This window comes from Arthrobacter arnarulunnguaqae, assembly GCF_051262515.1.
Lineage (GTDB): Bacteria > Actinomycetota > Actinomycetes > Actinomycetales > Micrococcaceae > Arthrobacter_N.
Window position 1 is genome coordinate 56,541 of sequence record NZ_JBIMER010000004.1, and the last position, 111,063, is coordinate 167,603.

The 111,063-nt window shown below is 69.6% G+C and carries 107 protein-coding genes, 2 tRNA genes and 3 riboswitches (1 of these 112 cut by a window edge); of the genes, 45 read left to right on the forward strand and 64 right to left on the reverse strand.

Features of this window, described 5'->3' with window-relative positions:
- From ACHAAJ_RS05620 to ACHAAJ_RS05660, 9 genes are all read left to right on the forward strand, one after another.
- Positions 1-453: the 3' end of an aldo/keto reductase gene (locus ACHAAJ_RS05620; protein WP_435727016.1), read on the forward strand. It extends 543 nt beyond the left edge of the window; 453 of the gene's 996 nt are visible here — the last part of the coding sequence; its start codon lies beyond the left edge, outside the window; its stop codon occupies positions 451-453.
- Positions 454-546: 93 nt separating this feature from the next.
- On the forward strand, positions 547-2,004 hold the full coding sequence (locus ACHAAJ_RS05625; protein ID WP_435727017.1) for a DUF3375 domain-containing protein: 1,458 nt from the start codon (positions 547-549) through the stop codon (positions 2,002-2,004).
- Complete coding sequence (locus tag ACHAAJ_RS05630) at positions 2,001-2,687, forward strand: DUF4194 domain-containing protein (protein WP_435727018.1); 687 nt, start codon at positions 2,001-2,003, stop codon at positions 2,685-2,687. The genes ACHAAJ_RS05625 and ACHAAJ_RS05630 overlap by 4 nt, the downstream gene beginning before the upstream one ends.
- Positions 2,684-6,004 carry an ATP-binding protein gene (locus ACHAAJ_RS05635; RefSeq protein ID WP_435727019.1) on the forward strand — a complete coding sequence of 1,107 codons (3,321 nt, stop codon included), beginning with the start codon at positions 2,684-2,686 and terminating at the stop codon, positions 6,002-6,004. The genes ACHAAJ_RS05630 and ACHAAJ_RS05635 overlap by 4 nt, the downstream gene beginning before the upstream one ends.
- A 103-nt stretch (positions 6,005-6,107) precedes the next feature.
- A complete protein-coding gene (locus ACHAAJ_RS05640) occupies positions 6,108-6,611 on the forward strand; it encodes an RNA polymerase sigma factor (protein ID WP_435727164.1) in 504 nt (167 codons plus the stop codon).
- A complete protein-coding gene (locus ACHAAJ_RS05645) occupies positions 6,608-7,291 on the forward strand; it encodes a methylated-DNA--[protein]-cysteine S-methyltransferase (RefSeq protein ID WP_435727020.1) in 684 nt (227 codons plus the stop codon). The genes ACHAAJ_RS05640 and ACHAAJ_RS05645 overlap by 4 nt, the downstream gene beginning before the upstream one ends.
- Complete coding sequence (locus tag ACHAAJ_RS05650; protein WP_435727021.1) at positions 7,288-7,998, forward strand: alpha-ketoglutarate-dependent dioxygenase AlkB family protein; 711 nt, start codon at positions 7,288-7,290, stop codon at positions 7,996-7,998. The genes ACHAAJ_RS05645 and ACHAAJ_RS05650 overlap by 4 nt, the downstream gene beginning before the upstream one ends.
- Entirely contained in the window at positions 7,995-8,588 is a 594-nt protein-coding gene (locus ACHAAJ_RS05655) for a DNA-3-methyladenine glycosylase I (protein WP_435727022.1), read from the forward strand. The genes ACHAAJ_RS05650 and ACHAAJ_RS05655 overlap by 4 nt, the downstream gene beginning before the upstream one ends.
- Complete coding sequence (locus tag ACHAAJ_RS05660) at positions 8,585-9,484, forward strand: DNA-3-methyladenine glycosylase family protein (RefSeq protein WP_435727023.1); 900 nt, start codon at positions 8,585-8,587, stop codon at positions 9,482-9,484. Before ACHAAJ_RS05655 ends, ACHAAJ_RS05660 begins: the two co-directional genes overlap by 4 nt.
- Before the next feature lie 26 nt (positions 9,485-9,510).
- On the opposite strand, the gene ACHAAJ_RS05665 is transcribed toward ACHAAJ_RS05660, so the two are convergent.
- Entirely contained in the window at positions 9,511-10,347 is an 837-nt protein-coding gene (locus ACHAAJ_RS05665; protein ID WP_435727024.1) for a siderophore-interacting protein, read from the reverse strand.
- Between the two features lie 113 nt (positions 10,348-10,460).
- A riboswitch (SAM riboswitch) is annotated at positions 10,461-10,578 on the forward strand.
- Positions 10,579-10,587: 9 nt separating this feature from the next.
- Here ACHAAJ_RS05665 and ACHAAJ_RS05670 point away from each other — a divergent pair.
- Complete coding sequence (locus ACHAAJ_RS05670; RefSeq protein WP_435727025.1) at positions 10,588-11,085, forward strand: hypothetical protein; 498 nt, start codon at positions 10,588-10,590, stop codon at positions 11,083-11,085.
- Here the strand turns inward: ACHAAJ_RS05670 and ACHAAJ_RS05675 are convergent.
- A complete protein-coding gene (locus tag ACHAAJ_RS05675; protein WP_435727026.1) occupies positions 11,082-11,546 on the reverse strand; it encodes an acyl-CoA thioesterase in 465 nt (154 codons plus the stop codon). The genes ACHAAJ_RS05670 and ACHAAJ_RS05675 overlap by 4 nt on opposite strands.
- Positions 11,543-12,673: an App1 family protein phosphatidate phosphatase gene (locus tag ACHAAJ_RS05680; RefSeq protein WP_435727027.1), complete on the reverse strand. Its 1,131-nt coding sequence runs from the start codon at positions 12,671-12,673 to the stop codon at positions 11,543-11,545. Before ACHAAJ_RS05680 ends, ACHAAJ_RS05675 begins: the two co-directional genes overlap by 4 nt.
- Positions 12,674-12,718: 45 nt before the next feature.
- Between ACHAAJ_RS05680 and ACHAAJ_RS05685 the strand changes: the two genes are divergently transcribed.
- Positions 12,719-13,201, forward strand: coding sequence for a very short patch repair endonuclease (locus tag ACHAAJ_RS05685; RefSeq protein WP_435727028.1), 483 nt, complete (start codon positions 12,719-12,721; stop codon positions 13,199-13,201).
- Between the two features lie 32 nt (positions 13,202-13,233).
- Positions 13,234-13,674, forward strand: a complete 441-nt coding sequence (locus tag ACHAAJ_RS05690) for a pyridoxamine 5'-phosphate oxidase family protein (RefSeq protein WP_435727029.1) — start codon at positions 13,234-13,236, stop codon at positions 13,672-13,674.
- A gap of 23 nt (positions 13,675-13,697) precedes the next feature.
- Here the strand turns inward: ACHAAJ_RS05690 and ACHAAJ_RS05695 are convergent, their stop codons facing one another.
- From ACHAAJ_RS05695 to ACHAAJ_RS05705, 3 genes are all read right to left on the reverse strand, one after another.
- Entirely contained in the window at positions 13,698-15,509 is a 1,812-nt protein-coding gene (locus ACHAAJ_RS05695) for a thiamine pyrophosphate-requiring protein (protein ID WP_435727030.1), read from the reverse strand.
- Between the two features lie 167 nt (positions 15,510-15,676).
- Entirely contained in the window at positions 15,677-17,182 is a 1,506-nt protein-coding gene (locus tag ACHAAJ_RS05700; protein ID WP_435727165.1) for an MFS transporter, read from the reverse strand.
- A 74-nt stretch (positions 17,183-17,256) separates the two neighbouring features.
- Positions 17,257-17,775, reverse strand: a complete 519-nt coding sequence (locus ACHAAJ_RS05705) for a MarR family winged helix-turn-helix transcriptional regulator (RefSeq protein ID WP_435727031.1) — start codon at positions 17,773-17,775, stop codon at positions 17,257-17,259.
- A 165-nt stretch (positions 17,776-17,940) separates the two neighbouring features.
- Between ACHAAJ_RS05705 and ACHAAJ_RS05710 the strand changes: the two genes are divergently transcribed.
- The 6 genes from ACHAAJ_RS05710 (at position 17,941) to ACHAAJ_RS05735 (ending at position 24,052) form a co-directional block, all read left to right on the forward strand.
- Positions 17,941-18,813 carry an inositol monophosphatase family protein gene (locus ACHAAJ_RS05710; protein WP_435727032.1) on the forward strand — a complete coding sequence of 291 codons (873 nt, stop codon included), beginning with the start codon at positions 17,941-17,943 and terminating at the stop codon, positions 18,811-18,813.
- Positions 18,814-18,956: 143 nt separating this feature from the next.
- On the forward strand, positions 18,957-20,261 hold the full coding sequence (locus ACHAAJ_RS05715; RefSeq protein ID WP_435727033.1) for a type III polyketide synthase: 1,305 nt from the start codon (positions 18,957-18,959) through the stop codon (positions 20,259-20,261).
- A 64-nt stretch (positions 20,262-20,325) separates the two neighbouring features.
- Positions 20,326-21,051: a methyltransferase domain-containing protein gene (locus tag ACHAAJ_RS05720; RefSeq protein ID WP_435727034.1), complete on the forward strand. Its 726-nt coding sequence runs from the start codon at positions 20,326-20,328 to the stop codon at positions 21,049-21,051.
- Between the two features lie 17 nt (positions 21,052-21,068).
- Positions 21,069-22,283 (forward strand): FAD-dependent oxidoreductase, encoded by a 1,215-nt coding sequence (locus tag ACHAAJ_RS05725; protein WP_435727035.1) that lies wholly within the window; start codon positions 21,069-21,071, stop codon positions 22,281-22,283.
- Positions 22,284-22,411: 128 nt separating this feature from the next.
- Positions 22,412-23,062, forward strand: a complete 651-nt coding sequence (locus ACHAAJ_RS05730; protein ID WP_435727036.1) for a DUF6318 family protein — start codon at positions 22,412-22,414, stop codon at positions 23,060-23,062.
- A gap of 9 nt (positions 23,063-23,071) precedes the next feature.
- Entirely contained in the window at positions 23,072-24,052 is a 981-nt protein-coding gene (locus tag ACHAAJ_RS05735) for a hypothetical protein (protein WP_435727037.1), read from the forward strand.
- A 138-nt stretch (positions 24,053-24,190) separates the two neighbouring features.
- Here ACHAAJ_RS05735 and ACHAAJ_RS05740 read toward each other — a convergent pair whose 3' ends face one another.
- The 7 genes from ACHAAJ_RS05740 to speB form a co-directional block, all read right to left on the reverse strand.
- Complete coding sequence (locus ACHAAJ_RS05740) at positions 24,191-25,804, reverse strand: 4-hydroxyphenylacetate 3-hydroxylase family protein (protein WP_435727038.1); 1,614 nt, start codon at positions 25,802-25,804, stop codon at positions 24,191-24,193.
- A 119-nt stretch (positions 25,805-25,923) separates the two neighbouring features.
- Entirely contained in the window at positions 25,924-26,496 is a 573-nt protein-coding gene (locus tag ACHAAJ_RS05745) for a flavin reductase family protein (protein ID WP_435727039.1), read from the reverse strand.
- A 125-nt stretch (positions 26,497-26,621) separates the two neighbouring features.
- Positions 26,622-27,662 carry a helix-turn-helix transcriptional regulator gene (locus ACHAAJ_RS05750; RefSeq protein ID WP_435727040.1) on the reverse strand — a complete coding sequence of 347 codons (1,041 nt, stop codon included), beginning with the start codon at positions 27,660-27,662 and terminating at the stop codon, positions 26,622-26,624.
- Positions 27,663-27,734: 72 nt separating this feature from the next.
- On the reverse strand, positions 27,735-28,262 hold the full coding sequence (locus ACHAAJ_RS05755) for a hypothetical protein (protein WP_435727041.1): 528 nt from the start codon (positions 28,260-28,262) through the stop codon (positions 27,735-27,737).
- A 231-nt stretch (positions 28,263-28,493) separates the two neighbouring features.
- On the reverse strand, positions 28,494-29,489 hold the full coding sequence (locus ACHAAJ_RS05760; RefSeq protein ID WP_435727042.1) for a hypothetical protein: 996 nt from the start codon (positions 29,487-29,489) through the stop codon (positions 28,494-28,496).
- A gap of 342 nt (positions 29,490-29,831) precedes the next feature.
- A complete protein-coding gene (locus tag ACHAAJ_RS05765; protein WP_435727043.1) occupies positions 29,832-31,586 on the reverse strand; it encodes a thiamine pyrophosphate-binding protein in 1,755 nt (584 codons plus the stop codon).
- Positions 31,586-32,572, reverse strand: a complete 987-nt coding sequence (speB, locus tag ACHAAJ_RS05770; RefSeq protein WP_435727044.1) for an agmatinase — start codon at positions 32,570-32,572, stop codon at positions 31,586-31,588. Before speB ends, ACHAAJ_RS05765 begins: the two co-directional genes overlap by 1 nt.
- A 179-nt stretch (positions 32,573-32,751) precedes the next feature.
- Between speB and ACHAAJ_RS05775 the strand changes: the two genes are divergently transcribed.
- Positions 32,752-33,285: a hypothetical protein gene (locus tag ACHAAJ_RS05775; protein WP_435727045.1), complete on the forward strand. Its 534-nt coding sequence runs from the start codon at positions 32,752-32,754 to the stop codon at positions 33,283-33,285.
- A 36-nt stretch (positions 33,286-33,321) separates the two neighbouring features.
- Here the strand turns inward: ACHAAJ_RS05775 and ACHAAJ_RS05780 are convergent, their stop codons facing one another.
- A complete protein-coding gene (locus ACHAAJ_RS05780) occupies positions 33,322-33,897 on the reverse strand; it encodes a cupin domain-containing protein (protein WP_435727046.1) in 576 nt (191 codons plus the stop codon).
- Positions 33,898-34,522: 625 nt separating this feature from the next.
- On the opposite strand from ACHAAJ_RS05780, the gene ACHAAJ_RS05785 reads away from it, so the two are divergent.
- Positions 34,523-35,653, forward strand: a complete 1,131-nt coding sequence (locus tag ACHAAJ_RS05785; protein WP_435727047.1) for a VIT1/CCC1 transporter family protein — start codon at positions 34,523-34,525, stop codon at positions 35,651-35,653.
- A 6-nt stretch (positions 35,654-35,659) separates the two neighbouring features.
- Here the strand turns inward: ACHAAJ_RS05785 and ACHAAJ_RS05790 are convergent, their stop codons facing one another.
- From ACHAAJ_RS05790 to ACHAAJ_RS05815, 6 genes are all read right to left on the reverse strand, one after another.
- Positions 35,660-36,145, reverse strand: a complete 486-nt coding sequence (locus tag ACHAAJ_RS05790) for an SRPBCC family protein (RefSeq protein ID WP_435727048.1) — start codon at positions 36,143-36,145, stop codon at positions 35,660-35,662.
- A gap of 43 nt (positions 36,146-36,188) precedes the next feature.
- Positions 36,189-37,364, reverse strand: a complete 1,176-nt coding sequence (locus tag ACHAAJ_RS05795; RefSeq protein WP_435727049.1) for an LOG family protein — start codon at positions 37,362-37,364, stop codon at positions 36,189-36,191.
- A gap of 49 nt (positions 37,365-37,413) precedes the next feature.
- A complete protein-coding gene (locus tag ACHAAJ_RS05800) occupies positions 37,414-38,457 on the reverse strand; it encodes a Gfo/Idh/MocA family oxidoreductase (protein ID WP_435727050.1) in 1,044 nt (347 codons plus the stop codon).
- Position 38,458: 1 nt separating this feature from the next.
- Positions 38,459-39,430, reverse strand: a complete 972-nt coding sequence (locus ACHAAJ_RS05805; RefSeq protein WP_435727051.1) for an ATP-binding cassette domain-containing protein — start codon at positions 39,428-39,430, stop codon at positions 38,459-38,461.
- The gene (locus ACHAAJ_RS05810; RefSeq protein WP_435727052.1) at positions 39,427-40,473 is read right to left on the reverse strand and encodes an ABC transporter permease; all 1,047 of its coding nucleotides are present in this window, start codon (positions 40,471-40,473) and stop codon (positions 39,427-39,429) included. Before ACHAAJ_RS05810 ends, ACHAAJ_RS05805 begins: the two co-directional genes overlap by 4 nt.
- A gap of 65 nt (positions 40,474-40,538) precedes the next feature.
- On the reverse strand, positions 40,539-41,537 hold the full coding sequence (locus ACHAAJ_RS05815; protein WP_435727053.1) for a substrate-binding domain-containing protein: 999 nt from the start codon (positions 41,535-41,537) through the stop codon (positions 40,539-40,541).
- 254 nt (positions 41,538-41,791) lie between these two features.
- Here ACHAAJ_RS05815 and ACHAAJ_RS05820 point away from each other — a divergent pair, with 254 nt between their 5' ends.
- Together ACHAAJ_RS05820 and iolB are read left to right on the forward strand one after the other, a co-directional pair.
- Positions 41,792-42,532 carry a GntR family transcriptional regulator gene (locus ACHAAJ_RS05820; RefSeq protein WP_435727054.1) on the forward strand — a complete coding sequence of 247 codons (741 nt, stop codon included), beginning with the start codon at positions 41,792-41,794 and terminating at the stop codon, positions 42,530-42,532.
- Between the two features lie 32 nt (positions 42,533-42,564).
- The gene (iolB, locus tag ACHAAJ_RS05825) at positions 42,565-43,461 is read left to right on the forward strand and encodes a 5-deoxy-glucuronate isomerase (RefSeq protein ID WP_435727055.1); all 897 of its coding nucleotides are present in this window, start codon (positions 42,565-42,567) and stop codon (positions 43,459-43,461) included.
- On the opposite strand, the gene ACHAAJ_RS05830 is transcribed toward iolB, so the two are convergent.
- Both ACHAAJ_RS05830 and ACHAAJ_RS05835 read right to left on the reverse strand, forming a co-directional pair.
- Positions 43,448-43,762 (reverse strand): substrate-binding domain-containing protein, encoded by a 315-nt coding sequence (locus ACHAAJ_RS05830; protein WP_435727056.1) that lies wholly within the window; start codon positions 43,760-43,762, stop codon positions 43,448-43,450. The genes iolB and ACHAAJ_RS05830 overlap by 14 nt on opposite strands.
- Complete coding sequence (locus ACHAAJ_RS05835) at positions 43,657-44,157, reverse strand: LacI family DNA-binding transcriptional regulator (RefSeq protein ID WP_435727057.1); 501 nt, start codon at positions 44,155-44,157, stop codon at positions 43,657-43,659. The genes ACHAAJ_RS05830 and ACHAAJ_RS05835 overlap by 106 nt, the downstream gene beginning before the upstream one ends.
- Between ACHAAJ_RS05835 and ACHAAJ_RS05840 the strand changes: the two genes are divergently transcribed.
- Positions 44,118-44,273 (forward strand): hypothetical protein, encoded by a 156-nt coding sequence (locus ACHAAJ_RS05840; protein WP_435727058.1) that lies wholly within the window; start codon positions 44,118-44,120, stop codon positions 44,271-44,273. The genes ACHAAJ_RS05835 and ACHAAJ_RS05840 overlap by 40 nt on opposite strands.
- A gap of 177 nt (positions 44,274-44,450) precedes the next feature.
- Here the strand turns inward: ACHAAJ_RS05840 and ACHAAJ_RS05845 are convergent, their stop codons facing one another.
- The 9 genes from ACHAAJ_RS05845 to ACHAAJ_RS05885 all read right to left on the reverse strand — a co-directional run bounded on the left by ACHAAJ_RS05845 (position 44,451) and on the right by ACHAAJ_RS05885 (position 54,952).
- Positions 44,451-45,938 carry a sugar porter family MFS transporter gene (locus ACHAAJ_RS05845; protein WP_435727059.1) on the reverse strand — a complete coding sequence of 496 codons (1,488 nt, stop codon included), beginning with the start codon at positions 45,936-45,938 and terminating at the stop codon, positions 44,451-44,453.
- Positions 45,939-45,989: 51 nt separating this feature from the next.
- Complete coding sequence (locus ACHAAJ_RS05850; RefSeq protein ID WP_435727060.1) at positions 45,990-46,862, reverse strand: sugar phosphate isomerase/epimerase family protein; 873 nt, start codon at positions 46,860-46,862, stop codon at positions 45,990-45,992.
- 16 nt (positions 46,863-46,878) lie between these two features.
- Positions 46,879-47,892 (reverse strand): Gfo/Idh/MocA family protein, encoded by a 1,014-nt coding sequence (locus tag ACHAAJ_RS05855; protein ID WP_435727061.1) that lies wholly within the window; start codon positions 47,890-47,892, stop codon positions 46,879-46,881.
- Positions 47,893-47,955: 63 nt separating this feature from the next.
- Entirely contained in the window at positions 47,956-48,885 is a 930-nt protein-coding gene (locus ACHAAJ_RS05860; protein WP_435727062.1) for a sugar phosphate isomerase/epimerase family protein, read from the reverse strand.
- A 28-nt stretch (positions 48,886-48,913) separates the two neighbouring features.
- Entirely contained in the window at positions 48,914-50,446 is a 1,533-nt protein-coding gene (locus tag ACHAAJ_RS05865) for a CoA-acylating methylmalonate-semialdehyde dehydrogenase (RefSeq protein WP_435727063.1), read from the reverse strand.
- Between the two features lie 55 nt (positions 50,447-50,501).
- Complete coding sequence (gene iolD / locus ACHAAJ_RS05870) at positions 50,502-52,433, reverse strand: 3D-(3,5/4)-trihydroxycyclohexane-1,2-dione acylhydrolase (decyclizing) (RefSeq protein WP_435727166.1); 1,932 nt, start codon at positions 52,431-52,433, stop codon at positions 50,502-50,504.
- Between the two features lie 20 nt (positions 52,434-52,453).
- Positions 52,454-53,398, reverse strand: coding sequence for a Cgl0159 family (beta/alpha)8-fold protein (locus ACHAAJ_RS05875; RefSeq protein ID WP_435727064.1), 945 nt, complete (start codon positions 53,396-53,398; stop codon positions 52,454-52,456).
- Positions 53,395-54,393 (reverse strand): 5-dehydro-2-deoxygluconokinase, encoded by a 999-nt coding sequence (iolC, locus tag ACHAAJ_RS05880; RefSeq protein ID WP_435727065.1) that lies wholly within the window; start codon positions 54,391-54,393, stop codon positions 53,395-53,397. The genes ACHAAJ_RS05875 and iolC overlap by 4 nt, the downstream gene beginning before the upstream one ends.
- A 142-nt stretch (positions 54,394-54,535) precedes the next feature.
- A complete protein-coding gene (locus ACHAAJ_RS05885) occupies positions 54,536-54,952 on the reverse strand; it encodes a tautomerase family protein (RefSeq protein WP_435727066.1) in 417 nt (138 codons plus the stop codon).
- Positions 54,953-55,119: 167 nt separating this feature from the next.
- Between ACHAAJ_RS05885 and ACHAAJ_RS05890 the strand changes: the two genes are divergently transcribed.
- Together ACHAAJ_RS05890 and ACHAAJ_RS05895 are read left to right on the forward strand one after the other, a co-directional pair.
- Entirely contained in the window at positions 55,120-58,524 is a 3,405-nt protein-coding gene (locus ACHAAJ_RS05890; RefSeq protein ID WP_435727067.1) for a DEAD/DEAH box helicase, read from the forward strand.
- A 269-nt stretch (positions 58,525-58,793) separates the two neighbouring features.
- A complete protein-coding gene (locus ACHAAJ_RS05895; RefSeq protein WP_435727068.1) occupies positions 58,794-59,189 on the forward strand; it encodes a hypothetical protein in 396 nt (131 codons plus the stop codon).
- Between the two features lie 91 nt (positions 59,190-59,280).
- Here the strand turns inward: ACHAAJ_RS05895 and sucD are convergent, their stop codons facing one another.
- The 3 genes from sucD to pcrA all read right to left on the reverse strand — a co-directional run bounded on the left by sucD (position 59,281) and on the right by pcrA (position 63,989).
- Positions 59,281-60,201 (reverse strand): succinate--CoA ligase subunit alpha, encoded by a 921-nt coding sequence (gene sucD, locus ACHAAJ_RS05900; protein ID WP_435727069.1) that lies wholly within the window; start codon positions 60,199-60,201, stop codon positions 59,281-59,283.
- Between the two features lie 18 nt (positions 60,202-60,219).
- Complete coding sequence (sucC, locus tag ACHAAJ_RS05905) at positions 60,220-61,386, reverse strand: ADP-forming succinate--CoA ligase subunit beta (RefSeq protein ID WP_435727070.1); 1,167 nt, start codon at positions 61,384-61,386, stop codon at positions 60,220-60,222.
- Positions 61,387-61,571: 185 nt separating this feature from the next.
- Entirely contained in the window at positions 61,572-63,989 is a 2,418-nt protein-coding gene (gene pcrA / locus ACHAAJ_RS05910) for a DNA helicase PcrA (RefSeq protein WP_435727071.1), read from the reverse strand.
- Positions 63,990-64,104: 115 nt separating this feature from the next.
- Between pcrA and ACHAAJ_RS05915 the strand changes: the two genes are divergently transcribed.
- Positions 64,105-64,800: a hypothetical protein gene (locus ACHAAJ_RS05915; protein ID WP_435727072.1), complete on the forward strand. Its 696-nt coding sequence runs from the start codon at positions 64,105-64,107 to the stop codon at positions 64,798-64,800.
- Between the two features lie 89 nt (positions 64,801-64,889).
- A tRNA-Arg gene (locus ACHAAJ_RS05920) sits at positions 64,890-64,966 on the forward strand.
- A 300-nt stretch (positions 64,967-65,266) separates the two neighbouring features.
- Here the strand turns inward: ACHAAJ_RS05920 and ACHAAJ_RS05925 are convergent.
- Positions 65,267-66,496 (reverse strand): ROK family transcriptional regulator, encoded by a 1,230-nt coding sequence (locus tag ACHAAJ_RS05925; RefSeq protein ID WP_435727073.1) that lies wholly within the window; start codon positions 66,494-66,496, stop codon positions 65,267-65,269.
- A 171-nt stretch (positions 66,497-66,667) separates the two neighbouring features.
- Here ACHAAJ_RS05925 and ACHAAJ_RS05930 point away from each other — a divergent pair, with 171 nt between their 5' ends.
- Positions 66,668-67,078 (forward strand): NUDIX hydrolase, encoded by a 411-nt coding sequence (locus ACHAAJ_RS05930; protein WP_435727074.1) that lies wholly within the window; start codon positions 66,668-66,670, stop codon positions 67,076-67,078.
- Positions 67,079-67,099: 21 nt separating this feature from the next.
- Here ACHAAJ_RS05930 and ACHAAJ_RS05935 read toward each other — a convergent pair whose 3' ends face one another.
- From ACHAAJ_RS05935 to ACHAAJ_RS05985, 11 genes are all read right to left on the reverse strand, one after another.
- Positions 67,100-68,959: an ABC transporter ATP-binding protein gene (locus tag ACHAAJ_RS05935; protein WP_435727075.1), complete on the reverse strand. Its 1,860-nt coding sequence runs from the start codon at positions 68,957-68,959 to the stop codon at positions 67,100-67,102.
- 49 nt (positions 68,960-69,008) lie between these two features.
- The gene (locus ACHAAJ_RS05940) at positions 69,009-69,782 is read right to left on the reverse strand and encodes an alpha/beta fold hydrolase (RefSeq protein ID WP_435727076.1); all 774 of its coding nucleotides are present in this window, start codon (positions 69,780-69,782) and stop codon (positions 69,009-69,011) included.
- Positions 69,783-69,788: 6 nt separating this feature from the next.
- A complete protein-coding gene (locus ACHAAJ_RS05945) occupies positions 69,789-72,116 on the reverse strand; it encodes an FdhF/YdeP family oxidoreductase (RefSeq protein WP_435727077.1) in 2,328 nt (775 codons plus the stop codon).
- Complete coding sequence (fdhD, locus tag ACHAAJ_RS05950) at positions 72,113-72,970, reverse strand: formate dehydrogenase accessory sulfurtransferase FdhD (RefSeq protein ID WP_435727078.1); 858 nt, start codon at positions 72,968-72,970, stop codon at positions 72,113-72,115. Before fdhD ends, ACHAAJ_RS05945 begins: the two co-directional genes overlap by 4 nt.
- Positions 72,971-73,037: 67 nt before the next feature.
- Complete coding sequence (locus ACHAAJ_RS05955) at positions 73,038-74,246, reverse strand: molybdopterin molybdotransferase MoeA (RefSeq protein WP_435727079.1); 1,209 nt, start codon at positions 74,244-74,246, stop codon at positions 73,038-73,040.
- A complete protein-coding gene (locus ACHAAJ_RS05960; RefSeq protein WP_435727080.1) occupies positions 74,246-74,521 on the reverse strand; it encodes a DUF6457 domain-containing protein in 276 nt (91 codons plus the stop codon). The genes ACHAAJ_RS05955 and ACHAAJ_RS05960 overlap by 1 nt, the downstream gene beginning before the upstream one ends.
- Positions 74,499-75,209: a molybdenum cofactor guanylyltransferase gene (gene mobA / locus ACHAAJ_RS05965; protein ID WP_435727081.1), complete on the reverse strand. Its 711-nt coding sequence runs from the start codon at positions 75,207-75,209 to the stop codon at positions 74,499-74,501. The genes ACHAAJ_RS05960 and mobA overlap by 23 nt, the downstream gene beginning before the upstream one ends.
- Positions 75,206-75,703, reverse strand: coding sequence for an HNH endonuclease (locus ACHAAJ_RS05970; protein WP_435727082.1), 498 nt, complete (start codon positions 75,701-75,703; stop codon positions 75,206-75,208). Before ACHAAJ_RS05970 ends, mobA begins: the two co-directional genes overlap by 4 nt.
- A 224-nt stretch (positions 75,704-75,927) precedes the next feature.
- Positions 75,928-76,713, reverse strand: a complete 786-nt coding sequence (locus ACHAAJ_RS05975) for a C40 family peptidase (RefSeq protein ID WP_435727083.1) — start codon at positions 76,711-76,713, stop codon at positions 75,928-75,930.
- A 105-nt stretch (positions 76,714-76,818) separates the two neighbouring features.
- Positions 76,819-76,977: riboswitch (cyclic di-AMP (ydaO/yuaA leader) on the reverse strand.
- Positions 76,978-77,125: 148 nt separating this feature from the next.
- Entirely contained in the window at positions 77,126-78,130 is a 1,005-nt protein-coding gene (locus tag ACHAAJ_RS05980; protein WP_435727084.1) for a M23 family metallopeptidase, read from the reverse strand.
- A gap of 3 nt (positions 78,131-78,133) precedes the next feature.
- Positions 78,134-78,330: riboswitch (cyclic di-AMP (ydaO/yuaA leader) on the reverse strand.
- Positions 78,331-78,408: 78 nt separating this feature from the next.
- Positions 78,409-79,104 carry an iron-dependent transcriptional repressor DtxR gene (locus tag ACHAAJ_RS05985; RefSeq protein ID WP_435727085.1) on the reverse strand — a complete coding sequence of 232 codons (696 nt, stop codon included), beginning with the start codon at positions 79,102-79,104 and terminating at the stop codon, positions 78,409-78,411.
- A gap of 174 nt (positions 79,105-79,278) precedes the next feature.
- Between ACHAAJ_RS05985 and serC the strand changes: the two genes are divergently transcribed.
- Entirely contained in the window at positions 79,279-80,397 is a 1,119-nt protein-coding gene (gene serC, locus ACHAAJ_RS05990) for a phosphoserine transaminase (protein ID WP_435727086.1), read from the forward strand.
- 61 nt (positions 80,398-80,458) lie between these two features.
- On the opposite strand, the gene ACHAAJ_RS05995 is transcribed toward serC, so the two are convergent.
- Both ACHAAJ_RS05995 and ACHAAJ_RS06000 read right to left on the reverse strand, forming a co-directional pair.
- Positions 80,459-80,884, reverse strand: a complete 426-nt coding sequence (locus ACHAAJ_RS05995) for a DUF3027 domain-containing protein (protein ID WP_435727087.1) — start codon at positions 80,882-80,884, stop codon at positions 80,459-80,461.
- A 4-nt stretch (positions 80,885-80,888) separates the two neighbouring features.
- Entirely contained in the window at positions 80,889-81,272 is a 384-nt protein-coding gene (locus tag ACHAAJ_RS06000; RefSeq protein ID WP_435727088.1) for a cold-shock protein, read from the reverse strand.
- A gap of 188 nt (positions 81,273-81,460) precedes the next feature.
- Between ACHAAJ_RS06000 and ACHAAJ_RS06005 the strand changes: the two genes are divergently transcribed.
- The 5 genes from ACHAAJ_RS06005 (at position 81,461) to ACHAAJ_RS06025 (ending at position 85,458) form a co-directional block, all read left to right on the forward strand.
- A complete protein-coding gene (locus ACHAAJ_RS06005; RefSeq protein ID WP_435727089.1) occupies positions 81,461-81,688 on the forward strand; it encodes a hypothetical protein in 228 nt (75 codons plus the stop codon).
- 111 nt (positions 81,689-81,799) lie between these two features.
- Positions 81,800-82,510 (forward strand): response regulator transcription factor, encoded by a 711-nt coding sequence (locus tag ACHAAJ_RS06010; RefSeq protein ID WP_435727090.1) that lies wholly within the window; start codon positions 81,800-81,802, stop codon positions 82,508-82,510.
- 12 nt (positions 82,511-82,522) lie between these two features.
- Positions 82,523-84,031, forward strand: coding sequence for a sensor histidine kinase (locus ACHAAJ_RS06015; RefSeq protein WP_435727091.1), 1,509 nt, complete (start codon positions 82,523-82,525; stop codon positions 84,029-84,031).
- 127 nt (positions 84,032-84,158) lie between these two features.
- Positions 84,159-84,449: a WXG100 family type VII secretion target gene (locus ACHAAJ_RS06020; RefSeq protein WP_435727092.1), complete on the forward strand. Its 291-nt coding sequence runs from the start codon at positions 84,159-84,161 to the stop codon at positions 84,447-84,449.
- A 109-nt stretch (positions 84,450-84,558) separates the two neighbouring features.
- Positions 84,559-85,458, forward strand: a complete 900-nt coding sequence (locus ACHAAJ_RS06025; protein WP_435727093.1) for a DUF4031 domain-containing protein — start codon at positions 84,559-84,561, stop codon at positions 85,456-85,458.
- 170 nt (positions 85,459-85,628) lie between these two features.
- Here the strand turns inward: ACHAAJ_RS06025 and groL are convergent, their stop codons facing one another.
- From groL to ACHAAJ_RS06040, 3 genes are all read right to left on the reverse strand, one after another.
- The gene (gene groL, locus ACHAAJ_RS06030) at positions 85,629-87,266 is read right to left on the reverse strand and encodes a chaperonin GroEL (RefSeq protein ID WP_435727094.1); all 1,638 of its coding nucleotides are present in this window, start codon (positions 87,264-87,266) and stop codon (positions 85,629-85,631) included.
- A gap of 280 nt (positions 87,267-87,546) precedes the next feature.
- On the reverse strand, positions 87,547-88,239 hold the full coding sequence (locus ACHAAJ_RS06035) for a LytR C-terminal domain-containing protein (RefSeq protein ID WP_435727095.1): 693 nt from the start codon (positions 88,237-88,239) through the stop codon (positions 87,547-87,549).
- A gap of 36 nt (positions 88,240-88,275) precedes the next feature.
- The gene (locus ACHAAJ_RS06040) at positions 88,276-88,572 is read right to left on the reverse strand and encodes a DUF3263 domain-containing protein (protein WP_435727096.1); all 297 of its coding nucleotides are present in this window, start codon (positions 88,570-88,572) and stop codon (positions 88,276-88,278) included.
- A 216-nt stretch (positions 88,573-88,788) separates the two neighbouring features.
- On the opposite strand from ACHAAJ_RS06040, the gene ACHAAJ_RS06045 reads away from it, so the two are divergent.
- Positions 88,789-89,445, forward strand: a complete 657-nt coding sequence (locus ACHAAJ_RS06045) for a uracil-DNA glycosylase (RefSeq protein WP_435727167.1) — start codon at positions 88,789-88,791, stop codon at positions 89,443-89,445.
- 39 nt (positions 89,446-89,484) lie between these two features.
- Here ACHAAJ_RS06045 and ACHAAJ_RS06050 read toward each other — a convergent pair whose 3' ends face one another.
- On the reverse strand, positions 89,485-91,278 hold the full coding sequence (locus ACHAAJ_RS06050) for a threonine/serine exporter family protein (RefSeq protein WP_435727097.1): 1,794 nt from the start codon (positions 91,276-91,278) through the stop codon (positions 89,485-89,487).
- Between the two features lie 211 nt (positions 91,279-91,489).
- Here ACHAAJ_RS06050 and ACHAAJ_RS06055 point away from each other — a divergent pair, with 211 nt between their 5' ends.
- Positions 91,490-92,533: an LLM class flavin-dependent oxidoreductase gene (locus ACHAAJ_RS06055; protein WP_435727098.1), complete on the forward strand. Its 1,044-nt coding sequence runs from the start codon at positions 91,490-91,492 to the stop codon at positions 92,531-92,533.
- Positions 92,534-92,631: 98 nt separating this feature from the next.
- On the opposite strand, the gene ACHAAJ_RS06060 is transcribed toward ACHAAJ_RS06055, so the two are convergent.
- A tRNA-Val gene (locus tag ACHAAJ_RS06060) sits at positions 92,632-92,705 on the reverse strand.
- Between the two features lie 82 nt (positions 92,706-92,787).
- On the opposite strand from ACHAAJ_RS06060, the gene ACHAAJ_RS06065 reads away from it, so the two are divergent.
- On the forward strand, positions 92,788-93,408 hold the full coding sequence (locus tag ACHAAJ_RS06065; protein WP_435727099.1) for an L-threonylcarbamoyladenylate synthase: 621 nt from the start codon (positions 92,788-92,790) through the stop codon (positions 93,406-93,408).
- Positions 93,409-93,505: 97 nt separating this feature from the next.
- Here the strand turns inward: ACHAAJ_RS06065 and ACHAAJ_RS06070 are convergent, their stop codons facing one another.
- The 7 genes from ACHAAJ_RS06070 to ACHAAJ_RS06100 all read right to left on the reverse strand — a co-directional run bounded on the left by ACHAAJ_RS06070 (position 93,506) and on the right by ACHAAJ_RS06100 (position 101,546).
- Positions 93,506-94,975: a protein adenylyltransferase SelO gene (locus tag ACHAAJ_RS06070; protein WP_435727100.1), complete on the reverse strand. Its 1,470-nt coding sequence runs from the start codon at positions 94,973-94,975 to the stop codon at positions 93,506-93,508.
- A 37-nt stretch (positions 94,976-95,012) separates the two neighbouring features.
- Positions 95,013-95,867, reverse strand: a complete 855-nt coding sequence (locus ACHAAJ_RS06075; protein ID WP_435727101.1) for an HpcH/HpaI aldolase/citrate lyase family protein — start codon at positions 95,865-95,867, stop codon at positions 95,013-95,015.
- The gene (locus ACHAAJ_RS06080; RefSeq protein WP_435727102.1) at positions 95,860-96,384 is read right to left on the reverse strand and encodes a MaoC family dehydratase; all 525 of its coding nucleotides are present in this window, start codon (positions 96,382-96,384) and stop codon (positions 95,860-95,862) included. Before ACHAAJ_RS06080 ends, ACHAAJ_RS06075 begins: the two co-directional genes overlap by 8 nt.
- Complete coding sequence (locus tag ACHAAJ_RS06085) at positions 96,381-98,543, reverse strand: acetyl/propionyl/methylcrotonyl-CoA carboxylase subunit alpha (RefSeq protein ID WP_435727103.1); 2,163 nt, start codon at positions 98,541-98,543, stop codon at positions 96,381-96,383. Before ACHAAJ_RS06085 ends, ACHAAJ_RS06080 begins: the two co-directional genes overlap by 4 nt.
- Before the next feature lie 10 nt (positions 98,544-98,553).
- A complete protein-coding gene (locus tag ACHAAJ_RS06090) occupies positions 98,554-100,164 on the reverse strand; it encodes a carboxyl transferase domain-containing protein (RefSeq protein ID WP_435727104.1) in 1,611 nt (536 codons plus the stop codon).
- Positions 100,152-100,814, reverse strand: a complete 663-nt coding sequence (locus ACHAAJ_RS06095; protein WP_435727105.1) for a TetR/AcrR family transcriptional regulator — start codon at positions 100,812-100,814, stop codon at positions 100,152-100,154. The genes ACHAAJ_RS06090 and ACHAAJ_RS06095 overlap by 13 nt, the downstream gene beginning before the upstream one ends.
- Before the next feature lie 141 nt (positions 100,815-100,955).
- Entirely contained in the window at positions 100,956-101,546 is a 591-nt protein-coding gene (locus ACHAAJ_RS06100) for a TetR/AcrR family transcriptional regulator (RefSeq protein WP_435727106.1), read from the reverse strand.
- A gap of 182 nt (positions 101,547-101,728) precedes the next feature.
- Between ACHAAJ_RS06100 and ACHAAJ_RS06105 the strand changes: the two genes are divergently transcribed.
- The 4 genes from ACHAAJ_RS06105 to ACHAAJ_RS06120 are packed head-to-tail and all read left to right on the forward strand — an operon-like array spanning position 101,729 to position 107,018.
- Positions 101,729-103,648 carry a primary-amine oxidase gene (locus ACHAAJ_RS06105; protein ID WP_435727107.1) on the forward strand — a complete coding sequence of 640 codons (1,920 nt, stop codon included), beginning with the start codon at positions 101,729-101,731 and terminating at the stop codon, positions 103,646-103,648.
- Complete coding sequence (locus tag ACHAAJ_RS06110; RefSeq protein ID WP_435727108.1) at positions 103,636-104,040, forward strand: hypothetical protein; 405 nt, start codon at positions 103,636-103,638, stop codon at positions 104,038-104,040. The genes ACHAAJ_RS06105 and ACHAAJ_RS06110 overlap by 13 nt, the downstream gene beginning before the upstream one ends.
- 40 nt (positions 104,041-104,080) lie before the next feature.
- Positions 104,081-105,511, forward strand: a complete 1,431-nt coding sequence (locus ACHAAJ_RS06115) for an aldehyde dehydrogenase family protein (RefSeq protein ID WP_435727109.1) — start codon at positions 104,081-104,083, stop codon at positions 105,509-105,511.
- Between the two features lie 28 nt (positions 105,512-105,539).
- Positions 105,540-107,018: an APC family permease gene (locus tag ACHAAJ_RS06120; protein ID WP_435727110.1), complete on the forward strand. Its 1,479-nt coding sequence runs from the start codon at positions 105,540-105,542 to the stop codon at positions 107,016-107,018.
- 284 nt (positions 107,019-107,302) lie between these two features.
- Here the strand turns inward: ACHAAJ_RS06120 and ACHAAJ_RS06125 are convergent, their stop codons facing one another.
- Positions 107,303-107,605: a DUF4193 domain-containing protein gene (locus tag ACHAAJ_RS06125; protein WP_435727111.1), complete on the reverse strand. Its 303-nt coding sequence runs from the start codon at positions 107,603-107,605 to the stop codon at positions 107,303-107,305.
- A gap of 111 nt (positions 107,606-107,716) precedes the next feature.
- Positions 107,717-107,839, reverse strand: coding sequence for a hypothetical protein (locus ACHAAJ_RS06130; RefSeq protein WP_435727112.1), 123 nt, complete (start codon positions 107,837-107,839; stop codon positions 107,717-107,719).
- Positions 107,840-108,095: 256 nt separating this feature from the next.
- Here ACHAAJ_RS06130 and ACHAAJ_RS06135 point away from each other — a divergent pair, with 256 nt between their 5' ends.
- From ACHAAJ_RS06135 to ACHAAJ_RS06150, 4 genes are read left to right on the forward strand one after another with little or no spacing between them, the layout of a single operon-like run.
- On the forward strand, positions 108,096-108,476 hold the full coding sequence (locus ACHAAJ_RS06135; RefSeq protein ID WP_435727113.1) for a hypothetical protein: 381 nt from the start codon (positions 108,096-108,098) through the stop codon (positions 108,474-108,476).
- Positions 108,477-108,525: 49 nt separating this feature from the next.
- A complete protein-coding gene (locus ACHAAJ_RS06140) occupies positions 108,526-108,729 on the forward strand; it encodes a hypothetical protein (RefSeq protein ID WP_435727114.1) in 204 nt (67 codons plus the stop codon).
- Positions 108,717-109,055, forward strand: coding sequence for a hypothetical protein (locus tag ACHAAJ_RS06145; protein ID WP_435727115.1), 339 nt, complete (start codon positions 108,717-108,719; stop codon positions 109,053-109,055). The genes ACHAAJ_RS06140 and ACHAAJ_RS06145 overlap by 13 nt, the downstream gene beginning before the upstream one ends.
- Positions 109,052-109,738, forward strand: coding sequence for a class I SAM-dependent methyltransferase (locus ACHAAJ_RS06150; protein WP_435727116.1), 687 nt, complete (start codon positions 109,052-109,054; stop codon positions 109,736-109,738). Before ACHAAJ_RS06145 ends, ACHAAJ_RS06150 begins: the two co-directional genes overlap by 4 nt.
- Here ACHAAJ_RS06150 and ACHAAJ_RS06155 read toward each other — a convergent pair.
- On the reverse strand, positions 109,718-110,059 hold the full coding sequence (locus tag ACHAAJ_RS06155; RefSeq protein ID WP_435727117.1) for a polysaccharide deacetylase family protein: 342 nt from the start codon (positions 110,057-110,059) through the stop codon (positions 109,718-109,720). The two genes, ACHAAJ_RS06150 and ACHAAJ_RS06155, sit on opposite strands and share 21 nt — an antisense overlap.
- Positions 110,060-110,521: 462 nt before the next feature.
- Complete coding sequence (locus ACHAAJ_RS06160; protein ID WP_435727118.1) at positions 110,522-111,004, reverse strand: hypothetical protein; 483 nt, start codon at positions 111,002-111,004, stop codon at positions 110,522-110,524.
- Positions 111,005-111,063 lie beyond the last annotated feature (59 nt).

Consider the following 111,063-nt stretch of genomic DNA (forward strand, 5'->3'; position numbering starts at 1 on the left):
GAGCTCGGAGTCCTGGACGCCTGCCGGGACATCGGGGCCACGTTCGTGGCGTTCAGCCCGGTGGGTCGCGGGTTCTTCGGAGGGAAGCTCGCGGATCCGGCCGCCCTGCCGGAGGAGGACATGCGGCACCACATGCCGCGCTTCTCCGCTAAGAACTACCCGCGCAACCTGGAACTCCTGGACGCCTTCACGGCCGTGGCACGGCGCGTCGACGCCACGCCCGCCCAGCTTGCCCTGGCCTGGGTGCTGGCACGGGGCGAGCACGTCGTCGCCATCCCGGGCACCACCAGCGCGGCGCACCTCGACGAGGACCTCGGGGCCGAGCGGATCGTGCTGGACGCCTCCACGGTGGAGGAGATCGGCACGATCCTCAACGAGAACACCGTCCACGGGCACCGCTACACCGCGATGCAGCAGGCCACGATCGACACCGAGGACTACGCGACGGCCTAGTTTCGGGTGGCCTAGAATGGTGGCTCCGGCCGTGCGTCTCGCACGAGCCGCACCCACCCCGAATTGGCCTCGCCCCTGGCCGGAAAGCCGTGTATGCGCCCGCCTGAGAACGCCGCCGCCATCTGGGGGGACCAGCTGGAGTTCCGGTCCTCGCCCGCATGGAAGCTCCTGTCCGCCGCCCCGTGGACGGTCGCGTTCCTCCGCGCCGAATTCACCCAGGCGCGGCCCCGCATCACCCTCGAGGCGTTCCACGCGGCCCTCGACGCGTTCCTCCAACACCTGCGCGCCGAAGGCGCCGGCATATCCGAGGCGTGGCGCGCACCCCAGTTCGCCGACTCGTGGGTGCGCTCCGGCTTCCTCGCACGGCCCCTGGTAGACGGGCACTTCGTCTACGAGCCCACCGCGCACACGGCCCGCGTCCTCACGTTCCTGGACGGCTTCTCCGGCGCCCGCACCAACCTGAACTCCTCCCGGCTGAACACGCTGCTGACCAGCATCGAAACGCTCGCCCACGAATCGGACCCGGACCCCGAGGCGCGCATCCGCCAACTCCAGGCGGAGATCGACGAGCGCAAGGACCGCATCGACGCCCTGCGCGAGGGCACCGGACCCGGCCCCATGCCGCACGACGGCGCCGTCGCCGCCGCCCGGTCGGTGCTGGACCTCGCCTCGCACCTGCCCGCCGACTTCAAGCGCATGCGCGACGGCGTCCGCGAGATGCTGCACGCCGTCCGGCAGGAGATCATGGAGTCCTCCGTCGCCAAGGGCGTGGCGGTCGGACAGGTCCTCGAGGGCGACCGCCAGCTGCGCAGCACCCCGGAGGGCGAGACCTTCCGCGGCTTCACGGAATTCCTGAACGACCCCCAGCGCCAGGCGCGGTTCCGGCAGGGCGTCAACGACGTCCTTGAGCGCGACTTCGTCGACGGACTCAGCGCCCAGGAGCGCCACACCCTGGCCAACCTCCTGCGCGAGTTGCGCCGCCAGGCCGGCGAGGTCCACGCCAGCTACGGCAAGCTCTCCGAGAGCCTCCACGCCTACGTGCAGTCGGACGAGTTCCGCGAATCGCTGCTGTTGCGCAAGGCCGTCCGCGCCGCCGAGCTCGCCGTCGCCTCCTCGCCCGCGCTGAAGGCCCGCACCGCGGCCGCGCCGGTGCGACTCTACTCACCCGAGTTCAGCACCCTCGCCTCGCTGCGCATCTTCGACCCCGCCGAACACGTCGCGCCGCCACGCCTCGCCGATCCCCCGGCGCTCACGGAGGCGGACATCCACCGCACCCCCACGACGCCGCAGGCAGAGCCCGCGAAGCTGCGCGACGCCGTCGTGCGCGCCCGCCGCAACGCCGCCGGCGACGCGACCCTGGGAGCCGCGTTCGCCGAACTGGAGCCGGCCGAACGCCACCTGAACAACCTCCGCCACCTGCTCGCCAGCGCCCGCACCGGCGGCGAGCCGATGGACACCGACCGCTTCGAGCGCGTCGTCTTCCGCCAGGTCGACGGCAGCGAACGCGACGCCTACCTGCCCGTGATCACCTTCGCGAAGGACCCCGCATGAGCACCGAAACCACCAGTCCCACGCACGACGACGGAGGCGTCCCCGGCGGCGCGGCCGAGCGCCGGCTCTTCGAGGGCGACACCGGCCGGTTCGAACTGCCCCTGCGCCAGGTCCTGGTCCGCCTCCTTCGCGGCCCCTACCTCGACGGCACCGCGGACCCGAGGCTCTGGCAGCTCGTCCTGGACCGCCGCCAGGACATCGCCGCGTACGTCGCCGAGCTGTTCCTGCTGCTGAGCGTGGACACCGAACGGAAGATCGCGCTGCTGGTTCCGGTGGAGGTCGAGGCCCCGCACACCACCGCGATCGCCCCGCGCAAGCCGCTCAAGCGCGAGGAGACGCTGCTTGCCCTGCGCCTTCGGCTGCTGCTGGACCGCCACGCCGGAAGCGGAACGGAACCCGTCATCTCGCGCGCCGGCGCCCGCGAAATCCTTGAGGAACACCGCCGCCCGGGGGCGGTGGACGACAAGCGCCTGGAGGACCTCACCGACGCGTCCCTCGCCCGTCTCGTGGCGCTCAAACTCATCCTGCCCACCGAACTCGACGACGAATACCGCGTCTCCGGCGCGCTGGCCCTGGCCCTCCCGTTCGAAAGCATCGAGGAGATCCCCGCCTACATCGCCGCCCTGGAGAACTCCTCCGACGCGGATGTCATGGACCTCGACTCCGTGGAGGATGAACTGTGAGCATTGCCCTAACCCTGCCCTTCGGCGAGGCCGCCAACCCCGGCCAACACCGCCTGACCCGCATCCAGGTCATCAACTGGGGCACGTTCCACGGCCGCCACAGCCTCTATGTGGACCGCGACGGCACGCTGCTGACCGGCCATCCCGGCGTCGGCAAGTCCACCCTGTTCGACGGCATCGGGCACATCTTCCACGCCGCGCCGCGCCTGAACGAGTCCGCCCACGAGGCCTCCACGCGCAAGGACCGCCGCACCACCTACTCCTACATGCGCGGCCGCCGCTTCAAGACCGAGACCGGGACGCTGTACCAGCGCCCGGGCGCCACGTGGAGCGCCATCGCGCTGACGTACGACGACGGCCTCGGCGGCAAGACCTGCGTCGCCGCCCTGTTCGACCTCCCCGCCAACGGGCTCGAGGGCCAGGTGGGCAAGCACTACGTGATCGGCGACCGTACCCTGGACACCGCCGCGCTGGAGGACCACGGGTCCCGCCGGTTCTCCCCCACCAGCCTGCAGAAGTCGCTGCCCGGGTTCGAGGCGTTCGACACCCACAAGACGTTCGCCGAGCGCTTCCGCCGCCGCCTGGGCATCGACAACGACAAGGCCTTCTCCCTGCTGCGCACGCTGCAGAACGGCAAGGGCCTGGACAAGGGCGTCAACCAGTTCTTCCGCTACGAGGTCCTGGAGGTCCCGGCGACGCTCAAGGCCGCGGCCGGCGCCGTCGAGGACTTCAGCCACCTTCGCGGCATCCACCGCCAGCTGGAGGAGGCCCGCGCCCAGCGCGACGCCCTCCGCCAGGTGCCGGATCAGTACGCCCGGCACCGCGGGCTCGCCGAGGAACTCGAGCGCAACACCGAACTTGCCGGCACCCAGTTGCCGCTGCTGCGCGAGCACCTGGCCGCCGAGCTCCTCGGCGGGCGTTCCGCCGCGCTGGCGGCGGAGCTGGCGTCCAACCGGGCGGAAATCGAGGCCGCGGCCGAGGCCAAGGACGTGCTTCAGGAGCGCGCCCGATCCCTGCAGGAGCAGCACGACTCCCACGGCGGGCAGGCCGTCCAGGCGCTCGAACGCGAGCTCGAGTCCGCCCGTGCCCGCCTGGTCGAGCGCGCGCAGGCCGCCGCGGCGCTGCGCCGGGAGATGGACGACGTCGGAGTGAAGCTCACGTGGACGGCCTCCGGGTTGGAATCCGCCCGCCGGCAGGCCGCCGTCGCCGCGGAGAACCTCGCCGGCGTCGCCAAGGACGCGAAGACCATGGAATACGAGGCGATGGCCGCCTCGATGGAGGCGCGCGACCGCGGACGCAGGCTCCGCACCGAGATCGACGCGTACTCCCTGCGCGGTTCCAACATCGACCCGGTCTCCGCCGCCGCCCGCCGCCGCATCTGTTCCGAGACCGGAATCGACGCCGCCGACCTGCCCTTCGCGGGGGAACTGGTGGACATCGCCCCGGGGCATTCCGAATGGCGCTCGGCCGCCGAGAAGGCCCTGCGCAGCCTCGCCACCACGCTGCTGGTCCGCGGCGAGGACCTCGCCAAGGTGACGGCGGCGGCGGACCGGCTCGACGGCGTCGGACGCCTGCGGTGGATGGACCTTTCCCGTGCCCCTCGTGCCGCCGACGCCGGCCCGGCGGACCTGGTCACCAAGCTGGAGTTCAAGTCCTCCGACGCCGGCGATTGGCTCCGCGCCAAGATCACCGCCGACCACGCGCTGGCCTGCGTCGCCTCCGATGCCGGACTGCATGTCCACCCGAAGGCCATCTCGAAGGCCGGAACCATCAAGGCCTCCGCCGGCGTGTTCGAGCGCGACACCCGCGTGGTCGCCGCTTCCGACTACCTCCTGGGCTTCACCAACGAGGAGAAGATCGCGGAGCTCGAGGCCAAGGCCCTGCGCCTGGACGGCGAGCGCGCGCAGGCCGAGGAGCTCGCGGCCGAGCGCAGTCGCTCCAAGGACGAACTGGCCCGGCGCCTGGACTCGCTGAAGGCGCTGTCCGTGGACAAGCGCGCCTTCGCGGCCCTGGACACGTCCGTCCAGGAGGCCGCCGTCGTGGACCTCGAGGCCCGGATCGCCGACGCCATGGACGCCAGCACGGACCTCTCCGCACTGCGGGAATCGCTGGCCGAGGCGCGTGCGGAACTGGAGTCCGGCGTCGGACGGTTGGCCGTGCTGCGCAGTGAAACGTCCGCCCTGGAGCGGCGGGCCGCCTCCGCCGCCGCCCAGCTGAAGGCGACCGCCGCGCGCGGCGCCGACGGCACGCCCGCGGCGTGGGCCGGGGAGACCCTCCGCGCGGACCCGGGGCTCTCCGCCGTCGTGGCGCGCGGGTCGGAGGCGAGAGTGGCGGAGCTCGACGCCGCCGTCGCGGACGTTGCGCTGGCGCTCGGCGAGCGCGCGACTGCGCTGCGCCAGTCGCTGTTCGCCACGGAGACGGCGTTGACGGACACGTTCAAGCAGTTCGCCCGCGACTTCGGTCCGGGCGCGGCGTCCACCGCCGGGGTCTCGGTGGAGAGCGCCCCGCACTACGTGCGGCTGCTGGAGGGCATCGTCGAGGAGGGCCTGCCGCAGCGCGAGGACGAGTTCCGCGAGTACTTCTCCAACCGGTCCTACGAGCGCTTCTCCGACCTGTTGCAGCTGCTGGAGGAGGAGCGCCGGGACATCGCCCAGCGCATCCTGCCGCTGAACCAGATCCTGGCTGACGTGCCGTTCGAGCACGGCAGCCACCTGCGGCTCGAGGTCCGGACCAGCATCCCCGACGAGGCGCGGGACTTCCGCGCCGCGCTGAAGGACGCGCTCGGGAACGCCTACGCCCGGCGCGGCCCGGAGGAGCTGACCTCCAGCTACCGGGCGCTGGAGCGGCTGGTGGACGCGCTGGACGACTCGTCCCACCAGGCGTGGCGGGACACCGTGCTGGACGTTCGCCAGCACGTGACGATCTCCTGCAACGAGCACAAGCCGGGCGGCGAGGTGGAGACCGGGCTGGAGCCCGGCACGCTGTCCGGCGGCGAGGGCCAGCGGTTCACCTCGTTCATCATGGGCGCCGCGTTGGCCTACCAGCTGGGCTTCGCGCTGCAGGGCTTCACCACCTACGGGACGGTGATGATCGACGAGGCGTTCATCCAGGCGAACTCGGAGTACGCGGCGGCGGGCATCAACGCGCTGCAGGAGTTCGGCTTCCAGCTGCTGCTCGCGGCGCCGGAGGACAAGATCGACCTCTCCCGGCACCTGGGCTCGGTGTCCGACATCGTCAAGCACCCCGGGTCCAACGTGTCCGGATTCGTGGAGACCGGGCTGTCCCCGGCCCTGGCGACGGACATCGTCCTGCGGTAGTTGTCCACAATCGGGCGCCGGGTTCGTCGGGCCGATCCGCGGGCGCGTAGATTCTGTCATCACGGGGCTCACACTTTGGCGGGCGCCGGCGTCTACGAAGGTGATCAACATCAAGCAGCCGTTCGAATCGGTCGTGCGGGCCCACGGCACCACGGTGTTCAGGGTCTGCCGCGCGGTGCTGGGTTCCGGTGCCGATGCGGAGGACGCATGGTCGGAGACGTTCCTCGCCGCGCTGCGGGCCTACCCGGAGCTGCCGGCGGACGCGAACGTCGAGGCGTGGCTGGTGACGATCGCGCACCGCAAGGCGGTCGACGTCGTCCGCTCCGCGGCCCGCCGCGCCGTCCCGACGGCGGATCCGCCGGACGCGCATTCCACACTCGGGGTGCCCAGCGAACCGGAGGACGACCTCTGGCGCGCACTCGCCGCGCTGCCGCCCAAGCAGCGGATGGCCGTAGCGTACCACCACGTCGCCGGGTTGCCGCACGGCGAGGTCGCCGCCATCCTCGGCGGCAGCGTCGAGGCCACGCGCCGTGCCTGTTCGGACGGCATGAGGGCGCTCCGGACGGCCCTGGACACCCACACCATCCCGCAGGAGGTACACCCATGAGCGCCCCTCTTCCCCCCACCGTGGCCGACGCGCCCGGCACCACCGGATCGGCGGACGCGTCCGGCACTCCACGCTTCGACGCCGAACTCGCCGCGCTCCTGTCCGCCACCGCGGAAACCGCCGACGTCGCCGGACGGCTCCACCGGCGCCTCGTGGAGGCCGCCGCCGCCGCGGGCGCCCTCGACGTCGCCTACCGCGTGGTGGACACCCCCGTGGGATCGCTGCTGCTGGCCACGACCGAGACGGGACTGGTCCGGGTGGCTTTCGCCCAGGAGGACCACGACGCCGTCCTGCAACAGCTCGCGTCCCGTTTGAGCCCGCGGATCCTGCGTGCCCCGGCCCGCCTGGACGACGCGGCGCGGCAGCTGGACGAGTACTTCTCCGGCACCCGGCACGAATTCGACCTCCGCTTGGACCGCACGCTGTCCTCCGGCTACCGCCGCGAGATCCACGAATACCTTCCGCTGATCCCCTACGGGCAGACGGCCAGCTACGCGCAGATCGCGCTGGCCACCGGCCGGCCGAAGGCGGTGCGCGCCGTCGGCACCGCCTGCGCGACCAATCCCCTGCCCGTCGTCGTGCCGTGCCACCGCGTCCTGCGCAGCGACGGGACCCTGGGCGGCTACCTCGGCGGGACGGAGGCAAAAACGCGGCTGCTCGGCCTGGAGTCGGCCGCGTGAACACCCTGTTCGGCGACGACCTCCTGGAACGGCCCGTCCGGCAGGTGGCACCGGGCGCGGTCCACGTCCCGGGGTGGCTGAGCCTGGAGCAGCAGGCCTGGATCGCCGCGCGCTTCCGCGAGTGGGCCGACGGACCGGTGCCGATCCGGGCGGCCAAGGTCCGCGGGCACGAGATGTCCGTGCACACCGTGTGCCTGGGCTGGCACTGGCAGCCCTACCGCTACACGCGCGAGGCGACGGACGTGAACGGAAACCGCGTGCTCCCGCTGCCGGGCTGGCTCGCCGAACTCGGCGGCCGCGCGGTCGCCGAGGCGTACGACGCCGTCGGCACCCCGGGGTACGCGCGGTCCGGCCGGCCGGACGTCCCCTACGTGCCGGACGCCGCCCTCGTGAACCACTACGCGGCAGGGGCGAAGATGGGCATGCACCAGGACAAGGACGAGTCGTCGCCGGCCCCCGTGGTGTCCCTGTCCATCGGGGACGCGTGCCTGTTCCGTTTCGGCAACACGCAGGGCCGGGCGAAGCCCTACGAGGACGTCGAGCTGCTCTCCGGGGACCTGTTCGTGTTCGGCGGGCCGTCGCGGCTGGCCTACCATGGCGTACCCAAGGTGTACGCCGGGACCGCCCCGGAGGGATGCGGGCTGGAGCACGGGCGCATCAACATCACCCTGCGCGCCACCGGACTGGAAGGACAACCCACGCCATGAACGGGACCGTGATCGGCGAGGACGGACTCGCGCGGCCGCCGTGGGCCAGCGTCGATCCGATGCTGCGCGAATACTACGACACCGAATGGGGTCTTCCCGTGCGGGACGAACGCGGGCTGTACGAGCGCATCAGCCTGGAGGCCTTTCAAGCCGGGCTGTCCTGGGCCACCATCCTGCGCAAGCGCGAGGCGTTCAGGGCCGCTTTCGACGGCTTCGACCCGGACTCCGTCGCGGCATACGGGGAGGACGACGTGGCTCGCCTGATGGCGGACGCCGGGATCGTGCGCAACCGCGCCAAGATCCTCGCAGCCATCGCCAATGCGCGCGCCACGATCGAGTTGCGGTCGGACGGCGGGTTGGTCGAGTTCGTGTGGTCGTTCGGTCCCGCCGAGACGCCGCGGCCGGCCACGTTCGCGGACGTCCCCACGACCTCGCCAGAATCCATCGCACTGTCCAAGGCGCTGCGGAAGCGCGGATTCTCCTTCGTGGGGCCGACCACGATGTTCGCGCTGATGGAAGCCATCGGCATAGTGGACACCCACTTGTTGGACAGCCACCGCCGCGGCTCCTCGGGCGTCTGGCCGGGATGAGTTCAGGACCGGCGGACCGCGGACGCCTGTTGCCGGCCAACGGTGGACTCGACGCCCCGGCGCTGATGGGGTTGTTCGCCGCGCACGCCATACCGGGTGTGGACGCGGTGGACGTCCGCGACGCCACGCTGACCCGAGCGGTGCGCCTGACCTCGGGGCACCGCGCGGTGACGGTCGCCGTCGAACCCGCCGGTGTGCGGGTGTCCTCGCCCGGCCTGTCCGCCGCCGACCGGACGGAACTCGGCGCCGTCGTCCGGGCGTGGCTGGACCTGGACACCGACCTCGCACCCGTGAACGCCGTGCTCGCGGCCGACCCGCTGCTGGCTCCGCTCGTGGCCGCCCGCCCGGGCCTGCGCGTGGCGGGGTGCCTCGACCCGTTCGAGGCGGCGGCGACCACCGTGCTCGGCCAGCAGGTCTCGCTCGCCGCCTGCCGCACGTTCGCCGGTCGGCTCGTCGCCGCGTACGGCTCGGACGGACCCGCAGGGCTCCGGACCTTTCCCGCGGCAGAGGCGGTTGCCGAGGCGGCACACGAGCGTCTGCGCGCCGCCGTCGGCATCGCGAACGCCCGGGCACGCACGCTGCGGGCGCTGGCGGGCGCGTTCCTCCGCGCAGGCCATGCGGAGGGTGAGGTGATAAGAAAAGTGCCGGGAAGTCCGTGGTTTCCGCTCTCCCGCGCGGAATTGCTCGCACTGCCCGGCATCGGAGAGTGGACGGCCGACTACCTGGCCGTCCGCGCCTCCGGGGACCGCGACGCCTTCGCACCCGGGGACCTGGTGCTGCGCCGCGCCCTGGGCGGCATCTCGACCACGGAAGCCGCCGAGCGCGCGCGGAACTGGAGCCCGTACCGCGCCCACGCGCTGATGCACCTGTGGACGTCCACCGCCTACTTGAGGTAGCCGGCGGCTACCCGTCGGTGTGGCGGCTACTCGGGGAAGATCTGCCCGATGGGTTCGCGCTTCTCCGCCTGGAACGTATCCTCGGCCCGTCCATACGCCCAGTAGGCGGACAGCGAGAGCTGCTTGCGGTCCACCCCACGGTCGTCGGACAGGTAGCGCCGCAGCGCCTTGACCATCTCGCGCTCTCCATGGGCGAAGACCTGCACGCGGCCCTCGGGCCACTCCCCCGCCATGACGGCAGAAGCCAGCATCGCGCTCTCGGGGGTGACCGGTCCTCCGCGGTGCAACCAGCGCACGTCGATCCCGGCGGGCACGTCCAACGCGATCTCGTCCTCCGGTCCGGCGACCTCGAGGTAGGCGAAGCCCTTCGCGTCGGGATCCATGGTCTCCAGCGTCGCCGCGATCGCCGGCAGCGCGGATTCGTCCCCCGCGAAGAGGAACCAGTCGGCCTCGACATCGGGCAGATGCATCCCGCCGGGTCCGGAGAAACAGATCTTGTCCCCCGGCTGCGCGGACGCCGCCCACGGACCTGCGATGCCGTCGTCGCCGTGCACCACGAAGTCGATCTGCAGGGTGCCGGCCGCCTCGTCGACACTGCGAACGGTATAGGTGCGGCGCACGGGCATCTTGTTCGCCGGAAGCGCGGCGCGCAGGGCATCCATGTCGTACGGGGGCTCGAGTCCCAGCGCCGGATCGACGAACAATAGCTTCACGTACTTGTCGGTGGCGTCCTTGTTGCGGAACTCGGCGAAGCCGGGCCCGCCGAACGTCAGCCGAACCATGTGCTCTCCCAGCGTCTCGCTCGCCACGACCTCCAAGACAATCAGCGGCCGGGCCGGACGTGCTGTTGGGGGAACGCTCACTCGATATCACTCCTCTGGGCGCCGGGTCCTTCGGCGCTTCGGTTTTCCCCAGCCAATCCCACAAAATGACGCAACGCAAACCGTGCGCACTGCCTGCGCTAGGATTAAGCCAGCTTCACGAGATGCGGCCAGCTTTGGGCTCCGACCCGGCCGCACACCAACCCCATGCTTAACGGGTGGTTCGGATGACGAAGCGGCCGGCGGCCCACTCGACGTCGGCAAGAGCAACGGAAGGGTCCCATGGGCTTCCACACCACCGCCTCGGGCGCCGATTCCCTCTGTTCCTCGTTCGACCCCGGACACCGCATCCACGTGGCGGCACTGCGCCGCGCGCTGGCGCTCCCCGCCGACTGGGTGACCGTTTCAGTCGAAGTCGGCGTGCCGGAACAACGGGTCGTCATCCACGCAGCCGACGGCGAAGCCGTCACCACACACACCCACGACGCGTTCCAGGTGGCCGCCCGAATGCGCGGGCTGCCCGCGGCCGCCCGCGAAGCACACGCGCCGCCGCCGCGGGATGAGGCCTCCCGCCTCCGGCCGTTGCACGGACCCGTGCCAGCGCGCTGGCGGTTCGTCTGGAACGAATCGGCCGGAATCCTCGGTCTGCCCGCGGACCGGCTGCGCCACGCCGGACGAGCCTACGTGAGCCTGTCCGCGAACCCGGTGCAGCCGTGTGCACTGGCCCACGAGGAATGCCTCGGGCGGGACTTCGCGGAACTGGCGGCCCGGCTGTCCTAACGGAAGACCGGCTCGCCCAGGAACTCCGCGAGGGCCTCCCGGCGCTCGGCGGGGATCCGCATCAGACGGGATTCCCCGGTCGAGAAGAAGGCCAGGGTCGTGGTGGCGCGGACGCACACCCCGCCGTCGACCGGGTCGTGGATCTCGTAGGCGATGTCGAAGCTGGCCGGCTTGACCGCCGAGATCCACACGTCGACCTCGGCCGGAACGTTGCGGTAGTCCAGCGGTGCGGCATACCGCACGCGGTGTTCCACCACGAGCGTCTGGGTGCCGGCGGGCACGGCGGAAAACAGGGCCACCATCGGCTCGTTGCCCACCTTGCCCGTCCCGCCCGGGACGCCGAAGGCGGCGATGCGCGCTTCTTCCAGCATGCGGAGGAGGTTCACGTTGTTGATGTGCCCGTAGGCGTCCATGTCCGCCCAACGCATGGGCACCCGGACGCGGAGCCTGCGTCCGCTCACACCTTTTCCCCGCGGGCCTGCTTCTGCTCCACCGCGCGGAGTTGCTCGTCCTCCTGCACTCGCTGGTCCTCGGCGGAAACGATCCCGAGCTTCTCGAGTTCGGCGATGATCACGGCTCCGTCGGGAGCGTAGATCCAGGGCACGCCCGGCGTCGCGTCCACGGTGCCCATCGAGCGGCCGCCGGCCAAAACGGCCTCCGACGGCGTGAGCTGGCGGATCACGATCGCCCGGACGTTCTGCGGGTAGCGCTTGGCGAACTCCGCGTAGATCTCCGGGTCGTGCTGCCCGTCGTCGCCGACCAGCAGCCACCTCATCTGCGGGAACTCGTCCGCGAGTCGGCGCAGCTGGTCCACCTTGTGCTTCATGCCCGAGCGGAACCAGCGGCCCTCCGTCGGCCCCCAGTCGGTCAGCAGCAGGGCCCCCTCCGGGTAGAGGTTTCGGGTGAGGAACCGCGTGAGGGTCGGCGCCACGTTCCAGGCTCCGGTGGAGAGGTAGAGGACCGGGGATCCCGGACGCCCCCGCATCAGCCGCTCCATCATCACGGCCATCCCCGGGGTCGCCACGCGCGCGTGTTCGTTGAGCACGAAAGAGTTCCACGCCGCCAGCAGCGGACGGGGCAGGGCGGTGACCACCACGGTGTCGTCGACGTCGGACACCATGCCGAAGTCCACGGCGGAATCGACGACGAAGACCCGGGCGGGTGCGTCCTCCGAGCCCTCGCAGGAGAAGTGGACCGTGTGCCAGCCCGGCTCCAGGCCCACCTCGATCAGCGCGTCCAACACGCCTCCCCGGTCGGCGTCGACCTTGTACTTGCGGCCCTCGACCGTGACGGTGACCTCTGCGTACGGCAGGGCCGGGGAGACGAAGTTCTTCCATCCGCGCACGCTGTCCGCGACGACCTTGGGCGTCGGAACGGCGATTTCGGGTCCCTCCGGGCGGGCCATCGAAATCCTGGCCAGCACGCGCACCCATCCGCCGTCCGGCGAACTCAGGCCGTAGCCCCTGAAGGAGGCGACCGATGCCACCATTCCCTTGGCGCGGGCGCCGCGCTCGCGGAAGGCGTGCCACGAATCCTCGAGGCGGACACCGAGGTGGCGGTGGGGCGTGTCGCTCTGGTTTCCTCGCATGCCGCAAGTCTTTCACGCCCGGCGGGCGTTCGTGAGAATGGTGACATGGACCGCCTGACGCCCCAGCAGCGCTCCGCCCTGATGTCCCGCATCCGGGGCAAGGACACCGGTCCGGAACTGCGCGTCCGCCGGATCGCCCACGCCGCCGGATACCGCTACCGCCTGCATGGCCAGCTCGCCCGCGCCGCGGCGGCCGCCGCCCGCCGGGCCGCCCCGGACGTCCGGCTCGCGGGCGGAAAACTGCCGGGCAAACCGGATCTGGTGTTCGCGTCCCGGCGCAAGGTGGTCTTCGTCAACGGGTGCTTCTGGCACCAGCACGACTGCCCCGCCGGCCGCCGGGCCCCGTCGTCGAACGCCGAATTCTGGCGCGCCAAGCGCGAGGGGAACGCAGCCCGGGACCTCCGGCACAGCGCGGCCCTGAGCACGCTGGGCTGGGACTCGCTGACTGTCTGGGAGTGCGAGCTGGCGGATCCGGACCGGGTTTTGCGCTCGCTCGCGGCTTTCCTGGACCCGACGGCGAACCCCTAGCTATTTTCTACGCGAAGTAGAATACTCAAGCCATGATGTTCACCCACCCCGACGGCAGCCCCGTCCTCGTCCTCGACGCCGACCAGTGCTGGAAACTCCTCGCCGACGCCCGGCACGGCCGGCTGGCCACCGTTGTTGCCGGCGAGATCGACCTGGTACCGGTCAACCATGCCACCGCCAACGGCCGGATTTATCTGCGAACCGCACCCGGCGGCAAGCTCGCCGGCCTGACCGTCAACCCCCGCGTTGTTTTCGAGGCCGACGGGATCCTCAGTGACGAGGCGTGGTCCGTCGTCGTCCGCGGGACGGCGCGCGTCCTGCAGACGGAGGCGGAGATCGAGGCGGCCCGCGACACGGGCGTGGCCCCGTGGCTGCCGACGCTGAAGGACTTCTGGGTGGAGATCGAACCGCAGTCGGTCAGCGGGCGCCACTTCCGGCTCGGCCGCCAGCCGGAGCAGCTGGACGAGTCGTAGGGCCGCCGGCGCCGCCTCCCGCCCTACGCCGGGCCTGACGCGCCGTCCCCGAAGAGCCGCTCCTCCTGGGCCACGTACGTGTCCAGCAGGCGCAGGGCGCGCTCCCCCGAGGCGCCCTCCTGCCTCAGCCCCGCGCGCATCGTCTCGGCCTTGCGCGCACCGTGCGGGAAGGGCGGCAGCAGCGGCACGGACGCGTCGGTCTGGACGTCCAGCACCACCGGGACCTTCGATTCGAACGCCTCGTCCCAGGCCGCGCCGAGCAGTTCCGGATCCTCGACCGTAATCCCGCGCAGCCCCAGCACGTCCGCGTATCCGGCGAACGGGAAGGGCGGCAGGTTCTGCGAGGCGGCATACCGCGGGTCGCCCTCGGTTTCGCGTTGCTCCCAGGTGACCTCGGCCAGGTCGCCGTTGTTCAGCACGCACACCACAAACCGCGGATCGGCCCACTGCCGCCACAGCCGTGAAACCGTCACCAGCTCCGCGATGCCGCTCATCTGCATGCCGCCGTCCCCGGCGAGCACCACCACGGGCCTCTCCGGCGCCAACAGCTTGGCGGCCAGTCCGTACGGAACGCCGCACCCCATGCTCGCCAGGGTGCTGCTGAGGTGGGCGGGCACGCCGGGCGGCAGGCGCAGCTGGCGGGCGTACCAATAGACGCAGCTTCCGACGTCGATCGCGACCTGGGCGTCCGCCGGCAGCCGGTCGCTGAGCTCGCGGGCCACGCGCTCCGGGTTCACGGGTTCGGCCGGCGTCGCGGCCCGCTCCGCAGAGAGCCGATGCCAGTCGCCGACGGCCTGGGCGACCCGGCCGGCCCAGTCGCCGTCGGTCCGTGGCCGGAGCAGTTCCAACAACGCCGCCAGCGTGCCGGCGGCGTCGCCGACCAGCCCCACGGAGACGGGGTAGCGGTTGCCGATCTTGCTCGCGTCGTTGTCGATCTGCACCGCGCGGGCGGCGCCCGGCGGCGGGTAGAACTCGGTCCACGGGTCGTTTGATCCTACGATCAGCAAGGTGTCGCAGTGCTCCATCAGCCATCCGCTGGCCGACGTTCCGAGGTGGCCCATCACCCCGGTGCTGTAGTCCGCGGTCTCGTCGACGTGCGGCTTGCCCAGCAGGCTGGTGGTCACACCGGCCCCGAGCCGCCGGACGACGGCCTCGACCTCGTCCCGGGCGCCCGCCGCGCCCTGGCCGACCAGCAGCGCGACGCGGCGCCCGGCGTTGAGCAGCTCCGCGGCCGCCTCCAGCTCCGCGCGGCGCGGCGCCACGTGGGGCCGCTCGAACCTCGGCGCTGTCACCACCGTGCCATGTTCGCGCTCGAGTTCCGGCGCCGGCATCTGCTGCACGTCGTGCGGCACCACCACCACGCACGGGGACGACGTCGCCAGCGCCGTCCGGAACGCCCGGTCCAGCACCATGGGCAACTGCTCCGGATCGGACACCTGCTGGGAAAACCGCGCGGCCACGTCCTTGACAAGGGTCACGAGGTCGATCTCCTGCTGGTATTGCGAACCCAGCACGGACAGCTCCTGCTGTCCGACGATCGCCACCACCGGCACGCCGTCCAGCTTGGCGTCGTAGAGCCCGTTGAGCAGGTGGACCGCGCCGGGCCCTTGCGTCGCCGTCACGACGCCGACCCCTCCGCCGTATTTGGCGTGGGCCACGGCCATGAACGCCGCGCTTTCCTCGTGCCGGGCCTGGACGAACTCGGGTCCGTTCTCCGCCCGCCGCAGGGCTCCCAGGAACGTGTTGATCCCGTCCCCGCTGTAGCCGAAGACGCGCTTGACGCCCCAGGCTTCGAGGCGTTCCACCATCGTGTCCGCCACCAGCCGCTGTTCCATCGACCCCGCCCTTCGGTCTTCGTCGTTGTCCGCCGCGTCGTCTTCCCTGCGTTCCTTATCCTTAGTACCACCCGCCCGCGGGGCGCCTGAAGACATAGAACGACGCCGGTGCCACGCCTCGCGGCCGCAAGGCGCGGCACCGCCGTCGTGCCGGTGGGTTCCGCCGGTCAGACGGACCGGCGCAGCGGGACCTCCTTGATGCACAACACGCAGACGAACGCCACGAGGGCCACCGCGGCCGAGATCAGGAAGACGGCGGCCGTCGCGTCCCCGAATGCGCCCTGCACGATCGACTGCACGTTGTCCGGCAGCGCCGAGACGTCCATGGTGGACACCCCGGCGACCGGGCTGCCGCCGCCGTCGGGCGCGATCAGGTGGGCGGCGCGGAGTCCGTCCAGGGTGAGCGTGCCGACGCGTTCGGAGAGCACGGCGCCGAGGACCGCGACGCCCGACGCCCCGCCGACGGAGCGGAAGAACGCGACGGACGAGCTGGCCGTGCCGATCTGGGTGACCTTGACCGTGTTCTGCACGGCCAGGACCAGGTTCTGCAGCATCATGCCCATGCCCAGGCCGTTGAGCAGCATCCCCAGCGCGAGGATCCAGTACGGCGTCGCGTGGGTCATGGTGCCCAGCAGCCCCAGGCCGGACACGTTCAGCAGCGAACCGACGACCAGGAAGACCTTCCAGCGTCCGAAGCGGCTGATGAGCTGGCCGGAGACCACGGACCCGACCAGGTTGCCCAGGATCATGGGCAGGGTGAAGACGCCGGCCATGGTCGGCGTCGCGCCGGCGGAGAGCTGGAAGAACTGGCCGAGGAACGCTCCGGAGCCGAACATGCCCACGCCGATCGCGATCGAGGCGACGATGGCCAACGCGGTGGTGCGCTGGGCGATGATCTTCAGCGGGATCACCGGTTCCGGGACACGCGATTCGACGAAGAGCAGGACCACGATCATGGCCAGCGAGGCCCCGACCATGGCGGCCGTCTGCCACGAGGCCCACGCGAAGTGGCCGGCCTGGCCCACGAAGGACACCCAGATCAGCAGCGTGCTCACGGACGCGGTGACCAGCGTGGCTCCGGCCCAGTCGATGTAGACCTTGCGCGGGGTGTGCTTCAGGTGGAGCGTCTTGTGGATCAGCACCATGGACAGCAGCGCCAGGGGGATGCCGATCCAGAAGGTCCACCGCCAACCCAGGGGCGTGTCCACGATGAAGCCACCGAGCAGCGGCCCTCCGGCCGTCGCGACGGCCATGACCGCGCCGAAGTAGCCGGAGTAGCGGCCGCGTTCGCGCGGCGGGATGATGCTGCCGATGACCGCCATGCCCATGGCCGTCAGGCCGCCCATCCCGAGGCCCTGGATGACGCGCGCGCCCATCAGCATGGGGATGTCCTGGGCGAAGCCGGCCAGCAGGGATCCGATGACGAAAATGAGGATGCCGATCTGGGTCAGCTTCTTCTTGTCGAAGAGGTCCGCGAGCTTGCCCCAGATCGGCGTGCTGGCCGCGTTGGCGAGCAGGGCGGCGGTGATGACCCACGCGAAGTCGGTCTGCGAGCCGCCGAGTTCGGCCATAATGGTCGGGAGGGCGATGGACACGATCGTGGCCGCGAGCATGGCGGCGAAGAAGCTGGCCAGTACGCCGACGAGCGCGCGCAGGACCTCCTTTTGGGTCATCTGCGGGATGTCGGCCAGTGCGTCGCGTTGGGGCGGCGCGGCCGCGGCGCCCGTCCGGGGGTCGACGCCGGCGCTCACTTCGCGCCCCCGTCCGACTCGCGGGCGGCTGCGTGGCCGGTGGCCGCCGGGCCGGTTGCGCCGGCCGATTCGCGGGCGAGTCCCTCGCGCAGCACTCCCGAGATCTCGTCGAGGAGTGCGACGGCGTCCCGCGCCCGGGCCTCGTCCCAACCGTCCAGCAGTTCCCCGAGCAGCTCCGCACGGCGCGCCAGACCGCGCTCGACGGCGGCGTCCCCTTGCGCGGTGAGCCGGAGCAGTTGAGCCCTTGCGTCGACGGGGTCGGCCTCGCGAACGACCATCCCGGCGGCCTCGAGTTCGGTGACGTGGCGGCTCAGCGCGGCCGGACCGACGCCGAGCCGGCGGGCTATGTCGGTGGCCCGGACCGGCTGGCTGTCGCGCACCCGGCCGAGGACCGCCTGTTGGCCGATGCCCGGCTCCCCCGGCCGCACGCCGGCGTACGCGACGCACTTGAGGACCTGGTGCAGGGACTGGACGCTGCCGACCAGATCGGCTGCCGTGGCGGCGTGAAGCGGCACGGGACTTCCCTTCGGGGGTGTTGATGCGGGATTCAAGGATCGGGCCGGGCCTTCTGATAGTTGACGAAGGCGAATATTGCCTCAAGCAACCATAACCTGTTTTAGTTGCCCCTGTGAAGTAATGTGCCGCACCTCACCGGTCGTCCCGGCCGCTAGGCTGGCTTCGTGGATGCTTCCCAGAACGCCCGCCAACTGTCCGCCAACCTCCGCCGGATCGCCGAGGACGCCGCCACCGGCGTCGGGCCGATGCTCCGGGCGGCCTTCCGCTCCGACTTCCGCATCGACGAGAAGAAAAACCACCACGATTTGGTGACCGAACACGACCGCGCCTCCGAGGAGGCCATCGCGGCGCACCTGTTCGCCGCGGAGCCGGACAGCCGGATTCTCGGCGAGGAGGGCGGCCACCGCGGATCCGGCCGGATCGAGTGGATCGTCGACCCCATCGACGGCACCAGCAACTTCGCGCACGGCGTCGCGTTCTTCTGCGTCTCCATCGCCGCGGCGCTCGACGGCGAGCTGCTCGCCGGCGTCGTCTACGATCCCGTCGCCGAGCTGGTGTTCGCCGCCGACCTGGACGGCGCCTACCTCAACGGCGAGCCCCTTCGCCCCGCCGGCCAGTCCGACGAGGCCAGGGCGTCCATCATGACGGACTACCCCTCCGCCGAGGCCCTCGCGCTCGACGGGCAGCTGGGCCTCGATTCGTTCGCCGAACTGGTCACCACGTACGCGACGCTGCGCCGCAAGGTGAGCGGCGCGCTGATGCTCGCGCACGTCGCCGCGGGGTGGGCCGACGTCACGATGGGCCTGGACACGAACCCGTGGGACATCGCCGCCGGGGCGCTGATCGTCCGCCAGGCCGGGGGCACGTACCTGCCGTTCCGCTACGACGACGAGGACCGCCCCGCGCAGGAGGCGCCCTGCTACGTCGCGTTCGCCCCCGGGTCCAACGCGACGACGGCGGTGCGCATCGTCGGGGACATCGTCGCCGCCCGCCGCGCCTCCCGCCCGGCGCCGCCCGCACTTTTCGACGAAGGCTAGCCCCGCCCTCCCCCGTTTCGACGAAGGTAGATGTCCGGATTCGGCCCAATAGCGACATCTACCTCAGTCGAAACGGGAGGGGCCGACAGCTGCCTTCGTCGAATCCGCTTTACGCGCGGTGGGCCCACACCTAGGCTCAGGACATGCCCGTCATGTTGCGCACGATCCAGACAGCCGTTCCGCCAACGATCCTCCACCAGGACCAGGCGCGCGACGTGTTCGCCGCCCAGCCCGGCCTCACGCGCCTCGGGCAGCGGCTGGTCGCCACGTCCTTCAACTCCGCGCAGATCAGTACGCGTCGCACCGCCGTCACCGAACTGACCGTGGACAACGATTCCGCGGAGCCCGTGTTCTTCGACGCCCGCAGCGGCCTGCTGCTGAGCCCGAGCACGAAGGTCCGCAATGCGATCTTCGCCGAGCAGGCCGGACCCCTGTTCATGGAGGCCGGCGGCAAGGCTCTCGCCGCGGCGGGGCTCGGCCCCGAGGACGTCACGCACGTCGTCACGGTTTCCTGCACCGGTTTCTACAATCCCGGGCCGGACTACCAGCTCGTCCGCGCGCTCGGCCTGTCCCCGTCCGTGCAGCGCTACCACCTCGGTTTCATGGGATGCTACGCCGCCTTCCCGGCCCTGCGCGCGGCCAAGCAGTTCTGCGTAGCCGAGCCGAACGCCGTCGTGCTGGTGGTTTGCGCCGAGCTCTGCTCGCTCCACGTGCGCAGCTCCAACGACCCGGACACCATCATGGGATCTGCGTTGTTCGCCGACGGTGCGTCGGCCGCCGTCGTGACGGCGCGGGACCTGCCCGACGTCGGCGCTTCGCTGAGTTTGGACCACTTCGAAACCGTGCTCACGCCGGTCGGCGAGGATTCGATGGCGTGGAACATCGGCGACGAGGGATTCGAGATGGTGCTGGGGACCTACGTGCCGCACATCATCGACGACCACATCGTCGGCGCCCTGGAGCCGCTGTTCGCGCGGGATCCGTCGTTGGCGGGGACGGAGTTCGGCGACGTCGCGCACTGGGGAATCCACCCCGGCGGCCGCGCCATCCTGGACCGCGTGCAGAACCGGTTGGGGCTGTCCGACGCGCAGCTCGTGCCGGCCCGGCGGGTCTTGCGCGACTACGGCAACATGAGCAGCGCGACCGTGATGTTCGTGCTCAAGGACATCCTCGACGCCGCGGAGCAGCCGGTGGCCGTGGCGGTGGGCGCGGGCGAGGCCGTCGTTGCGGGGGCTGCCGACGCCGCAGTTGTCGGGGCTGGCGAAGCCGTCGCCACCGGCGCTGGGGGCGGCGGGGGCGCTGCAGGTGGAGACGATTCCGGCGGGGACCATCTGTCCGTGGCCCGCGCCGCGCGCGACGGCGACCGCGTGTGCTCGATGGCGTTCGGGCCGGGGCTGACGGTGGAGACGGCGCTGATGACGGTTCGCCTTCCCGATGCCGGGGCTTAGGCGCCGGCTGCCGCCGCGCCTCGGGTGGCCGCCGCGGGCCCGTCCGCCGCGGCTCCGTCCGCCTTTGGCGGCCCGTGACGCCACCGCCGTCGAGGAGATGGACCGCGCGGACGCCGACCCCGCGACGCTGCGCCGAACCTATGCGGCGTTTTGGCCGGTCAATTGGTGCTTCTCGCGCCCGGGACAGCTCTACGCCGAGTTCGTGCGGCCCCACCTGGCGCATGGCCGGACGGGCACGGTGCTCGATGTCGGTTCCGGCGGCGGCGACATCGCCGCCTACCTTGCCCGCCGCGCGGACCGAGACGGGTATTCGCTGCGCGTCACCGGCGTCGACCCCAACCCGGCGGCCCACGCATTCGCGGCGGCGACGCATCCGGACGTGGAGTTTCGGCGGGCCACGAGCACCGACCTCGTCGCGGAAGGGGCGCGGTTCGACGTCGTTCTGTCCAACCACGTGTTGCACCACCTCACTCCCGCCGAATTCGAGGCACTGCTCCGCGACTCCGAAGAGCTGGCGGTCCATGCGGCGGTGCACGCTGACCTCCGCCGGTCGGCCGTGGCGTACGCGTTGTTCGCTGTCGCGGCCTTGCCGTTCGCGGTCCGCACGTTCATCCGGCGCGATGGGCTGACGTCGTTGCGCCGGAGCTATTCGCCGTCGGAGCTGCGGGCCGTTGCGCGGGCCGGGTGGAGCGTGGAGACGCGCGCGCCGTTCCGCAACCTGTTGGTGTTCCGCGGCGCGGGAAACGCAAGGGGCACCGGCGTCGTTCGCCGCTCCGTGGCCGGGGACTGATCGGGATCGGATCGTTCATGAGCGCCGACGGACCGGTCCTGATCGCCGGCGCGGGTCCCGCGGGGCTGTGCCTCGCCGTCTTGCTGGCGCAGCGCGGTGTGGCCGTGCGGGTGCTGGAGCCCGCGGTCGTTCCGGACGTCCACTCGCGCGCGATCGGTTTGCACCCTCCCGCGCTCGACGTGCTGGACCTTGCCGGAGTCGGGGGCCGGGCCGTAGCCGGGGGGGTCCGGATCCGGGACGGCGTGGCGCTGTCCTCCGGACGCGAGGTGGCGCGGATCGATTTCGGCGCGGTTTCCGGCCGTCATTCGTATGTGCTCGCGCTGCCCCAGGCGCGGACCGTGGCCCTGCTCGCCGAGCGGCTGGAGGAGGTCTCCCCCGGCTCGCTGGTCCGCGGTCGGCGGGTCACCGGGTTCAGTGTTGCCGGTTCCGCGGGCGGTGCTGGGCCAAGGGACGGCTCCGGCGCGGTCGCCGCCGTACGTGTCCGCACCGATGGCGGAGCGGACTCGGAAGCAATCGAAGGTGCCCGCCGGCTGGTCGGGGCCGACGGCGTGCGGTCCGCGGTCCGGGGGGCGGCGGGCTTGGCGTTCCGCGGGCGCGCCCATCCGGACCGTTACGCGATGGGCGACTTCCCAGACACGACGGGTTTCGGATCCACGGCCGTCCTCTTCCTGCACGCCGCCGGGATTGTCGAGAGTTTCCCGCTACCCGGCGGAACGAGGCGCTGGGTGGTGCGGTTGCGCGGGATGGAGGAACCGGCGCCGTCCGCCGATACCCCGCGATGGATCGCCAAGGAGGTGCTCGCGCGGACCGGGCACTCGATCGACGCTGCGGGCTGCACCATGACGAGTGTTTTCGGGACGCGGCGGCGGTCCGTGGCGTCGATGGTCGCGGGCGCGGGCCTGGAGACCGCGGGGTCGGTGGTGCTGGTCGGTGATGCGGCGCATGAGATCAGTCCGATCGGCGGTCAGGGCATCACGCTGGGCCTGCAGGACGCGGCCGCTGTGGCGGAGCTGATTAGCGGGGGTACCGCCGGGCCCGAGGAATGGGCCGCCTTCTCGCGAAACCGGCTGTCCGCCGCTCGGATCGCCGGACGCCAGGCCCATCTGAACATGGCGCTGGGGCGACCGCTGCCCGCTTCGGTGCTGGCGATTCGCAACGGCGCCATGCGGTTGGCGTTGTCCGTTCCGGGCGTGCGGGACGGGGTGGCTCGGCGGTTCACGATGGACTTCTAGATTCGCCTATCGGTGGTTTCGACGTGCGTCATGAAGCGTCTGGCACCTGTGGACAACTCTGCGGGGATGCCTTTTTCGCGTTATGATCGATTTACATGGAATGTCAATATTCAATGCACGAGGGGCCCATGAGTACGATCGCAACCGCCCGCTTCCGCTCCGCACTGGCCGTAGCCGCCGCAGGGTGTCTCGCACTGACAGCCTGCGCGGGCTCTCCCGAGTCCGAGGGGAGAACTTCGGAGCCAGCGACGCCCAGCACAACTGCATCGTCCTCGGCACCAGCCACGTCCAGTGCCCCACCACGTCCCCAGGCGGCCACATCGTCGTCCCCCGCCAAGAACCTCCCGAAACCGAAGATGCCGGCGGAAGCCAAGGAGTTCACTAAGGAGGGGTACGAGGCCTTCGTCAATTACTGGTTTGAGGCGCAGAACTACGGCATGGCAACTGGGGACACAGCGCCAATGGACAAGGTCTCGATGGAAAAATGTGGAATTTGCGTGGAGCGAGGCAGAACCATGAAGGACGCGTATGCAGACGGGGGGTGGATTGTCGGTGGTGACATCAAGGTGACTGAGTTCTATACGCCGCTTCAAAAGGACATTCAGGATCTCTACCAAGCAGCCGTCCAACTCCGTGAATCCAAGAGCCAACCTTTCTCACCAGCAGGTCAGCCAATCCCAGACGGGCTGACAAAGGCGACTACTCATGACTTGAACTTCCATGCAACTTATTCGAAATCCGGTGGTTGGAAGATGGCCGCCCTCGTAGGGGACGAATAGGGTCGCCCCGTGACTAGGATTCTGGGGTCAATCAATGCGAGCAAATGGTACTTGCCCGCTATATCGGTGGTGGTGGCGTTCAACTCGATTTGGACCGGGAACAGCGTGCCTAGCGATTCGCCTGAAGTCGGCCTCAACGCGGACCGTATAGAAGTACGCAAATCTAACGTGGCCGATTACATCGCCCCAGGCGACGCCCCCGCCGGACAGGAGAGTGGCAAGTCCAACGGTAACCGTGGTACCGCATTCGGCACCACAATCGACGAAAATACGCCGATGACTACTTGGGCTCCCTACTGCGCGAACGTATCCACCGGAAACATAGACATCAGTTGCATGACCCAAATGAAAGATCGATGCGGACCCGATGCTGTGTTCGTTTCCTATTACACATACACACGCCGCACTCCCAATCTTGTTCCAGTGGGCCGCCAAGGATGCGAGGGTAGCCAAGAAATCCCCGTCACAGCCACGGATTCTGATGACACGCTCGTAGTACTGACAGCCCAAGACTTCCAATCGTTGCCCATCCAGCCCTCAACGATCGAAATGGATTTGGAAGGCTTTTCGCTGCGGAATGCGCACACCAACATCTATGCCTCGTCCGCAACCAGGACGCTGACGACGACGATCCTTGGACAGTCAGTTGCCGTCCGAGCAATCCCTTACGAGTACCGGTGGAACTACGGTGACGGTTCTAGGCGGACGACCACCGACCCCGGTGCGCCGGTGAATGGCGAACTATTCGAAACGGAAACGGCCACCAGCCACGTCTACGCTGAAACAGGCGACTACCCGATCGGGCTGACCACTGTTTACACCGGACAATTCTCCGTAGCCGGCGGCCCGTGGATGCCGGTCGCCGGGATGGCCATGGTTCCCAGCCCCGGCGCCGAGGTGAGCGTGTGGCGGACCAAGAAAATCGTCGTCGACTCGAGCTGCGAGGAGAACCCCAACGGCCCCGGATGCTCCTCACCGTTCGACGAATAGTCGTTTGGGCAGAATTAGGACTAAAGACTCGCGATGTCTGGGTTCCCCACCGCCGACGGACACACTTGAAATACTGCAGCCCACCGGTCCCGCGCCTGAGCGCGGACCCCGGCGGGCCGCCGTCGTACTCTATTGGTCTCAGCTCCGTTTGAGGAAGATGCTGACGTCGTCGTTGTTGATGAGGTCCGGCGCCGTCCAGCCGTCGAGGTCGTATTCGGCCATGCAGGTTTCAGCGAAGCCTGTCATCATGTCGGTGGTTCCTTGCGCTTGGGCAGCGAAGAGGATTTCGGCCTTGACGTTCTCGTGGTTGCCGGAGTAGTTCCGTTCGTAGAGTTCGTGACGGCCGCCGAATTCGGTGCCGATCGCGTCCCATAGCAGTTTCATGAGCTTGACTCGGTCCACGGCCGTGATGCCGTCGGAGCCGCGGACGTACTTGTCCAGGTAGGGGCGAATCTCGGGGGTCTTGAAGTCCAGGGCGGAGGAGTTGAGGTAGATCAGCCCGGACGCGACGTCCTGCTCGATGATTTCCTTGATCCGGGGGTAGCCGGTGGCCATGAACATGCGGTATGAGAGCCCGTAGTCGAGTTTGGGCAGCACGGTCCCGTCCGGTCCCCCATCGGGGTTCAGCGCCATCGCGTCGGCGAGGGCGTAGAACATGTTCCGCCACCCAAGGACCTCTCCGGCGCGGGCCTGGACCCCGCGGAAGTCCTTAGTCCCGGCGATCTCCAGCGCTTTCAGCAGCAGCCCGGCGATGAAGTCGAGCTTCACGGCCAGACGGATCACGCCCTGGAACGTGAACCGGTTGATGAACCCGGTCTGCGGGAAGAAATTGTTGATCTTCTCCACGTCGCCATACGCGAAGACGTTCTCCCAGGGGATGAGGACCTTGTCGAACACGAACACCGAATCGTTCTCGTCCAGCCGGCTCGAGAGCGGGTAGTCGAATGGGGTGCCCATCACCGCGGCCTGGTGCGAATACGAGGCACGGGAGATCAGCTTAACGCCGGGAGCGTCCATCGGGACGGTGCAGATCAGCGCGAACTCCTTCTTCTTGATCGGCAGCCCGTAGTGGGCGATGAAGTTGTACTGGGTGATGGCCGAACCCGTCGCCACGACCTTCGCCCCGGAAACGACCAGCCCGGCGTCGGTTTCCTTCTCAACCTTCATGAAAACGTCCCCGACCTGGTCCGGGGGCAGATGGCGGTCCACCGGCGGGTTGATGATCGCGTGGTTCCAGTACAGGACCTTCTCCTGGGATTCCTTGTACCAGCGGTTCGCGTTGTCCTGGAACGGTTCGTAGAAGTCGGGCATCCCGCCCAGGGTCCCAAGGAACGCTCCCTTGTAGTCCGGGGAGCGTCCCATCCACCCGTAGGACATCCGCGCCCACGTCTCGATCGCCGTCCTCGATGACTTCAGGTCCTCCACCGAGCGAGCGGCCTTGAAAAACGGGTGGGTCAGCCCGCCGGACCCGGTGTCCGTGGGCACCAGGAGCTTGCCCGAAACAGCCGGATCGTGGAAACCGTCGTACAGCCGCGCGGCCATCCGGATCGAGTTCCTGAACGCCGGATGCGTCGTGACGTCCTTGACCCGTTCGCCATAGATCCAGACCTCGCGATCATCACGCAACGACTCGATGTACTCGTCGCCGGTTTGCGGCAACAACGGGTTCGCCGGCTTCGTCCGCTCCGACATATCCGGCACCGACGTGCCCTGTGTGGAAGCGCTGGACGGGGTTTCGAGAGTTTCGGTCATGACGAGGTCCTTTCATTCGTCCGCAGGCAACGTCGCCGTGCGGCACGCGGGTTCTGTGATGATTCGGGCTACGGATCGTTTATCTGGCGGGATGAAGGTGGGTTGGGAATGCGACCGGGCTAGACCGAGGCCAGTGGCCGCAGTGACGCGGCGCCGGCGATCCACCCCGCCGCATAGCCGTCGCCACACTGCTCCCAAGGGGCTCCGCCGACGAGTCCGCCCAGGTGGTGGAACTTGCCGCCGAAAAACAGCAGCGGTTCCTCCGGGCTGATATCGAGGGCCACAACTTCGCCGACGACGATCAGATGGTCGCCGCCGTCGTACACCGCCCATGGGCGGCACTCGAGGGTCGCGGCATTGCCCGCGAGGACAGGAACACCGGTTGCGCTGTTCCCCCAACCAGGTCCGTTGCGCATCGGCTTGCCGGCAAAGTGGAGGCAGGTGTCCAGTTGAGTTTGGGCCATCACATTGATTGCGAATGGGCGGTCCTCAACCAGCGTCGAGACCTTGGAACTGCGCATCAGCGTGACCTGCGCCAAGGGCGGATCCAAGGAAACAGATGTGAATGCGCTGACCGTTGCGCCGTGGTCGGCGCCGTCGTCGGACGTCGTGGTCACAACGGTGACACCCGTACCGAAACGGCCAAACGCATGACGCAAATCCCGGGGATCAATCGCTGTTGATGCGGACATCGGATGCTCCTGTGGACTGGTGGACTACTTGACCCCTCCAGCGTGTCCCGAATCACAGGGTATGCGGCGTCGCCGGTCGGATCCTGTCCGGTGCGTGCTCGAACATGTCCGGCTAGTGCAAAAAGTCAGACGCGCTCAGGTGCCGCCTCACAATACCGGACCTTCCTCACCGGTGCCCCGAGTTCAACCCCTTGGCTCCGCGGTGTCGGGAGGGCCGAGGATTTTCGGTCCGCTGAGGGCGTCGTCTCAAAGCGGGACTTGTAGGCACGTGCGAAGTAGGCCTGCGATGCGAAGCCGCTTCGTGCGGCTACCGCGGCAACCGGCGTCCTAACTTCCAGAGGATCCGTCAGTAGTTGCCGAGCTCGATCGAGTCGTCGTTCCAAAATGTAGGAACTGGGCGGCGACCCAACGTCGGCGAACAGCCTGGCCAGATGTCGTTCGCTAATGCCGACGGTCGACGCGACTTTGGCCACGCTCAGGTCGACGTCACCGAGGTGGTCGTCGATGTAGGAACGAGCGGCAGTCAGGTGCCCGACCCCGGTTCCACAGCGGTCTCCCGCCAGCATGACCGACAGCAACTCAATCGCTGTGAACTCAGTCTCCCCGGCGTCCCCCGGAGCCGCGAGCGCTTCGGACACCAGTTTCGCCAGGGCGAACGCCCTACGATTAGCCGGTTGTTCCTCACGGAAATCGAAGACAATCGGCTTGTTCAGGGGCCGTCCGCCGGTGATCTCCAGGTAGTCCTCGCGCGGAATGGTCAGCACCATTTCGCGCAGCCCCTTGCTGAACCCACGCAGGAACGGTCTGTCGACGTCGTAGATCACGGCTTGCCCCGGGCGCAGGACCTCGAACCCTTCCTTGTGATAGAAGAACGCCTCGCCCTCGAGCGCGAAGAATACCGCGACGGCATTCATCGGGTGCTTGCGGATGAACGCCTCATTGCGTTCGACAACCTGGTTGCTGCCCTTGACGGAGGCAAGCTTGAGGGAGGGGAAGTGGAGATTGATCTCGGCGGCGCGCAGCGGCTGGTCATCCATGGTGTGGATGTCGAGAGCGATGAGCGCCTTGGCGTTGTGGTGCTCCCACAACTGAACCCGGTTGACCGGCTGGATGCCATCTGTCGAGAATCGTAGGGACGTGACGCTGCGTGGCTGCTCGGGAATCATGAGACCTAAAGTGTAACGACCGTCACGTTCACTGACGAGTCCATGCAGTCATTATGTCGGGCGGCGATGGCGTCAGGGCAACCCGGCTTCTGCGATTACACATTCCACCGAGGCACGGGCGCCACTGGCGGACTGCTCCGAGACGAGCATCCCGGAGTCGTCCAGGATGCGGCATCTAACCTCGCCGGTCACGCCCGGATCGTTGTACGCATACATGACTCCAAAGAGTTGGCTGGCCTCGACATCAGTCGAAAATCGACCGGTGACGCTCTCCGTCTGTACGTTCTGAATGTCGTTGGTTATGTAGCTCACGACGTAGGACTCGCCGGACGCCTCGAACGTGTAGGACTCGGACTCGCCGGCCACCGAAGTCACGGAATTGACGAGGAAAACGGCAAGGACAGTCTGCACGATCGCCGCCAGCAAACCGAGCGCGCCGGTGACAATTCCGACAATCGCGAAGACCTTATTGGGACGCCTTTTCAACAGAGCCACGCTGCCGAGAACAATCGCCACGGGGCCCAGCACGAAGGATAGGAATCCAACGGCCGGAATCACACCGAAGAAGACGGCGACAATCCCGACCACCAGAGCCGCCACGGTGAGACCCGAAGCCTTTTCGGGCTCGTTAGACCCGTAGGTCTGGGGTTCGGACTGGCCATACCTCGGCGCTGGTCCCGGTGACGGTGACGGTGACGGTGGAGTGTACGGATTGGACATGAGTCCCCCTGGAATCTGTGTGTGATGCGGAAATAAAAAGTACTGCCGAGTGGCGAGGGCTTGCGACGCTTCACGTCGACGTCGATGGGCCAGTTGGGCACCGGTTGGTACTTACGCGACCTGCCGGAATGCATCTCTCGCCGAGGCGAGATGCGCCGTCACCCGTCCGCGCAGCCCGGACTCGTCGAGCTGATCCCACCAAATGTTCAGCACTCGGATCCCCTCTTCGGCGAGCGCGGCTTCACGCTTCCGCTCTTGGATGAGCTTCTGGTTCGTGGGCGATTCCATGAAGTACTTGCCGTTCCCATGAGTTTCGATGGCCAAACGGAACTCGGGCCATGCGAAGTCCGGACGGAACAGGCCTCGGCGCGTCTGAACCTCCCACTGGAGAACAGGCGGTGGCATCCCCCACTGGTGCAAGAGGACCCGCAACCGGCCTTCCGCCACGGACTCCGATCGACCATCGGCGAACTCCAAGGCCGTTCGGCCCCGTCGAACGCCTCGCGCTTTAGGGCGGGCGTCCAACATTTCCGCGACCTTCGAGCGTTGCAGTCCTCCGCGGAGCGCCGAGTCGGCGAGAATCACAGCCGATAGGAACGGCATCGTCATCAAACAATCGGTGACCGTGCGTTCGATCCCTGTGAGGCTGAGTCCCTGTGAGCGTCCAACATGGGCGCCCGTCAGCATCGAATTATGCGAGACAACGCGCTGTCCGAAGACGCGAGAGCCGACGCTGGCACGCTGGACGACGTGCAAGTTTCGGTCAACGCCCCACACATCGAGCCCCCAAAGCCGCGCTGCCGAAGCGAAACCGAACACGGTCTGCCCGCGTGCGCTTCTGGCTTGGGCATGAAGGCTCACCACGTCCTTCTCCCACGGGGCGAGACGTGCGACGTCGGCTCCGGGCAAGTAAACACCGTGCCTCACGCGAACCAGTTCTCCGCTGGCCAAGGACTTTCTCAGCTCGGCCGCCCCGATGTCCCGCCGCTTGAGATCGGACAAACCTTCAAGGTGGGACACCGCCGTATCCACAGCGCTGGCCCCGCCCTGAGGGTTCTCCCACGCGTCCGCGCCGGGTCCAGTTTGTCGGTTGGTTACGTCCTTCATGGTGCGAGCCTGCCACCTACAGCTTCCCGGCCAGGGCGGCAAACGCAATCTGTGGATAAGCCAGCAGGGCGCAGGAAAAACCAGTCAGAGGACAGGGCAGCCGGCGGACGGGCCGCCACCGGCAGAGACAGAGCAGCATCGGCGGGGACACCCCGGCAACCAGACCCTCCGGAATTGTCGAGACCCCCTGCAATTTCGGGCGTCCATGGCGATTTTGGGTGGTCTCGACGGGAGCACGGGGCGGGGGCGGGCGGGGACGGATGGTAGGCGGAGCGGGGGACGGACAGGCGCGGCGGTCCGGTTGGCGGGCGGCCGACCCCCAGACGGGGCCAGCCGCTCCGGCTAGTCGTCCAAGTGCGTCGGAGCGAACATCCGCAGCAGGGTCTCGACCACCACGACATTCGGCCCGTCCGCGGCAAAGGACTCCTCCAACGCCGCGCGCACGCCCTCGGGCCCAACTCGCCGGGCGGGCACCCCGAACGACTCGGCCAACGCCACGAAGTCCGGCCTGACCAGCTCGGTGGCGGTCGCCTTGCCGAAGGCGCCGACCATGTATTCGCGCAGGATGCCGTAGCCGCCGTCGTCGACGATCAGCCAGGTGACCGGCGCGTTGTGCTGCTTGGCCGTCGCCAGCTCGGCGATCGAGTACATCGCCGAACCGTCGCCGGACACCGCCAGCACCCGCCCCTCGAGCCCGGACTTGCCTGCCACGGACAACCCGATCGCCCCGCCGATCGCGGAGGGGAAGCCATAGCCCAAACCTCCGGCGCCCTGCGCGGAGTGGAACTCGCCGGACTTCGCGTCCCAGCAGCTCCATCCCCAATAGGCGGAGATCGTCATGTCCCAGAACGTCTGCATCGCATCCGGCACGGCGGCGCGGATGTCCGCCATGAACGTCCGTTCCTTCCCGAGATCCTGCGCGTCGAGCCTTGCCATGACCTTCGCGAGGGTCGCCGCCACCAGGACCTCCGGCATCTGGCCGTTCCAGTCGGGAGCGGAAGGAAGCTGCGGAGCGGAGGTTTTCTCGACGGCCCCGCCACCAACCCGCCCGAGCGCCGCGTCGAGGTACTCCAGCGCGGCCCGGGCGTCGGCCCGGATGCCCAGCGCCGGGCGGTTGGACTCCAACACGCGCGGTTCGGCGTCGATCTGGATCAGGTGCCCGCGCGGTTCCAGCGTGAAGTAGTTGGACGTGACCTCGCCCAGCGACGAGCCGACCACGATCAGCACGTCAGCCTCCTCGAGCACCTCGGTGACGTGGCGGTCCTCGACCCACGACTGCAGGCTCAGCGGATGCTCCCACGGGAACGCGCCGTTGCCGCCGGGCGAACACACCACCGGGGCGCGCAGCTTCTCTGCCACGCTCAGCAGCGCGTCCTTGGCGCCGGCCCGCCGGACTCCCCCGCCGGCGACGATCGCGGGTCGCTTCGCGCCGGCAAGCCACCGGACGGCCTCGTCGATCAGCTCCACCCGCGGCGGGTGCTCGTACGCCTCGGCCAAAGCGTCGGCCACGGGAGGCACGAACACCTCAGCGAGGAGCACGTCCTGCGGCACCTCGATCCACACCGGCCCCTGCGGGACGGTGATCGCGTCGGCCCAAGCGTCCTGGATGGCGGACGGGATGCCGGACGCGTGGTGCACGGTGCGCTGGCTCTTGGTGACGTTGGCGGCGGACGCCTTCTGGTCGTCCAGCTGGTGGAGCATGCCCTTGCGCCGCGCGCCTAGCCCGTCCAACGGGATCTGGCTCGCCACGACCACCATCGGCACGCCGGTCGCGTAGGCCTCCTGGAGTCCCGCCAACGCCGTCAGCGCGCCGGGTCCGGTGGAGAGGAACAGCACACCGACCTCGCCGGTGGCCCGGGAGTAGCCGTCGGCGGCGAACGCGGAGTTGTTCTCCACGCGCGAGGAAACGAAGTGCAGGCCGGAGCGCGAGAGCGCGTCGAACAGCCCGAGCGCGTGCTGCCCCGGGATGCCGAACACGGTGCGCGCGCCCAGGGCCTCCAGCGTCTCGATGACGAGGTCCCCGCCGTTGCGGTTCTCCTTCGAAGCGGACGACGCCGGTGTCCCGACCTGCGTGCCGGTGGTCTGGTTCGTCGCCATCAGGCGTCCTTCCGATCCGTGGTGCGCTTGTCCGCCATCAGGGTAACGAGGTCGTAGGCCACGTGCGAGGCCGCGACGCCGGTGATCTCGGCGTGGTCGTAGGCGGGGGCCACCTCGACGACGTCGGCGCCGATCAGGTTCATGCCGCGCATCCCGCGCAGGATCTCCAGCAGCTCGCGGCTCGTGATGCCGCCGGCCTCCGGGGTTCCCGTTCCCGGCGCGTGGGCCGGATCCAGCACGTCGATGTCCACCGAGATGTACAGCGGGCGGTTGCCGATGCGGTCCCGCAGTTTCGCGACGACCTCGGCCACCCCCTGGTGGTAGACGTCGGAACTGGTGACGATCCCGAAGCCGAAGCGCCGGTCGTCGTCCAGGTCCTTCTTGCCGTAGAGCGGTCCGCGGGTGCCGACGTGGGAGATGGCCTCCGTGTCCAGGATGCCCTCCTCCACAGCGCGCCGGAACGGTGTCCCGTGCGTGTATTCCGCGCCGAAGTAGGTGTCCCAGGTGTCCAGGTGCGCGTCGAAGTGGAGCATCGCGACCGGCTCCCCCGCACGCTCGGCGGCTGCCCGCAGCAGCGGAAGGGCGATCGTGTGGTCCCCGCCGATCGTGAGCAGGGATGCGCCGTCGGCCGTCAGGTTCAGGGCGTTGTCCTGGATGGTTTCGATCGCCTCGTTGATGTTGAACGGGTTCACGGCCATGTCGCCGGCGTCGGCCACCTGGACGTTCTCGAACGGGCTGACGTCCAGCGCGGGGTTGTAGGGACGCAGCAGCCGCGAGGACTCGCGCACGTGGTTGGCGCCGAAGCGCGCGCCCGGACGGTAGGAGACACCGGCATCGAACGGCACGCCGACCACCTTGATGCCCGCCGCCCCGACCTGGTCCAGCCGCGGCAGGCGCGCATACGTCGCCGCCCCGGCGAAGCGCGGTATGCGGGAGGAGTCGATGGGTCCGATGTTCCCGTTCGCCTCGACGCGGATCTCTTGCATGGTTCTCCTCGCATGGCGCCGCGGGCGCCGTGTCGGTGTGAAGCCGGAGGACGACGGCGATGCCGCCATGCGCCCCTTCGACAGTTTGGCTTGTTGTCCAGAGGGCAACAAGCGTTTCCACCCATGCTATTTGTGTCGCACGCCACGGTCAAGGCGCGGGCATAGCATAGGTTGGACGCGTGAGCTACGACGCCGACGAAACCACCACGGAATACGCCGCCCGCCGGATTTCCGTCCGCACCCCCGCCCCCCTCCGGGAGCTCCGGCGTCGTCTAGAGGACCTGGTTCCCGCAGTGAATGCCGCGGGGCTGACCTCCAAGGCCTCCTCGGGCAGGGCCGACTGGGACACGATCCGGCGCGAGGCCGAGGCCTCCGCCCACTATGGACTGTGCCGCTACGCCACCGAGGACCCGGGTCCGCTGATGCGGCTGGCGGGGAGCTCGACCGAGAGCGTCGCGTACCTGCTCGGCAGCCCCGGCATCCATGCTCGACTGTTCCGGCTCGATCCGTCCACGATGGCCGGCTTCCCGCTGCGGCTCGAAATGCACGCGGCGCGGCACGGCGGGACGGTGGTGACCGTGGAGCAGCCCGGCGCCCGCCTCGCGGCGTTCGGCATCAACAAGGTCACGCAGGCCGGATTCGAACTGGATCGGATCCTCGGGGACGTCCTGGAGGCCATGGACTTGCCGCGCCCGTCCGCGCTCCGGCGGTAGGCGGAGAACCGGCGGCAGCCAGCCCGTTCGCGGCCGTCAGCGTGAGGCGGCGGGAACCAGCGTCCAGATGACCACCGATTCCTCGTCCGTGGGGTTGACCCACGAATGCGGCTCGCGCCCCGGGAAGGTGACCGTGTCGCCGGCCTCCAGCTCGAAGCGCTCGTTGGAGAAGATGATGACGAACCGGCCCGAGACCACGTGCAGGACCTCGGCCTCGCAGTCGACGGAATACAGTTCCGTCTCGCCCGTGCCGCGGGGCTCGATCACGGCGCGGATCATCTGCAGCCGGCGCTCGGAGCGGGCGGTGAGCAACCGCTCCCCGATCCCGTGGCCGCCCAGGGAAACCCGCGGCGCGTCGGCGAGCCGGACCACGTGGGTCTCCGGCTGCGCGAACAGGTCCCCCACGGACACGGACAGGACTTGGCACAGCGTCACCAGCGACGCCACCGACGGCGACGTCAGATCCCGCTCGACCCGGGACAGGAACCCCTTGGTCAGCCCCGTCGACGCGGCAACCTGCTCGATCGTCAGCCGCTGCGCCTGGCGTGCCGCGCGGATGCGGGAGCCGATGGCAACCGGTTCGTTGCTGGGCTCGACGGGCAGGGCCTTCATGGGCGGATTCTCCGGATCTGAGGGTCAAACGACAGTGGCAACCAGCTTAGGTCAATTGACGCGTTAGCTGGATCACACTAGCCTAGCGGGCAACACCTGTTTACCGTAGTGCAATTCCTGAAGGACACCCCATGGAATTCGTCAACGCGTCTACTACTGCCTCGCCGCGTCCGCGGTGGTCGACGTCGTCGCCAGCCTCCTGACGCCCGCCACCCGTCCCGAAGTCTCCCGGGCCTGGGCGTTCCGCGTCTCCGGAAGCGCCTGGAGCGGGCGGTCCGTCGCGGCGGAGGGCGACGCCCGGTAGGGCACAGTCGCGGCAGCGGGACGGACGGCGGCCCGCGCGCGTCAGCGCGTGGGCTGCGGCCCGCGCCCGCGGGTATACTCGGAGGCTGAAGGGGAGTAGTTCCGAACCCGCCCAAGGACCCGGCATCGGGCACGACGGCGGCGGCGGACATGTCGACATACTGGCCACCGCGCGTGACCCGGCAGTCCACCCGGACCCAGCGTCCGGGCGAGCGAGACCTTCGGCCCGCCGGCGGCGGTCCGAGGCTCGTCGTATCCCCGAACGGCCCCGGTCCGCGCCTCCCGAGAAGCTTTCGGGACCACGCTCCGACCCGAGGACCCCATGAGCACCGACCAAGACAGCCCGGTCGAGAACCCCGACGCCCGCCGCACCCCCACACACCGCGACATCCGCAGGTGGCGGCAGTACCTGGCCGACGAACGCGCCGAGGGCGCCGTCTACCGCGAGCTGGCCGCCAACCGCGAGGGCGAGGAACGCCAGATCCTGCTGGGCCTCGCCGAGGCCGAACGCCGCCACGAACTCCACTGGCGCACACTGCTCGGCGAGGACGCCGACAAGCGGGTCCGTCCCTCGCTGCGCCGAACGGTGCTGCGCTTCCTGGCCCGCCACTTCGGCTCCGTGTTCGTGCTTGCCCTGGCCCAACGCGCCGAGGGCAACTCCCCCTACGCGGCGGACCAGGACGCCACCCGGCAGATGGCCGCCGACGAACTGGTCCACGAGGAGGTCGTCCGCGGGTTGGCGACGCGAGGCCGCAACCGGCTCTCCGGGAACTTCCGGGCCGCCGTCTTCGGCGCCAACGACGGGTTGGTGTCCAACCTGGCTCTGGTGATGGGCATCGGCGCCGCCGGCGTCTCCAACGCCCTGGTGCTCTTCTCCGGAATCGCCGGTCTGCTCGCCGGAGCCCTGTCCATGGCCGCCGGCGAATACGTGTCCGTGCGGTCGCAACGCGAACTGCTTTCGGCGTCGCAGCCGACGCAGGTCACGCTGTCCGCCGCGCCGCATCTGGACCTCAACGCCAACGAACTCGTGCTGGTCTACAAGGCCCGCGGGATGAGCGCGGAGGACGCCGAACACCGGGCGGCGGAGCGCATGGGTTACTTCGCCTGCGACTGCAACGCGTCGCTGTCGCTGCACCCGGAACTCGAGGAGGAAGCCTCGCAGGAGCACGAGGCGGTGGGCTCGGCGCTCGGCGCCTCCGCGGCCAGTTTCTGTTTCTTCGCCTCCGGCGCGCTCATCCCGATCCTGCCGTACCTCCTGGGGCTGACCGGGACCGCGGCCGTCGCGGCCGCCGTCGTGCTGGTGGGACTGGCACTGCTGCTGACCGGCGGCGTCGTCGGGCTGCTCTCCGGCGCCTCGCCGGCGAAGCGCGGGCTGCGCCAGCTGGCGATCGGACTGGGCGCCGCGGCGGTCACCTACGCGCTGGGGCTGGCCTTCGGCACCACGATCGCGTAGTCGCGGTCAGTCGCGGTCCGCTTCGGCGTGCGGTTCCCCGTCAGGTTCGCCGTCCTGCTCGAAGTGCCCGGCGAGCCGCTCCAGGGTGCGTTCCATGTTGCCCGGGGTGGTGCGCGTGAAGCCCAGCAGCGTCAGCGCCCACTTGTGCTTGAGGCGGCTGGCGTCCCAGGTCTCGCGGACCAGCGTCCCGCCGTCGGCCGGTTCCAGCTCGTAGCGCCACCGGTGGCCGCTGAAGTGGCGCCAGGCGATGTGCCGGCCCTCCTCGAACTCCACCACCGTGTTGCTGATGCGGTACGGGAGCCCGAGGCGCATGTCCATGCCGAACTCCGCGCCCGGTCCCAACCGCGCGGGCCCGCCCTTCCGTGGGGCCCGCACCGTCCCCGATCCGTCGATCACCGGGTGCATCGCGGGGTCCGCGAGCAGGTCGAACACGTCGGAGGGGGACGCCGGAACGAACCGCTGGCGCGACTGGAGAAAGGGTGAGGGATCCATGGCCCCAGTGTAGGGCGCGGGCCCGGCAGACGGCTGCGAGGACCTAGCCGAGGCGCGCGAGCAGCTCCACGGCCTCGGCCCCGGTCTCGACGAGGTGGACCGATCCGGCCATGTCCCGCTCGGCGGCCAGCGCGCTAAGCAACTGCCACACGGGCAGCTTCACGGTCCAGTGCTCGACGCCGACCAGCACCATCGGCCGGATGGTCTCCGGCGTGCCGTAGTAGTTTTCGCAGGCGTCCTGGAAGACCTCCTGGACGGTGCCGGCCGCGCCGGGCAGGAACACGATCCCGCCGTCGCACTTGGCCAGCAGGACGGCCTCGCGGACCGCGTTGGCGAAGTACTTGGCGATGTGCGTCGCGAACAGGTTCGGCGGCTCGTGCCCGTAGAACCACGTCGGGATGCCCAGGTTCGCGGTGCCCTCCGGGTGGCGGCGGAGCACGTCGTCCGCCGCGCGCGCCCACGCCGTCACGGACGGCCGGTACGACGGCGCCGCGGCCAGGGTGCCCAGCGCGTCGTCGAGTTCCGCGCCGGTGGCGGACGAAAGGTACGCGCCGAGGTTGGCGGCCTCCATGGCGCCGGGCCCGCCGCCGGTGGCGACCGTGTATCCCGCCCGCGCCAACCCCCGGCCCAGCAGCACGGCCTGGCGGTAGCCCGCGGACCCGCGGGCGGCGCGGTGGCCTCCCATCACCCCGACCAGTCGGCGCCCCGCCAGCGGTCCGGCGAGCGCCGTGTCCAGGGCCGCGCCGATTGCGTGGTCGTGGAGCGTCGCGGCCAATTCGGGGGCGGTCGGAGCCGGTCCGCCCGCTGTGGCGACGGTCCGCTGGTGCCCCCAGGCGTAGATGCGCGCATCCGGCGTCGACTCGTATTCGGCCCCGCCGATCCCCCCGTAGAGCTCCGCGGCCGTGTAGAGGCGGCCGCGGTACGAATCGAAGGGGACCCCCGGGAGGGCGGGGAACACCAGCGCGCCGCGCGCCCGCAGGTGCTCCTCGAACCCGGGCGGCAGCTCGCACCCCAGGAAGACGGCCCCGGAGGGATCGAGTGCTCCGAGCGAATCCGTCCGCTCCCGGAGGTCGAGCGACTGCAGGTGCCAGCCGTGCATGCTGGCGCCGCCCCCGGCGCGTCCTCTGCGCAGGCTCGCCCCGGCCCTGGCATCGAACGCGTCGAGCGAGGCGATGTCCAGCTGGCGGGGAACGGGATGCAGTGTCCGCAGGTGGTTCATGGGCACACCCTACCGGCGGGCGGCGGGGCGGACAGTGCCGGACGGGCGGTCAGAGCCGAAGCGCCAGCGGCGCGACCTCCACGGGCCGGCCGGACGCCAGCGATTCCTGCGCCGCGTCCGCGACCGCCGAGGCCGCGACGGCGTCCTCGGGGGTGCACGGGTTCTCCCGCTCACCCAGGACCACTTCGACGAACGCCGCCATTTCCGCGCGGTAGGCGGGCGCGAAGCGTTCCGCGAAGGTGCGGTGCGCGGTCCCGGCCGGGAACACGACGTCGTTCTCGGCCGAGCGCAACGCGGCCCTTTCGTCGAGGCCCACCATGACAGTGTCCTTGGAACCCTGGATCTCCAGGCGGACGTCGTGGCCGGCGCCGTTGTAGCGGGTGGCGCTCGCGGTGGCGACGGTCCCGTCCGCGAACGTCAACACGGCCAGGGTCGTGTCCACGTCGCCGACCGCCCCGATGGCCGGGTCGCCGTTGTTCGATCCGCGCGCGTAGACCTCCACGATCTCCTGGCCCGTGAGCCAGCGCAGGATGTCGAAGTCGTGCACCGCGCAGTCCCGGAACAGCCCGCCGGAGGAGGCGAGGAACTCCACGGACGGCGGGAACATGTCTCCCGTGACCGCGCGCATCGAGTGGATCCACCCGAGCTCGCCCGTCTCGTAGCGCCGCTTCGCCTCCAGGTAGCCGGGGTCGAAGCGCCGCTGGTGGCCGATCTGCACCGTCCCGCCCGCCGCGCGGATCTCGTCCAGCAGCGGCAACGACGCCGTCACACTCCCGGCGACGGGCTTCTCGCAGAACACGGGAACCCCGGCAGCCAGGCCCGCCCGGATCAGCTCCGGGTGGGTCTGCGTCCCGGTGGCGACCACCAACCCGTCGATCCCCCCGGCGAGCAGTTCCGGAACCGAGGCCGCGTGGCCGACGCCCAGCCGCTCCGACGCCGTCCTGGCGTGCGCGTCGTTGGCGTCGGTGAGCATCAGGCGCAGGTCGATGCCACGATCGGCGAACCGGTCCCGCAGGCCCGCGATGTTCTCCGCGTGCATGGATCCTATCCGGCCGACGCCCGCCAGTCCCAAGGTCAGGGCCTTCCTGGTCACCTCATGCACGGTTGCGCTCGGAGGCGGGCGCGTGGCGGACCGTTTCGTCGAACTCCGCCTGGACCTCGGCGGCGATTTCGGAGTGTCCGCCCAGCTCCTCGAGTTCGTGGGCCAGCTCCGCCAGTTCGGCGCCGCCGGCCATCTGCGCCGTGAGCTCCCCGAGGGTGATGTCCTTCTTGTCGTAGTACCCGATCGACCGTCCGCGCTTGAGCAGCAGGAACCGGTCGCCCACCGGGAAGGCGTGGTGCGGGTTGTGGGTGATGAAGATGACGCCCAGCCCGCGGTCACGGGCCTGCAGGATGTAACGCAGCACGACGCCCGACTGCTTGACGCCCAGCGCCGCCGTCGGCTCGTCGAGGATCAGGACCTTCGCGCCGAAGTGGACGGCCCGGGCGATCGCCACACACTGGCGCTCGCCGCCGGAGAGCTGCCCGATGGGCTGCTCGACGTCGCGGAGGTCGATCCCCATGGCGGCGAGCTCCTCCTTGGTGATCCGCTTCATCGTTTCCACGTCCAGGCGCTTGAACGGTCCCGTGCCGGTGGTCAGCTCGGAGCCCAGGAAGAAGTTGCGCCAGATCGGCATCAGCGGCACGACGGCGAGGTCCTGGTACACGGCGGCGATGCCGGAGTCGAGGGCCTCGCGCGGGGACGAGAGCTTGCGCTCCTCGCCCAGGATGCTCAGGACGCCGTCGTCGTGACGGTGCAGCCCGGCGATGATCTTGATCAGCGTGGACTTGCCGGCGCCGTTGTCACCCAGGACGCACGTGACGCGGCCGGCGTCGACCGCCATGGTGACGTCCCGCAGGGCGATGATGTTGCCGTAGCGCTTGCCGACCTGGCGCAGCTCGAGCATGTGGACGGGGGTGTGGGTCAGCGGATCAGTCTCGTTGCGGAGCAGTTCTTCCTGCTCGATCCGGTCCTTGCGTGTGGTCTCGTTCATCGGGGTGCCTCCGGGGTTCTGGCTGCTGGTCATTTCGATTCCGCCCGCTTCTTCACCGCGATGTTCACGATCGTGGCCAACAGCAGCATCAGGCCCAGGAAGAACTTGAACCAGTCCGGATTCCACTCGGCGTACACGATGCCCTTGTTGGCCATGCCGAAGATGAAGGCGCCGATCGCGCCGCCGACGGCGGATCCGTAGCCTCCGGTGAGCAGGCAGCCGCCGATCACCGCGGCGATGATGTAGAGGAACTCGTTGCCGACGCCCTCGCCGGACTGGACGGTGCTGAATGCGAACAGGTTGTGCATGCCCAGGATCCAGCCGCACAGGCCTACTCCCATGAACAGCCCGATCTTCGTGCTAACCACCGGGACGCCGACGGCGCGGGCCGCGTTGTCGTCGCCGCCGACGGCGAAGATCCAGTTTCCGACCTTCGTGCGCAGCAGGATCCAGGACGCGACGGCAACCAGGCCGATCCAGATGAAGACCGTGATCTTCACGTCGATCCCCAGGACGTCCACGGAGGACGCGAAGACGGCGCGGGCGGAGGCGAAGCCGTCCATCTGGGAAATGGAGGGCGTGGACACCGACCCGCCGATCAGGCGGGTCAGGCCGAGGTTCAGGCCGGTGAGCATCAGGAAGGTCGCAAGCGTGACGATGAACGACGGCAGCTTGGTCTTGATGAGGATCCACCCGTTGATGAAGCCGACTGACAGTGACACCAGCAGGGCGACGCCGACGCCGACCCATACGTTGGTACTGAAGTACCAGGAGAACAGCGAGGCCCCCAGCGCCGAGGAGATGACCGCGACGCCCGTGGAGAGGTCGAACTCCCCGCCGATCATCAGCAGCGAAACCCCCACCGCCATGATGCCGATGGTCGATGCCCCGTAGAGCACCGTCGCGAACGAGGACGGCTGCAGGAAGACGGGGGCGACGACCGCGAAGAACGCGAACAACGCCACGGCTCCGACCAGCGCCCCGATCTCGGGCCTCCCCAGGAGCTTGGCCAGGGTGCTCTTGGTAGCAACCCTGTCGTCGGCCGCCGGTTTGGCGGCGGTCAGTGTGTCAGTCATCTCAAGCGTCGCTTTCTGTGGGCCGGAACGGCGGATTTCGCCGCCGTCCCGGGCTGGCTCGTGGGTTAGCGGAGGCCTTCGGCGGCGAAGTCCAGGACGTCCGCGGCGTTCTCCGAGTCGATGATCGTCGGTCCGGTCAGCACGGGCTGGCCCCCGCCGAGCTCGAAACCGCCGCGGTGGTTCTGCCAGATGGCATCGATCGCACCGTATCCCTGCAGCCAGGGCTGCTGGTCGACCGTCAGGATGACCTCCCCGTCGACGATCTTCTGGGCCATTTCCGGGTTCATGTCGAACGAGGCCACCTTGGCATCCGAACCCGTCGTCTCGACGGCATTGAGGATGGTCAGGGTGAAGGGAGCGCCCAAGCCAATGATGACGTCGACGCCGGCCGTTGCCTGGAGTTTGGCCGTGACGGTCGACGCGACCTGGGTCATGTCCGTGCCCTGCACGTACAGGATTTCGGTGCCGGGAATCTTGTCCTTGACACCCGCGCAACGGTTCTCGAGGCCGACGTGTCCCTGTTCCTGAATGACGCACACGGGCTGGCTGAACCCGTCGTCCGCCAGCCGCTCGCCCAGCGCTTCGCCGGCCAGCTTCTCGTTGGAACCGAAGTGGGTGAACGCGCCGAGGTCCTTGAAGCGGTCCTCGCCGGCGTTGAGGCTGACGATCGGGATGCCGGCGTCGGTTGCCTTTTTCAGCGCGGACGCCATCGCGTCGGGCTTGGCCAAGGTGACCGCGATGCCGTCGACGCCCTGGTCAATGGCCTGCTCGATCAGCTGGGCCTGGCGTCCGCCGTCCGGGTCGGAAAGGTATTGCAGGGACACGTTGTCCTTGGCGGCGGCTTCCTCGGCTCCCTTGCGGACGATGTCCCAGAACGTGTCGCCCGGTGCGGCGTGGGTGATGAGTGCGATGTCGAGCTCGGGCGTGGATACCGCCGCTCCCCCGCCACCCTCGGCGTCGGGCTCCGGGGCGCGGCCGCCCTCGCTGGAACAGGCGGCCAGGCCGATGAGCGGAACGAGTGCTGTTGCTGCGGCGACCTTGCGCCAGGAAAGCTTGGACGACACGGGAATCTCCTTCGATTTCACGGCAGGACCGCACCCCGCGGTCCCGGTGGAGCGGGCGGCGTCCGAAAGCACGTCCCGTTCCTTCCCTTGAATCATGGTGACCTCCATCACGTAAGTCAAGAGTATGTCAGGACATATTTACAACAGCTCTTAACCGGGACTACGCTGGAATGGCCGATGGGGAGAAGTCTTGACGTCATGGCGTAGCTTTGTCTTAACAAATTGACATCCTGAGGTTCCGTGGAGGAGAGCAGATGAGCACCGCCCTGAACATCCCGATCGACCGGACGTCCCCGGTCCCGCTGTACCACCAGATCGTGCAGGGCATCGAGGCCGCTATACACGATGGGACGCTGGAAAACGGCAGCCGCCTGGCCAACGAGATCGACCTGGCGCAGCAGCTGAACCTTTCCCGTCCCACCATGCGCAAGGCCATGGACGAGCTCGTTCGCTCCGGACTCCTGGTCCGCAAGCGCGGCGTCGGCACCCAGGTCGTGGCCAGCCAGGTCCGCCGCCATTTGGAGCTGACCAGCCTCAACGACGACCTGGAGCGTGCCGGCAAGACGCCGACCACCGAGGTCCTGTCCTTCGCGCACATGACGGCGGACGACCGCACGCGGGAACTCCTCCAGCTCCCCGAGGGCGCCATGGTCTACCACTTCACCCGGCTCCGCCGCGTGGACGGAAACCCGCTGGCGTTGATGGAGAACTGGGTCCGCGACGACATCGTCGACATGGACGAGGAACGCCTCGGCCGCGAGGGCCTTTACCTGATCCTGCGCCAGGCCGGGGTCAACTTCCGCCTGGCCAACCAGCGCATCGGTGCCGTCACGGCCACCGAGCGGCAGGCGCCGCTGCTCGCCGTGGAGCCCGGGGACGCCCTCGTCACCATGGAGCGAACCGCGATGGACGACGCCGGACGGCCGGTGGAGACCGGATCGCACGTCTACCGGGCGGATTCCTACAGCTTCGAAATGACCCTGGTGCAGCGCTAAACCGCTCCCCCCGCACTACCGAAAGGCCAGCCATGACCGATTGGGTATACCCCGCAGGCACCGCATCCGAGGGCCCCTGGTCCATCTCGCTCGGGGCGCACGACAGCTCCGTCGACGTGCCGGGATGGGAACACACCGGTCTCAAGGTCGCCGAGCTGGCACCCGGCGCCACGGTCGAGCTTCCGGCCTCCGCCGAGGAGCGCATCGTGGTACCGCTCTCGGGCGCCTTCACGGCAACCGCCGACGGCGTCGCCCATAAACTGGCGGGACGCGCCTCCGTCTTCGACGGTCCCTCCGATGTCCTCTACACCGGAACCGGTGCGGACCTGACCATCACGTCCGCGGCGGGCGGACGCGTGGCCATTGCCCTGGCCCCGGCCAAACAGTCGTATCCGGCACGTCTGGTGACCGCCGCGGAGACGCCGGTCGAACTGCGCGGTGCGGGAAACTGCTCGCGCCAGGTGCACAACTTCGGAACGCCCGCCGCACTCGAGGCGGACCGCTTCATCGTCTGCGAGGTCATCACCCCGTCCGGGAACTGGTCCTCCTATCCCCCGCACAAGCACGACGAGGAGAAGGACGGGGAAACCAACCTAGAGGAGATCTACTACTTCGAGACGCGGACCGCCCCGGACTCCGCGGCACCGTCCCCCGGCGACCCCCTGGGCTACGCCCGCGTCTACGCCTCCGACGACCGGCCGATCGACGTCACCGCGGAGGTCCGGACCGGCGACGTCGTCCTGGTTCCCTACGGCTGGCACGGCCCCGCCATGGCCGCCCCGGGCTACGACCTGTACTACCTGAACGTCATGGCCGGCCCCGGCCGCGTCCGGGAGTGGCTCATCAGCGACGACCCCCACCACGGTTGGGTCCGCTCCACGTGGGACGCGCACGAAATCGACCCGCGCCTGCCGTTCACGGCGGGTTAGCGGCGCCCGCGACCGCGCCCGTCGACCCGCGCCGCACGATCCGCGGCGGCACGCGCGGCGGATCCGCGGGCGCCCCGCCCTCCAACAGCGCCAACAGCGCCGCACCGACGTCGGACCCGACGGCGACGCCGCGGTAGTCCACGCTGGTCAGGTCCAGCAGCCGCGACTTGGCCAGCGGCGAATCGTCGTAACCCATCAGGGACACGTCCTTTGGCACGCGCAGGCCGGCCTCGCGCAGCGCGCCGGCCGCGCCGAGCGCCATGGAGTCGTTCGCGGCGAGGATTGCCGTGACGTCCGGCATGGCGGCGAGGAGGTCTCCGGCGGCGGAGTACCCGTCCGGCTGGCCGGGCGCAGCAGCGGCAGCTCCGCTTCGATGGCCTGCCGTACGGCCGAGAGGAACCTCAGGGGGCCGTCGGCGACGACGTCGATCAGGAAGCGCCGTCCGAACAGTTCCAGCTGTTCCTGCTGTGCCTCCAACTCGGCGATCGCCCGGTGCACTTCGCCGGCCGTCGTTCGGCGGACTCCAGGACGTCCGTAGAGGACGCGGTCAACCGTCGCGTCGCTGACACCCGCCTGCCGGGCGGTGTCCCGGACAATAAATCGGTGCGTCACCGGACGGGTTCTCCTGAGGAGATCCTTGCCGAAAGGACACCAACATGACCGCCGCACCAATGCGCCACGCCGGGCCTCCCGCATGGTTCCGCTCCGCCGACTGCCGGCTCTTCGATTTCGAGGCCGTGCTCGCCGAACGCACCGTTCCCTACCCGCACGCCGACGCAGTCGAGAGCGAGGTACTGATCTACGGTGGATGAATTAGCGGACTTCGCCGCGTACCTGGTCTCGGAAAGCTCCGGCGTGGTCACGGGCCCGGTCATCGACTGGGACCAGACGGTGCCCGGCGCATACGAGTAAACCGGAACGGCGCGGCGAGACGGGGCGAACCGATCCAATCGGTTCGCCCCGTCTCGTCTCGTGCGCCCTGGTACTACTTAGTCGGCCAGGGTCGCCTTGACGGTGTAGATCGCACCGGTGGAGACATCCTCCTCGAGTGCCTCGAGGGTGCGGCCGCGGGTCTCGGGGACCTGGGTGGCCACGAAGACCAGGGCCAGAACCCCCACACCGGCGAACAGGAAGAACGAACCGGTGATCCCGATGCCGGAGATCAACGACGGAAAGTACAGTGCCAGGAAACCGTTGGTGATCCACACGAAGAAGACGGCGATGCCGATGCCGAGTCCACGCATGTGCAGCGGGAAGATCTCGGCCAGCCACACCCAGACGGCGATATTCAGGAAGGTCTGCATCGACAGCACGAACGCGACCACCAGGACCAGGATGACGATCGGACGTGCCGGGTTGCCCTCGGGCAGCAGCATGCCGGCGACCGCGACCAGCAGGTGGCAGGTCGTGGTCAGCGACAGGCCGATCATGAAGGTCTTGCGGCGATCCATGCGGTCCATGTTGTACAGCGCGATGATGCCACCGATCACGGCGACCACGCCGAAGGAGATGTTCGCGAGCACCGCCTGCTCGGACGTCATGCCCGATTCCTCCAGCACGCGCGTGCCGTAGTACATGATCGAGTTGATGCCCGTCAGTTGCTGGGCCATGCCCACGCCGATGGCGATCAGGATGGTGCGCCGCAGCCACTTGTTCGACATGACGGCCTTGAGCCCCACCTGCCGGTTCCTCTTCTCCAGCTGGGCGATCAGCTCGACCTCGTGCACCTCCGCCAGTGCCCGTTCGGGGGAACGTACCGTCTTCAGCACGCGGAGGGCCTCGGCGTAACGACGCTTCTCGACGTACCAGCGCGGCGATTCGGGCATCCGCAGCATGCCGAAGAACAATGCGACGGCGGGAAGCGCGCAGACGGCGAACATGATCCGCCAGATTCCGTCCACTGTGCCGCCCAGCGTGGTGCTGATGATCGCGTTGATCACGAATGCGGACAGCTGGCCGACGACGATCGCCAGCTCGTTGCGCCCGGTGATCGAACCGCGGATCTCATAGGGCGCGAGCTCGGCCAGATAGACCGGGACAACCGTGGAGGCGCCGCCGACGGCCAAGCCCAGCATGATCCGGCCGGCAATCAGGACGGCGAACCCGCCGGGAGAGAAGACGCCGGGTTCCGGTCCGGCCGGAGAGAAGACCACGAGCAGGGTCCCGACGAAGAAGAGCACGGCAAGCATGATGATGGTCTTGCGGCGTCCCCAGCCGTCGGCGAGCCGGCCGCATCCCAGGGCGCCGGCGGCGGCGGCGAAGACCAGCGAACTGATGACCAGGCCGATCTGGAACAGGCTCAGGCCCAACTCCTCGGCCATCGGCCCCTCGGCGCCGTTGGCCACGCCGGTGTCGTATCCGAAGAGGAGACCGCCGAAACAGGCGATGATCGAAATCAGTCCGAGTCGCTTGCGGTGTGGCCCCGGTGTCAGGGGTGGTAGGTGTGCCTCCGCCAAGACCTGCTGTTTATCGGACATGGGAACTCCTTTGTCTTGGCCCGCTCGATGCGCGTGGGATCCTGCGGAACGCTACTGGGCGCTGGAGGCGTAATCCTGCATGGTGCGCAGTTGGTAGCGGGCCACCTCGTGGGCGTTGTCGTTTTCGGCGAAGACGGAGGACACCATCACGGTCTCGTCCCGGGAGTAGAACCCGTTCTCCGCCAGGCCGCCGAAGAACTCGTCCCAGTTCACGTCGCCGTCCCCGACCTTGAGGTGCTGGTGGACGCGGACGGGGTTGCCCGGCGGGTTGGTGATGTAGCGCAGCCCATGGGACGCGTGGTGGTCCATGGTGTCCGCCACGTGCACCACGCGCAGCCGGTCGCCGACCGCCTGCATGATCTCCAGTGGCTCGTCCACCATGTGGAAACTGTGGGCGGCCACGTAGACGAAGGAGAGGTTCGGGGAGTTGACGCCGCGGATGACGCGCCAGGCGGCGAGGCCCTCCTCGACGAAGTCGTCCGGGTGGGGATCGATCGCGATGTTGATCCCCTCCCGCTCGATCACCGGCAGCAGTTCCTCCATGGAGCGGTAGAACGCGGACTCCGACGCCTCGGCGTGCTCGGGGCGTCCGGAGAACTCCGTGTTCATCTGCTGGACGCCGAGGTCCACACTGATCTGGATGGCGCGCTTCCAGTAGCGCACGGCGGCCTCGCGCTGCCACTCCTCCGGGGAGGACCAGCGGAGCACGGGCAGCACGGAAGCGATTTCGACGCCGGCCTCCCGGCACGCGTTGCGCAGGTCGCCCACCAGCCGGTCGTCGGCCTTGGGGTGTGTGAAGAACGGGATGACGTCCTGGTGCGGGGTGAGCTGCAGGTACTTGTACCCCAGCTCGGCGGCGAGCCGCGGGAATTCGAGCACGGAATGCGTGGGGTGGAACGGCGTGGGATCCAATGCGATCTTCATCTGATTGCCTCTCTGCTTAGGCGTACAGCGCCGGTTTGGGCTTGAGCGCGACGGCGACCTTCTCGCCGGTGCGCTGGGCCTCGACGCCGGCCTCGCAGCAGGCCGCGGTGGCGTAGCCGTCCCACGCGCTGGGACCACCGATTTCGCCACGCGCCGCTGCGTCGACCCAGGCCTGGATCTCGACGTCGTAGGCCGCGCCGAAGCGCTGCTCGAAGCCGGGGGTGACCGTTCCGCCCCACCGGCCGGCCGTGCGAACGAACGGACCGGCGTCGTTTCCGATTGAGACGATCCCGGTTTCGAGCGAGGCCTGGGTGGCCACCTCGTAGCCGAACTGGGCGTTGACGTAGATCTCGACGTCGGCGAGCACGCCGGACTCGGTTTCCAGCAGGACGTGCTGCGGATCGTGCTGGCCGTTCGGCGCGTTGCGCGTGGCCTTGCCCAGCCGCACCTGCACGGACGTGATCTCCTCGCCGGTGAAGAACCGGACAGCGTCGAACTCGTGGACCACGGAGTCGTTGATGAGCATCTCGTTCGTGAAGCCCGCCGGGGTGTCCGGGTTGCGGTGCTGGTGGTGGAGCATCAGCAGCTCGCCGAAGTCCCCGGACCGGATGGTCCGCTCCAGCTGCGCGTACTCGGCGTCGAACCGGCGCATGAAACCCACCTGGATCCGCTGGCGGCCCAGCTTCTCCTCGGCCTCGACGATTTCCCAGGAGGAGGCGGAGTCGGGTGTCAGCGGTTTCTCGCACAGGATCGGGAGGTCGCGCTCCAGCGCGGCCAGCAGAATGTCGAGGTGGAGGAAGCCCGGAGTGGCCAGCAGGACGGCGTTGACGTCGCCGTTGTCCATGGCCTCGGTGGCGTCCGCCAACGCGACGGCGCCGGGGATTCCCTCGATGGCGGCGCGGGCGCGGTCCGCGTCGATGTCGACGACGGCGGCGACCTCCGCGCCGGAGATGCGGTGGTGGAGTCGCTGGATGTGGTCGGCGCCCATGCGTCCGGCTCCGATGACTGCAACGCGAAGCGTGTCTGCCACGGCTGCTCCTTTCTGGTGTGCCTCCCGGGGTTCCGGGCGGGCGGTGGGTGGTTTGGCGTGCCGCTAGACGCGGGTGCGGGAACCGCAGGACAACAGGTGCTGACGGGTCCGCTGGGCGATCGGCATCGGGACCGAGAAGTCCGCGACGGGGTACATGTCCTGCTCAACGATCCCGTAGATCGGGCGCTCGAGGCGCTCCACGGCGTCGATCACGGCTCCGAGGTCCGGCAGCCCGTTCGGGGGTTCCACCATGACGCCGGCCAGGTTCGCCTCGGCCCAGGTCAGGTTCCGTTCGCGCACCGTCGCCAGCACCTGCGGGTCGATTTGCTTCAGGTGCAGGTAGCCGATCCGCTCCGGGTACTTCTCGATGAGGTCCACGGAGGACGCTCCCCCGTATTCGGCGTGTCCGGTGTCCAGGCACAGCGTCGTCAGCGTCGGGTCTGTGTGCTGCAGGAACCGTTCGATGTCCGCCTGGCCGCAGACGTGGGAGTCGGCGTGGGAGTGGAACTGCTGCTGGAGGCCGAACTCCTCGCGCAGGATCCGTCCCAGCCGGTCGTGCCCGGTGAACAGCGAGGACCAGGCTTCGGTGGAGAGGTGCTCGTCCTCCACCGCCTCCCCCGTGACGTCGTCCCGCCACATCGCCGGGATGACCACGATGTGCTTGCCGCCCATCGCGGCCGTGAGCTCGGCGACGCGCCGGGCGGGCTCCCATGCCTCTTCCCAGGCCCCGGCGGAACCGTCGAGCCCGCGGTGGAACGCGGTGAAGACGGTGCCCGCGCAGACGTCCAGCCCGCGGGCGGACAGCTCGTCGGCCAGCCGTGACGGATCGGTGGGCAGGTAGCCGTAGGGACCCAGCTCGATCGTCTTGTAGCCGGACTCGACGACCTCGTCCAGGAACCGCTCCCACGGGGTCTGCTTGGGGTCGTCCGGGAACCAGACGCCCCAGGAGTCCGGCGCGGTGCCGATGGTGAGCTTGTTGCTGATCTCGGGCATGTCCTGTGCCTTTCGCGTGCCGGGGCGGCTAGTTGGAGGGGAAGTTGAAGGAGGCCGTGGATTCGTGCGCGGGCTCGGGCCAGCGCTGGGTGACGGCCTTGCCGCGCGTGTAGAAGCGCACGCCGTCGGGTCCGTAGATGTGGTGGTCGCCGAAGAGCGAGTCCTTCCAGCCGCCGAAGGAGTGCCACGCCACGGGGACGGGCAGCGGGACGTTGATGCCGACCATGCCCACCCGGATCCGGCGCGTGTAGCTGCGCGCGTTGGACCCGGAGGAGGTGAAGATGGCCGTGCCGTTGCCGTAGGGGTTGGCGTTGACCACGTCGATGGCCTCGTCCAGCGTGTCGACGCGGACCACCACGAGCACCGGCCCGAAGATCTCCTCGGTGTAGGCGGTCATTTCCGTGGTGACCTTGTCGATCACGGTGGGGCCCACGAAGAAGCCCTCCTCGTGGTCCTTGACCAGCAGGTCGCGCCCGTCCACCAGGACGGCGGCGCCGGCCTCGCCGGCCTCGCCGACGATCCGCTGGATGCGGGTCTTGGACGCCGGGGTGATGACCGGGCCCATGTCCGCGTCCGGGTCCGTGCCGTTGGCGACCTTGATGTCGTTGGCCCGCACCACGAGCCGGTCCATCAGGGCGTCGCCGGCCTCTCCCACGGTCACGGCGACGGAGATCGCCATGCAGCGCTGCCCGGCGGAGCCGAACGCGGCTGCGGTGATGTGGTCCGCGGCCAGGTCCAGGTCGGCGTCGGGCATGACGACGGCGTGGTTCTTCGCCCCGCCGAGGGCCTGCACGCGCTTGCCGTGTTTGGTGGCCGTCTCGTGGACGTGCTTGGCGATCGGGGTGGAGCCGACGAACGAGATCCCGTCGATGTCCGGGTGCGTCAGCAGACCGTCGACGGTCTCTTTGCCTCCGTGCAGGACGGTGAAGACGCCGTCGGGCAGACCGGCCCGCTTCCAGAGGCCCGCCAGGAACAGGCTCGCGGACGGGTCGCGCTCGGAGGGCTTGAGGATGAAGGCGTTGCCGGCGGCGATCGCGACCGGCGCCATCCACAACGGCACCATGACCGGGAAGTTGAACGGGGTGATGCCGGCGACGACGCCGAGCGGCTGGCGGAAGGAAAACACGTCGATCCCGGTGGAGACCTGGTCCGAGTACTCACCCTTGGTGGACTGCGAGATGCCGCAGGCGTACTCGACGACCTCGAGTCCGCGGCCGATCTCGCCGGCGGCGTCGGAGAGCACCTTGCCGTGCTCGCTGGTGACGATCCGGGCCAGCTCGTCGGTGTTCGCGGCGAGCAGTTCGCGGAACTTGAACAGGACGGCCGTGCGGCGGGCGAGGGACATGTCGCCCCACGAGTCGGCGGCCGCGCGGGCCGCGGCGACGGCCGCGTTGAGGTCCTCCGGGCCGGCCAGGCGGAGTTCGCCGGTGATCTGGCCGGTGGCCGGGTCGTAGACGGGCTGGGTGGCGGTGCCGACGCCGGCGGTCTCCGCGCCGTTGATGAAGTGGTTGATGGTCTTCACGCCGGTGGGCGTGGTGGCCGTGGTGGTCTGGATGCTCATGGCTTCCTTTCGGGGTCTGTTCTGTAAGTGTTTTGGTGTGCCGGGCGCCGGGAGGCTAGCCCAGGAAGTTCTTCTGGATGGACTTCTTCTCGGTGTAGACGCGGTGGGCGGCCCGCGTGGATTCGAGGTCGGAGACCCCGGAGACGGGGACGTCCCACCAGGATTCGGAGTCCGGTGCGTCCAGCAGCGGGTCCGATTCCACGTGTATCAGCACCGGGCCGGCGCCCTCGGGCACCGCCTTGGCCTCGGCGACGGCCGCCGCCAGGTCCGCGATCGCGTCCGGTCCGGGTTCCACCCGGATGACGCGCACGCCGAGCGACTCGGCGTTCAGCGCGAGGTCCACCGGGAGCGTTTCCCCGGCGTCGAACGAGTGCGTGTTCTTGTCCAGCACCCGGTACTGCGTGCCGAAGCGCTGCGAGCCCAGCGATTCGGACAGCGAACCGATCGACGCGTAGCCGTGGTTCTGGATCAGGACGACGATGAGTTTGATGCCCTCGGCCACCGCGGTGACCAGTTCGGTGTGCATCATCAGATACGAGCCGTCGCCGACCATGACGACGACGTCGCGCGCCGGGGCGCCGGACGCGGCGGCCTCGTCGATGGCAGCGCGCTTGACGCCGAGGCCGCCGGCGATCTCGTATCCCATGCAGGAGAACGCGTACTCGACGTGGTAGCCGTAGGCATCCTTGACCCGCCACATCTTGTGCAGGTCCCCGGGCAGGGAGCCGGCTGCGCACACCACGACGTCGGTGTCCGCCATCGCTGCGTTCACGGCGCCGATGATCTCGTTCTGCGCGGGCAACGGGGCATGCCGGGTGGTGAATGCCTCGTCGACCGTGGCGTCCCAGCGCTGCTTCTCGTCGGCGATGGTCCGCTCCAGGTCGGCGCCGACGCGGTAGCCCGTCAGCGCCGTCGTCAGCGCCACGAGCGCCTTGCGGGCGTCCGCGACGATCGGCAGCGATGTCCCGTGCTTGTAGGCGTCGATCGGGGCGACGTTGATGTTCACGAAGGAGACGTCCGCGTTCTGGAACGCGGTGCGGGACGCCGTAGTGAAGTCCTCGTAGCGCGTTCCGATGCCGATCACCAGGTCGGCCTCGCGTGCCAGGGCGTTGGCCGCCGTCGTGCCCGTGGAGCCGATGGCGCCCAGGCAGTACGGCGCGTCCCAAGGCAGGGTCCCGACGCCGGCCTGCGTGTAGCCGACGGGGATCCCCGTGGCTTCGGCGAAGGCCGCCAGCTGGTCCTGGGCAAACGCGTACAGGACTCCGCCGCCCGCGACGATGAGCGGCCGCTTGGCCGCGCGGATCAGCTCGGCCGCGCGGGCGATGTCCTGCTCCTCCGGCGCGGGCCGGCGGATCCGCCAGTCGCGCTCGGCGAGGAACTCCTCGGGGACGTCGAAGACCTCGGCCTGCACGTCCTGCGGCAGCGAGATGGTGACGGCGCCGGTCTCCGCGGGGTCCGTCAGGACGCGCAGGCCGTGCATCATCGCCGAGAACAGCTGTTCGGGGCGGTTGACGCGGTCGAAGTACTTGGACAGGGGCCGGAACGCGTCGTTGACCGTGATGTCGTAGCCGTGCGGATGCTCGAGCTGCTGCAGGACGGGGTCCGCGGCCCGGGTGGCGAAGGTGTCCGAGGGCAGCAGCAGCACCGGGAGGCGGTTCGCCGTGGCCAGCGCCGCCCCGGTCAGCAGGTTGGAGGACCCCGGGCCGATCGACGTGCTCACGGCGTAGGTCGCGCGGCGGCGCATGTGCCGCGCGTACCCGACGGCCTGGTGCGACTGGGCCTGTTCGTTGCGGCCCTGGTAGTAGGGCATCAGGGTGGGGTCCGCGGCCTGCCACTGCTTGAGGGCCTGGCCGACGCCGGCGACGTTTCCGTGGCCGAAGATGCCGAACATCCCCGGGATGAGCCGGCTGCGGTAGTCCTCGCCGCCGACGGAGTCCACGACGTATTGCCGGCCGAGGAACTCGACGACCGCCTGGGCGACGGTCATGGTGCGGTGTGACATGGCTGCTAGGCCTCCTTCGTGGCTGCGCCCACGGAGCGCGAGCGCGCCGTGGAGTTCAACAGGGATGCGGCGGTGGCGACGGCTCCGGAGACGTTGCCGTCCGGCGGATAAAGCAGCGTGCGTCCTACCGTGAGGCCTTGGACGCCCGGGAGCGCCAGCGCCGCCGCCCACGTGGCGAAGACCTCGTCCGGGGCGGTGCTCGGGTCCCCGCCGAGCAGGACGGTGGGCAGCGTGGTCGCCGCCATGACGCGTTCCATCTCCGGCACGACCGGCAGCTTCATCCACGTGTACGCGCTGGTCGAGCCGAGTCCGGAGGCGATGGCCACGGACTTGATGACGGCGTCGGCGCTGAGGTCGTTGCGGACCTTGCCGTCCACCCAGGCAGAAAGGAACGGCTCGACCATGGCGACGAGCCCGCGGGCGGCGAGTTCGTCGATCGCATGCGCCGTGTTCTCCAGGATCGAGGCGGTCGCCGGGTCGCCGAGGGCGATGCGGGTGAGCATCTTGCCGCCGTCGGCCCCGAAGTCGGCGAGCGCGGCGGCGGTGTGGCCCGTGAAGCGGTCGTCGAGTTCGTTGACGAAGCCGGCGAGGCCGCCGCGGTTCATCGAACCGAAGACCAGCTTGCCCTCGAGCGCGCCGAGGAGCAGCAGGTCGTCCATGACGTCGGGACTGGCCAGAACGCCATCGACGGCGGGGTTCTCCAGCGCGGTCCGCAGCCGGTCCAGCAGGTCCCGCCGGTCGGCCATGGCGGACGGGTTGGGGCCGACGGACAGGGCACCGCGGGCCGGGTGGTCGGCCGCGATGATGAAGTTCTGCTCGCCCAGGACGGGTCCCGGGTGGCGCACGCGGCGCGCGGCAGCCTCCGCGACGGCCCCCGGCTGCTCGAGCCGAAGCCTGCTCAGGTGCTCGTAGCGGCGGGGATCCTGCGGATCGATGGCGATGGTGCTCACTTGGCACTCTCCAGTTCTTCCAGGGCGGGCGTCAGGCGTCCGCGCTCGGCGAGCAGCGCCACGACCTCGGCGGGCGTCGGCATGTCTTCGGAACAGGCCACGCGCGAGGCGACGATGGCGCCGGAGGCGTTGGCGTAGTCCAGCACGGTGGCCAGCGGCCAGCCTGCGAGCAGTCCGTGGCAGAAGGCGCCACCGAACGAATCCCCGGCCCCGAGCCCGTTGACGGTCTGCACGGGCACCGGTGCGGAGACGACGCGGTCCGTGCGGGTCTTGGCCATGACACCCTCGGGGCCCAGCTTGACGACGGCGATCTCTACGCCGGCGGCGAGGAGCCGGTCCGCCTGCTCGTCGGGAGTCCCGGCGCCGACGGCGACGGCGCACTCGGTGTCGTTACCGATGGCGACCGTGACGTGCGGCAGGATGCGGGCCACCTGTTCGTGGGCGGCCTCCTCCGAGTCCCAGAACATGGGCCGGTAGTCCAGGTCCAGGATGGTGAAGGCGCCTTCGGCGAGGCCGGTGCGCGGGCGGGCTTCGAGGGCGGCCAGGTGGGCGGCGGCGCTTGGCTCCCGGCTGAGTCCCGTCACGGTGGACCAGAAGATGCGCGCATCGCGGATGGCGTCCAGGTCCAGTTCGCCGGCGGCGATCTCCCAGTCCGGGGCGGTGGGCTGGCGCCCGTAGAAGTAGAGGGGGAAGTCGTCCGGTGGCTGGATGGCGCAGAACGTCACGGGCGTCTGCAGGCCGGCGACGGCCGCCACCTGGGACGCGTCGACGCCGTAGCGCCCGAGTTCGCGCATCAGATAGGTCCCGAAGTCGTCGTCCCCGACGCGGGTGACGACGCCGGTGCGGCGTCCATGGCGCGCGGCGGCGACAGCGACGTTGGTCGGCGATCCGCCGAGGTACTTGCCGAAGCTCTCCACGTCGGCGAGCCCCACCCCGATCTCGTTCGGGTAGATGTCAACGCTGATGCGTCCCATGGTCAGCACATCGAGGTTCACGCTGATCGCCTTCCTTTCCTTGCCGGGGCGGTCGGCTCCCGAACATCATCCACGGCCACCGTGTGAGCCGGGGCACATGTGCCACTCTCCATCAATTTCTTTGTCCTGTCAAAGGTTTGTACTGACATTCTTACAAGAGGTCTCATGACGCAAAGCCGCGGGACGGCACGGCGAGCTCGCCGGTCTGGTACTGCGCCACGCCGAACCCGAAGGACCAGTCCTCGGGACCGTTCTCCACGTAGCCGATGAAGACATCCTCCCCACCCACGCCCAATGGGGCCAGGGCCGCGGCAATGGCCCGGAACAGCGAGGCCTTGGCCTCCGCGGATCGGCCGCGCTGGGTGAAGATCTGGATCATCACGACGCCCGGCCCGCGCTCGAACCCCAGGCCGGCATCCTGCGCGACGACCATCCCGGCGGGATGCTCCGAGATGATCTGGAAATAGTCGCGGTCCGGAATGCCATACTCGGCCACGACTGCCCCGTGGATGGCCGCACTCACTGCCGCCACCTGCTCCGGCGTCCGGCCCTGGACCAGGTCAATCCGCAACAGCGGCATGGCTTTCTCCTCATCGATTCGACAACGTTTAAAATAGTTTGTCCTGACATATTTACAAAGTCAAGACTTTGGTGCGACGGGGTCCTCGCGGGCTCACCGCCGCCGAGGGCCGGCGGGAGGGCGGACGCGGTTCGCCGCGGGTGCCGTGGTCGTGAAACGATAGGAGGATGGCCGAACCCGAATTTCCCCTCGTCGACGCACGTGAGATCCTCCGCGTTGTCGGCGGTGCGGCGTTCACCCGGGGCAAGGCCTACGCCAACACCGAGCACATCGGGAACTTCGAGTGGGACCCCAGCGGGCGACTCTCGGGCCGGGTGCAGGGCACCGACGCGGCGGCGTACGCCTGCGCGGTGTCCCTTGCCCGCAAGGGCGAGGCCTGGACGGTCGCCGGAAGCAGCTGCAGCTGCCCCGTGGGCACCAACTGCAAGCACGGCGCGGCGCTGCTCATCCACTCGAACACCCTGCACCTGCGCTCGCGCGACGTGTTCTTCGAAAACACCGCTCCGGCCCCTGCCCCGGCCTGGCGGGAGAGCCTCAACGGGCTGCTCGGCGCCGGAGCGCGGGCCGCAACGGCCACGGCCAACGCGGCGGCGGCCGCCAACCGCGGACAGAAGCCGGGCGACAAGTCCCACCCGCAGGCCATGGCGTTGCAGTTCGAACTGCAGGACACCACGCTGCAGGCCCACCGGCAATGGGCGCCGGGATCCGGCGTCGGGCACCAGCGCGCCGCCGCGCACCGCTGGCGGCTCGGTGTCCGCCCGATGGTCCAGTCCGGAAACGGCCGCTGGGTCCGCGGGAACCTGCGCTGGAACACCATCAGCTTCAAGACGTACGGCCTGAATCTGGACCCCGAGCAGCACCGCTGGTTCTGCCAGTTCGTACCCCTCTACCGCGCCAACGGGCAGCTCTACTTCGGCGAGGACAACGACTGGCTGTACCTGGACGAGTTCAGCTCTCCCCTGCTGTGGGCGCTGCTGGCCGAATCGGCCGAACTCGGCATCGCGCTCATCGCCGCGCGCGCCGACACCACGGTGGAACTCGGCGCACCGGCCGCCGTCGCGCTGTCCGCCTTCCGCCCGGCAGCCGACGCCGGCCTCACGCTCGTCCCGACCCTGTCCATCGACGGCCAGGTCGTCGCCCTGGAGCCGCAGCTTCCGGCCGGCGCGATCGGAAACCACGGGATCTACGCCGCCAGCGCGGACGGCTCGCTGATCCTCCTCTCCCCCGTGGAGGGGCGGCTGGACCCCACCGAGCTGGAACTGCTCCGGCGGCCCGAGGCGATCGAGGTTCCCGCCGCCGACGTCGAGGATTTCATCGCGAAGGTCTACCCGAGGCTGGGACGGCGCATCGCCGTCGTCAGTCCCGACCGTTCCGTGGACCTGCCGGACATCCTTCCGCCGAAGCTGCTGCTGCGAGTGCGCTACCCGGGCGGCGACGCCGCCGAACTGGACTGGGACTTCGACTACGGGCCGGTGCCCGTGGACGCCGACACCCGCGACGCCGAGGCCGAGGCCGCGCTGGAGAACTCCGCCCTCGCGGTGCTGGAGGACTCCCCCGCGCTGGCCGGCCGCGTGCTGGCCCCCCGCACGCTGCGCGGCCTGGACACGGTGGACTTCGTCCGGCGCATCCTGCCGGCACTCCGCGCGCTCGAGGGCGTCGTCGTCGACCAGACCGGCAACGAACCCGAATACCGCGAGCTGACCGAGGCGCCCGAGCTCACCGTCACCACGGTCGAGTCCGAGCGCCGCGACTGGTTCGATCTGGGGCTGGTCATCGCGGTCGGCGAACGCCGCCTGCCCTTCAGCGAGATCCTGCGTGCGCTCTCCCGCGGGCAGACCCGCATGCTGTTGCCGGACAAGACGTACTTCTCGCTCGAACACCCGCTGTTCGACAAGCTGCGCGAACTGGTCAGCGAGGCCTCGCAGCTGCACGACAAGACCAACGAACTGCGCATCACGCGCTACCAGGCATCCCTGTGGGAGGAGCTCGACGAACTGGCCACGCACACCGAGGGCCCGGACTCCTGGCACTCCGGCGTCGCGGCCCTGATGAACGTGGCCGAGGCCGGACCCGTGGACCTGCCCGCGGGTCTGCGCGCCGAGCTGCGGCCGTACCAGCGCGAGGGCTTCGAATGGCTCGCCATGCTGTGGCGCAACGGCCTCGGCGGCGTGCTTGCCGACGACATGGGCCTGGGCAAGACCCTGCAGGCGCTCGCCCTGATCCTGCACGCCAAGGAACAGTGGGCCACCGGGGCGTCCGCGGACTCGGCCACACCGGGACGCGTCGCCGCCGCCGAGGCCGGAGCGCCGGCGTCGTCCAGCCCGCTGGTTCCGGGGCCCTTCCTGGTGGTCGCGCCGACGTCGGTCGTGTCCAACTGGGCTGACGAGGCCGCGCGGTTCTCGCCGGACCTTCGGGTCGCGACGGTCGCGGACACCCAGTCACGCGCGACGCGTTCGCTGGCGGCGCTGGCCGGGGAGTACGACGTCGTCGTGACCTCCTACACCCTCTTCCGCCTCGACGCCGAGGCCTACCAGTCCGTCGCCTGGGCCGGTCTGATCCTGGACGAGGCGCAGTTCGTCAAGAACAAGGCCACGAAGGCGCACCACGCGGCCCGCGACCTCGACGCGCGCTTCAAGCTGGCCATCACCGGCACGCCGATGGAGAACAACCTGATGGAGCTGTGGTCGATCTTCGCGATCGTCTCCCCCGGGCTGTTCCCCTCCGGCCTGCGGTTCGCCGAGCACTTCCAGCGCCCCATCGAGAAGCAGGGGCTCGGCGAGCCGCTGGCGAGGCTGCGCCGCCGCATCCGGCCGTTCATGCTCCGCCGCACCAAGGCCGCCGTGGTCACCGACCTGCCGCCCAAGCAGGAACAGGTGCTGCACGTGGAGCTCGCGCCGAAGCACCGCAAGATCTACGACACGCACCTCCAGCGCGAGCGGCAGAAGATCCTGCGCCTCGTCGAGGACATGGACAAGAACCGCTTCACCATCTTCCAGTCCCTAACCACGCTGCGGATGCTGTCCCTGGACGCCTCGCTGGTGGATCCGGAGTACGCCGGCGTGCCCTCGGCCAAGCTGGACGTGCTGTTCGAGCAGCTCGAGGACGTCCTGGCGGAGGGACACCGCGCCCTGGTCTTCAGCCAGTTCACCTCCTTCCTGAAGAAGGCGGCGGCCCGTTTGGACGCGGAGAACGTGGAGTACACGTACCTGGACGGTTCCACCCGCAACCGTCCCGACGTCATCAAGGCGTTCAAGTCCGGGCAGGCGCCCGTGTTCCTCATCTCGCTCAAAGCAGGCGGCTTCGGGCTGAACCTGACCGAGGCGGACTACTGCTTCCTGCTGGACCCGTGGTGGAACCCGGCAGCCGAGTCCCAGGCCGTGGACCGCGCGCACCGCATCGGGCAGACCCGCAACGTGATGGTCTACCGGATGGTCGCCAAGGACACGATCGAGGAGAAGGTCGTGGCGCTGCAGGACGCGAAGCGGCAGCTGATCTCCTCGGTGATGGACGAGGGCGAGGGCTTCGGGTCCGCCATGACCGCGCAGGACATCCGCGACCTCCTGAAGGACTAGCCGCGCGTGTGAAGCAACATGTCGGCCCGCTACGCAACATGGGGTTCCCACCGCGCGGCGTCCGGCGTACGCGCTAGGCTGGAACCAGCTTCACGAGACATGGCAGCGCCGGAGGAACCCTCCGGCGCAAAGCTCCGACTGGCCATGCACCAACCCCAAGTGCGGGCGGGATCCACCAGGATCGCGTCCCGGATTGTTCGGCGGGTGGTTCGGATGACGAAGCGGCCCACGGCAGCCGCCGCGGGCAAGGACGATCCGAAAGGTCCGCCGTGGCCCCGCTGCACAACACCCACCTGTCACACCCACCGGCCCGCTCCGGAGTGCCGGCGCATCCCGTGGGAGCGGCGCATCCCGCGTCCGCTCCACGGCCTCCGGCGCTGCGCGGCACCGCCGCGCACACGACGCCTCGCTTCGCCAACGACTGGATCGGGGCCACACTGCGGCTCTGCCCCGAACGCCGCCTGGCGCGGATCGCCAGCGGCGGGATCGAGTGGCTCCTCGCCGCGAACGACATCGACACCCTCGTTGCCGCCGCGCCCGAGGCACTGGACGCGCCCGGGGTGCCCGTGGAGTGGAACCCCGGCCTGGAGCGGGTGCTGGTTCCCGGCGCCTTCGAGCGGGTCGGCACCAGCTTCTTCGCGTTGGACCGCCAGTCCGCCTCCTAGGGCCGGAACGCGTGTGGCCCGGCCCCCAAAGGGGTCCGGGCCACACGCGTCAACGCTTTCCGTTCTCCCGCGTCGGCGGGAGGCGCGGTTCCTAGAGGTTCGAGGCTTCCTCGTGCTCCGGGTAGACCTCGCGCAGCAGGTGCGCGGTCTCGGACGGGGTCTTGCCGACCTTGACGCCCGCGGCCTCGAGGGCCTCCTTCTTGGCCTGCGCCGTTCCGGAGGAGCCGGAGACGATGGCGCCGGCGTGGCCCATGGTCTTCCCCTCGGGAGCGGTGAAGCCGGCCACGTAGCCGACGACCGGCTTCGTGACGTTGTGCTTGATGAACTCCGCGGCACGCTCCTCTGCGTCGCCGCCGATTTCGCCGATCATGACGATCGCCTTGGTCTCCGGGTCCGCCTCGAACGCCGCGAGGGCGTCGATGTGGGTGGTGCCGATGACCGGGTCGCCGCCGATGCCGATGGCGGTGGAGAAGCCGAGGTCGCGCAGTTCGTACATCATCTGGTAGGTCAGGGTGCCGGACTTGGAGACCAGGCCCACGCCGCCCTTGCCGGTGATGTTCGCCGGGGTGATGCCGACCAGCGACTCGCCGGGGGTGATGATGCCGGGGCAGTTCGGGCCGATGATGCGCGTGACCTGCTTGCCGTCGGCGTCGACCTTGGACTGGGCCAGGGCCCAGAACTCGGCCGCGTCCTGCACGGGCACGCCCTCGGTGATGACCACGACGAGGCCGATGCCGGCCTCGATGGCCTCGACGACGGCGTCCTTGGTGAACTTCGGCGGGACGAAGACGATCGACACGTCCGCGCCGGTCTCGGCCATGGCCTCGGCGACCGCGCCGAAGACCTTGATCTCCTTGTCGCCGTGGGTGACCGTGGTGCCGGCCTTGCGGGCGTTCACGCCGCCGACGACCTGGGTGCCCGCGTGCAGCATGCGCGCGGTGTGCTTGGAGCCCTCGCCGCCGGTGATGCCCTGGACGATGACCTTGGAATCCTTATTGATGAAGATAGCCATGTTTGTTTCCCCTGATCCTTAGGCGTTCGCCAGTTCGGCGGCCTTGTCGGCGCCCTCGTCCATGGTCGTGGCGAGGGTGACCAACGGGTGGTTGGCGTCGCGCAGGATGCGGCGGCCCTCGTCTACGTTGTTGCCGTCCAGTCGGACGACGAGCGGCTTGGTGGCCTTCGAGCCCAGGATCTCCAGGGCCTTGACGATGCCGTTGGCGACCGCGTCGCACGCGGTGATGCCACCGAAGACGTTCACGAACACGCTCTTGACCTGCTCGTCGTTGAGGATGACGTCCAGCCCGGCCGCCATGACCTCGGCTGAGGCTCCACCGCCGATGTCAAGGAAGTTGGCGGGCTTGACGTCGCCGTGGCTCTCGCCGGCGTAGGCGACGACGTCCAGCGTGGACATGACCAGTCCGGCGCCGTTGCCGATGATGCCCACCTGGCCGTCGAGCTTGACGTAGTTCAGGCCGGATTCCTTGGCCTTGGCCTCAAGCGGATCCGCGGCGCCCTTGTCCTCCAACTCCTCGTGGTCCGGGTGCCGGACCTCGGAGGCGTTCTCGTCCAGGGAGACCTTGCCGTCCAGCGCGATGATCTCGCCGGCGCCGGTCTTGACGAGCGGGTTGACCTCAACGAGCGTGGCGTCTTCCTTGACGAACACGTCCCAGAGCTTGAGGATCGCGTCGGCGACCTGGGCGCGCAGTTCCGGGGCGAAGCCGGCGGCGTCGACGATCTCGTCGGCCTTGGCCTGGTCGATCCCGACGCCGGGGTCGACGGCGACCTTCGCGAGGGCCTCGGGGCGCTCGACGGCGAGCACCTCGATCTCCACACCGCCTTCGACCGAGCACATGGCCAAGTAGTTGCGGTTGGCGCGGTCCAGCAGCACCGAGAAGTAGAACTCCTCGGCGATGTCGGCGCCCTGGGCGATCATGACCTTGTTGACCGTGTGGCCCTTGATGTCCATCCCGAGGATGTCGGACGCGTAGGCGAACGCCTCGTCGGCGTTTTTCGCGACCTTGACGCCGCCGGCCTTCCCGCGGCCGCCTACCTTGACCTGCGCCTTGACGACGACGACGCCGCCGATCTTCTCGGCAGCGGCCTTGGCTTCTTCGGGGGTGTACGCAACGATGCCGGCAAGCACGGGTACTCCGTGCGCCTCAAACAAATCGCGCGCCTGGTATTCATACAGGTCCACGGGCTTGGTGTCCTTCTACGTCGAAGTCGTTTTGGCTTGGAGAGCGGCACGGTTGCCCCGCAGGCTCCAAGTGGAACTTTAGTCCCTGGGCGCAAGACGCCGCGTTCAGACTAACCCTTTAGTGAGGAAGGGCACAGTTCTACGGTTTGTAGAGAGGTCACGTTTCGCGGTATGGGGCCCGCTGCTCAGGCGGACTTCGTCAGCGGCGCGTACCGCAGCAGCAGGCGCTTCTCCTCGGCCGCGAACTTCACCTTCGCGACCGTCTTGTCCCCGGCGCCCTCGAGCGCCAGCACGACGCCGTCCCCGAACGTCGAGTGGCTGACCTTGTCCCCCACGGACAGGGCGACCACCTCCTTCTGGGGCTGCACCCGTCCGGCGGCGCGCGCGGTCGGGACGGTGCGCAGCGCCGACCCCTCGGCGTCCCCGGCGCGACGCGAATCCGACCGCCCGCCGCCGGCGCCCGATCCGGCGCCCCAGTGGGATCCGGCGTCGTACCGGCTGGTGGCGAAGTCCTTGCGGAGCGACCCGCCGAAGCCGCCCATCGGCGTGCGGACCGCGCCCTCGCGCTTCCAGTCGAGCAGCGGCGCCGGGATCTCCTCGAGGAACTGGCTGGCCGGGTTGTACTGCGCCTGGCCCCACAGGCTCCGGTACTCGGCGCGCGTGACGTAGAGCCGGCGTCGTGCGCGGGTCAGGCCGACGTAGGCGAGCCGGCGTTCCTCGGCGAGCTCCTTGGGGTCCGTCATCGAGCGCTGGTGCGGGAAGATGCCGTGCTCCATGCCCGTGAGGAACACGACCGGGAACTCCAGCCCCTTGGCCGTGTGCAGCGTCATGAGCGTGACGACCCCCTCCTGCCGGGCCATCTCCGCACCCTCGGCGTCCGTGGGCGCGTCAGGAATGGAATCCGCGTCCGCCACCAGCGACACCTGCTCCAGGAAATCGCCGAGCGCCCCCTCGGGGTTGTCCCGCTCGTAGTCGCGGACCACGGCGACCAGCTCGGCCAGGTTCTCCACGCGGGATTCGTCCTGCGGGTCGTCGGACTTGCGCAGCATCTCCAGGTAGCCGGTCTGCTCCAGGACGGCCTCGAGCGACGCGGCCGCACCGGAGCCCTCGGCCACCACGGCGAGATCGTCGATGATCTTCACGAACGACGCCACGGACTTCAGGCTCCGCGTGGCCAGCCCGGGGGCCTCCTCGGCCCGGCGCAGCGCCTCCAGGAAGGCTATCCGCTCGCGCTGGGCCAGCGCCGCCACGGCGTACTCGGCCCGGTCGCCGATGCCGCGCTTGGGTTCGTTGAGGATCCGCCGGACGTTGATATCGTCCTCGGGGTTCACGAGCACCCGCAGGTACGCGAGGGCGTCCTTGACCTCCTTGCGGTCGTAGAAGCGGGTGCCGCCGACCACCTTGTACTTCAGGTCCACGCGCATCAGCTGCTCCTCCAGGGAGCGGGACTGCGCGTTGGTCCGGTAGAACACCGCGACGTCGCCCGGACGGATGCCGTCCTCGTCGTTGAGCCGGAGGATCTCCTCGGCGATCCAGCGCGCCTCGTCCTGCTCCGACTCCCCCACATAGCCGACGATCTTCGCGCCGTCGCCCTCCGCGGTCCACAGCCGCTTCTCCGGGCGGTCCGGGTTCAGGGAGATCACGGCGTTGGCCGCGGTCAGGATGTTCTGGGTCGAGCGGTAGTTCTGCTCCAGCTTGATGGTTTCCGCGTCCGGGTAGTCCTTGCCGAACTCGACGATGTTGCGGATGTCCGCGCCGCGGAACGCGTAGATGGACTGGTCCGAGTCCCCGACCACGGTCAGCTCGCCCCCGGGGGTGTGGCCGCCGGGTCCCGTCAGCTCGCGCACCAGCGAATACTGGGCGTGGTTGGTGTCCTGGTACTCGTCCACCATGACGTGGCGGAAGCGGCGGCGGTAGTTGTCGGCGACGCCCGGGAAGGCGCGGAAGATGTTGACCACCTGGCCGATCAGGTCGTCGAAGTCCATGGCGTTGGCCTGCCGCAACCGCTGCGTGTAGCCGCGGTAGACCTCGGCGACTGCCGCCGTAAACGGTTCCCCACCGCCGGCCGTGGCCGCGAAGTCCTCGTCGTCGATCAGCTCGTTCTTCAGCGCCGAGATCTTGTGCGCCATCGCCTTGGGCGCGAACTTCTTCGGGTCCAGGTCCAGGCCCTTGGCGACCATCGTGATCAGCCGGAGGGAGTCTGCGGAGTCGTAGATGGAGAAGTTCGACTTCAGCCCCACCGACGGCGCCTCGCGGCGCAGGATCTTGACGCAGGAGGAGTGGAACGTGGAGATCCACATGCGGTCCGAGTCCGGACCCACCAGCGCGCCGATGCGTTCGCGCATCTCGGCGGCCGCCTTGTTGGTGAACGTGATCGCCAGGATCTCGTGCGGCCGGGCGCGGCCCGTGGCGAGCAGGTAGGCGATCCGGTGGGAGAGCACGCGCGTCTTGCCGGAGCCGGCGCCGGCGACGATGAGCAGCGGCGAGCCCGCGTGCCTCACGGCCTGCTCCTGCTCCGGGTTCAGTCCCTCGAGGAGGGCCGCGGCATCGGGTCGGGCGGGTCGGCTGGGCGGCGCGGAAAAGTCGTCGAAAAGGAAATCCATGGTGCCCCCAGTCTACGGTTAGGGTACGACGCAAGGGGCGGCCATCCACAGCCGCGGGCCCACCCTCCGGTGCCCGCGGACCGGGACGCGCGGCCCCGGCCCGCATACTGGGGGGATGTCGAAAAAGTCCGGCCAGCGCCGCCGCCCAAAGAAAAACCGCAAGCCAGCCGGTCCGGCCGGGAATCCCCCGCCGCAGGTGTCGGGCCGCGCCGCACCCCGCCCCGGAGCCGGCGGGGCCGTGGTCAACGGCACAACGTCGCGGAGCCCGCAGGCGGCGGAGTCCAACGGGAACCTGATCCTGGTGGCCGGCTTCATCGCGGCGACCCTGCTGTTTTGGTACTACCACCTGCTGACGCTGAACCAGATGGCCGACCTCACCGGCGGGCTCACGGTTCCCGACCAGCTCATCGGGGGCTACGGCCCCGCCCAGGTCGAGGCCCTTCGCGCGGCGATGGACGACGCGGCCCGCGGCCAACTGAACTACCTCCACAAGACCGCGGGGCTGCTGTTCCCGCTCTTCCTGGCGCTGATCACCATGCTGGCGGTCAACATCCACGTGGCCCGTGGCGCGCTGCGGTGGTCCCTGTGGGCCGTGCCGATGCTGTTCGCGGTCACCGACCTGTGGGAGAACGCCGCGATCGACGGGATCCTGGCCGGTCCGGCGGACGCCGGCGCGATCGCCCTGGCCAGCGCCCTGACGACCACGCGATGGATCCTGCTGTTCGGCACGGTGGGCGTCGCCGGCTTTGCCCTGATTCGGTCCTTCGTGTCCACGTTCCGGGCGAAGTGGTCCGGAGCCGGATTGTCCTAGCTCGCCGGACCGGCGGGCATTTGGAACGACGCGGCCGGCTCCCGCTAGTATGGTTGCTGTCCGCCGCGCACCACAGCGCCGGCGACCAAGCCCCTGTAGCTCAGTTGGATAGAGCGACCCTCTCCTAAAGGGTAGGCCATCGGTTCAATTCCGGTCAGGGGCACCATGGACGCCGCTCCCTCGAGGGGCCGGTCCGTCGAGTCGGCAAAAGAGTAGGGCCACCGGCCGGTTCAGAGTCAGATGGCTCCCTATGCATCATCTTCAGCGTTAACCGGCCGGTGGCCCTGTGGGCGTTGTCCCCCGACAGCCAAACCGCCGTTCTCCCACCAGCCGCGACGGCATCTGAGACCCGCTCTGCCGCGGCGGTGGGCGGTTAGGTTGCCGCAACACCACCCCATTATCTAAATCCAATAGAGATGCGAAGTCAATCCGTTGGTCACAAGGCGTCAACTCCAGCGCAACAGGTTCAGCGCAACAAGAGGGCGCTCGCCTTCGGGGAAAGGGCCGCGTCGAGCACCGCGCACGCCCCGCCGATGGCCGCGTTGCGGTGTCCCAGCTTGGAGGTTTCCACCCGGATACCGTGGATCGCCTTGGCGGTGAAACGCTCGTTGATGATTCCGGCGACCGTGTCCAGGCAGAGGTCGCTGACCCGCGACCAGACGGGCCCGCCGATGACCACCCGGTCCACATCCAGGGCGTTGACCAGTTGGGCCACCATGTTCGCGATGAGCGAGGCGCACCGGATGACCAGCTCCACTGCGGCTTCGTTGCCTTCGCCGGCAAGCTGCACCAAGCGGTTCAGTGCGGCGGCGCGCTCCGCTACGGTTCCGTCGGCGTTCGCCCCTAGGTCCAGGCCGGCTGCGGAGGCTTGGCGCGACAGGTTGTCGAAGGACAGGGCGCCTGCCAGGCAGTCGTTGCGTCCGCACACGCAGGGGAAGGTTTCCTCGCCCACCGAGTAGTGGCCGATCTCTCCGGCGTTGTTGCTGACCCCGCGCATCACCTCGCCGCCGAGGACGATGCCCACGCCGACACCGGTCCCGCCGTAGACGCAGACGAAGTTGGCTCTGTTCTCCTCATTCGTGCCGTTCCAGAGCTCGGCGATGGACGCGGCGATCGTGTCCTTCTCCATCACGACGTCCAGCCGCAGCAAGTCCTTCAATGGCTTGACGATCTCCACCTCGGTCCAGCCGTCCAGCAGGGGCGGGCCCACCACGACTCCGCGGCCGGAATCGAGCGGACCCGGCACGGCGACGCCGACTCCGACGATCCGGTCCCTCGCCTGCCCCGATTCGGCGATCAGCGCCTCCGCCGACTTGGCGATCAGGGCCATGGTGCTCTCGGGGTCTTCGACCGATGGCGTGTCCAGTCGTTCCGAGGCGACCACGTCGCCGCGGAGGTCGACCATCACCACTGAGATCAGGCCCGGGTCGAAGTGGATGCCGATCGCCATGAGCCGGTCGGCCTCCAGCTCGAGCACGGTCCGGGGCTTTCCGGGCCCGGACACCACGGTGCGGTCCTCGCGGACGAGTCCGTCGTCCAACAGGCGCCTGACCACGTTGGAGATGGTCTGCGGGGAAAGCCCCGTCGACTCAGCGAGTTCCACGCGGCTGACGCCGTCGCGGGCGCGCCGGATGGACTCGAAAATGACCGCCTGGTTGAAATCGCCGAGCCGGCCGAGGTTGGTGCCGCGCTGCATCTGGTCTCCATATTCGTTCCGCATCGGACTGCCGTTGCCCTGGCGTTGTTTCCGGAACAACGTCCCCAACATCTCCGGCGCCACAGGGCGAATCACTTTGATAATACAGATGAGTAGGCCTTACTGGTTCAGTCGGAACCAGAGGCGCGCCGCGTTGCTAGGCTGGGCGGCATGCCAACCGTCCTGACCGTCGCCGCCGTCCGCCTGCTGGACGGCTCCGGGCGCATCCTGCTGGTGCGCAAGCGCGGCACAACGGTGTTCATGCAGCCCGGCGGCAAGCTCGAGCCCGGCGAGGCCCCAAATGCGGCGGCGCTGCGCGAACTCCACGAGGAACTGGGACTCGTCGTCGCGCCGCGGGATCTGGTCCCGCTGGGCGATTGGTCGGGCCCGGCCGCGAACGAGGCGGACACGGACATCCGCGCCCACCTCTTCGGCGCGATGCTCGACGGCGAGCCGCGCGTCGCGGCCGAGCTGGAGGAAATGGTGTGGGAGTCGCCGGAGTCCGCCCTGCGCCGCACGGACATCGCGCCCCTGCTGCGCGACCACGTGCTGCCGGAGCTGCTGCGGACGCGTCACGGCTAGTACCGCGCCGCGCCGGAGCGGCTACGCGTCGGCGAACTGCGTCCGATAGAGCTCGGCGTAGCGGCCGCCCTCGGCCAGAAGTTCCCCGTGCGTCCCGCGTTCGACGATCCGGCCCTCCTCGATAACCAGGATCGCGTCGGCCGAACGGACCGTCGAGAGCCGGTGCGCGATGACGACTGCGGTGCGCCCCGCCAACGCCTCGCCGAGCGCGGCCTGCACGGCGGCCTCGTTCGTGGAGTCCAGCGCCGCGGTCGCCTCGTCCAGCAGCACCACGCGCGGGGCGGCCAGCAGGAGCCGCGCAATGGTCATGCGTTGGCGTTCGCCGCCGGAGAGGCGGTAGCCGCGCTCCCCCACCATGGTGTCCAGCCCGTCCGGCAGCGACCGCACCAGATCCTCGAGCCGCGCCCGGGTCAGGGCGCCCCACAACTCGTCGTCGCCGGCCTCCGGCGCGGCGAGGCGCAGGTTCGCGCCGATCGTCTCGTGGAACAGGTGCCCGTCCTGGGTCACCATGCCCACGGTGTCCCGCAGCGAGGCGAACGTCGTGTCGCGGACGTCGACTCCGGCCAGCTCCACGGCGCCGGAATCGACGTCGTACAGCCGCGCCAGAAGTTGCGCGATCGTGGATTTGCCGGCGCCCGAGGACCCCACCAGCGCATACGTCTTTCCGGCCTCCACCTCGAAGTCCACGCCGTGCAACACCTCCTCGCCGCCGCGGGTGTCCAGGACCGCGACGTCCTCCAGCGACGCCAGCGAGACCTTATCCGCGCCGGGGTACCCGAAGCGCACGTCCCGGAAGCGCACCGAAATCGGTCCGGCGGGCAGCGGCCGCGCGTCCGGCTTCTCCTCTATGAGCGGCTTGAGGTCCAGCACTTCGAAGACGCGGTCGAAGCTCACCAGCGCGCTCATGATCTCCACGCGTGCGTTGGCCAGGGCCGTCAGCGGCGCGTAGAGGCGGGTGAGGAGCAGGGCCAGCGTCACGACGTCGCCCGCGGCCAGTTCCCCACGCAGGGCGTAGATGCCGCCCAGCCCGTAGACGAGCGCCAGCGCGAGGGCCGCAACGAGGGTCAGCGCGGAGACGAAGAGGAACTGCCGCATCGCCATCTTCACGCCAATGTCCCGCACGCGGGCGGCCCGCGTCGCGAATTCGCCGGATTCCGCCTCGGGCCGGCCGAAGAGCTTGACGAGCGTCGCACCCGGGGCCGAGAACCGCTCGGTCATCTGCGTGCCCATGGTGGCGTTGTGGTCCGCGGCCTCACGCCGCAGCCGCGCCAGGGTGAGGCCCATGCGGCGCGCGGGGATGAGGAAGATCGGCAGCATCAGGACGGACAGCACCGTCACCTGCCACGACGTGCTCAGCATCACGCCCGCGGTCAGAGCCAGCGCGACGACGTTGCTCACCACCCCGGACAGCGTCCCGGCGAATGCCGACTGCGCGCCGATGACGTCGTTGTTGAGCCGGCTGACCAGCGCCCCGGTCCGGGTCCGCATGAAAAAGGCAATGGGCATGCGCTGCACATGGTCGAACACGCGCGTGCGCAGGTCGTAGATCACCTGTTCACCGAGGCTGGAGGACAGCCACCGGGTCAGGATGGTGACGCCGGCCTCGGCGACGGCGACAACGGCGATCAGCACCGCAAGACGGATGATCGTGGAGGCGGGTCCCCCTGCCACGATCGCGTCCACCACCTGGCCGGCCAGGACCGGGGTGGCCACGGCCAGCACGGCGGCAACCACCGAGATGAGGATGAACGCGGTGAGCCGGCCCCGGTACTGCCTCGCGAAGTCGACGACGCGGCGCAGCGTTCCCGGCGTGAACTGCCTTCCCCCGTCGGCGGAGGAAAGCCTCCAGATCGACCCCCAGGCCGCGTGTTCCATGCTCATGTGCGTTGCGCTCCCTCCGGCGTCGGGGCGACCGCCCCGACCCTCCATCCTACGTGTGGAGCCGCTCCTGAAGCCGCATGACGGCCCGCTCAACGTCGGCCGGCGCCTCCAGCGGCGGCGTGTGCCCGCAGCCGGGAACGAGGGTGAAGTCCGCATCGGGGAACACGGCCTGCCATGCCCGCGAGTCCACGGGCTTGCGCTTGGCATCCAGCTCGCCGTGCAGCAGCTCCACCGGCAGCCCCTCGGCCGGTATCCGGCCCTCCGGCAGCCCGGCGATGCGCCCCGGGGCGAGGAAATCCGCGGCGTACTGGCTCTCCAGCATGGACACCGCCGGCTCCGGACCCACGAGGCGGCTGTACCGAACCATCGAGTCGATCCAGGATTCCCGCTGCGCCGGAGTCCCGGACGCGATGTTCAGCCACGCGAATCCCCGCCATTGGGCGTCCGTCACGGCGGCGCGCAGTCCGGCGAGCATGTCGTCGATCGAAGAGTGCGCGCGCATGTTCGGGCCCGAGTCGACCAACACCAGCCCGGCCACGAGGTCCGGGTGGGCCAGTGCCGTCAGCGCCGCGACGGCGCCGGCGGTCGAATGCCCGACGACCGTGGCCGGCCCGTGCCCCCGCTCTCCGATCAGCCCGGCGACGGCGTCCGCCACGGACTCGAGCGTGGGTTGGGGCACGTCGCGCATCCAGTCGAAGGGCACGGGATCGAACCCGCCGCGGGCAACGAGCCGCGCCGCCACGACGTCGTATGCCGTGGTTGGGACCAGCGTGCCCGGAAGCAGGACCACCGTGCGCGGCTCCGGACGCCCGTGGCCGGACATGGCAGGTTAGAGCCTCTCGTCGAAGGTGCTTCCCGGCTCGCGCGTGTGCGGCAGGAATCGGACCATCATCGCCTTGTAGCCGGGGGTGTTCGATTCGCGCGCGACGAGCCCGCGGTGCACCAACGCGTTGGCCTCGGGGAAGTAGGCCGCCGCGCAGCCGCGGGCGGTCGGGTAGGCGACCAGCCGGAAGCGGTTGGCGCGGCGCTCGGTGCCGCCGAACGTGGAGACCACGTCCACCAGGTCCCGGTCCTTGACGCCGAGTTCGGCCAGGTCCTCGGGGTGGACCAGGATCACGCGGCGGCCGCCGGAGATCCCCCGGTAGCGGTCGTCCAACCCGTAGAAGGTGGTGTTGTACTGGTCGTGGCTGCGCATGGTCTGCAGGACCAGGTGCCCGGGCGGGGGCGTGAGGTACTCCAGCGGGCTCACCGTGAACCTGCCCTTGCCGATGTCGGTCGCGAACGTCCGCGTGTCGCGGGGCGGGTTGGGCAGCACGAACCCGTTCCTGCCCCGCACCCGGGCGTTGAAGTCCTCGAAGCCGGGCAGCACGCGGGAAATGTGGTCGCGGACCACGTCGTAGTCCTCCGCCATGGCCTTCCAGTCCACGGCGTGGTTTGGGCCGAAGACGGCCTGCGCCATGCGCGCCACGATCACGGGCTCGGCGAGGAGATGCCTGGAGATGGGCGCCAGGCGGCCCTGGCTGGTGTGCACCACGGACATCGAGTCCTCCACGGACACGAACTGCGGTCCGCCCGGGTGCTTGTCGTCGCGGTCGGTCCGGCCCAGCGTCGGCAGGATGATGGAGGTCTTGCCGTGGACCACGTGCGAGCGGTTCGGCTTGGTGGAGATGTGCACCGTGAGCCCGGCGCGGCGCATGCCGGCCTCTAGCGCCTCGGTGTCGGAGCACGCCAGCGAGAAGTTCCCTCCCATGGAAACGAACACGTCGACGTCGTTCTCCTCGAACGCCTCGACCGTCTCCGTGGAGTCGTACCCGTGGGCGCGGGGGCTTTCGATGCCGAACTCGGCGTCGATCGCGGCAAGCAGCTTCTCCGAGGGCTTCTCCCAGATACCCATGGTGCGGTCGCCCTGCACGTTGGAGTGGCCGCGGACCGGGCACGCTCCCGCGCCGGGCTTGCCGAAGTTGCCCTGCAGCAGCAGCAGGTTGACGATCTCGCGCAGCGTGTTGACGGAGTGCGGCTGCTGGGTCAGGCCCAGCGCCCAGCAGATGATGGTCCCCTTGGACTTGGCCAGCATCCCGGCGATCGCGGAGATCTCCATGCGGGAAAGCCCCGTGGCCTCCTCGGTGGCGTCCCAGTCCAGTTCGGCGCGGGCGGCTGCGTATTCGGCGAAGCCGTCGGTCTGCGCGTCGACGAAGGCGCGGTCCACGACGGAGCCGGGGACGCGTTCCTCCTCCTGCAGCAGCAGGTGCCCGAAGGCCTGGAAAAGCGCCAGGTCCCCGCCCACCTTGATCTGCAGGAACTCGTCGGCGATCGTGTCCCCGTTGCCTATTGCGCCCCTCAGCGACTGCGGATCCTTGAAGTTCAGCAGGCCCGCCTCCGGCAGCGGGTTCACGGCCACCACCTTGGCGCCCTTGCGCCGCGCGTCGGCCAACGCCGAGAGCATCCGCGGGTGGTTGGTGCCGGGGTTCTGACCGACGACGAAGATCAGCTCGGCGTGGTCGAAGTCCTCGAGGGAGACGGTTCCCTTGCCGATGCCGATGGTGGGGTTCATCGCCGTGCCGGAGGATTCGTGGCACATGTTGGAGCAGTCCGGCAGGTTGTTCGTTCCGAGGCTGCGCGCGAAGAGCTGGTACATGAACGCCGTCTCGTTGGCCGTGCGGCCCGAGGTGTAGAAGACGCAGCGGTCCGGCGTCGTGGCGTTGATGTGCTCGCCGATGGTGGCGAACGCATCCGCCCAGGAGATCGGAGAGTAGTGGGTTTCGCCCTCGCGGATGGCCATCGGCTCCGTGATGCGGCCCTGGTTGCCGAGCCAGTACTCCGTCTTCCCGGACAGTTCCTCGATGGAGTGGGAGCCCCACCAGGCGGGGTCGGCGGTCCGCGTGGTGTTTTCCTCGGCGAGCGCCTTTGCGCCGTTCTCGCAGAATTCGGCGGGCTTGCGCGCCCCGGTGATGGACTCCGGCCAGGCGCAGCCCGGGCAGTCGACGCCGTTGCGCTGGTTCACGCGCAGCATCGATCGCACCGTCCGCGAGACGCCGGCCTGAGAGAAACCGCGGTCCAGGGCGACCATCACCGCCTTGACGCCGGCCGCCGACGTCTTCGGCGCGTGGACAACGAGGTCGTTCTCGTTGATGTCATCGACGGGTGCCGATCGGTTCATGCCTTGCTCCTGGCTTCGTGGACTGCGGACGCGAGAACGCGTTCGGGGTGGGTGTAGACGTTGATGCTCTTGCCGCGGCTGAACGCGGCGAGGGTGACTCCTTCGCGGTCCGCCAACTCGACGGCCAGCGAGGAGGGCGCGCTCACGGCGGCCAGTACGGGGATGCCGGCGAGGCGGGCCTTCTGCACCAGTTCGAACGAGGCGCGGCCGGAGACCTGCAGCACGGTGTCCGCCAGAGGGAGGCGGCCTTCGCGAAGCGCCCATCCGACGACCTTGTCGACGGCGTTGTGGCGCCCCACGTCCTCGCGCAGGCACAGCAGGTTCCCTTCGGTGTCGAAGAGGCCGGCGGCGTGGACGCCGCCGGTCTTGGAGAAGAGGTCCTGGCCCGCGCGGAGCGTGTCCGGCAGTCCGAGCAGCGTCTCGAGCCGGATCACGCCGCCGGACGCGTCGAGCGGCAGGCGGGCGCTCTTGGCGACGGCGTCGATCGAGGCGGTGCCGCAGATTCCGCAGGAACTTGACGTGTACACGTGGCGGTCCAGGGACGGGTCCGGGGTTGCGGCACCCGGGCCCAGCTGGGCCTCGACGACGTTGAACGTCTGCCGCCCGTTCTCGTCCTCGCCGGCGCAGAACCGCAGGCTCTGCACATGCTCGGTGGCCCAGACAATGCCCTCCCCGTTCAGGAAGCCGGCGACCAGGTCGAAGTCGTGCCCGGGCGTGCGCATGGTGACGCTGAAGGCACGCCCGTCGACGCGGATCTCCAGCGGCTCCTCCGCCGCCATGGTCTCTTCGCGTGTGCGTTCGCCGTGTTCCAGCGACAGCCGGACGACCCTACGGCGTTGGGTCAGTCGTCCCATGGGGGCCTCCTTGCGCAACCGTGCGCCGGCCGTGGCCTGTGCCACTTCCGGCGCTATTACCGCGACGCTACCACGGTAGCGGCAGGTACGTGGCGGGCCCGCCCGCGGTCAGTCCCCCGGGCGGCACGACCAGCAGCGCGTCCGCCTCCGCGAGGCCCCGCATCATCGCCGAACCCGTGTGCCGGGCGGGCTCGAGCGTGCACGGCGGGCCGGCGGTCGCCCACTTCGCGGGGATGATCCGGTGACGCCCGGGCAGCGCCGGGTGTTCCGTGGCGCTGAATGCGTCCAGGGGGGACGACGCCGGCCGGCCGGCGGCGCCGCGGAGGGCGGGTTCCAGCAGTGTCGCCACCGCGGCGAGGGCCGCCAGCGGGTTGCCGGGCAGGCTCAGCAGCAGCCTGCCGTCGGGCAGCCGGGCCAGCAGCGCCGGGTGGCCCGGACGCACTGCGACGCCGTCGACCAGCGGCTCGGCGCCGAGGTGCCGCGCGGCGGGGCGCAGGTGGTCGAGCGCGGAACCGCCCGTGCCGCCGGTAGTCACGACGATGGAGGCTTCGCGCGCCCGCGGTCCGTCGACGGCGGCGACGGTCTCTGCGAAGTCGTCGCCGATGCGCTCCACGGAGGAGACGTGGCCTCCGAGCCCGGCCACGCATGCTGGCAGGACCGGACCGAACGCGTCCCGCACGAACCCCGGACGGGGGATGCCGGAGGTGGTGACCTCCCCTCCCGTGTACACGAGCCGGACCGGCACCTCGGGGGCGAGCAGGACGCCGTCGTGCCCGGCCAACGCGGCGACGGCGACCCCTCCCGGGCTCAGCCGCGTCCCTGCCCTCAGGAGTATCGCCCCTGTCTCCGCCTCGGTGGCGGCCGGGCGGATGTCCTTCCCGTGTGGGGGGTCGATATCGGCGCGCAAGAGGCCGCCGGAGTCCCGCAACCCGTGCTCTTGGCGCAGGACGGCAGTTGCGCCCCGGGGCAGCGCGCCGCCGGTGACGATCGGCGCGGCCTCCCCCGGCGACAAGGCATGACCGAGTTCGTCCGCCTCGGCATGCCGCCCCACCGCACCGGCCACGAGGTTCCACGGACCGCGGCCGGAGACGGCCCAGCCGTCCATCGCCGAGGACGCGTAGTGGGGCAGGGGATGCAACGCGTCCAGCGGCGCGGCCAGCACGCGGCCGGTTGCCTCGGCGAGCGGATGGACGGCGGGCGGAGGCAGGCGTTCGGCGAGCGATCGGCCCGCCTCGTATGCGCCGCGACGTGCCGCCTCCCAGTCGGCTCCGGACATCAGCTCCCGCCGTCGGCGCGTCGCTGGAGGAGCGTTCGGACCAGCTGGGCGGCCGAGGCCATGCACTGTTCCTCACTGGCCATCCCGTGCCCTGCCGCCAGTCCGGCCGCGTACCCCGCGATGTAGGTGGTCAGGGGCGCGGCCGGCCGGACCACCGTATGCGCGGCTTCTCCCGCCAAGGCCAGCACGTCGTCCGTGTCCACCGGGGCTTCAGGCAGCTCGAACGCCACCAGCAGTTCCCTCACCCACGGCTCAAGTTCCGGGTGCTCGGCCACGTTGTCCTCCTGTCGCGGCACCGCTGCGGGACCGCTCATCGTTGGGGGGCAGGATGATTCCTGCGCGTCCGGCGTCCTCCCACGTGTCGATGTCGTCGTAAGCGACCCCGTCGAGGGACAAACGGACTATCTGCACCTTAGCAAGCAGACGCATCATCGATGAGTTCGCCAGTCCGCCGGCCTCGCCTTCGGCCTCCTCGATCGCCCGGACCAGTCCGGCGGACGCGACGACGCAGCTCAACGGCTGGAGCCGCCCACCCTCGTCGACCGGCACCCAGGCGGCGTCCGCGGCAAAGTCCCCACGCGCGGCGGCCAGCACCCCGGCGACGGCCGGCCCGGGCTCGATCAGGTCCGCCGCCAGCACCACCGTCAGTTCGGGCCATTCGGACGCGTCCCCGGCCAGCGCCCGCACACCCGCGGCCACGGCAGCTGCGGGGCCTCCGAAGGTCGGTTCCTCGCGGGTGAGCAGCAGCGGACGGGCACGCGTCCCGGCGACGTAGCCGGCGTCGTGCCGCTCGATCACGGGCGTCAGGTCCGCCGGTCCGACCACGGCGATGCGTTCGGCCGCCGCCACGGCCCGCAGCGCGTGTTCGAGGAGGGTCTTTCCGTTGTGCACCAGGAGGGGCTTGGACCGCCCGTCAAGGCGGCTCCCCCGGCCACCCGCGACGATCACCGCATTGAATCTCATGCCGCGGCGCTCCCCAGGAACTCTTGCCAGGCGGGCGCCGGCCGCTCGAGTTCGGTGATGTACCACTGCGGGCCGCGCGGCGGCGCGGGCCTGCACCTGAGGGTCCAGCCCAGCTGCCGCAACGTCTTGTGTCCCTTGGCGCTGTTGCACGACAGGCAGCAGGCGACCAGGTTCTCCCACGTGTCCTGCCCGCCGAGCGACCTCGGGTGGACGTGGTCCACCGTGGATGCGTGGCGCCCGCAGTATCCGCAGTGGTGGCCGTCGCGCCGCAGCACCCCGCGTCGCGTGACGTGGGCGGATCCCCGGTAGGGGACTTTGATATAGCGGTTCAGCAGGATCACCGAGGGGCGTCCCATGACGCTGCGCGGTCCGACCACCGGGTCGTCGTCCTCGGCCAGGACGCTGGCCTTGCCGGACAGCACCAACAACAGCGCTCGGCGGAAGGTGACTACGGCGAGCGGCTCGTAGCCGGCATTCAGTACCAGGGTTCGCATGGGCGTTCCTCGTTGTCCTGACGAAGCCGCGGGTAACGGTGTGTTGCGCTGCTCGCGGCATTCAGCGTTGGCTTGCGAGTTCCAGCCTAATCCCGACTGCCCCAAGAGCGCTTCCCCCGGCCGATCCGACTCGCTGGAAGGCAAAAACCGTGTCAGGAACCTTAAACGCGACCGACCCCGCCCGGAGGGGCGGGGTCGATCGCGTGTGGCTGTGTGTCGTGGCGTTAGCGTGCCAGCGTGTAGTAGCCCATGAGCGGTCCGTACGGGCTGTCCGCGGGGCGGATCACGGTGCCGACGCTCGGGTTCTGGGCGCCGATGATCTCTCCGTTGCCGATGTAGATGCCGACGTGGCCTCCACCGTTCTGGAACACCAGGTCGCCCAGCTGCGGGCTGCTGGTGCGCACGAACTGGCCGGAGGCCAGGATCGCGGAGGTGCCGCGGGCGATGTCGATGCCGGCCTGGGCATAGACATACTTGATGAAGCCTGAGCAGTCCCAGCCGGAAGGCGTGTTGCCGCCCCAAACATAGGGAGCACCTTCGAACGAGCGGGCCATGGAAGCAATGCCAGCGAGGCTTCCGTTGGGCGCTGCCTCCACTTCGGGCTCCGGCTCGGGGGCCGGTGCGGCGGCGGGGGCTGGTGCGGCTGCGGGAGCCGGAGCGGCTGCAGGTGCCGCGGCTGGCTCCGCCTCGACCGTGGCGGAGGCACGCGTCATCGGGGCCGCTTCGCGGTCCTCTTCGACGGTGTCTGCGACAGCGACGACGACCGGCTCCGGTTCGGGGGCCGGCTCCGGCTCCGGGGCCGGAGTGGAGGTGATGTCGGCGCGCTCGATCTTGAACTTCGCGGCCGCGGCCGCCGGAACGGCGACGGCCTTGACGGAGACGCGCTCCGCTGCCAGCGTGTTGGCCGGGACGGTTGCGGCTTCGCGGACGGCCGGCGTGGCCTGGGCGGGGACACCCAGGGTCAGGACCAGACCGGATGCGGCGGCGATAACCGCCGCCTGGCGACCCACGGATCCGGCGTTAGAGGCAACGGCCTTGGAAATGGATTCCAGGGGGTTCGAACGAACTGGGGTCGCGCGGTGACGACCTAGGGCATGACGCTTGGACACGATGTATTTACCTCTCCCAATGCCTGCGAGGTGAGCTGTCGGATTCGAGTGGGAGTCACTCGGTGCGCCGGCCGGATTCCGGCCTGGCGCACTTAACCCCAAGGATCCTTGCGGACCCAAAAGTTGGTTCCCCCGCCACTGCCAAGCGTGTAGTACGAACGGACCTCGCTGCGTGGCAGTGTTCGGCACTATGCGCGAGGGTGTTGGATCCATAGGCGATCCAGCACGTGTTCTAAGCTATCTGAAATATCTGTAAAAGTCACGTTCAGGTCACGGAATGATCTTTTTCCGGTGACGGAGGCGCGAAAAACGGTTAGAGCCAGCCGGCGGGATCGACGGCGCCGCCGTTCACCAGCACCTCGAAGTGCAGGTGGCATCCGGTGGAGTTGCCGGTGGTTCCGACGGCGGAGACGACGTCGCCGCGCTCGACCTTCTGCCCTACCGCGACGCTCAGGCTGCTGTTGTGGTTATAGGTGGTCTCCAGTCCATTGCCATGGTCGACCCGCACGCGGTTACCCGAGTGCCCGGCCCAACCTGACTGGACGACGGTCCCGGCGGCGGCGGCCTTCACCGGCGTTCCACACTGCGCCCCGTAGTCCTGGCCGATGTGCGAGACAATCCCGTATCCGGAGACCGGATCAACGCGGTTTCCGAACGGCGAGGTGATGCGGACGGAGTCCAGCGGCTGCGCCAGCACGCCACCGGTGTCCACCTTGGTGACGTCGCCGCCGGACGCCGACATCACGTGATCCAACTGTTGCTCCTCCGTGAAGGAGCTCGTCAGGGAACTGCGCACGATCTCGTAGCCGTCGGCTTTCGGGACACTGACATCGGTAACGGGGGCGGCCGTCTGCGCCACGGATTCCTCACCGGCCGGCTCTCCACCGAGATTCGGGTAGGCGGCGGCCAACGCCAGTCCGGAGACTGCGGCAACCGCGGCGATCTTGTGGCTGATCCCCAGGGACCGGCGGTGGACACGGGCCGGGTAGCCTCCGGTTGCGGCGAGGAGCGGCTCCGGCGGAGCGATGGGTTCCTGCGATTCATCCGCGGACGGCAGGCCAGGGACGCCGGTGCGGACCGTGGTCAGGGTGGGGCCGTAGCGCATCGCCGTGGCAAAGCGGCGGCCACCGCCCGGGGGCGTCGCCGTCGGGACCGCCGCGGTTTCCACGGCTTCCACGGCGCGCAGCGCGCGGCGGGATTCTCCGCGGGGACGGCGCGGCGCCTCTTGGGGCACACCGGGCTCCGGCTGGTCCCGAGGGCTGGTTTCGCGGACGGCACTCCGGGCACTCCGGCGTCCGGGGACTTGGTTCTGAGTCAATCGACAACCTCTCAACACGCCTGCGAAGTTAGCTGTCGGATTCGAGTTTGAGATCTACTCGGCCGTGCCGTCTTGCGAGCACCGGCTTCACCCCTAGATGCCGGACAAGGTCCGACACCTGCATGAATGGGTCCTCCACCCCTGCCCGTCGTCGTGAGAACGGACCCCGGTCCGCCGGCAGGGTTAGGCGATCGGACGGGGCGGAAGAGACGAGTCCCCTCCGTTACCCAACCGTACCCGACGCGGCGGGAAAGTAACAATTTCGTTATGTACGTAACCTAACCAAGGCGGGCCACGAATACATGCGCGCTGACTTCCTGCGGGAGTTCCAGCGCGCCCTCGAGACCGGAAACCCGGACCACCACGTAGTCCCCCGCGCGCTCCAACGTGACCGAGGCGCCCGGGCGGATTCCGCCGTCGTTCAGCTGGGCCAAGAGCTCGGGGTCCACCTGGATGGTTTCCGCCAGGCGCAGGATCGTGAACGGCCCCGGGGCCCCGGAGGACAGCGCGGCGTCGAGGTTCTGCACCGGCGCGGCCGTGCCGTCGTCGGCCGGCCCTCCCAAGGCCTGCAGGCCGGGGATGGGATTGCCGTACGGGGAATCGGACGGCCGCCCCAAAAGTTCGTAGAGCCGCTGCTCCACGCGCTCGCTCATCACGTGCTCCCAGCGGCACGCCTCGTCGTGGACGTACTCCCACTCCAACCCGATCACGTCCGAAAGGAGGCGCTCGGCGAGCCGGTGCTTGCGCATCACCTCGGTGGCAAGCAGCCGTCCCGCTACCGTCAACTCCAGGTGCCTGTCCTGCGAGACGACCACCAGGCCGTCCCGCTCCATGCGGGCGACGGTCTGCGAGACCGTCGGGCCCGAGTGCCCCAACCGTTCGGCGATACGCGCACGCAGTGCCGTGATCTCCTCTTCCTCGAGTTCCAGAATGGTCCTCAAGTACATTTCGGTCGTGTCAATCAGGTCAGTCACTGCGGGGGCTCCTGTGGGCAGGCGGGTGTTCGGGAACCAGACGTCCCAACTCTACCCGCGTTAACAAACTCCTCCGGGTTCCGGATTCGGTGCGCGCTGGGAGACGATGTAAACCGTGGCGGCGGGCCCGGATGCCTCGCCGCCTTGATCCGTCCCCGGAGCGCAGGAGCCAGCATGAGCAACGACATCACCATCCCCGCCGAACTTTTGCCCGCCGACGGCCGCTTCGGCGCCGGCCCATCGAAAGTCCGTCCCGGGCAGCTCGACGCGCTCGCGGCGGCCGCCAAGGTCCTGGGTACCTCCCACCGGCAGGCGCCTGTCAAGAACCTGGTCAGGAACGTCCAGGACGGCCTCGCGAGCTTCTTCTCCGCGCCGGACGGCTACGAGGTCGTGCTCGGCGTGGGCGGATCCACGGCGTTCTGGGACGCCGCCGCGTTCTCCCTCGTCGAGCGCAAGGCGCAGCACCTTTCCTTCGGCGAGTTCGGCTCCAAGTTCGCCGCTGCCACCGACAAGGCCCCGTTCCTGGACGCCTCGAGCATTCTGAAGTCCGAGCCCGGAACGCGTCCGGAGCCGGTCGCCGAGGCGGGCGTGGACGTGTACGCGTGGCCGCAGAACGAGACGTCCACCGGCGTCGCCGCACCCGTGCGGCGCGTGCAGGGGGCCGACGACGGCGCGCTGGTACTCATCGACGCCACCTCGGCCGCCGGCGGGCTCGACGTCGACGTTGCCGAATCGGACGTCTATTACTTCGCGCCGCAGAAGAACTTCGCGTCCGACGGCGGCCTGTGGCTCGCGCTGTTCTCTCCCGCGGCGCTGGAGCGCGTGGACCGCATCGCGGCCGGCGACCGCTGGGTCCCGGACTTCCTGAACCTGAAGACCGCCGTGGACAACTCGCGACTGAACCAGACCTACAACACCCCCAGCCTGTCCACGCTGGTGACGCTGAACGCCCAGATCGAGTGGCTCAACGAGAACGGCGGGCTCGAATTCGCCACCGGGCGCACCGCCGATTCGGCAGGTCGGGTTTACTCCTGGGCCGAGGCCTCGCCGGTCGCCACCCCGTACGTGGTGCGTCCGGAGGACCGGTCCAACGTCATCGCCACGATCGACTTCGACGACTCCATCGACGCCGCCGCCGTGGCCACGGTCCTGCGCGCCAACGGCATCGTGGACACCGAGCCCTACCGCAAGCTGGGCCGGAACCAGCTGCGGATCGCCACGTTCGTGGCCATCGAGCCGGACGACGTCACGGCGCTCACGCGCTGCATCGACCACGTGCTCGAGAACCTCTAGCCGCTTTCACGAAGGAAGGGCCGCGACTCGCGAGTCGCGGCCCTTCCCCTTGTCCGCCGGGTTACTCCGCGCGCCCGGCGTCCGAAGCGGCGGGCTTGTCCTGTGCGTCGGGTGTGTCCTGCGCATCGGCCGCTTCCCGGGCGGCGGCCTCCTCGGCCTCGCGCGCGGCGGCCATTTCCTCTTCGTTGACGCGGTCCGACCACGGAACCCACGGCGGCGCCAGGAGTGCGTCGGCGCCGGGCAGCAAGCCGACCTCGCTCACGGTCGGCGCCTTGCCTCGGGGCAACCGGGCCAGGGTCGCGTACCACTCCCATCCGGCGTAGGCGTCAAGCTGCGCCGAGAAGCGGTGCGTCACCAGGCGTTCGCCGTCTGCAAACGCGCCGACATGGCCGCCCAGTTGCTCGGCGGGCACGAGCTCAAGCAGCGCCTCTCGCGCCGCATCGACGGAGCCGGCGAGGACGGCGTCGAGCTTCGGGGTGCGGGCCATCGGCTCAGGCGTCCAGGTCGTCGGCGACGGCCCGAAGCACTGCCGCGATCTTGGAACCCTGGCCCTTGTCCGGGTACCGTCCCTTGCGCAGGCCGTTGGACACGCCGTCGAGCAATTTGATCAGGTCCTCGACGATCACGGCCGTCTGGTCGGCGGGCTTGCGCTTGGCACGGACCACGGACGGCGCGGCCTCGACCACGCGCGCGGTCAGCGCCTGAGCGCCCTTGCGCCCCTGCGCGATCCCGAACTCCATGCGCGTGCCGGCACGGACCTCGGTGGTTCCCACCGGAAGCGCCGACTCGTGCAGATAGACTTCCTGGCCGTCGTCGGTCACCAGGAACCCGAAACCCTTGCTGGCCTCAAACCACTTGACTTTGCCGAATGGCACTTCGCTTACCTCGTTCTAACGTATCTGCGATGCCGCCGGCACCGCTGATGGATTCCCGGCCGCTCCGCCTCGCGGCCGCGGCCGCCCGGGCGCGGAAAGGGCCGGGGAAGTCTGTTCTCCTAGGGTACGTCACGGCCAGCCAGGCTTCCGACTTTGTGGCACCCCGGCCCGCTGTTAGCTTTAAGGACGTGAATACGGTCAAAGACGGCGGCTCCGCACGCCGCTACGTACTGGCTGCGGCCGCGGCCATCGGCATCGGGTCGCTCATGTGCCTCGCGGTGATCCTCGGGTCGTACATGGTGGACGCCACCCCGTGGGCGCCGCTTTTCGCCGTTGGCCTGTACGGGTTGCCGGTCGCGTTCCTCCTCCTCGTCGGCCTCGTGGCCATGAACATCGCCGAGCGGCGCCGCTCCTAGCCAGCCGCCCGCCCGTGCGCGACCCGCCGTGGGTCGCCCGGAACCGGCCGCCGGCCAACGCATACATCCAACATTCAGAAAACTCCCAGACTTTTCCCGCAGACTGGGTGTATGAACGCCAAGACCCCCGAGGCCAAGCTCCTGGTCGTCGACGACGAGCCCAACATCCGCGAACTGCTCTCGACCTCGCTGCGCTTCGCCGGATTCGACGTCGTTGCCGCCGCCAACGGGCGTGAGGCGCTGGAGGCCGTCGAGCGCGAGCAGCCGGACCTGGCCGTGCTGGACGTCATGCTCCCGGACATGGACGGGTTCACGGTGACCCGGCGCCTCCGCGCTGCCGGCCGGCACTTCCCCGTCCTGTTCCTCACAGCGCGCGACGACACCGAGGACAAGGTCACCGGGCTGACGGTCGGGGGCGACGACTACGTGACCAAGCCGTTCAGCCTGGACGAGGTGGTCGCTCGGATCCGCGCAGTGCTCCGCCGCACGCGGCCGCCCGGCGGCGACGACGCCATCCTGCGCGTCGACGACCTGGAGCTCGACGACGATGCTCACGAGGTGCGCCGCGCCGGCGAAATAGTGGACTTGTCCCCCACCGAATTCAAGCTCCTGCGGTATCTCATGATGAACCCCAACCGGGTCCTGTCCAAGGCGCAGATCCTGGACCACGTCTGGGAATACGACTTCAACGGCGACGCCTCGATCGTCGAGTCCTACATCTCCTACCTCCGCCGCAAGATCGACGCGCGCGAGGACTGGGCGCCCATGATCCAGACCAAGCGGGGCGTGGGATACCTCCTCCGAACCGCAGAGCGGCGCTAGGCGGCGCCGATCGTGCAGGTTTTGACGAGGCTGTTCCGCCAGACGTCCCTGAGGTCCAAGCTGGTGGCGCTGATGGCGATGCTGATGATGTGCGGCGTCGTCGTCACGGCGATGGCGGCCTCGGGGGCGCTGAACACCCTGCTCCTGCGGGAGATGGACCGGGACCTCGTGGGCAACAGCGATTCGGTATCGGACATCATGTGGAGCGCCATGAACGACCAGCTCAGCACCGACCCCCAGAACATGCTCCGCTGGCAGAACATCTCCTCGCTCCGATTCCACGGGACCATCCGCGACGCGGACGGCAACGTGCAGTACGTCCTGCCGCGGACGGCCTCCGAACAGGGGGACGCGCCGGTGCTGGAGGCGCACCCGGTGGAGCAGGTGGCGGCTGAGGGTGGACGGCGCTTCAGCGTCCCCGGCACGGCGCCCGCCTCCGAGGGGTGGCGGGTGAGCCAGATCGCGATGGCCAGCGGGGAGGGATACATCACCGTCGCCCTGCCGCTACGGAGCGTGCACACCACGGTCGACCAGGCCAGATGGACGATGCTGTTGACGGGAGTCCTGGCCACCTTGGCGATGTCCCTGATCGCCTACGGCGTGACGAGCCGGGCGTTCCGGCCCCTGGTCCGCGTCGAGCGGACCGCCGCGGCCATCGCCGCCGGCGACCTGTCCCGGCGCGTCGAGGAGTACCCGCCGGAAACGGAAGTGGGCAGGCTCTCACGGTCCCTGAACGCCATGCTCGCCCACATCGAGCACGCCTTCCGCGGACGAGCTGCGTCCGAGCGGAAGATGCGCCGCTTCATACAGGACGCGTCGCACGAGCTGCGCACGCCCCTGGTCACGATCCAGGGGTATTCGGAGCTCTACCGCCATGGCGGCCTGAGCGACCCGGAGCAGCTGAGCACCGCCATGGGGCGCATCGAGGGCGAGGCCAAACGCATGGGCCAACTCGTCGAGGACCTCCTGATGCTGGCGCGCCTCGACGAGCACCGCCCCATGGAGCGCCGTCAGGTCGACCTGCTTTTGCTGGCCACCGACGCGGCCGAGGACGCGCGTGCCGGCGCTCCGGAACGCGCCGTCCGCGTCGTCGGCCTGGATGGAGGCAAACCGGGCAACGCGCCGACCGCCGGGGACGAGGCGCGACTGCGGCAGGTCGTCGCGAACCTCATGACCAACGCGCTGCGGTACACACCGGAGGATAGCCCCATCGAGATCGCAGTGGGGGTCCTGCCCGTGATCGACGGCAGATCGGACGCGGTGCTGGAGGTGCGCGACCACGGGCCCGGCATTCCCGAGGACGACGCCTCCCGCGTGTTCGAGCGCTTCTACCGGGCGGACAGCTCGCGGCAGCGCCAGACCGGGGGGACCGGTCTGGGGCTGGCCATCGTCGCCGCGATAGCCGCGCAGCACGACGGTGCGGTCCGGCTGAACGAGACCCCGGGAGGCGGGGCGACCCTTTCGGTCCACCTGCCGCTGGTGCCCCTGGAGGACTCCCCCACCCCCGGCGCGGACGCCTAGTTATCCACAATCGGGCCGTCTCCCGCCCGGGCCTCGCCGGCCACGCCTAGTGTCGTGGGGAAGGCGTCGTCCGGCGCCGTTGCCCCGGCACCCACGCCGGGACAGGGATGACAAGCAAGGGGACACCATGAGCAACTTTGCCGCCAACACCTCCGAAATGCGCAACAAGGCCATGGCCGTGCAGGGGACCATCGAACGCCTGCGCGCGGAGGTCAACACCATGCAGGGCGGATTGCGTGAACTCGAATCCACGTGGCAGGGGGCCGCCGCCGCGAATTTCCAAGGCGTCGTCGCCGACTGGCGTGCCACCCAGCTTCGGGTCGAGGAGTCCCTCTCCGGCATCAACACCGCGCTCGCCCGCGCCTCGCAGCAGTACGACGACGCCGAGGCCGCCAACGCCAGCATGTTCACCTACTAGGCGCCGGGACCTACCTGACGTCCCGGAGTCGCCGCGTCCATTCCGAGCGCCCGTCGGGACCGTCCGTTCACGGCCCCGGCGGGCATCCGCCCCGGAGTAGGCTGACGGCGTGGCCATCCTTATCGACCCGCCCCTGTGGCCGGCGCACGGTACCGTCTTCTCGCATCTCGTTTCGGACGTCTCACTAGAGGAGCTCCACCGCTTCGCCGAGCTGGCGGGACTGCCCGGTCGCGCGTTCGACAGGGACCACTACGACGTTCCGCAGAGGCGCTACGAGGCCCTCGTTGGCCAGGGCGCCGTCCCGGTCTCCGCGACGGAACTGGTCCGGCGGCTCGTGCGCAGCGGGCTCCGCGTCCCGGCGCGGCAGCGGCCGGAGAAGCTGGACCGGATCCTCCTGGCCTCGTGGGACAAGCTGGTCCCCACGGTTCCCGCCGTGGGCCGCGAACTGCTGATCCGGTGGTCGGAGGACCACCGCCACTATCACGACCGCGCCCACCTGCTGGCCGTGCTGCGGGCGCTGGATCTTTTGGCGGCGCGGGGAGAGTCAGCCGGCGCCCACCCGCGCGCCCCGTGGCTGGCGGCGTGGTTCCACGATGCCGTCTATGCGGGCGTCGCGGGGGCCGACGAGGACGACTCGGCGCAACTCGCAGAGCGCCTGCTGGGCCGAGCGGGCCTGCCCCCGGCGGAGGTGGCCGAGGCGGCGCGGCTGGTTCGGCTCACCGCCGGACATCGGCCAGCGCCGGACGACGCTGCGGGAAGGCTGTTGTGCGACGCGGACCTCGAGGTGCTGGCGCGTCCCTCGGCGGAGTACGGCCGCTATGTCGCGGCCGTCCGCCGCGACTATGCCCACGTTCCGGACGCGGCATTCGCCGCGGGCCGCGCAGGTGTCCTGAGGTCCCTTTTGGATGTGGATCCCCTGTACGGAACGACCGTCGGCCGGGAACTCTGGGAGGCGTCCGCGAGGGCAAACCTGCGCAGCGAGCTGGCCGGCCTCGAGCGACTGCCGTAGGCCCCGGCACCACGGCCGACGCCGGCAGGCGAACGGATCGCCGTAGGCCCGAACCATGTTCGAACGACCACATCACGCCGATGGCCGCGGCCCCCGCCTGGGGAACCGCGGCCATCGTTGTCCGGTCATCGACCGGGGCGTTCGGGTGGTGCCGCCGGAGCGGCGGGTGGCTAGAAGCCGCCCATGCCGCCCATGCCGCCCATGTCGTCGCCACCGGGCATGGCCGCAGCGGCCTTTTCCGGCTTGTCGGCGACAACGGCCTCGGTGGTGAGGAACAGCCCTGCGATCGACGCGGCGTTCTGCAGAGCGGAGCGCGTGACCTTCACCGGGTCGTTCACGCCCGCGGCCAGCAGGTCCTCGTAGACGCCCGTGGCGGCGTTCAGGCCGTGGCCCGAAGGCAGGCCCTTGACCTTGTCGGCGACGACGCCCGGCTCCAGGCCGGCGTTGAAGGCGATCTGCTTCAGCGGAGCCTCGACGGCAACCTTGACGATGTTCGCGCCGGTCGCCTCGTCGCCCTCGAGCTGCAGCTTGGCGAACGCGCGCTCGCCGGCCTGAAGGAGGGCCACGCCGCCACCGGCGACGATGCCCTCTTCGACGGCGGCCTTCGCGTTGCGGACGGCGTCTTCGATGCGGTGCTTGCGCTCCTTGAGCTCGACCTCGGTCGCCGCGCCGGCCTTGATGACGGCAACGCCACCGGCCAGCTTGGCGAGGCGCTCCTGCAGCTTCTCGCGGTCGTAGTCCGAGTCGGAGTTCTCGATCTCGGCGCGGATCTGGCTGACGCGTCCGGCGATCTCCTCGGCGTCGCCGGCACCCTCGACGATGGTGGTCTCGTCCTTGGTGACGACGACCTTGCGCGCCTGGCCCAGCAGGTCCAAGGTGGCGGTCTCGAGCTTGAGGCCGACCTCCTCGGAGATGACCTGGCCACCGGTGAGGATGGCGATGTCGGCCAGCATGGCCTTGCGGCGGTCGCCGAAGCCCGGGGCCTTGACGGCCACGGACTTGAACAGGCCGCGGATCTTGTTGACGACCAGCGTGGCCAGGGCCTCGCCCTCGATGTCCTCGGCGATGATCAGCAGCGGCTTGCCGGACTGCATGACCTTCTCCAGGACCGCGACGAGGTCCTTGACGTTGGAGATCTTCGAGTTGACGATCAGGATGTACGGGTCCTCGAGGACCGTTTCCTGACGCTCGGCGTCGGTGACGAAGTAGGCCGAGATGTAGCCCTTGTCGAAGCGCATGCCCTCGGTCAGCTCGAGGTCCAGCCCGAAGGTGTTGGACTCCTCGACCGTGATGACGCCTTCCTTGCCGACCTTGTCCAGGGCCTCCGCGATGAGCTCGCCGATCTGGTTGTCGCCGGCGGAGATGGACGCCGTGGCGGCGATCTGTTCCTTGGTCTCGATTTCCTTGGCGGAGGCGACCAGCTCGGCCGTCACTGCCGCGACGGCCTTCTCGATCCCGCGCTTGAGGCTCAGCGGGTCAGCGCCGGCGGCAACGTTGCGCAGGCCTTCCTTGACCAGTGCCTGCGCGAGAACGGTGGCGGTGGTGGTTCCGTCGCCGGCGACGTCGTCCGTCTTCTTGGCAACTTCCTTGACGAGCTCGGCACCGATCTTCTCGTACGGGTCCTCGAGCTCGATCTCCTTGGCGATGGACACGCCGTCGTTCGTGATCGTGGGCGCGCCCCACTTCTTCTCGAGAACGACGTTGCGGCCACGCGGGCCGAGGGTCACCTTGACGGCGTCGGCCAGGGTGTTCAGGCCCCGTTCGAGGCCGCGGCGTGCTTCCTCGTCAAATGCAATCATCTTGGCCATGGCGGCTTGTGGTCCTTTCGGGACAGTCATGCGTTTTCATGGGCCGGAGGCAACGCCCGCGACGGACGGCAGCCGGGTGGCGCTTTCGGTACGCCAACCGGACTTCCTCGCTGCAACTGGCCAGGGGTTCACCCGGCGCCCCGCGAAAGATCGTGGCCCGTACGACGTCGTCGATGGACTCTTGGCAGTCACGGCACCCGAGTGCTAAATCAATTATTGGCACTCTCGCCCCGAGAGTGCAAGCGCGGCGCCCAATTCGCCACGGATTGGTCGGACGGAACTAGCTGTAGTCGCGGCCGAGCACCACGGAGATCTCCGTGGGGATGTTCGGCGTTTGGAAGACCGTGGCGATGCCCAGGACCCGTGCGGCCTCCTGGGCCGTGGAGCGCGAGGACTCGGAGCGGAAGTAGACCACCGACACGTTTTCCTGCCGGGACCAGTTCGCCGCGCTGATGGACGTGAACCCGCCGTTGCGCAGGCTCGACGCCACCGAACCGGCCAGCCCGGAGCGCCCTGCTCCGTTGTAGACGCCGACGGGCGCCGACCGGTCGACGGCGCCGGCGGCCTCGCTGGACTCCTCCGGCTCGTCGGATTCCTCGGGCTCCGGCGACGCCTCGGGCTCCGGCGATGCCTCGGGCTCCTCGGACTCAGATTCCGGTGCCTCGGACTCGACCGGCTCGGACTCCGCGGGCTCGGACTCGGCGGGCTCGGATTCCGCGTCGCTGCTGTTCGCGGCATCGGAGCTCGCAGCCGGGGCGCCCGAGGAGTCCCCGGGGGAAGCGGTCGGCGTGCCGGTCATCTGGGGCAGGACGAAGAACGAGAACAGTCCGACCAGCAGCGCGAGGACCCCGACGCCCATCAACAGGCCCAGGCCCGGGCGCTTGGCGGTGCCCGCGGTCTCGGCCCGGTGGACCCCGTTGCGGTCGGTGAACTCCGGAACCCTGTCGAATTCGTCGTTCGCGTACTTGCTCATCGTTGTCCTTGGATCTGATCGGTACGTCGGCGCCGGCTACGCCTCCGTGGCCAGCCTGCGCGCGCTTCGGGCCCGGTGGCGGGTTGAACGTAGTCTACGCAATCTCTTCACCAGCATGGGATCGTGCGCGAGCGCCGACTCGGAGTCGATAAGCGCGTTGAGCACCTGGTAGTAGTTCGCCGCGGAGAGGTCGAACAGCTCGCGGATGGCCTGCTCCTTGGCGCCGGCGTACTTCCACCACTGCCGTTCCAGTGCCAGCATGCGCTGGGCGCGCTCGTCGAGGTCGCTCTCGGGATCCCCGGCGAATCCCGGTTCGGTCTCTTCCGCTGCCACAACGCTCCTCCCGGTCCAGTGCCGCGCGGGCGCGGGGCACGCCTCCCATGGTAGTTCCGAATCACAGGGTTGTCATTTGAACGGCCGGTCCCCCGCGCGCGGCAGAATGAACGGATGCACGATTCGCCGGACGCACCCGAACAGCATCCGCTTTTTGCGTTGCCGCCAGCTCCGCGGGGCGAGGACATCCCCGCGGGCCCGCGCTTGGCGGCGGGCATGGCCCCGGATTGGGCCCGCGCACTCGAGCCCGTCGCCGGCCACATCGAGGCCATCGAGGGCGACCTCCTGCGGCGGCGCGAAGCGGGCGAGAACGTGCTCCCCGCGCCGACGAACATCCTTCGCCCGTTCACCCGCCCGCTGGAGTCCGTCAAGGTCCTCGTCGTGGGGCAGGACCCCTATCCGACGCCGGGGCACGCCATCGGTCTCAGCTTCGCGGTCGAACCGCACGTCCGGCCACTGCCACGAAGCCTCGCGAACATCTACCGGGAGCTGGCGGACGACGTCGGCGCCACTCCCCCGCCGCACGGCGACCTGTCGGCCTGGGCGGACCAGGGAGTGCTGCTGCTGAATCGCGTCCTCACCGTCTCCGCCGGCTCGACGGGCTCCCACAGGAGGCTGGGCTGGCAGACCGTGACCGATGCCGCCGTCGCCGCCCTCGCGGGCCGCGGGCTTCCGCTGGTGTCCATCCTCTGGGGCCGGGACGCGCAGGCCGTCGAACCGCTGCTGGCCGGCACCGCTGTCCTCCACAGCGCACACCCCTCGCCCTTGTCCGCGCGGCGCGGCTTCTTCGGTTCCCGCCCGTTCAGCCGCGCCAACGAACTGCTCGCCGCGCAGGGCGCGCGTGGCGTGGATTGGAGCCTGCCGGCGTCGTAATCGGCGCGCTGCAGCCGGATGCTGCCGTGGACGGGAGAATCAGCGGCGGCGGATCCGGCGTCGTTCGTGGCTGCTCCAGCCCTTGGTGAGCGGCCGGGCGATGGTATCGCCCAGCACCACGCCGCCCGCCGTGGCGAGGATGATGGTGAACGCGTTGAACATCTCCACGAGGCCGGCCGTCATGTCGTCGCTGTCGATCGCGATCCCGTACATGGCGCGGAAGATCATGAGCCCGGGCAGCAGGAAGACGATCGCGGGCACGGCGACCACCAGCTGGGGCGCCCCCATCTTCATGGCCACCCAACGCCCCGCCGCTCCGACGACTGCGGCGGCGATGGCCGGGGTCAGCCGCTGGCCGACGCCGATCGTCTCGGAACCGACCAGGGCAAGATACCCCAGCAGCGCGACGCCGGCGGTGGGCAGCACCAGGTTGTGGGCGCTTTGTTCGAACACGGAGGCGCAGGCCACCGCGAAGCCCACCAGCAGCACCAGCAGCCACGTCGGATACGCGATCTGGTCGATCCGGGCGATGTCCAGCTCCCCGATGCCGACAAGGGCGCCGAGCACCAACCCCACCACGATGCCGGCGACGATGCCCCCGTAGATGATCATGGCGGAGAAGAAACGGCCCGCCGCCGTGACGGGGAAGCCGTTGATAGCATCCTGGACCGCCGAGACGAATCTTGAGGACGGAAGCAGCAGCATGATGCCGCCGGCCACGACGATGGCCGGGGAGATCGGCACGCTTAGCGCCCACATGACCATGGCGATGCTGGTCATGACCAGGGACCCGAGCCCGACGGCGAAGAACTCCGGGACCCGCCACCGACCGGCGACCTTGAGCACCTGGGTGACGAGGCAGAATGACGCGAAACCAACCAGCGCACCGACCCACGATCCGCCGATGAACAGGACGAACGCGGCCGTGAAGCCGCCACCCGCGGCAGTCACCATCCAGCGGGGGAACGGCTTGGGCCGGTGGGTGATGTCGTCCAGGCGGTCCACCGCCTGCTGCCGTGTGACGCCGCCGGCCACGATCTCGGAGACCAGCTGGTGGAGCAGCGCCAGGCCTGCGTAGTTGCTGGTCCACGAACGGACCACGCGCAGGATGGTCAGCGGCACCTGGTCGGCCGGCGCGTAGTTCAGGAGGATCGACTGGTTGGTGATGTCCACGTCCACGTGGCGCAGCCCCAGCGAGGCGGTGACCGCGATGATGCTCGTCTCCGCCTCGAGGGCGCCGGCGCCGTAGCGGAACATGGCCTCGGCGAGGTCCAGGGCGAACTCCAGCGTCTTGCGCGCGCTGGCCTCCTGGGCGCCGACCTGGATCGTCGGGTTCGCGTAGGGGCTTCCGACCAGCCGGTCGACGATGGAGAACGCCTGCGTGGGCGGCGCCTCGGATTCCATGAGGCGCGCCAGCATGCGACGGGCCGCCGGATTGGCCCTGGGGACGGGCCGGGCGACGGCGGGATCGATCGGCACCGTGGGAGCCGTTCCCGGCCCCGGACGAGGCACGCCCCAGAGAAGGCGGTTCTTGGAGGTGTTCCTCGCGGGCTTGCGGGCACGGTCGGCCTGCTGGGCGCCGGGGTACGGATCCAGCGCCGGCGCGGAATCGGCCGGAAGGTCCGCCTCGTCCCAGTCGGGCTCGGTCTTCAAGCGGTCGTCGGGAGACCCCGGCAGGTCCGCGCTTCCGGTGGGCAGCACGGCCTCGGTGCGCCGCGGCAGGGCGTGCTTCATTTCCGACGTCGTGACTCGCGGCATCGCCCCGGCGCGCGGGTGAGGATCGGGCGTTCCGCCCGCTCCGTGGGTGGTGTCGTGGGTGTTGCTCGGGGACACGTGGTCTCCTGTCCTGCGGTGCTTGGTGCCTCCACTGTACAACCGGCAAACAGTGGTGTTGCCGGCCCGGGGGGCGGGCCCGGCGAGTGCTTCGTCACGGTCTCCGGAGCACCCGTTCCGCACGCACCCCGGGGCTTTCGCGGCGCCGGGGAATACCCGGCGGGCGACGGCGGTTATTGCATGCGGTTGCATATATCAAAGGAGTCCATCCATGGGACAACAGCTCGAAATCGGCGTCGAAACCTTCGGTGACGTCACGGAGGGCCCCGACGGCCAGCCGCTCCACCATGCCCAGGTCCTGCGGAACATCCTCGCTGAGGCACGCGCCGCCGAGGAGGCGGGACTGGACTTCTTCGGCGTCGGCGAGCACCACCGCCCGGACTACGCCGTGACCGCCCCGGAGGTGGTCCTCGGTGCCATCGCCGGCCAGACCGAGCGCATCCGGCTCGGCTCGGCGGTGACGGTGCTCAGCTCGGACGATCCGGTGCGCGTGTTCCAGCGCTTCGCCACGGTGGACGGGCTGTCCAACGGGCGCGCCGAGGTGATCCTGGGACGTGGCTCGTTCATCGAGTCCTTCCCGCTCTTCGGATACGACCTGAAGGACTACGAGGTCCTGTTCGAGGAGAAGCTGGCGCTGTTCGCCAAGCTCCTGGCGGAGAAGCCGCTCACTTGGCACGGGACCACCCGTCCGGGACTGTCCGGGCAGCGCGCCTACCCGAACACGGAATCGGGCCGGCTCGGCGCGTGGGTGGGCGTCGGCGGCAGCCCCGAGTCCGTGGTCCGCGCGGCGCGGCACGGGCTGCCCCTGTTCATGGCCATCATCGGCGGGGACCCGCTGGCGTTCGAGGGGCTGACACGCCTCTACCGGCGGTCCCTCGAGGAGTTCGGCCACCAGCCGCAACCCGTCGGCGCACACGTGCACGGCTTCGTGGCGGAGACCGACGAGGAGGCCCTGGACACCCTGTGGCCGCACTACGAGCGCCTCATGAACAAGCTCGGCTCCGAACGGGGCTGGCCGCCGGCGTCGAAAATGCGCTTCCAGGCGTCCGCCGGGCCCGCGGGCAACCTCTTCGCGGGCTCGCCCGAGACGGTGGCCAAGAAGTTCGTTCGTGCCGCGAAGGGCCTGGGGCTCTCGCGCCTGGACATCAAGTACAGCAACGGTTCGCTCCCCCACGCGGACATGGTCCGCAGCATCGAACTCCTCGGGACCAAGGTCAAGCCGCTCGTCCTGGACATGATGGCGGACGGGGCGTAGGCGGACCGCGGGCGTCCGCCTACGCCGTCGGACAGGTTGAAAACGAGGAGGGCCCCCGCCGCGGCGGGGGCCCTCCTCGTTGCTCGTGATGATGCCGGTGGTTCTTACTGGACTCGAACCAGCGACCTTTCGCGTGTGAAGCGAACGCTCTAACCAACTGAGCTAAAGAACCGAACTTCGTGCGCCACGCGGGCGTACCAAGCAAGGGTACCGGAGCCGCGGCGGGCCCGCCAAATCCGGCGTATGCTCGGCTGATGGCCCGCTTTCTCGATGTGCACCCGGACAATCCCCAGCCGCGACTGATCGGCCAGGCGGTGGAAATGGTCCGCTCCGGCGGCCTGATCGTCTACCCCACCGACTCCTGCTACGCGTTCGGCGCCCAGATGGGCAACAAGGACGCGCTGGAGCGGATCCGCACCATCCGCCGGCTGGACGACAAGCACCACTTCACGCTGGTCTGCAAGGACTTCGCGCAGCTGGGGCAATTCGTGGAAATCAACAACATGGTCTTCCGCAGCATCAAGGCCGTCACTCCCGGCAGTTACACCTTCATCCTGCCGGCCACCAAGGAGGTCCCCCGCCGCCTTCTCCACCCGAAGAAGAAGACGGTCGGCGTCCGCATCCCGGACCACACGGTGACGCAGGCGCTGCTGGCCGAACTCGGCGAACCGCTCCTGTCCAGCACCCTGCTCCTCCCCGACGAGGACGAACCGATGACCCAGGGCTGGGACATCAAGGAACGCCTCGACCACGTGGTCGACGCCGTCATCGACTCCGGCGACTGCGGCGCCGAGCCGACGACGGTCGTCGACTTCTCCGGCGGCACGGCAGAAGTGGTCCGCGTCGGCATGGGAGACCCCACCCGCTTCGAATAGCCCTCCCCCACCCCCCGAAGTGGACATTACCGAGGGTTAGTTAACCGTGGTTATGTCCACTTCGCGGGGCGGGGCGGGGCTGCGGGGCGGGGTTGGGTTAGGTTCCGCAGAAGGTCCGGTAGTTCCCGAAGTCCTCGGGCGCGGGCGCGGCGTAGCGCTCGAGCCCGGGTCGTTCCTCGAAGGGCGCGGTCACCGCGTCCAACAGCTTCGAGAGCGGCTCCAGGTCTCCGGCGGTCGCCGCGGCGAGGGCCTCCTCCACGAGGTGGTTCCGCGGGATATACGCCGGGTTTGCGCGGTCCGCCGCGTCGCCGTCCGGGCCCAACAGCCTCCAGCGTTCCAGCCAGGCTTCCGCGCCCCCTTCGTCCCCGGCGTCCGCGGCTGGGAACAGCGCGCGGAACCGCGCGTCGCCGCCCCGGGCGGCGGCGCCGAGGCTGCGGTAAAACGAGGTGTGGTCCACCCGCGCCCCGGCGAGCAGCGCCGGAAGCTCGCCGGACAGCGCCGCCGTCGCGTCGTCGTCGGGCAGCCCCAGCTTGTCCGCCATCACTGCCGCGTAGGCGGCGTTGTAGGCCGGCCGGAACGTGCCGAGCTGCTCGACGGCGAGTTCCACCGCCCGGTCGCGGTCCTCGTCGAACAGCGGCAGGAGCGCCTCCGCGAGCCGCGCGAGGTTCCACTCGGCGACGACCGGCTGGCTCCCGTAGGCGTAGCGCCCGCCCGAGTCGATGGAGCTGTACAGGGCGGCCGGGTCGTAGGCGTCCATGAACGCGCACGGGCCGTAGTCGATGGTCTCGCCCGAGATGGTCATGTTGTCCGTGTTCATGACGCCGTGGACGAACCCCACCAGCATCCAGCGCGCCACCAGGGACGCCTGCGCCGCGACGACCTCCCGGAACAGCGCGAGGGCCGGGTTCTCCTCCCCGGCGGCCCACGGATAGTGGCGGTCGATGGCGAAGTCCGCCAGCCGGCGGAGCAGGTCGGTGTCCCCGCCGGCGGCGACGAACTGGAACGTGCCGACGCGCAGGTGACTGGCCGCGACGCGGGTCAGCACCGCGCCGGGCAGTTCCGTCTCGCGCCGGACGGTGCTCCCGGTCTCGACGACGGCGAGCGAGCGCGTCGTGGGGATTCCCAGGGCGTGCATCGCCTCGGCGACGACGAATTCGCGCAGCATGGGCCCGACGGCGGCCAGCCCGTCCCCGGCGCGGGCGAACGGCGTGGCGCCGGAACCCTTCAGGTGGATGTCCCGCAGCGTCCCGTCTGCCGCGGAGACCTCGCCGAGCAGGAGCGCGCGCCCGTCCCCGAGCCGCGGCGAATACGATCCGAACTGGTGTCCCGCATAGCCCTGCGCCACCGGAGTCGCGCCGTCGGGGACGGCGTTGCCGACCAGGAGGCGCAGGCCCTCCGCGGTCCGGAGCGCCGCCGGGTCCAGACCGAGTTCTTGGGCCAGCGGCTCGTTCAACGCGAGCAGGCGGGGTTCGGCGACCTCGGCGGCCTCCCACGGGATGGCCAATTCGGGCAGTTCGCGGGCGAAGCGTCCCCCGAGCGCGATGCCTGGCTGGAGTGGAGTCCTCATCCTTCGAGGGTACTCCCGGCGCGCGCGCAGCAGGCCGCTAACCGGCGCTCGTCTCCCCCGTCGCCGGTTCCTTGCCCCCGGCGTTCCCGGCTGAGCGCGCGAGCGTCGCGCGGGCGTGCCGCAGCAGCGGCTCGTCGACCATCCGCCCCTCGAACGTAAAGGCCCCGCCGGACTCTTCCGCGGCCGCCAGCACCCGCCGGGCGCGGTCGGCTTCCTCCTCGGTCGGGGTGAAGGCGCGGCGGATGACGGGCATCTGGCCCGGGTGGATGGAGGCCTTGGCGCCGAACCCGGACGCCTGCGCGTCCACCGACTCGGCCAGCAGCCCCTCGTGGTCGGGAATGTCGACGTAAACCGAGTCGATGGCGGTCTTCCCGAACGCGCCGGCCGCCAGCAGCACCCGCGAGCGGGCGTGCGCGGCGACGTCGCGGTAGGCCCCGGAGGCGTCCCGGGACGATGATCCGCCGAGCGAGGCAACCAGGTCCTCGGCACCCCACATCAGCGCGACGACGTTGCGTTCCGCCGCGATGGCCGGCGCGTTGAGCACGCCCAGCGCCGTCTCGCACAGGGCCACGACGTCGTAGTCCGCCAGTCCCGCGAGGTCCTCCGCGGTCTCGGCCTTGGCCAACATCACCGTGCGGTAGACCGTGGCGCGCAGGGCGGCCAGGTCGGCGTCGTAATCGGTCGTTCCGGCGGGGTTGACGCGCACGATGGTCCGCGCGGGGTCCAGCGGGTTTCCGGCGAGGGCCGTGCGGGCCTCCGCGCGCTTGCCGGGCGCGACGGCGTCCTCCAGGTCCAGGATGACGGCGTCCGCCCGCTCCAGGGCCTTCGCGTAGCGGTCCGGGCGGTCGGCCGGGCAGAACAGGATGGCGGGGCCCATGGCGAAATCACGCATTCCGGACCTCCCCCGTCCCGGCGACGGCGGTCCGGTGTGCGTCCCTAGTCCACATCAGGCAGGTCCGCGTGGCCGTGGCGACCACGACGCCGTCCTGGTTCCGCCCCGTGTGCCGCATGGTCGCGATCCCCTGCCCCGGGCGGGACTTGGAGGGCCTGACCTCGGTGACCTCGGTTTCGGTGTACAGCGTGTCCCCGTGGAACATCGGATGGGGGAACTTCACGTCGTCCAGGCCCAGCTGGCCGATGATGGTGCCCTCGGTCATCTGCGGCACCGACTGGCCCACCATGGTGCCCAGCGTCAGGAGCGAATTCACCAGCCGCTGGCCAAAGGGCTGCGTGGCGCTCCAGGCCGCATCGAGGTGCAGCCCCTGGTTGTTCATGGTCAGCGACGTGAACAGGACGTTGTCCGCCTCGGTGAGGGTGCGCCCGGGCCGGTGCACATAGACCACGCCCTCGCGCAGCTCGTCGAGGTAGAAGCCGCGCTGTTCCACGCGCTCCGGTTCGGTGGCGCTCATGCGCTGGTCTCCAGTTCGGTCGGGACGGCGTCCGCGGACGGCCCGCCGTCGGTTTTGTCGACGTCGGGGGTGTCGGGGGTGTCGGGGGTGTCGATCCGCACGGTGGCGACCAGCTGTCCGGCCTTCACGAGGTCGCCCGCCTTGAGCGCGCCCATGCTGACGACGCCGTCCCCCGGCGAAAGCATGTGGTGTTCCATTTTCATCGCCTCGATCGACGCGAGCACCTGGCCGGCGGCGACGAGCTCGCCGTCGGCCACCCGGACGGCGATCACGGTGCCGGGCATCGGCGCGCGGACCTCCGGGGACGTGGCCGAGGCCCCGCGGTCCAGCGCCGCGAGTTCTCGCGACAGCCGTTCGGCGCGGTCCAGCGGTCGGATGGCGGCGCTCCGGCCCTGGCCGCCGAGCCACACCGTGCCGTCGGGGCCGACGGCGCTGCGCACGGGCCGGACGACGCCGTCCACCGCAAGCAGGTCCGGTCCGGCCGCGTCGACGGCGTATGCGCGCCCGTCGATGTCGACCGACGAACCGGTCGGCGTCGCCCGGTGGGAAACCGTGTGGATTTCGCCGTCGGTCTCGAGGTGCAGCACCGAACCGGCGTGCCGCCCCAGCCGCCACCCGTCGGCGCGGCCCCACGCACCGCCGCTCCGGGCTCCGCTCGTTCCAGCGTCGGGGGTGCGCGCGAGGTGCGCGGCGAGCGCCAGGTCTTCGCCGGACACGGCGCGGAATGCCATCTCCGGCATCTTGCGGCCGATCAGGTTCGTGTCGAGGCGCCCGGCGGCGACGTCGTCGTCGGCCAGGAGCAGTCGCAGGTATTCGATATTCGTGTGCACCCCCAGCACCACGGTCCCGGCGAGCGCGCGGTCCAGCACCGCCAGCGACGCGGCGCGGTCCTCGCCCCACGCGATGACCTTCGCGAGCATCGGGTCGTAGAACGCGGGGACCTCCAGGCCGTCGCGCAGGGAGGAATCCACGCGCACGTGCCCCCCGGAGGGTTCGACCGCGGAGAGGATGGTGCCGATCGAGGGCAGGAAGCCGTGCGCGGGGTCCTCGGCGTAGACGCGCGCCTCGACGGCGTGGCCACGCAGCTCCACCTGTTCCTGGGTGAAGGGCAGCGGCTGTCCGGCGGCGATGCGCACCTGCCATTCGACCAGGTCGACCGACTCCCCGCCGACGCGGACCACCTCCTCCGTCACGGGGTGCTCGACCTGCAGGCGCGTGTTCATTTCCATGAAGAAGAACTCGCCCGGGTTCTCGTCGCTGACGAGGAACTCCACGGTTCCGGCGCCGACGTAGCCGACGGAGCGCGCGGCCGCGACGGCGGCGGCGCCGATCTCCGCGCGGATGCGGCCGCCGTCGTCCAGGCCCTCCAGCAGCGGCGAGGGTGCCTCCTCGATGACCTTCTGGTGGCGGCGCTGCAGCGAGCATTCGCGCTCCCCCAGGTGCACAGAGTTGCCGTGGCGGTCGGCCAGGACCTGCACCTCGATGTGGCGGGGATTGCGCACCAGCCGCTCCAGGAACAGGGTGTCGTCGCCGAACGCGCCGAGCGCCGTGCGGCGCGCGCTGGCCAGCGCGTCGGGCAGCTCGGCCTCGCTCTCGACGACGAACATGCCCTTGCCGCCGCCCCCGGCGGAGGGCTTGATGAGCAGGGGGAAGCCGACGCCGGCCGCGGCGGCCGTCAGCGCGGCGTCGTCGAGCCCGGGTTCGGCGATGCCCGGGACAACCGGGACGCCGTGGGACACCACGTGGTTCTTGGAGCGGATCTTGTCGCCCATGAGGTTGATGGAGGCGACGTCGGGCCCGATGAACACTATGCCCGCCTGTTCCAGGGCGCGGCCGAATCCGACGTTCTCGGACAGGAAGCCGTAGCCGGGGTGCACGGCTTGCGCCCCGGTGCGTCGGCAGGCCCCGAGGATCGCGTCGATGTCCAGGTAGCTTTCGTTGGCCGGGCCGGGACCGACGCGCACGGCGACGTCGGCCTCGGCGACGTGGCGGGCCCCGGCGTCGGCGTCCGAATACACGGCCACGGAGCGGATGCCGAGCGCCCGGAGCGAACGGATGACGCGGACGGCGATCTCCCCGCGGTTGGCCACGAGCACCGTGTCGAAGAGGGGGTGGTTCACGATGGGTCCGTTCTGGGGGGCTGGGGTCGGGGTCGTCATCGGCGGGCGCTCACATGCGGAAGACGCCGAAGGACGTCTCCGGCAGGGGCTGCCGGGCGCAGACGTCCAGCGCCATGCCGAGCACGCGGCGCGTGTCCGCGGGGTCGATCACGCCGTCGTCCCACAGCCGGGCCGTGGAGTAGTAGGGGTTGCCCTGGGCCTCGTACTGCTCCTTGATGGGCGCCTTGAAGGCCTCCTCGTCGGCGTCGTCCCAGGTGTTGCCGGCGCCCTCGATCTGGTCGCGTTTGACGGTGGCCAGCACCGAGGAGGCCTGGTTGCCGCCCATGACGGAGATGCGCGCGGCCGGCCACATCCACAGGAAACGCGGCGAGTACGCGCGCCCGCACATGGAGTAGTTGCCGGCCCCGAAGGAGCCGCCGATGACCACCGTGAGTTTGGGGACCCGCGCGGTGGCGACGGCGGTGACCATCTTCGCGCCGTGCTTGGCGATGCCCCCGGCCTCGTAGTCCCGGCCCACCATGAACCCGGCGAGGTTCTGCAGGAACACCAGCGGGATGCCGCGTTGGTCGCACAGCTCGATGAAGTGCGCGCCCTTGAGCGCGGACTCGGCGAACAGGACGCCGTTGTTCGCGAGGATGCCGACCTTGTGGCCGTGGATGCGGGCGAATCCGGTGACCAGCGTGGTCCCGTAGTTGGCCTTGAACTCGTGGAATCCGCTGCCGTCCGTGATCCGGGCGATGACCTCGCGGACGTCGTAGGGGGCGTTCACGTCGGTGGGGACGGCGCCGTAGAGCTCGGCCGGATCGGACAGCGGCTCGGCGGCCTGTTCGGCGATGTCCCACGCTGGTGCCGGGCCGGGCGGCAGTGTCTCGATGATGTTGCGCACGATCTCCAGCGCGTGCGCGTCGTTTTCCGCCAGGTGGTCCACGACGCCGGACGTGCCGGCGTGGAGTTCCCCGCCGCCGAGTTCCTCGGCGGTGACGATTTCCCCGATGGCCGCCTTCACCAGCGGCGGGCCGCCCAGGAAGATGGTGCCCTGGTTCCGGACGATCACGGTCTCGTCGCTCATCGCCGGGACGTACGCGCCGCCGGCCGTGCAGGAGCCCAGGACCGCGGCGATCTGCGGGATCTTGCGCGCCGAGAGGTTGGCCTGGTTGTAGAAGATGCGCCCGAAGTGGTCGCGGTCCGGGAAGACCTCGTCCTGCATGGGCAGGAACGCCCCTCCCGAGTCCACGAGGTAGACACACGGCAGCCCGTTTTCCAGCGCGATCTCCTGCGCGCGGAGGTGCTTCTTGACCGTCATGGGGAAGTAGGTGCCGCCCTTGACGGTGGCGTCGTTGGAGATGACCAGGACGTGCCGGCCGTGGACCAGGCCGATCCCGGCGATGACTCCGGCTCCGGGGCAGTCACCCCCGTACATGTCCTCGGCCGCCAGCGGCGCGATCTCGAGGAAGGGCGAGCCGTCGTCAAGCAGGGCGTCGACGCGCTCGCGGGGCAGGAGCTTCCCGCGCCCCTGGTGGCGGCGGCGCGACGCCTCCGAGCCGCCGAGTGCGGCCCGGTCCAACCGCTTGCGCAGTTCCTCGACGAGGGCCTTCTGCCGCTCCGCGTTCTCCGCGAAACCGGGGGCGCTGGCGTCGACGTTGCTGGTCAGGGAGTCCACGGGGTCTCTTTCGTTGCGGGTCGGTGTGGGGGTTCGCTGCCGAGGCGGCGGGGCACGACGACGAAATCGGCGCCTTCGAGGTCGGCCTGGTCGACGTCGAGGATCCGGCAGGCCATGCTCACGAAATAGCGCTGGACCTCCTCGAGGCGCAGGCGCCCGTCGGCGCGGTACCAGTGCGCGACGCCGGTCCCCATCTCCATCAGCGCGAGGCGGGCCATGGCGAGGTCCTCGGTGGTGAAAGCCCCCACGCGCGCCCCGCGCTCCAGGACCTGCGCGAAGAGCGACTCGTACTCGTCGCGGAGGGCCTGCATGGTGGCGCGGTTGCCGTCGGAGAGGGCGCGCATCTCGTAGTCGGTGACGCGGGCGGTGAGCTGGTTGGTGGCCGTGAAGCCCACGTGGGAGGAGATCAGTCCGGCGAGCTGGATGGCCGGCTCGGCGCTGGCGCGGAGGGCCTCGGACCCCGAGCGGATGAGCTCGTCGAGGCAGTCGCGCATGATGCTGACCAGCAGGTCTTCCTTGCTGCCCACGTAGTGGTAGAGCGTCGCCGAGTTGATGCCGGCGGCGGATCCCAGTTCGCGTATGCCGGTGGCGGCGAAGCCCCGCGCGGCGAAGAGGGACACCGCGGCCCGCTGGACACTGCCCAAATCCATGCCGTGGAACATCCTCGTCCGTCGGATCCAAAGCCCGATCAGTTGATTGGGCCGTAGTGATCAGTAAAGCCCAGCAACTTAACATCCGTCAATCGATTGATTGGGAGCGGATAGCGATTCCCGCCGCCCGGGCGGCGGCCACTAGGGACGCAGTCGCTCCAGATGCGCATCCAGCTGTGCCTCCAGCCGCTCCGGCGCATTGACCCCGGAGTCCAAGACCGCGGCCACCTGCGCGCCGAGCAGGAACGTCAGCAGCCCCTCCGCGAGGGTCTCGACCGGGAGATCCGCGGTGATTTCTCCCGCGTCCCGCGCCTGGCCGAGCCACGCCGACATGGATGAGCGCCACTCGCCCATGGCGGCCGCGTTGATCTCCATCTTGTCCGGGTCATGGATGGCCACCTGCCAGAACGGGATCACCACGCGCGCCTCGTCGATCCGGACGGAGTCCAGCGGAAGAACCTCCAAGCCGAACACCCTGAGCGCATCCAGCCCGCGGAGGCCCTCGACCGCGGCGGCGACTCGGAGATTCGTCCGCTCGAAGACATACGAATACGTCGCCTCGACGAGGCTGGCCTTCGTGGCGAAGTAGGGCTTGATCGCCCCGTTGGCGAACCCGGCCTCCGCCGCGACGTCGCGCAGCGTCATGGCCTCCAACCCGCTGCGCGCCACGACGCGCCACGCCACTTCCACGAGATCCCTGCGCCGGCGGTTGTGGTCAACGATCTTGGGCATGTGCCCATCGTATAGAGCCACGGGCGCCCTCCCCGAGCCCACGCCACCGGACCGTCACGGAATATGCCACGGATAAGACCCTTGTGCTCGGCGTCACTCCGACTTATTCTCTACGTAGAGAGAATAATAAAGTGGTCCGCATCACACGGCACCCGCTCCGCCCCCTCCCCCGGAAGGTCAACATGTCCCCCCACGACACCCTGCCCGTCAGCGCCTCCTCGAGGCACGTGTTGTCCACCCCGGACGAGGTCTCCCTGGTCCGCGAGACCCTCGCCGCGGCCGGTCACTTCGGCGAGACGACGCGCGTCGCCTATTTCGGTCTCGTCGATCCGCCTCGCGGAGCCAACGTGCCCGCGGCCGAGCGCCTGTTCCGAGCGTTCCTGATGGACACCGCCGGGGGACGGCCGAAGGACGTCGTGGTGTCGACCGCCCGGGCCGAAGTGGTCAGCGTGGTCGAATTGGACACCTCGGTGACGGGCGAACTGCCCGTCGTGGACGAGGAGTACGGTCTGGTCGAGGAGATCCTGTCCACCGATACCGCGTGGCTCGCGGCCCTTGAGAAGCGCGGTCTCGACGTGGCCAAGGTGCGCGTCGCCCCGCTTTCCGCGGGCGTCTTCGAATACCCGGAGGAGAAGGGACGGCGGATCCTGCGCGGGCTCGCGTTCCTCCAGGAACACCCCGAGGATTCCGCATGGGCCCATCCGATCGACGGGCTCGTCGCCTACGTCGACGTCGCGGCGCGGAGCGTGGACCAGGTGCTCGACTTCGGCGTCGTTCCCGTGCCCGCCGAACACGGAAACTACACGGACCCCGAACTCACCGGCCCCATGCGCACCACGCAGAAGCCGATCAGTATCACCCAGCCGGAAGGGCCGTCCTTCACTGTGGCGGACGGCAACCACGTGTTGTGGGAGAAGTGGAGCCTGGACATCGGCTTCGACATGCGCGAGGGCCTGGTGCTGCACAACATCGGGTTCGAGGACGGCGGCCGGACGCGTCCGATCCTGAATCGCGCCTCCATCGCCGAGATGGTCGTCCCCTACGGCGACCCCTCGCCGGTCCGCAGTTGGCAAAACTACTTCGACACCGGCGAGTACATGCTGGGCCAGTTCGCGAACTCGCTCGAACTCGGGTGCGACTGCCTCGGCGAGATCCACTACCTCTCCCCCACCATCACGGACGCCTTCGGGAATCCGCGGACCATCGCCAACGGCATCTGCATGCACGAGGAGGACTGGTCCATCCTCGCCAAGCACTCGGACCTGTGGAGCGGCGTGAACTACACGCGCCGCAACCGCCGCCTGGTCATCTCCTTCTTCACCACCATCGGCAACTACGACTACGGGTTCTACTGGTACCTCTACCTGGACGGAACGATCGAGTTCGAGGCCAAGGCCACCGGCGTCGTCTTCACCAGCGCACAGCCCTCGAAGGACTACCCGTACTCCTCGGAGATGGCCCCCGGGCTCGGGGCTCCGTTCCACCAGCACCTCTTCGGCGCCCGTCTCGACTTCGCCCTCGACGGCGGACCGAACCGCGTCGTGGAGGAGGAGGCGGTGCGCGTTCCGATGTCCGCCGAGAACCCGCGGGGCAACGCCTTCACCCGCAAGCGGACCGTGCTGACCAGCGAATCCCAGGCAGGCCGGGACGCTGACATGGCCGCCGGCCGGACGTGGGTGGTGCAGAACGCCGACTCGCTCAACCGCCTCGGCGAGCCGGTCGGATACAGGCTCCACCCGGAGGGCCAACCCACCCTGCTGGCCGACCCGCAGTCCTCGGTCGCCCGGCGCGCCGCCTTCACCACCAAGACGCTGTGGGTCACCCGCTACGACGAAAGCGAAAGGTACCCCACCGGGGACTTCGTGAACCAGCACCCCGGCGGCGCGGGACTGCCCGAATGGATCAAGGCGGACCGCAACATCGACGGCGAGGACCTGGTGGTCTGGCACACCTTCGGACTGACCCACTTCCCGCGGGTCGAGGACTGGCCGATCATGCCGGTCGACACCGCCGGGTTCAGGCTGCGGCCCGAGGGCTTCTTCGACCGCTCGCCCGTCCTGGACGTGCCCGCGCCGGCGTCGGGCAAGAAGTGCCACCGGTAGGAGCGGCGGCGGCCGGGGCGCTCGGCGCCCATGCCTGGCTGCTGGCCGCGCACGACCACGGCGTCGCCTTGAACCTGGTCCTGATCCCCATGCTCCTGGTCTGCGCGTGGTGCGCCGTCCACACCTGGCGGCACACATCCCGCCGCGGGCTCGCGCTGCTGCAGGCCATGTCCCTGGCCATGGCGATCGGGCATGTCGTCCTGGCCCTCGGCGTCCCGGGCATCACCGCCGCCACGCCCCACGCGGGCCACGGCGCGCCCGGGACACTCACGGCGGCCGCCGCCCCGGCTGCCATGGGCATGCTCGGCGTCGCGGGCCTCGAACTCCTCGTTGCCGGATACGCCGGATACGCGAAGCGCCCACTGGCACGCCGGATTCCCGCTTCGCTCTGAACTTCTTTCCACCCACCACGAACACCCAGGAGAACACGCCATGACGACCCCATCCGATACCCAGACCGCCACCTGCGAAAACCTGCTCGCGTCCATCCAGCCGGACACCGGCGGGCGGGAGATCAAGGACCCCGCCACCGGCGAGGTGGTCGGCCGCGCCCCCGAGCACACGGTCGCGGACCTCGAAGCCGCGATCTCCGCGGCCGCCGCCGCGCAACCGGCATGGGCAGCACTCGGCCACGCCGAGCGCAGCGCGCACCTGAACCGGGCCGCCGACGCCGTCGAGGCCTCCTCCGGGGCCCTTGCCGAGCTGCTCTCCCGCGAACAGGGCAAACCGCTGAACGGGCCCAACGCGCGCTTCGAGGTCGGCGCCTGCGCCGCCTGGCTGCGCGCCACCGCGTCGTTCGAGATCGAACCGGAGGTCCTGGTCGACGACGACGGCGGCCGCGCCGAACTCCACTACCGCCCGCGCGGCGTCGTCGGCGCCATCGGCCCCTGGAACTGGCCCATGATGATCAGCATCTGGCAGCTCGCCCCGGCCCTGCGCATGGGCAACACCGTGGTCCTCAAGCCCTCCGGGAACACACCCCTGTCCGTCCTGGCCCTGGTGCGCGTACTCAACACGGCCCTGCCCGCCGACGTCCTCCACGTCGTCTCCGGCCGCCGCGACGTCGGCGCCGTCCTCGCCTCCCACCCGGACATCGCCAAGATCATGTTCACCGGCTCCACCGCGGCCGGACAGGACATCATCCGCTCCTCCGCCGGCACCGTGAAGCGCCTGACCCTCGAGCTCGGCGGCAACGACGCTGGCATCGTCCTGCCCGACGCCGACCCGGCCGCGATCGCCCAGGACCTCTTCTGGGGCGCGTTCATCAACACCGGCCAGACCTGCGCCGCGCTCAAGCGCCTCTACGTCCACGAGGAGATCTACGACGACGTCGTCGCCGCCCTGACCGACGTCGCCAAGGCCATGCCCATGGGTGTCGGACTCGACGAGAACAACGTCCTCGGGCCCCTGCAGAACCGGGCGCAGTACGACGTCGTCGCGAACCTCGTCCAAGCCGCCAAGGACGCCGGCGCCCGCATCGTCCTTGGCGGGAACCCCGTCCGGGACCAGCCCGGCTACTTCTACCCGACCACCCTCGTCGCGGACATCGAAGACGACAACCCGCTGGTCACCCAGGAGCAGTTCGGCCCCGCCTTGCCGATCGTGAAGTACTCCACCGTCGACGAGGCCGTCGCGATGGCCAACGGGCTAGACGTCGGCCTCGGCGCCTCCGTCTGGTCCTCCGACACCGACGCCGCCCGCGCGGTCGCCGCCCGCATCGAGGCCGGAAGCGTGTGGATCAACAAGCACGGCACCGTCGACCCCCGCGTCCCCTTCGGCGGCGCCAAGGCCTCCGGCTACGGACTCGAGTTCGGCGTCGAGGGACTCAAGCACCTCGGACAACCCCAAATCATCAGCTACTAGGTCCGCCGTTTAACCCCAAGGAGTAGTCATGGCCCTACAGTCCCCACACCAAGCCCCCACGACTCAGGCGGGCCTCGGGCGACGCCGCCTCGGCGTTCCGGCCCTGGTCTTCATGATCATCGCCGCATCCGCGCCGCTGACCGTCGTGGCGGGAGGGGTGACCAGCAACTACGCCGTCAGCGGGTTGCTCGGCATCCCGCTGTCGTTCGTGGTGCTCGGCGCGGTGCTGCTGGTGTTCGCCGTCGGGTACACCGCGATGAGCCGCCACGTTCACAACGCCGGCGCCTTCTACGCCTACATCTCGCGCGGGCTCGGCAAGCCCGCCGGCATCGGTTCGGCCTGGATCGCGCTCGTCTCCTACAACGCCATGCAGGTGGGGATCTACGGCCTGTTCGGATTCGCGCTTTCCTCCTTCGTGGGGGGCCTCTCCGGAATCGACGTGCCGTGGTGGGCCTCTGCCCTGGTCGGCTGGGTCGTCGTGGCCCTGCTGGGGGTCAACAAGGTGGATCTCTCCGCGAAGGTCCTGGGCGTGTTGGTGGCCCTGGAGTTCGCCGTTGTGGTGGTCTACGACGTCCTGGCCGTGGGCGCCGCTCCGGAGGGCGTCACGGCAGCCTCGCTGTCGCCGGGAAACCTCTTCACCGCCGGCGTCGGGGCGGCCCTGGCCTTCAGCATCGCCGCGTTCATGGGATTCGAATCCGGCGCCATCTACAACGAGGAGGTCAAGGACCCGCGGGTGACGGCCCGCCGGGCGACCCTGATCGCCGTGTCCGTGATCGCTGGCTTCTACGCGCTGTCCGCGTGGGCCGTGGCGGTCGGTGAGGGCGACTCCGCCGTCGTGGACCGCTCCCGCGAGTTCGGTCCGGACCTGATGTTCGTGTTCCTGGCCGAGCGCGGGCCCGCGTGGCTGGTGGACGTCTCCGCCCTGCTGTTCATCACCAGCCTGCTCGCGGCGCTCATCGCCTTCCACAACGTGGTGGCCCGGTACCTCTTCTCGCTGGGCCGCGAAGGGGTGTTGCCTCCGATCCTGGCGCGCACGAATCCACGCACGCAGGCTCCGGCCGCCGGCTCGCTCGCGCAGTCCGCGGTGGCTCTGGTGGTCTTGGTGCTGTTTGCCTGGGCGGGCGCCGGCCACGAATACGGTCCGCTGTTCCCGGTGCTGACCATGTTCACCTGGCTGACCAACACCGGCGCCTTCGGCCTGGTGCTCCTGATGGCGCTGACCTCGTTCGCCGTCGTCGGCTACTTCCGGCGTCAGCCGCACGGGTTGGGCGCGTGGACGCGCATCGTCGCGCCGGTGGTGGCCGGCGTGGCGCTGACGGCGCTTTTCGGCGCCATCGTCGCCAACTTCGACGTCCTGATCGGGCTCGAAGGGGCCAGCGTGCTGTCGTGGCTGTTGCCGGCAGCGGTCGTGGTGCCAGGCGTCGCAGCCTTCGCGTGGGCCTTCCGGCTACGGACAGCGAATCCGGCCGTCTACGCGCGCGTGGGGCGGGGCGGGGAGGCGGGCTGATGGCTACGAACCGGTCCCCAACCGGATCGTAGCCATCCTCCCCCTATGCACTTCCCCCAGTGCGAACGGCCTGCGGCCTTCCCCTCGTCTGCGAGCCGTGCGGACAGTTTCTCCGGTAAGCGAGCGATCCACAAGAGCAGAAGTGGATTTCGTGTCAAATTGGGGCTGGTGGGACCAATGGTCACATGGGACGAAAAAGGCGTGGCCACCCCCGCGGCCACGCGCTAGCTCCAACGACACCCTCGGTGCCCGTCGCGCCCCGGCTCGCGCCGGGGCCGGCTTTCTTAGCCCTCGCAGTCCTTGCAGAACTTGATGCCCTTGGACTCGCGGGCGACCTGCGACCGGTGCCGCACCAGGAAGCACGAGCCACAGGTGAACTCGTCCTCGCCTTGGGGCACGACGGTGACGTTCAGCTCCTCGTCGGAGAGGTCCGCGTCCGGAAGGGTGACGCCGTCGATGTTTTCGGACTCGTCCAGCTCGGCCGAGACGTTCCGCGCATCCGGGGCGCCCATGGTCTGGACAGTCTTCAGCGTGGCGTCCGACGCCTCGGCAACATCCGGGCGCATCTCGTCGTAGTCCTGGGCCATGCGGCTCCTCCAATTCATGTTTCGGTCGGTGGCTAGGGTACACCCCGAAACTGCTTTGGCAAGCATCCGCCCGAAACTTGTCCTCCTCGGGTGTCGCGGCCCGGGGGCGCCTCACATGAACAGCGCTATGGACCCCGACAGCACCGCCAGCAGTCCGACCACCAGCACCAGCCCCACAGCCACCGTCAGAACCCCCATGACAGCCAGCCACGCCACCGTTCTCATTTCGCCCATGCCTTCATTCGTCCCGTCGTGATCACGTGACCACGCCTTCCACTCAAGCCCAGACAACGGCATGACGCGGGCCGAAACCACCGTCGTTACACAGTCGGAATGCATTCGTGCCGAACCGGTTACCTTGGCTGAGACGACCACCGTATGAAAGGCCTCAACGGGTGCGGCGAGTGGTCTTTGCCCGCAAGTGCAGCCGTGAGATCCAGTACGCCGAGCACCAGCCGCAAGGTGCCGTTGAGCACGTAGAGCCCCCCTCGTGCACCTCCGGGTCGGGCTCCTCCAGCGGCTCCTCCGCATGCAGCACGTGTTTGTACGCCTGGATCCCACCCGGCCGGCGCGTCAACGGCAGATCGGTGCCACGGTGCCCTTCGATGGGGCGGAGATGCACGCGCGGGTCGCCGGTGGTCGGCGCTCCCACCAACTCGTCGAGGGGACCCGGCGCGCCTTCGCCAGCGGCAACAGCAACTCGAGGTCCGGTACAACGTCGAACGCTGCGGGGATCATCGTTCCCGGAACCGCCATAGGCACCGCAGGCGTCACCTATCCGCGCTACCGCTTCCGCACCACGTTCGACGGCGGAACGGTGGGGCAGGGAGGTGCTGCACTGCCCCTTCTGCCACGGATGGGAGGTCCGTGATCGGCGCATCGGGGTCCTCGGCACCGGCGCCATGTCCGTGTAACAGGCGTTGCTCTTCAGGCAGTGGAGCGGAAGCATCACGCTCTTCCTCAACGACACGGTGGAGCCCACCGCGCAGGAGTGGGAGCACTTGGCGGCGCGGGGCGTCATCGTCGTCGACAGCGCGGTCGCCCGCGTCCTGAACGACGGCGTCGGCGGCGCCCTCAGCGAAGTGGAACTGGCCCGCGGACGGGTGTTGCGGTGGACTCCCTGACAGTCGAGCCGCGCTTCGTCGCCAACGCCGGGATCTTCGCGGGCTTGGGGCTGGACGTCGTCCAGCACCCGGCCGGGGTCGGCGAGCACCTTGCCGTGGACGAAATGGGAGCCGCCGCGGTGGACGGCGCGTGGGCCGCGGGCAACGTGGCAAACCTGATGCTGCAGGTTCTGCCGGCGGCGGCGTCCGGCTCGACCGCCGCGATGGCCATCAACAACGACCTGATGGCCGAGGAGCTGCAACGGGACCTGATGGCGTACCGAAGCGCATCCACTATCGCGACGGACCGTGAAGCGGGCACTATGGGAGCGGAGGTTTCCCGATGAAGACACACCACCAGCACCACGACCATGGTCCGCGCGAGTTCGACGAGACGTTTTGGAACGCCCGGTACGGCGAGAAGCAGCGGATTTGGAGCGGCAAACCGAATCCCCAGTTGGTCGCCGAGACCGAGGGCATTGCGCCGGGGACAGCGCTCGACGTCGGCTGCGGCGAGGGAGCCGACGCGCTGTGGCTGTCTTCCCGCGGCTGGCGGGTCACCGGCGTCGACATCTCGTCGGTCGCGCTGGACCGCGCCGCCGGTCACGAACGGGAATCCGGCGCCCCACACGACGGCGGCGAGCGCCACCCCGTGCGTTGGGAGCATCACGACTTGACCAGTTGGGATCCGCCGTCCGAGTCCTTCGACCTGGTCACCGCCCAGTACATGCACCTGCCCGCGGCCCAGCGCGACCCGCTGTTCCGTGCCCTGGCGCGGGCGGTGGCACCGGGCGGCACACTGTTGGTCGTGGGGCACCACCCGTCGGACATGCAGACCGCGGCGTCGCGTCCCGACCGCCCGGACCTTTACTACAACGCGGCCGACGTGGCCGCCCTGCTCGACGACACGTGGTTGCACGAGGTCCTCGAATCCCGCCCGCGCGAAGGCAGCGGACCTGAAGGCGCTAAGCTCGCCGTGGCCGACGCGGTCTACCGCGGTCGGCGCCGCCTAGCTCGTCCGCACGGGTGAAAAGGCGTCGCCCAGGGTCGTGAAGTCGTATCCCATGTCCAGCAGTGCGGGCACCACGGCCGCGAGTCCCGCGGCCGTGCCCGATTCGGGGTGGTTTGCGTGCGCAAGGATGATGTCGCCCGTACGGGACTTGGCGGTCTCCGATGCGACCAGCGCCGCGGGGTAGGTCGCCCCGGCGTCGGCATTGACGCTGAAGCCAGCCGGCGTCAGGCCAAGCGCGAAGCAAATCTCCGCCGCGACGGCGTCCAGGAATGCCGTGCCGGGACGGAAGAACCGGGGACGTTGTCCGGATATCTCCGCGAGCAGAGCGTCGTTGGACATGACTTCCTCGTTTCGGGCCACCGCAAAAATCCAGCGTCAAGGCGATTCCGAAGTCCGGATCAGGGAGCAACAGGGGAACCTTCGGCGCCTCGAGGCCCCAATAGGTAGGTGTGCGTCCGGCGAAGGCGGCGGTGATCTCGTCCCGCGAGGGCCGTGGCCGGACCGAAGGTCCGGGACTGGGGGTTGGCGGCGAGCCGGGGGCAGGCTGGGAAGCGGACGGTGCGGGGATGCGTCGGGGACGGGTGTGGGCCGTGGCTGTCCGGCGACTTCAGTTGCGGGACGGCATCCGGCCAGCACCAACGCCGCAGCGGACAGCAGGACCACACGACGCGCCGGCCCCCGACCGTAGGCACTTCTGACGATGGAATTCCCCAGTTTTTTTCGTGGCGGCCCGACGCACCCGCGCAAAAGCCAAGGGAGACCGTTTCCCACGGACCAACATACAGCGCCCCGCGTTGTCCCCTAGATCCGTGCCGCCGAGTTGGCGGGGCTATCCTCGGGATTCCAGCCTCTTTCGGCCGTTTCCTCCTCAGGTGTCCGCGGCTTGGCATCGGGCGTCCGGGCGTAGCGCCATGCAGCTGCCCCAACGGAAACCAGGATGGCGGCCACCGCCGCGATCATCCACGCGCGGTGGGATCCGGACCGGGCCGGTTCGGCAGGCAGCACGACGGGCGCGGCCTTCGGCGCGACGCGGTGCAGCCCCTCGTGGATGCGGGGGGTCACGCTCTCCACTCCACCGGCGAGCTCGTCGGCGAGCCGACGCACCACTGCCTGGATCCGGGGGGACGCGGATTCGACGCCGGCGTCCAGACCCAGCACGGCCCGTTGCAGGGCGGCTTCAACACCGGGGGTAGCCCATTCCCTCCCCTTGGCTAGCCGGACCGCGAGATTCTCCGAAAGCTGACGGGTCCTGGCGTTTTGGACCAATGGCTCTACCGTGCGCATGAATGCCTCCTCGTTGCTTGGAACCATCCACAGCGTACGGCTGGACGTCGTCCGAATAC

Bases quoted from the DNA above. Each gene is read 5' to 3' on its own strand.
- ACHAAJ_RS05625 (WP_435727017.1), top strand. From the start codon at position 547: ATGCGCCCGCCTGAGAACGCCGCCGCCATCTGGGGGGACCAGCTGGAG.
- ACHAAJ_RS05630 (WP_435727018.1), top strand. From the start codon at position 2,001: ATGAGCACCGAAACCACCAGTCCCACGCACGACGACGGAGGCGTCCCC.
- ACHAAJ_RS05645 (WP_435727020.1), top strand. From the start codon at position 6,608: ATGAGCGCCCCTCTTCCCCCCACCGTGGCCGACGCGCCCGGCACCACC.
- ACHAAJ_RS05655 (WP_435727022.1), top strand. From the start codon at position 7,995: ATGAACGGGACCGTGATCGGCGAGGACGGACTCGCGCGGCCGCCGTGG.
- ACHAAJ_RS05660 (WP_435727023.1), top strand. From the start codon at position 8,585: ATGAGTTCAGGACCGGCGGACCGCGGACGCCTGTTGCCGGCCAACGGT.
- ACHAAJ_RS05670 (WP_435727025.1), top strand. From the start codon at position 10,588: ATGGGCTTCCACACCACCGCCTCGGGCGCCGATTCCCTCTGTTCCTCG.
- ACHAAJ_RS05680 (WP_435727027.1), bottom strand. From the start codon at position 12,673: ATGCGAGGAAACCAGAGCGACACGCCCCACCGCCACCTCGGTGTCCGC.
- ACHAAJ_RS05685 (WP_435727028.1), top strand. From the start codon at position 12,719: ATGGACCGCCTGACGCCCCAGCAGCGCTCCGCCCTGATGTCCCGCATC.
- ACHAAJ_RS05690 (WP_435727029.1), top strand. From the start codon at position 13,234: ATGATGTTCACCCACCCCGACGGCAGCCCCGTCCTCGTCCTCGACGCC.
- ACHAAJ_RS05695 (WP_435727030.1), bottom strand. From the start codon at position 15,509: ATGGAACAGCGGCTGGTGGCGGACACGATGGTGGAACGCCTCGAAGCC.
- ACHAAJ_RS05700 (WP_435727165.1), bottom strand. From the start codon at position 17,182: ATGACCCAAAAGGAGGTCCTGCGCGCGCTCGTCGGCGTACTGGCCAGC.
- ACHAAJ_RS05715 (WP_435727033.1), top strand. From the start codon at position 18,957: ATGCCCGTCATGTTGCGCACGATCCAGACAGCCGTTCCGCCAACGATC.
- ACHAAJ_RS05725 (WP_435727035.1), top strand. From the start codon at position 21,069: ATGAGCGCCGACGGACCGGTCCTGATCGCCGGCGCGGGTCCCGCGGGG.
- ACHAAJ_RS05730 (WP_435727036.1), top strand. From the start codon at position 22,412: ATGAGTACGATCGCAACCGCCCGCTTCCGCTCCGCACTGGCCGTAGCC.
- ACHAAJ_RS05740 (WP_435727038.1), bottom strand. From the start codon at position 25,804: ATGACCGAAACTCTCGAAACCCCGTCCAGCGCTTCCACACAGGGCACG.
- ACHAAJ_RS05745 (WP_435727039.1), bottom strand. From the start codon at position 26,496: ATGTCCGCATCAACAGCGATTGATCCCCGGGATTTGCGTCATGCGTTT.
- ACHAAJ_RS05750 (WP_435727040.1), bottom strand. From the start codon at position 27,662: ATGATTCCCGAGCAGCCACGCAGCGTCACGTCCCTACGATTCTCGACA.
- ACHAAJ_RS05760 (WP_435727042.1), bottom strand. From the start codon at position 29,489: ATGAAGGACGTAACCAACCGACAAACTGGACCCGGCGCGGACGCGTGG.
- ACHAAJ_RS05765 (WP_435727043.1), bottom strand. From the start codon at position 31,586: ATGGCGACGAACCAGACCACCGGCACGCAGGTCGGGACACCGGCGTCG.
- speB (WP_435727044.1), bottom strand. From the start codon at position 32,572: ATGCAAGAGATCCGCGTCGAGGCGAACGGGAACATCGGACCCATCGAC.
- ACHAAJ_RS05780 (WP_435727046.1), bottom strand. From the start codon at position 33,897: ATGAAGGCCCTGCCCGTCGAGCCCAGCAACGAACCGGTTGCCATCGGC.
- ACHAAJ_RS05785 (WP_435727047.1), top strand. From the start codon at position 34,523: ATGAGCACCGACCAAGACAGCCCGGTCGAGAACCCCGACGCCCGCCGC.
- ACHAAJ_RS05790 (WP_435727048.1), bottom strand. From the start codon at position 36,145: ATGGATCCCTCACCCTTTCTCCAGTCGCGCCAGCGGTTCGTTCCGGCG.
- ACHAAJ_RS05795 (WP_435727049.1), bottom strand. From the start codon at position 37,364: ATGAACCACCTGCGGACACTGCATCCCGTTCCCCGCCAGCTGGACATC.
- ACHAAJ_RS05805 (WP_435727051.1), bottom strand. From the start codon at position 39,430: ATGACCAGCAGCCAGAACCCCGGAGGCACCCCGATGAACGAGACCACA.
- ACHAAJ_RS05810 (WP_435727052.1), bottom strand. From the start codon at position 40,473: ATGACTGACACACTGACCGCCGCCAAACCGGCGGCCGACGACAGGGTT.
- ACHAAJ_RS05820 (WP_435727054.1), top strand. From the start codon at position 41,792: ATGAGCACCGCCCTGAACATCCCGATCGACCGGACGTCCCCGGTCCCG.
- iolB (WP_435727055.1), top strand. From the start codon at position 42,565: ATGACCGATTGGGTATACCCCGCAGGCACCGCATCCGAGGGCCCCTGG.
- ACHAAJ_RS05830 (WP_435727056.1), bottom strand. From the start codon at position 43,762: ATGCCGGACGTCACGGCAATCCTCGCCGCGAACGACTCCATGGCGCTC.
- ACHAAJ_RS05840 (WP_435727058.1), top strand. From the start codon at position 44,118: ATGACCGCCGCACCAATGCGCCACGCCGGGCCTCCCGCATGGTTCCGC.
- ACHAAJ_RS05835 (WP_435727057.1), bottom strand. From the start codon at position 44,157: ATGCGGGAGGCCCGGCGTGGCGCATTGGTGCGGCGGTCATGTTGGTGT.
- ACHAAJ_RS05845 (WP_435727059.1), bottom strand. From the start codon at position 45,938: ATGTCCGATAAACAGCAGGTCTTGGCGGAGGCACACCTACCACCCCTG.
- ACHAAJ_RS05850 (WP_435727060.1), bottom strand. From the start codon at position 46,862: ATGAAGATCGCATTGGATCCCACGCCGTTCCACCCCACGCATTCCGTG.
- ACHAAJ_RS05860 (WP_435727062.1), bottom strand. From the start codon at position 48,885: ATGCCCGAGATCAGCAACAAGCTCACCATCGGCACCGCGCCGGACTCC.
- ACHAAJ_RS05865 (WP_435727063.1), bottom strand. From the start codon at position 50,446: ATGAGCATCCAGACCACCACGGCCACCACGCCCACCGGCGTGAAGACC.
- iolD (WP_435727166.1), bottom strand. From the start codon at position 52,433: ATGACCGTCGCCCAGGCGGTCGTCGAGTTCCTCGGCCGGCAATACGTC.
- ACHAAJ_RS05885 (WP_435727066.1), bottom strand. From the start codon at position 54,952: ATGCCGCTGTTGCGGATTGACCTGGTCCAGGGCCGGACGCCGGAGCAG.
- ACHAAJ_RS05890 (WP_435727067.1), top strand. From the start codon at position 55,120: ATGGCCGAACCCGAATTTCCCCTCGTCGACGCACGTGAGATCCTCCGC.
- sucD (WP_435727069.1), bottom strand. From the start codon at position 60,201: ATGGCTATCTTCATCAATAAGGATTCCAAGGTCATCGTCCAGGGCATC.
- pcrA (WP_435727071.1), bottom strand. From the start codon at position 63,989: ATGGATTTCCTTTTCGACGACTTTTCCGCGCCGCCCAGCCGACCCGCC.
- ACHAAJ_RS05915 (WP_435727072.1), top strand. From the start codon at position 64,105: ATGTCGAAAAAGTCCGGCCAGCGCCGCCGCCCAAAGAAAAACCGCAAG.
- ACHAAJ_RS05925 (WP_435727073.1), bottom strand. From the start codon at position 66,496: ATGCAGCGCGGCACCAACCTCGGCCGGCTCGGCGATTTCAACCAGGCG.
- ACHAAJ_RS05930 (WP_435727074.1), top strand. From the start codon at position 66,668: ATGCCAACCGTCCTGACCGTCGCCGCCGTCCGCCTGCTGGACGGCTCC.
- ACHAAJ_RS05935 (WP_435727075.1), bottom strand. From the start codon at position 68,959: ATGAGCATGGAACACGCGGCCTGGGGGTCGATCTGGAGGCTTTCCTCC.
- ACHAAJ_RS05940 (WP_435727076.1), bottom strand. From the start codon at position 69,782: ATGTCCGGCCACGGGCGTCCGGAGCCGCGCACGGTGGTCCTGCTTCCG.
- ACHAAJ_RS05945 (WP_435727077.1), bottom strand. From the start codon at position 72,116: ATGAACCGATCGGCACCCGTCGATGACATCAACGAGAACGACCTCGTT.
- fdhD (WP_435727078.1), bottom strand. From the start codon at position 72,970: ATGGGACGACTGACCCAACGCCGTAGGGTCGTCCGGCTGTCGCTGGAA.
- ACHAAJ_RS05955 (WP_435727079.1), bottom strand. From the start codon at position 74,246: ATGTCCGGAGCCGACTGGGAGGCGGCACGTCGCGGCGCATACGAGGCG.
- mobA (WP_435727081.1), bottom strand. From the start codon at position 75,209: ATGAGATTCAATGCGGTGATCGTCGCGGGTGGCCGGGGGAGCCGCCTT.
- ACHAAJ_RS05970 (WP_435727082.1), bottom strand. From the start codon at position 75,703: ATGCGAACCCTGGTACTGAATGCCGGCTACGAGCCGCTCGCCGTAGTC.
- serC (WP_435727086.1), top strand. From the start codon at position 79,279: ATGAGCAACGACATCACCATCCCCGCCGAACTTTTGCCCGCCGACGGC.
- ACHAAJ_RS05995 (WP_435727087.1), bottom strand. From the start codon at position 80,884: ATGGCCCGCACCCCGAAGCTCGACGCCGTCCTCGCCGGCTCCGTCGAT.
- ACHAAJ_RS06010 (WP_435727090.1), top strand. From the start codon at position 81,800: ATGAACGCCAAGACCCCCGAGGCCAAGCTCCTGGTCGTCGACGACGAG.
- ACHAAJ_RS06020 (WP_435727092.1), top strand. From the start codon at position 84,159: ATGAGCAACTTTGCCGCCAACACCTCCGAAATGCGCAACAAGGCCATG.
- groL (WP_435727094.1), bottom strand. From the start codon at position 87,266: ATGGCCAAGATGATTGCATTTGACGAGGAAGCACGCCGCGGCCTCGAA.
- ACHAAJ_RS06035 (WP_435727095.1), bottom strand. From the start codon at position 88,239: ATGAGCAAGTACGCGAACGACGAATTCGACAGGGTTCCGGAGTTCACC.
- ACHAAJ_RS06045 (WP_435727167.1), top strand. From the start codon at position 88,789: ATGGCCCCGGATTGGGCCCGCGCACTCGAGCCCGTCGCCGGCCACATC.
- ACHAAJ_RS06055 (WP_435727098.1), top strand. From the start codon at position 91,490: ATGGGACAACAGCTCGAAATCGGCGTCGAAACCTTCGGTGACGTCACG.
- ACHAAJ_RS06065 (WP_435727099.1), top strand. From the start codon at position 92,788: ATGGCCCGCTTTCTCGATGTGCACCCGGACAATCCCCAGCCGCGACTG.
- ACHAAJ_RS06070 (WP_435727100.1), bottom strand. From the start codon at position 94,975: ATGAGGACTCCACTCCAGCCAGGCATCGCGCTCGGGGGACGCTTCGCC.
- ACHAAJ_RS06075 (WP_435727101.1), bottom strand. From the start codon at position 95,867: ATGCGTGATTTCGCCATGGGCCCCGCCATCCTGTTCTGCCCGGCCGAC.
- ACHAAJ_RS06080 (WP_435727102.1), bottom strand. From the start codon at position 96,384: ATGAGCGCCACCGAACCGGAGCGCGTGGAACAGCGCGGCTTCTACCTC.
- ACHAAJ_RS06085 (WP_435727103.1), bottom strand. From the start codon at position 98,543: ATGACGACCCCGACCCCAGCCCCCCAGAACGGACCCATCGTGAACCAC.
- ACHAAJ_RS06095 (WP_435727105.1), bottom strand. From the start codon at position 100,814: ATGGATTTGGGCAGTGTCCAGCGGGCCGCGGTGTCCCTCTTCGCCGCG.
- ACHAAJ_RS06100 (WP_435727106.1), bottom strand. From the start codon at position 101,546: ATGCCCAAGATCGTTGACCACAACCGCCGGCGCAGGGATCTCGTGGAA.
- ACHAAJ_RS06105 (WP_435727107.1), top strand. From the start codon at position 101,729: ATGTCCCCCCACGACACCCTGCCCGTCAGCGCCTCCTCGAGGCACGTG.
- ACHAAJ_RS06115 (WP_435727109.1), top strand. From the start codon at position 104,081: ATGACGACCCCATCCGATACCCAGACCGCCACCTGCGAAAACCTGCTC.
- ACHAAJ_RS06120 (WP_435727110.1), top strand. From the start codon at position 105,540: ATGGCCCTACAGTCCCCACACCAAGCCCCCACGACTCAGGCGGGCCTC.
- ACHAAJ_RS06125 (WP_435727111.1), bottom strand. From the start codon at position 107,605: ATGGCCCAGGACTACGACGAGATGCGCCCGGATGTTGCCGAGGCGTCG.
- ACHAAJ_RS06130 (WP_435727112.1), bottom strand. From the start codon at position 107,839: ATGGGCGAAATGAGAACGGTGGCGTGGCTGGCTGTCATGGGGGTTCTG.
- ACHAAJ_RS06150 (WP_435727116.1), top strand. From the start codon at position 109,052: ATGAAGACACACCACCAGCACCACGACCATGGTCCGCGCGAGTTCGAC.
- ACHAAJ_RS06155 (WP_435727117.1), bottom strand. From the start codon at position 110,059: ATGTCCAACGACGCTCTGCTCGCGGAGATATCCGGACAACGTCCCCGG.
- ACHAAJ_RS06160 (WP_435727118.1), bottom strand. From the start codon at position 111,004: ATGCGCACGGTAGAGCCATTGGTCCAAAACGCCAGGACCCGTCAGCTT.